Below are 109,518 nucleotides of genomic sequence, written 5' to 3' on the forward strand. Positions count from 1 at the left end.
AGAGTGTCCTGATTTATTACGTAGACGCGAAGCCGCACAACATCGTTTTTCCATCAAGCTAGGCACGCCACCCTTCTCCAAGCGCTGCGAACAACGGATAGTTGACACCCGTACACTAGTGCATAGAATAGCCTCAGTCGATGGACGACTGCTGGGGCAATGCTCGAACGTTTCTTGCACGGAGGAGGTTCGACCATGTCGATCGCCTACGAGACGACATCCTTGCTCGTCGAATTTGTGCCGGCTCGTCCGCCGGCCGCACGGCCCCGCCACCGCGAGGCGGAACAGCGCCCGCGTGCCTTAACGCCGCGAGAATTACCTGCCGGCGTCCACGCGATCGGTGAGGTACTGCCGTTGGTTCTCGCCCAGATGGGGCTGAGAGTCACCTGATCCGGCAATGCTGCCAGGCTCGTTCTCACACACCGGCCGGCGGCCGGTGCCACTTGGTTTTCACCAAGGAGTAAACTCGGTAACCACAGTGGCAATGCCGATGCAAAAAGTGGCACAAGCTGCCAGTCTGTGCGGAACCAACAACCGGCTCTCACACGACCTCATACCGCAGCGCCGGGTTGTCTTCACTCTCCACCTCGTCGAGGTTCACCACCGCCAGCCGGCCATGCTGGTACAGGTACTCGACATGGGCCCCCACCTCTTCGAGCGCCAACAGCACATTGAATCCCTTGGCGCGGGGATACATCGCCTTCGACACATCGCTGATCGTGGCCGGGCCTTCGTGTTCCTCGATCAGGCCCGAAACCTTGTCGAGCTTGCGGAGATGGCTGTCGCGGATCTGGTCGATGCGGCGGTAAACGTCGCGAATCGGCGCCTCGTGCCCACCTAGCGCCAGATCGAACCCCCCGATCCGCCGCACGCGCTCGAGCGCGTCGAGATAGTGCCCCAGACCCGTGTACGCTGTGATGCTTTCCGGAGCCTGGTGTGGAGTCGTCTGCTCGAGCACGTGGTCGGCCGAAAGCAGAATGTCCCCCAGCACGATGCAGACCTGGCCGGGACAGTGCCCCGGCGTATGGATGAACTCCATGCCGTCGAGCGTGTCGCCGTCGGCGATCGTGGCATTGACGCGGCAAGAAGTGACATGCTTCTTCGAAAAGCCGTACATCTCCATCAGCCGCGGCTGAAACTCGGTCTCCACGCCGGCCCGTTCGAGATAGGTCCGCAGCGCCTTCGTGGCCACGATGACTCGTTCTTCGTAGGCCGAAAGGACCCGACTGTCGAGGCTGTGGATGCGCACCTCGGCCTCGGTCCGCGAGAGCAACATCGGCAGCCCGCCGAAGTGGTCGATGTGGCCGTGCGTGATGATGATCCGCCGCACGTCTTCGAGCGTGATCGGCTCGCCGAATCGGGTACGCACCTCGTCGATGCCCGCCAGCAGATGGTCGTTCGACTGGCCATAACCGCTGCCAGCGTCGACGATCGTGGGAGGCCCTGCCTCGAGCAACACGTAGGCGTAGACGATAAAGCCGGGAAAGGCCTCGCAAGGAATCCGGTAGACGCGCACGCCCGTGCTGGAGACGAACCGCTCGACGGGTGGGAGTTGAATCATCGCGCGGTCCTGGAGAGATCGCCGGACACACCACACCATCGGGTGCCCCGATGGCCGTGACCGCCTACGTTCTACTCACGTGCCCGCACGACGACAAGGAGCCTGGAAGTGTGGGAAATGTAAAGAAAAAAAGTGGGACAAGTCAGACTGTGCGTGTGAAGAAGATCGACACTGAGCTTGCGCCACTCAAACACCGGTCAGCGGCCGGTGCCACTTTCTAAGCGCATCGAGTAAGACAGCGCGTGGAACGAAGCGTCCTCCGCAACTTCTCCCCACTCTGCGCGAGCTCTGGAACGCGCCGCCAACCGACCTAGCCGAACAACTCCATCACCGGGGAGCCGCCATCGACAATCCGGATGGGCCGTCCGATGGGACTCATGTTCTCGATCGAGCCGTCGATCTTCAGGCTCTGGCAGAGCGATTGGAACAGGTCGGTCACCGCCACCGGACGCTCGGTCGGCTCGACGCCCGCTTCATCGGTAGCGCCGATCACCTGGCCCCCCTTGATGCCGCCCCCTCCCAGCACGACGTTGAACGAGCGCGGGTAGTGGTCGCGTCCCACGCGGGGATTGATCTTCGGCGTGCGGCCGAACTCCCCCATCCAGACGACGAGCGTCGAATCGAGCAGGCCGCGGTCCTGGAGGTCGTCGATGAGGGCCGCGAAGGGTCGATCGACCTGTCCGGCCAGATTCTTCGTTCGCCCGAAGACGTCGTCGTGCGTGTCCCAACTGCCGGCCGAGACTTCGACGAAGGTCACGCCCGACTCGATCAGGCGACGCGCCAAGAGGCAGCCGTTGCCGAACTCGGTCTCGCCGTACGCGGCGCGGGTCTGGCTCGACTCTTCGTCCAGCTTGAAGGCCTTCATCTGCGAGCTGAGGACCATCCGCGCCGTCTTCTTGTAGAGGCGTTCGTGATCAGCCACGAGATTCGCGCCACCGGCCGAGGCGTATCCCTCGTCCAGGTTGCTTAGCAAGCCGAGGCGGCGCTGATAGCGCTTCTCGTCGGTCGCCAGGGCGACGTTCGCCGGCAACTTGCTCGCGTCGGGCATGAGGAACGGATCGAAGTCGACGCCGAGGAAGCCTCCCGTTCCCGTGTTGCGAAACTGTTTGCCGATCCGCACAAACGACGGGATCTCGCAGGCGGCATCGGCGATCTGCTGCGAACAGATCGAACCGAACGCCGGATGCTTGACGCTGGCCGTGGGGGCATAGCCGGTGTGCAGCAGGAAGCTGGCCCGCTGGTGGTTGCCTTCCTTGCTCGTCATCGAGCGAATGATGGCCAGGTGTTCCATGCGTTGGGCCACCTCGGGAAAGCGGTCGGCGATCTGGATGCCGGGGACCGAGGTGTCGATGGCCGCCGTTTCGCCCCCATTCTCGTGCCCCGGCTTGGGACTGAACGTTTCGAACTGACTCGGTCCTCCCTGCATCCACAGCACGATGCACGCCATGCCGCGGCGGCGCAGATCGCCGGCGCGCAGGCTCATGCCGTCGGTCCAACTCATCGTGCCGGCCGCCAAACCGGCGAGCGAGATTCCCTTGAGGAAATCGCGGCGGCCGACCACCTGCTGACGATCGACGCTCACTCCCATCACGCGGCGCAGGGCGGTGTGCATGACTCGGTGACCTTTGCAGAGGAAGTTACTGAGGACGACGGGGTGATGGAAACGGCGACTACTTGCGATGCAGGAACTCGGTCGAGTTCACCAGCGCCCAGAGAATATCTTCGAACGCCTCGCGACGATCGCCCACGCGGGCGACATACTGCAGGCACTTTTTCATCTCGTCAGCGCTCGGCTCGCGCGCCAGCGTGCGCAGATACAACTCGACCACGACCTCGTCGTTGTCCGCGACGCCTTCCAAGAGACGCGCCAGTTGCGTGGTCGGCTTGCTAGCGTTCAGCGCGGCGGCGATGATCGGCGAGTTCATCATCATCAGCGCCTGATCTATCGAGCCTTGCACCTCATCGCGCGGGTCGCTCGGGTCGAAGCCGAACACGGCGAGAAACTGCCCGCGCGGCGTGCCTCTCCCGGCGCGAAGCACCTGGTACTCCCGGCGGGCATCGGCCGTGGCCGCTTGCTCTTCGATCCCCAGGGCCATGGCCACCGAGTCGAACAACTGGTCGGCCCGGAGCCGCTGTGGGCAGTTGGCCACGAAGGGAGTCTGTGCGGAATTTCGGCGCGGCTGGCTCGTGCGCTGGTAGGCCTCGGTCGAGGCGATCGTGCGCAGCAGCCACTTGAGATCGTGGTCGTGCGCGACGAACTGCTCGGCCAGATAATCCATCGTCTGCGGCGCGCTGCACTCGCGATCCGGCCCCAGATCGTCGATCGGTTCGTAGAATCCTTCACCGACCATCTCGGCCCAGACGCGATTGACCAGCGCCTTGGCGAACCAGGGATTTTCCGACGAGGTCATCCACTCGGCGAGCGTCGAGCGGCGCTCGGCATCGGTGAGTCCCTCTTCCAACTTCTCTCCCGTCACGAAAAAGACGGGCTGCATCAGCGTGCCGTCGGCGGCGGGATCGTCGAGGTCGGGCATGAAGTGCTCGACCCGCTTCAACCCCGTCGGCTTCAACGGCTTTTTGTTCTTCGCATTCGCCGGACGCGAGCGATCGGTGATGAAGATCTCGAACCCACGGCGCTTGCCCTCTTCCGTCTTCAAGGCACGCACGCCGAGGCGGGGAAAGAACGCCGCCAGCTCGTGAAATTGCTCGCGCTTCCAGCGGTCGGTCGGGTGATCGTGGCACTGGGCACATTGAATCTGCACGCCCAGGAAGACACGCGAGATCTCGGCCGCCGTCTCGGGGATCTGCCCCCATTGCGACGCGATCAAGGCCGTCGCGCCATGCTCGTGCAGTTCACCTTTGGCGGTAATGAATTCTCGCGCCAGATCGTCCCAACGGGCGCCGGCGTTCAGTTCCTTCGTCAAATACTCGACCACGCTGACCGATGAGATCAGCGCGCGTTCGTCGCTGCGGCGCGAAAGCATCACATCGCGCCAATAGCGAGCCCAGTTCTCGCCATAGCGAGGATCGGCCAACAGACGATCGATCGTCGCCCCGCGCTTGTCGGGTGAAGGATCGAGCGAGAAGGCCGTGACCTCCTCGGGCGTGGGCATTTCTCCGACCAGGTCGAGCGAGACGCGACGCAAGAACGTTTCGTCGTCGACGATCTCCGCCGGCACGATCGATCCATCGCTCGGTGACTGAAACAGCTCTTCGGCAAGGAGCCGATCGACCTGCGCAGCCGCCTGCCGCGTCTCGACCGACTCCGCGCGAGCCACCACCGGGCTCATCCACAGCACCAGCGCCCCAAGGACGGCGAAACCACGCGCGAAGACCTGAACGTGCCGCATCGGTAAAAAGTCCTTCGTGGGCTTTGGTCCACTACCGGTCTGTCGGGCCCGGGGCACTCGTAGTGCCGTTTCTATAAACAACTATCGTCCGCCACGGTTTCGGCGGTTTTGCCAGATGATAACATCTCCCCCCGAAATCCAACTTTCAACCGTGACCCGCCCCATTCTCGAACCCGATGACGCTGGAAGGGGCTCCATACGCCGCTGGTTGCCCTTTCGCCACACGATGTTTCGGCACGGCAACACGGTAGAAGCAACTCCAGCTTGGGCCGACTTTGCCGCTCAAACTTACAAGCCATTTCCCGGCAATGCTTTGCGCCTAGGACAGGAGAGCGTCAAGGCGGGGCGCCGCCGCTGGCATTATGCTTGCATTGCAGGAAGTGTCGTCCCGATCGACCGTCGCCCGACCACTGGCACCAGCATGCCCCACGTCCGCGAGATCAACGAAGTCCGCGAGCTCGAGACCCTGCGTCTCACCTGGCAGGTACTGCACGGTCAGACCCGCGACGCTTCGTTCTTCCAGACGCTCGACTGGCTGCTCGTCTACTGGAAGCACTACGCCGGCGAACAGACCCTCCGCGTGCTCGTGGTCAGCGCGGGAGACGAAACGCTCGGCATTCTGCCCCTGGTCGTGCGGAGCGAACCGACGCGCGTCGGTTCGCTCCGCGTGCTGACCTATCCGCTGCACAACTGGGGCACCTTCTTCGGCCCGATTGGCCCGCACCCCACGGCCACGCTCATGGCCGGCATGGAGCACGTCCGCCGCACGCCGCGCGATTGGGACCTCGTCGATCTGCGTTGGGTAAATCGCGACGAAGTGGATCATCGCCGCACGCCCACCGCATTGGATCTGGCCGAGCTGACCTCGATCGAGCAGCATGCCGAAGCGGTGGCGATGGTCGAGTTCGACGGCACCTGGGACGAGTACTGGATGAGCCGTCCGGGCAAGTGGCGTTCGAATCTCCGCCGGGGCGAGAAATCGCTCGCCGCGCGGGGCACGGTTCGCTTCGAGCGTTACCGTCCGGCTGGCACGCTGGCGGGCGAGGACGATCCCCGCTGGGACCTCTACCATGCCTGCGAAGAAGTGGCTGGCCAGAGCTGGCAGGGCGCCGCGGCCGACGGCACCACAATGAGCAACGAAGCGGTGCGTGCGTTTCTCCGCGAGGCACACGTCGCCGCCGCCCACGCCGGCATGCTCGACATGTGCGTGCTCTTCGTCGACGAGGCGCCGGTCGCCTTCGCCTATAATTACCAGTGCGAAGGCCGCGTCTTCGGGCTGCGAACCGGCTACGTCGCCGGATTCGAGAACGCCGGAACGGTTCTCATGCAGAAGATGTTCGCCGACAGTTTCGCACGCCGCGACGTGTCGCTCGACCTGGGAGCAGGTTATCTCGACTGGAAGCGTCCCTGGCTGACGAAGATCGTCGACAGCTATCACTACACGCACTATGCCCCCGTCGCCGTGCGTGCTCAGGCCCTGCGTCTGAAGCGTTGGGTCTCGGCCCAATTCCAGGCGAACCAGGTCGCTATGGAAGACAAGAAGGGGGCCGTCTGAATCCCGTGCCCTGCCCGCCGACGAAATTCACTCGCAGAAAGCTCGCCAGGCCCGCCGATATTGGCTAGGGGACTCTTCCCAGAGCACGGTTTGCTCGCGCCACCTCCAGGAAGGCGAATTGGCATGAGAATCGATTCGGCCGTCGGTCGACCGTACGCGCAGCAGGCGACACCGTTCGCCCAAGGGACAAGCCGTGACGCGGCGGCGATCGAGTCCACCAAGGCGCTGCCGAACGCGACCGACGCCGCCCACGTGCAGGATCTCGATTTCACGAGCATGACGCGGCAGGAGCTGTTCGATTGGATGAACGGCCAGATCCGCAGCGGCCAGATGACGCTGGATGAAAGCACGTCCTTCTTAGGAATGACCGTGAGGTTCGACGCGACGACGAGGCAATCGGTGGACATGGCCACCGACACCACGCGTTACGACTTTACCGAGCGTGCCCGCCAGGGCATCGCAGGCGCGCGCTGGTTCCACAATGAAGCTCTGGCCGAGCGATTGGAGTGGGCCTTGCGGCGCATGCAACAAGAGCAAGGTCAGCCGCTCAGGGTCGATGCCACGGTATAGAGGCCGGTGCGTGGAGAAACGAACTCGCGCGTAGGTCAGACACTTGTTCGACATGGCGAACTCGATTGATTGTCAGGTACGCACGTCCCTGACATTCGAGAGATGGGCCGACCTCGATCGCAACATGGCGATCGAGGCCGGCCCTTCTGATTCGTGGGGCGTTCTGGCTCGCTGGCCGCACGCCCTAGTCTTGATAGATCCGCGTCAGCGTTTCCTGCTGCACGACTTTGCGGCATTCTTCGCTACGGAAGAAGGCGCGGAAGCGGACATCGCCTGCCCGCGAGCAATGGGCGTGGACTTCATAGACCTTGGTCTCGCCCGGCGCGAGCGTGGCAAGCGGCTCGAAGACGATGCGGTCGCCCGAGACGTTGCCGGCGGTGGCTCCGCGGATCTCGGCCGACTCCATCTCGGCCGGCAGGCGACAAGCCACCTGTACGTTCGTGGCCGCTTTTGTGCCGCGGTTCGTCACTTCGATGCGGTAAGCGGCCTGGCCGCCGACTTCGATCGGCGCGTCGGGGGCCGCCAGTTCCAGCGTCACCGACGGCACGCCGTCGATCAACGTATCGAGATCGGTCCGCTCTTCGACGCCGAGATCGGCTCGCACCATCGCCAGCACCTTGTGAGCGCCCAGCTCGTGTGCGATCAATTCGTACTCGACCTTGGCGGTGCCTTGCGGTTCGAGTCGACCGATGAACCACGCCACGGCTCCGGCCGCTTCATCGAAGCCACCCCCGGCCGTGGCTCCTTCGTACTGGTAACCGGCAGGCACCGAACCAAAGAGCTGCACGTTCGTCGCGGCAACCGCGCTGGGGTTGTATGCCGTCAGGGTGAAGACGGCCTTGCGATCGACGAAGCGGAGCTTCGGGCCTTCGAGCATCAACTCTAGCGACGGACGCACGATCTCGACCACGCAGCCACCTTGCGCCGAGAGGCGATTGGCCGAAGTGGCCTCGGCCACGATGTTGACTTCTCCCGGCGTGGTACCGGTGACGGGCACTTCGAGCAGTCGCGTTTCGCCCGGCCCCAGGGTGCCGATCGCGTATTCCAGCTCGTTCCCCGCCGGATGGCTCAGCCTGGCGTCGAGCCTTGCCTGCACGATCACGTTGCGGGCCTTGCCGGTGCCGGGATTGCTCACGCGAAGTTGATAGACCGCCGGTTGCGAGACGAGCGCCTGTTCGGGCCCTTCGATCGAGACCGTCAGTTGCGGATCGAGCACGTGGATGCTGGCCGTGGCGGCACGCGTGTACGTGACCGCGGCCGTCGGCGCGAGATCGCCTTCTCCCTTGGACAGCAGCCGCACTTCAAAGGTCTTCGATTCCTGCGGCTCGAGGCGATCGAGCTGCCACGACAACACGCGTCCCTCGGGCTTGGCCGACGCCGTGGCGCTGGCGAGCTCGGCGTGCTCGGGCAACTGTACGTGAACGGCGATCGACACCGCCGGCGAATCGCTGTCGTTGGTCACCTTCAGACGGCAGGGGATCTCATCGCCTCGATTCACTTCGCCCGGCGTGAGCCAGTGGACCGATACGGCCCCTGCGCCCGACTTGTCGCTGGTAGTCGAAGCAGGCGTGGTGTTGGCAAACATCTGCTGCATCGCGGTCGGCGCGTTGTTCCCCTGCCATGAGGGAACCTCGGTGGTCGCAGCCATCGTTTGGCGCGGTGCCACCGCGGGCGCTGGTTGCGGCTCGACCGTGGCCGTCACCTGCGGTTCGCGCGGCGACTCGAACGACGTCAGGCGACGCGGCTCGTCCAAGGGGACTGGCGAAGGCTCGAGAGCAGGAGCGGCTGAAACGGCTTGCGGCTTGCTGGTGGTGGCGAATGCCGGCTCGTCACTCGCGGCGGGCGTTGGCTCCACTGGCGCCGTCGTGGGGACGTCGGTCGCCTGGAATTCGGCATAGCGATCCTGCTTCACCGGCAGGGGCATGGTCGGTTCGATGGCTGCCGGAGTCGGCTCGTGGGCGATGGGAAGCGATGCTTCGGCCGGTTCCGGTGTTTCGCTGACTACCGCGGCGCGTGTGTCAGCATTCAAGGCTGGTTCGCTCGTGGCAGGCGAGAACGTCGGTGCTGCTGTGAGTTTCGGCGTCGCAGGTTGCGGCATGCGAGCGAGCAGAGGCTCGTCGCTCAGCAAGGCCGAGTCCGAGGCGAAAGCCTGTGGTTCCGGCATCGACTCTTCGTCCGAGGCAAAGGCCCCCTGTTCCGGCTCCTCGGGAAGTGGAGCCAACTCCGAGGGCATCGCCCTGCCTGGCCTCGACGCATTCGAGTGCAAACGAGGCTGCTGTGCTTGCGTGGTGGCCGGCCCCATTTCCTGGCGGAAGGAGTTCGACTCGTCTTCCTCGAGCGAGAGACTCATATCTTCGAATCGCGCATCGAGCTGCGTGCGGCGGCTCGTCGAATCGGTCGACGGAGCAGGGCGACTCGCGGACTTCAATTCGTTGGGTGAGGGGGAGTTGTCGTAGTAGGCGGCCAACTCGTTTCGCGAACCGGCGGCCTGTTTCTGCTCGGCGGCGTGCGCCTCGGCCGGCGCCAGGAATGACAGCACCGAGGTGAGCGGCTCGTCGACTTGCCAGCGCTCTTCGCTGAGCGCGAGAATCGCGCCGCCGACCAGGATCAGCCCCATCGCCACATAGCCCAATGAGCGTCGCATCGGTGGTGTTCCCTCACATCGACGGCGCAAGTGCGGCTTACTGTCGGGCTGGGTCGCCGCAGAATTTATCCAGCCCACAGGCAACGGCTACGAAGTCCGTGCCCCCGGTTTATCGACCTTGCCGGTGGCATGGGTTGAGAAGCAATGCGCAAACTTTGCCGATTGCAAAGCGCATTATTCGCCGGTCGGCACGAGAAGAGGCGATCTTGGCAAGGTGGGCACCTTGAGCCCGTGCGAGTCGGCGTCGTACCAACTACTGGCTTGCGGTGCTTCGCCCACCAGATGCAAGGTGACGTGTTCGATGCCGGCAGTCACGGGCTCGCGATGCCAGGCCAACTCGAGCCGGCAGGCGACTCCCGTGCTCGGATCGGCCCACAGATCGACGACATCGGGCCGCTCGTTCGAGCCGAGTCGATGCAGCCCGCGAACATGTCGCCACATGGCCGAGATCCCCGGACCGGCCGGTTCGTCGCCGACATACATCAACTCGTAGTCGGTTACCAGATACGATAGCAGCTCCGTCATCTGCAACTGCGGCAATCCGAACGTATCGGTCTCGGCCCAGCGCAGCGGGGACTGCAGACGGTCGACGAACTGGGCCGGGCCCAAGACCGGTTTGATCCAGTAGTGGGTACCGTTCCCCCCCATCCACAGATCGCCCACCAGGCCGGGATGGTGCAGCGCGAAGTGCTTGGGTCCCCGCACGTAGAGCATGGCATCGAATTCGGTGAGCGCCCCGTGCAACGTACGGACCCGTGTATGAACGGCGTACTGCCGATCGGTCTCCTGCGTGGCGCTGCGAAAGGCCTCTTGCACGGCGGCCTCGGCGACCCGGCCCGCCGCCGTCATCCAATACAGCACGCACGAGCTCAGCAGCAACGCGGCGGCCAGCGTCATCGCGGCGGCCAACAGGCGACGACGGGGACGCGCGGAACTCGGCCTCTCGTCCTCCCCGCGTGGGAGTGACGTGGTCGCTTCGTCTTGTAGTGTCGCGACGACGCGGGCCACACGCTCGGCGGTGCGTTCACGCTGGGGCTGGTGCAGTTGTTCGAGCAGCGCGTCGAGAAAGGTCAGGTCGGCGGCGCGCAAAGCGTCAAGCGTGCCCGCTTCTTCCCAGGCGTCGGCAGGCGCTTCATCGAGCCAGCAGGCAAGGCGTTTGTCCGTCTCGTGCTCGGAACGATGGCCTTCCGCATCGTAGCTCATGCGGTGCGCTCCAAGGGGGCCATCTTGCGCTCGAGACAGTCCAACAGTCGCGCGCGGCCGCGCTGCAATCGCTTCTTCAACGCCTCGATCGAGATCTCCAGTCGCGCGGCCAGACGCGGACCGCGCAGCCCTTCGCGATAGCGCAACTCAACGGCGTCGCGATACAACACCGGTAGATGCTCGAGACAATCGCGCAGCATTTCGAGCTTTTGATCGAGCGTATCGCCCGGCATCTGCGCCAGCGAGGCGTGACGAGCTTCGAGGTGCGCGAGGACCAGTTCATCGCACAGCAATGGCCGCCGCGCCTCGCGACGGCGCTGCGCGAGCACGAGCTTGGCGGCGATGCCCCGCAGCCACGGCCCGAAAGGACGCTCGCGATCGAATTTCTCGAGATTCCGCCAGGCCGTCATCATCGTTTCCTGGAACAAATCGTCGATCTGCGCCGGATCGCGCACCACGCAACGCAGGTAGACCGTGAGCATGTCCGCGTGCTCGCGGACCAGGATTTCGAAGAGATCTTTTGGCGTCATATGCGGCGCTTCTCGGCCGCGTCTGCCGCTTGCCATGTATTGTCGCCCTACACGGCCAGCGGGACACGCGGGATGAACGATCGATGAAGATTGAGGTCGTACCACGGCGCCCAGGTGGGTCACTGCGCGACCGGCCCCTCTGCAGGCGGGCCTATGAACTCATGATAGCGGCCCATCCAGTAGGGGAGCAGCCAGTAAACGGTGCTGCTTTCCGTCCGCGACCCGTGCCCCCCCGAGGCGGAGTAGGGGTTTCCATCCCATTTGCCGACCCGTCGTTCGTCGGGTGGCAACAATCGAGAGGTCTGCCAGTGGTCGATCACGGGGCTCCGCACCAAGGTCACGTCCTCTCGGGCGTGGTTGTCGACCGTCCAGTCGATCAAGTCGAGGGGTACCTGCCGGAGAAACTCGACACAACCGGCCGATTCTCCGTCGGTACCGGTGATGGCGGAGTAAACAAACCCGTACAAAGGGCTGTGATCGCGGCGGACCGGCTGAAACCAGTTCTCCACCCCCTGCAAGTAGCTCTTGCGCCGCTGAGGATCTTGCTCGTAGTCCAGCAGCGCTCGATACGCCAATGCCGCCAACTGCACGTCGATATAGGTGAACGCACCGGGGTCGAGTCGCAACGGATCGATCACGTTTTGCGCATAACCGTGCTCGGTAAGTAGCTTCTCGGCGGCGGCCTCGTACTTTGGCTCCCCCGTCATGTGATGAGTGACCTTGAGAAACGAAAGGATCTCGGTCGAATTCACGCCTCGATCGAGTCGCCAGGCCGGGTCGCCATTCAGACGCTTCGGCGACCAAACGCCCCACATCGTTGGCTTGCCATCGATGTCGAGCAGGTCGTAGTCGCCGGCTATCAGGTAGTCCATGATGCGGGCCACGTGCTTCCGCACGCGGGCGCGCTCGGGCTCGTCGGCAACCAGGTCGTAATAGATCGCATATGCGAAGAAGTGGCCGGTGATCTCGTCGGAGCTGGTGTCTCCTTTCCAGAGCCAGCGGCCGTCGGCACTTTTTCGCCAGCGAACGTCGACCACCTTCTCGCGCGGATCGTCGACCAGCAGTCGAGCGATCTCCTGCGGCGTGTGCGTGCGATTCGCATCGGCCATCTCGGTCCAATCGGCTGGAATCACCGTGCGCGCCACGAAGCCTGGCGTGTCGGTCACCGTCTGCAAGAACTCCATGGCACGGTACGCAGCGCGGGCGTTTTCTAGCGCGGTGGGATCTTTAGTCACCGCGTAGCGATAAGCCTCGGTCGCCACGTAGAGTCCCGTGTACATGCCGTCGTTGTCGGTATCGACGGCGTACCACGTCGAGAGATCTCCCGGCGCGCGCAGGTCGCAGCGTTCGACAAGCCCGGGCTCGCGAACGTGCCGCGCGCGCACGATCGCGCCGTAGTGAGCCGCCTTGTCGGCCAAGGTCATGGGGCGCGATTTGAGCGTGCTGATGCCGGCCCCCGTGCCCACGAGCGCCGCACCCGATTCGTCGAACGCGATGGCACGCGCCGAGTTGTTCGGCAACCAACGTTCGCTATGCCGCACGGCCCAGCGCTGGCCATCGTAGCGTGCGACGCCGAGTTGCGTGCCGACCCAGGCGCGACCTTTTCGATCGAAGGCGATCTCGTTGACGAAGGCCGCGGGCAAGCCATCGCTCGGACGGTATCCTCCCACGCGCTCGTCGCCGCGGTAGAGGTCGATGCCGCCCGACGAACCGATCCACACTTGCCCCTGTGCGTCGCGCGCCAGGGCCAGCGCATTGCTGCTGGCAAGCTCTTCGCTCTTCGACAGGCAACGTGTCTGGCCATCCGCCACACGATACGCCCCCACGCCGGTGGCGAACCACCACTCGTCGCCGTTGATCAGAATGTCGCGCACTCGTTTGGCAACCGCCAGATCGAGAGGCTGCCACTCATTCTGCATCGACTTGCGCTCCCAGAAGCCGTGCGGCCCGGCCACGATCATGCGCTCGGGAGAAACGCCGATCGCTGAAATCGGCCCCACCACCTCGTCGACTTGCTCCCAGCGATCATCGACATAGCGATAGAAGCCGTTCCACGCACCGACCCAGACCGTGCCCGCATCATCGACGGCGACGTCATAGGCTGGTCCATTCAGTTCGGCGCCGTGGGGAGTATGCCATTCGTTCTCGGCGTAGTAGGCGATGCCGCCGCGGCTAGCGACCCAGAGTCTCCCCTGGCGATCGAGCGTCAGAGCATGCACGTCGGAATGCTCGGGCGTCGATCCCTGCAGGAAGGGTTCACGATAGTCCTGCTCGAAGGGCGTGTCGGGAATCGCCGCGGGAGATGCGGCCATCGCCACGGTGACAGAGCAGCACACGACCAGCCCACAGAGAACAAGACGTGCAAGACGATGACGCATGAGAATATCCAGGCGAGACATCGAGAGGGGCGGTGGCGATCCGACGGCGGATCGGCCGGGGACCCCACGTATAATCTCCCCGACGCTCGGGTCAACCCGGTACGGACCGCGCCGCGATCGTCGCAGTCGCTATAGCCGGCCTTTTGGGGCTATTTTTTGCCGGCCCCCCTAGGGGATCGGTAGTACGCTTTTCTTTGGGGATGATTTCGCGGTGCGTCGCCACGAGAGAGCGGCGGCAGGTCGAGTTATTGCTGCGCGGTTCGAAATCTTGCGGCTGGCGGCGAGGGGGCAACAGCGCCGACGAACTCATTCATCCCTTGTATCTCTCTCCTTGGCGGACGCGCAATGCTCCTCGTCCTGATCGTGGCCGTGCTCAACTTCGGACTGGGCTTTGCCCTGGCGTATGCTCTTGCGCCATCCGGCCACGACACGTTGCTCACGTCGCTCGCGCCCTGGGGCGCCTTGCAGCGTCGACGGCGCACTCGGCGGACCGCGGACAACGAAGCCACGACAGACGAATCCGAGCTCGACGAGCCGCATTCCCCGGCGGCGCCCCACAGCATCGAAGAAGAACCGCACGGCCAGAGCTCGCTCGAATCGGGCCTCGAGGAACTGTCGAATCGACTGGATGCCTACCGCGTGCAACTCTCGGAGGCCGACACGCAGTTGCACGGCGCCATCGATCAAGATCTGATCGCGGCAATTCTCGAGCATCTCGCCCCCAGCCATCGCCAGTGCCAGCAGGCCCTCGGGGCTGCGTCGAAAACGGTGGCGGCTGCCGGCAATGCCAACGAGATCGGCCAGGCGATCGAACGCCACGTCCAGGAATTCTTGCACCAGGTCGACTCGGTCGATCGCCGTCTGGCGCATCTCGATCGATCGGGTGACGCCGCTGCCACCTCGTCAAAAATCCGCGACCAGCTCGGACAGTTGCTCGAATCGAGCTTCGAGCTGCGCGATCACGTGGGCGAGGTACAGGCCTCCGTAGCCGAACAGGAAGGACGCTTCGGCACGGTCGGTCGCAGGGCGCGCGCCGACCGCGAGCTGACCACGCTCTCGCGCACGGGCTTGGAAGAAGAGTTGTGGCTCTGGTGGCAAAACGATCCCCAGCATCAGCGCCAACTGAGTCTGCTGGTAATCGATGTGGATCACTGCCGGCGCATCAACAGCGCGTATGGCACGGCGACGGGCGATCGGCTGCTGTGGGGCCTGGCACGACTGCTCGACGAAGAGCTGCGCGGCGATGATCGGCTGGCGCGCTTCTCGGGCCAGCGCTTCGTCCTGCTACTTCCCGACACGGGGCCCCACAACGCCGCGGCGCTGGCCGAGCGGTTGCGCCAGCGGATCGAGGTCTGCACGTTCAAGCTTGGCGAGTTGAGCCTGAACTTCACCGTCACCTGTGGCACGACCGAAGCGAACTCGAAGGACGATCTCGGTTCCTTGCTCGCACGCCTGGGCGAAGCCGTCCGCGAGGCGAAGCAGAGTGGCCGCAATCGGACGTGCGTTCACGACGGCAAGATCATCTCGCCCGTGCTCCCGCCTAGCCTGCGATTCTCCGAACGCACGATGTCGCTCTGACGTGCGCGGCGCCATCCCAGACACCCGACTGACTCGCGGCGGTGTCAGCCGCAAGTTGACAGCCTTGCGCTGGCAGGTCTAATCACACGCACGCGTGCCGCGCAACGCATGTTCCTCGACAGGCTGGCACCATGATTCTCTACTGCGTCCGGCACGGCGAAAGTGTCTACAACGCCGAAGATCGAATCCAGGGACAGACCGATATTGCGCTGAGCGAACGAGGCCTGGCCCAGGCCGAGGCACTGGCCGCGGCGCTGGCCGGCGCGCCGCTCGATGCGGTCTTCTCGAGCCCGCTTGCCCGCGCGGCCGACACGGCGAGGGCTATCGCCGCGCGGCATCAACTCGAGGTGCGCTTCGAAGATCGCCTGAAGGAGATCAACGCCGGTATCTTCCAGGGATTGCTCTGGAGCGAGATCGAGCACTTGCATCCGATCGAGGCGGTGCAGTGGCGGGCACAGGAGCCCGACTTCGTCATTCCGACCGGCGAATCGCGCCGCCAGTTGATGCAACGCGGCGCCGAGGCCTTCCGCGCGATTCGCGAGACGGGGCTCGCCCAGGTGGCCGTCGTGGCCCACGGAGGCGTGCTGACCGCTGCCTTTAAGGCCCTGCTCGAAATTCCTCCGCAGCGCAAGGCCTTCGCCCTGTTCAATGCCTCGATCAGCATCGTGCATTGGCAGAGCGAGTTCCGCCTGCACACGCTCAATCAGACCGAACACCTGCGCGAAGTGAACGCGGGCCGAGCCGGCAACTCGGGCGATCTGTAACCGGCAAGACTCGCGCGTCGAACGGGCGCGAGCGTGGCGCTGCCGAGCGGCGCGGCGGCCGCGTTACACGACTACGAATTCAGCTCGAAGATCACTTCGATCTCGACGGCGATGTTGCCGGGCAGCGAGCCCATGCCGACGGCGCTGCGGGCGCCGACGCCGTGGTCGGGGCCGAAGATCTCGGCCATCAGTTCGCTAAAACCATTGATGACGGCCGGATGTTGCTGGAAGTCGGGCGCGGCATTGACCATGCCCAGCGTCTTGATGACGCGCTTGACGCGATCCAACGAGCCGAGATCGCGCTGCAGCGTGGCGAGAATCGCCAAACCCGTCTGACGCGCTGCGTCGTAGCCGAACTTTTGATCGACGTCGCCTCCCACGCGGCCGGTCATGAGGGTGCCGTCGGACTGGAGCGGCCCGTGCCCCGAGACATAGGCCAAGTTGCCGACCACCACGACCGGCTTGTAGACACCGGCCGGCTTCGGCGGCGGCGGCAACTCGATGCCCAATTCCTGGATACGTGCGTCGGCGCCCATGTTCGTCGGCTCCTGCAAGTTGAGATGGCTTTCAAGGAAAAACGCGCCGCTTCCGAGCTACGGGACCGGCACTTCCGCGATCGAGCGGCGATTCTAGCCGTGCCCTCCGCGGTCGTCCAGGACGTTGAGGCGCGCCGAGCTCGTCGTGGCTTCGGACTGCCGGTACAACACGCGCAACGGGCCGAGACCGGACCGCGCGTCAATCTTCGATTCGATACAAGGCCGCATCGGTGCGTAAATAGATGACACCGTCGACGAACGCCGGCGTGGCCATGATCCGTTCATCGAGCTCGTTCTTGGCTAGCACCTCGAGCTCGTTGCTGGCGGCGATGACCGTGCTCGCGCCTTCTTCGCTGAAGAAGTAGATGCGCCCCGCCGCCAAAACGGGAGACGCTGAGTAGTTGCCCCCCAAGCGTTGGCGAAAGCGAGTTTCGCCCGTCAGCGCATCGAGGCAAGAGGCCACCCCCTTGTCGCCGACGAAGTAGACGGCGTCGCCGACCAGGATGGGGGACGGGTTAGCGGGCACTTGGCGTTCCTCACGCCACACGACGTGCGTGTCGGTGACGTTGCCGGTGCCCTCGGGCCGCACGGCCCAAAGTTGCGGCTTGTTGTAGCCGGTGGCAAAGAAGACCAGTCCATGCCCCACGATCGGACGCGGCACGTTCGAATAACCGTCGTAGACCACGTGCCAGATCTCTTGGCCGGTGGCCAGATCGTAAGCCGCCGTGCGATCGGCCCCGACGCTCACCAATTGCTCCTTGTCGTCCACGCGCACCACGAGCGGCGTCGAGTAGGCCTTGCAAAGATCGCCGTCCGGCTTGTGTTCTCCCAATCGTATCGAGCGCCACAAGATGTTGCCCGTGTGCTTGTCGAGCGCGGCAACGTATTGCAAATCGATGCCGTCGCAGTTCACGAAGAGACGGTCTCCGTGAATGATGGGCGAGCTGCCGGGTCCTTCCTTGTGATCGATCTTGAGATCCTGATTGCGCCACAGGATGTCGCCCGTCGCGGTATCGATGCAGGCGGTGCCGACCGCACCGAAGTGGACGTAAAGCCGGCCGGACTCGAGTACTCCCGTCGGCGAGGCATGGCTGTTCTTGGCATTGACGTGCAGCGGCTCGTCGGTGAGGAAGACCTCGATGTCGTTCACGACACTGCCCGACGCGCGATCGATGCAAAGGGCGTGCAGCGACTTCCCCTCGTCGAGCGCGGCCGTCAGCCAGATGTGCCGCTCGTCGACCAACGGCGACGACCACCCCAGGCCGGACAGGGGAGTGCGCCAAGTGATATTCTCGGTCTTGCTCCAGGTGAGCGGGGCCTTCGTCGTCTCGGCGTGTCCCTGACCATCAACGCCGCGAAACTGCGGCCAGAGATCCACCGCCGGGCAGCGATCCACCGCCGAACCACCGGCCACACCAATCGCCAGCAGGCATGCCAGCGTAAACGGACGCATACGAGAGCTCCTGGGAGGAGTGGGAAACCAGTACCCACTAGCATCACCCGAAACTCTAGCCGCCCGCAAGCCTATTCCGCCAGGGGGAGCTCATAGCAGACCGCCTCGCGATCGTTTCGCACGATCAGCAGCCGCCCGGCCAAGGTGGGATGATTCCAAGTACGACCCGAGAGGGCCGGCAAGGTGGCCAATTCTCGCTGTTCGGCGGGATCGGCCGCCACGAGCACGACCTCGCCACTTTCGGTCTGCACGAGCAAGACATCGTTCACGAGTAAAACCTGCCCGTGCCCGTAGCGTCCGCTCTTCCAACGCTTCGAGCCGTCCTGCAGATCGACGCAATTCAGAATGCCGTCGTCGAGTCCGTACGCGAAGCCATCGTGTACTACGGCGCAGGTGAACTTGGTCTTCAGGTTGCGCGATTTCCAGAGCTCGCGTGATTCGCACGTGCCGTCGTCGCGCGGCGAGATCTCGACCAGCGTGCAGCCTTTGCCATAGCCCGAGCTGATCAAGATACGTGTAGGATCGCTGGCCACGACCAGCGGCTGTGAGACGCTGACCTGCTGCTCGTTCTGCCAGGGATGGGTCCACAGGACGCGGCCAGTCGCGGGATCATGGGCCGAAACGCCCGGTGCGTTCAGAATCAGCACCTGCTCGTTGCCCGCCACGGTGCTGAGCTGCGGTGACGCATACCCACCGGCATCGCTGCCGGCATGCCAGGCACGGCTGCCGTCGGCCAGTCGATAGGCCGCCAGTGAATGCTCCTGCGGTCCGCCCGGACTGACGATCACGAGATCGCCCACCACTAGGGGCGAACCGCAAGCGCCATGCACCAGGTTCTCCGCGCCGTTGTCCTCGAGTGTCTGGACCGACCACAGCAGGTGGCCGGTGTCGAGATCGAGACAATGGAGCATTCCGGTAGCGCCTAACGTGAGAACGCGGTCACCGGCGATTGTTGGCGTGGCGCGAGGGCCGTCTCCAGCGATCGTGCTGCGGAAGGCGGCTGCATGAGCGCGGTTCCAAATCTCGTGCCCCGTGGCCAGGTCGTAGCAGACGACCGATTCCTGTTCGCCGCGTTGCTCGTGCGTCACGGCCTTACCGTCCGAGACGGCGAACCCGCTCCAGCCCAGACCCACGGGAATGCGCCATCGTTCGCGAGGCGGGCGTGCGGCCCAGTCGGTCTCGAGGCGTATGCCTTCGAGGGCGCCGTCGCGCCGGGGCGAGCCCCGGAATTCGGCGAACTCGCCGGAGTCCATGCTGGGCGCCGTGGTTCCCTCGGACCTGGTCGTTGCTGCCGCGGACGCGGCGCGTCCTGATCTTGCATAACGCCAGGAGAGCATCAAACGCATATCGCCATCGCGGCCGTCGGAACGGACGAGCCAGGTATTCAACGGCACGAGCGCGATCAACAGGGCGAGCACCAGTCCGCGCACGCGCAGGCTAGCAGGCACGAGAAAGGCCAGCCAGAACCAGTACAGCCACAGCGAGGTGGCGGCCCCCAGGACGAGCAATCGCCAGTCGGGCAATAAGAGGGACGTCAATCGCCGTGAGATAATGATGCTGAGCGCCACCCAAACGGCGAGCCCGGCCAGCCCCACCAGGGCCACCGTGCTGCGCGGAATGCGCAGGGGCCAGCGCCACATCGACCACGAGACCAGCACCATCATCAGCAGCAGAAACAACGAATCGAGCTGATAGACCCGTCCGTCGAAGCGCCAGTCGGTGTACGCCTTCAGCCAGGCCAGGGGAAAGGTGAGGAAGACGACCGCCGTGGCGAACGCGAATCCCGCGACGCGAAACAGCGATTCGCGCCGCGACACGGGGCGCGTCGCCGGGGGCTCGATCGTGTGGGGCGTCGTCGACATGGCTTCTCCACTCCAAGCGTAGCACGACCGACGAAGAGATTCTTCCCTTTCTCAGTCGCTGCTCTTCGCCGCGCGGCGATCTTCCTGGGAGTGCTTCGGCCTTTTCATCGGAAGATCTTCGTCGTACGACAAGGTGGGCTCGCGCACGACGCCCCGCTCGCGGTCGTGCGCCTTGATCAGCTCGATGACCGCTAGGCCATATTCGGCCTGTTTTTTCTGTCCGATACCGCGAATCTCGCACAGCCGGTCGGCGCTCGCCGGCCGAACCCGCGCCAGCTCGCGGAGCGTCGCATCGCTAAAGACCATGAAGGGGGCCAGGCCGCGATCGTCGGCGATCTCGCGCCGCCAACCGCGCAGCGTATCGAACAATTCGCGGTCGACTCCGGCCCAGGAGGATCGCTCGGCGCGCGACTGCTTGCGCGTGCCGCTGGCTGGCCTCAACAAGCGCGGCATGAGCGCTCCGGCCAGCACCTGCCGGCCCCGATCGGTCACTTGCAGCACGCGGTACTCCCCCACGCGCTCGAGCATGCCCTGGCCGGCCAGTTGATCGATCCACCCGCGCACGCTTTTCTGATCGTGATCGGACAACAGGCCGAAGGTGCTGAGGCGGTCGTGGCCATTCTGCGCGATGCGTTCGTCCCGCGAGGCGGTGAGGATCTGCGTCGTATACTCGCCGCCGAAGCGACCGTCGAGCCGCACGACGCAGGAGAGGATTTTCTGGGCCAGCACCAGCGCGTCGTCGACGAGATCGAGTTCCGCGAGGCACACGTCGCACGCGCCGCAGTTCTCGCTCGGCAATTGCTGGCCGAAATAGAGCGCGATCGCCTGATGGCGGCAGTTCACTCCCGAGCAGAATCCGTCCATACTATTGAGCACCTTCATGGCGATCTCGAAGGCGTGCTCCGGCAGGTCTCCCTGCAATTTGCGCCAGGTCTGAAAATCGGCCGGCGACCAGAGCAACCAGCACTCGGCCTCGAGGCCATCGCGTCCGGCGCGGCCGCTTTCCTGCTGGTAGTTCTCGAGCGACTTCGGCGCGCCGGCGTGAATCACGTAGCGGACATCCGACTTGTCGATCCCCATGCCGAAGGCGACCGTGGCCACGATGATCCGCGCGCGGTCGTTGAGAAACGCATCCTGATGGCGATGGCGATCCTCGTCCGACATGCCGGCGTGGTAGGGGAGCGCGTTGTACCCCAGGGCGCGCAGGCTGGCCGCCAGCTCGTCGACATCGGCCCGCCGGATGGCGTAGATGATGCCCGCATCGTCGCGATGGCGATCGACGACGTCGCACACCTGCTGCAGCAGGTTCTTGCGCCGCACGACGCGGTAGATCAACTTGGGCCGGTCGATCGAGCCGACGAGCACTTCGGCATTCTTCAGCCCCAACTCGCGCACGATATCCAGTCGCACGCGCGGCGTGGCGGTGGCGGTGTAGGCATGCACGCCGATGCCGGGAAACCGCTCCTTGAGCAGGCGTAGCGTGCGATACTCGGGGCGAAAGTCGTGCCCCCACTCGCTGATGCAGTGCGCCTCGTCGATGGCAAAGAACGAGAGCTGGCACTGCGCGAGAAAGTCGAGCGTGCGTTCCGTCGTCAGTCGCTCGGGCGAAAGATACAAGAGCTTCAGCCGGCCGGCGCGAATCTCGTCGGCCACCCGGCGTTTTTCGTCCGGGCCCATCGTGCTGTTGATGCAGGCGGCCGGCACGCCGCAATCGGCCAGGGCCCGCACTTGATCGGTCATCAGCGAGATCAGCGGCGAGACGACCACGGCCAGCCCCGGCATCTGCACAGCGGGGGCCTGAAAGCAGAGCGACTTGCCGCCACCGGTCGGCAACACGACGGCCGAATCGCGCCCCTCGACCACGGCCCGCATGGCCTCGGCCTGCAAGGGACGAAACTGATCGTAGCCCCAGTATTTTTCCAGGATCCGCAGAAGTTCTTGCACGCGTGATTCCTGGCGACGATGACCCGATGTGCGAGGGAGCGGTTCTTTATAGCCCGCACGGGAAATGTGCTCAATGTGCCATCGGCTGTCAGATGCGGGGTACTTGCTATATTACGGCCGTGTCAGGCGATCAGAAACCCATCCTGATTCTCGGAGCCGGAATCAACGGTTGCGCCATTGCGCGCGAGCTGCTGCTCAACCGCGTGCCGGTCTATCTCGTCGAAACGACCGACGTGGCCTACGGCGCCACGGCCTATTCGTCTCGTCTGATACACGGTGGGCTGCGTTACCTCGAATACGGCGAGTTCGACCTGGTGCGCGAGTCGCTGGCCGAGCGGACGCGCTTGCTGCGCTTGGCTCCCCACCTGGTGCGCCCGCTGCAACTTTTCATTCCGGTGTCGAATCGCTTCGGCGGCCTGCTGGCCGCGCTGCCCCGGTTTCTTGGCTGGGGCGAGAAGCTGGCCGTCACCAAACGGCGGGGCGTGTGGCTCGTGCGAATGGGGCTCTGGTTCTACGACCGCTATGCGCGCGATCCCTCGTTGCCGCGGCACGCCGTCTATTCGTCGCACGAGCGGAATGCCATGCCGGTCGATCGCCGCGCCTTCCCCTGGCTTTGCTCCTACTACGATGGTCAGGTTCGTTATCCGGAGCGATTCTCGCTGGCGTTGCTCGAGGACACGCGGCGATTGTCGGCCGAATATGGCGTCGAGTTTCGCGTGCTGATGCGGCATCGCGCCCGATTGGTCGGGCAGACAGTCGAACTATGCGCCGCGGACGCCGACGAGCATGCGCCGGCCGAATCGACTTTGGAGCCGGCGGCCATCGTGAATGCGACCGGCGCCTGGGTCGACCGCACGCTGGCGAGATTGCCCGTACACGCCCAACGCATGATGGGAGGCACCAAGGGAAGCCATCTCGTGACGAGCAACGAGGCTTTGCGCGCGGCGCTCGCCGATCGGGCCATCTATGCCGAGGCCGCCGATGGACGTCCCTTCTTCATCCTGCCCTTCGGCCATGAGACGCTGATCGGCACGACCGATCTGCCCTTTGACGAAGCGCCCGATCGCGCCGTGGCGACGCCGCAGGAGATCGACTACCTGATAGGCTCGGTGAACGAGATCCTGCCCGACGTAAAGCTGTCGCAGGCCGACGTCGACTTGCATTACAGCGGGGTACGGCCCCTTCCCTACATCGACCAGGCGACGCCGGGCGCGATCACTCGCCGCCACTGGCTCGCTCCGCTCGACGATGCGCCGCTGCCGATCTTTTCGGTCATCGGCGGCAAGCTGACGACCTGCCGCTCGCTGGCGGAAGAGTCGGTCCACACGATTCTGGCGCGGCTCGGTCGGCCGGTGCTGGCCAACAGCCGCGAACGGCCACTCCCGGGAGGCGAGGATTATCCCCGCGACCGTGCCGCACTGATCGCGTGTTGGGAACAACTCGCCGCGAAATTCCATTTGCAGTGTGTGCAGGTCGAATCGATCTGGTGGCTCCTCGGCACGCGCACCGAAGGAGTGCTTGCTGGAATTGAAAATCTCTCGGCCGACTGTGTCGCCGGCACGAGCTTCCCGCGCGAGTTCGCCCGCTGGGTCATTCGCCACGAGTTCCCGCGCAATGTTTCCGATCTGGTCGAGCGGCGTCTGATGCTGCTCTACGTGCCGACGGTATCGGCCGACACGCTGCGCGAGCTGGCAACGCTGCTGGCGGAAGAAGGTGTGATCGGCCACGCGGACATCGAGCCAGAGATCGTGAGAACGATAGATCGCCTGGTGACGCACTTCGGCAAATGCGTCCAATAAGCGACGAACTATTTGATCTTTCGCGCGCCAAGCGGCACAATCTCTCCACACGCTCGGGGGAATCTCGTAGGTCAGGTACGCGCGTACCTGACAATCGTTCGAGTTGCCACGTCGAGAACTGTCAGGTACGGGGTACCTGACCTACGAAGCCGCGTGAAGTAAATCAGACCGTGTTGCAGGCACCACAGGGGATATCGCATGTCGCGTTCGCTCGTGCGTGAGTTGGCCGCCGAGTTTCTGGGCACGTTCATCCTGATCGTGTTCGGCGTGGCGGTGGTTGCGCAGGTCATTCTCAGCGGTAAGGAAAGCGGCGAGTTCCTGTCGATCAATCTCGGCTGGGGGCTCGGCGTGACGATGGGCATCTACGTGGCCGGAGGCGTGACCGGCGCCCATTTGAATCCGGCCGTCACGCTCGCGCTCGCCGCGCATCGCGGGTTCCCCTGGAGCAAGGTGATTCCCTATTCGCTGGCGCAGATCGCCGGAGCCTTCGTCGCCTCGGCCGTGGTCTTCGCCACCTACAACGAGGCCCTCACCCACTTCGACGGCGGCGTGCGCCAGATCACCGGCGAGCAAGGCACGGCGGGCATTTGGGCCACGTATCCGCAGCCCTATCTATCGAACGTTCCCGGCGGACTCGTCGATCAGATCGTGGGCACCGCCCTGTTGGTGCTGGTGATCTTCGCGTTGACCGACGAGCGTAACATGGCCCCCGAGTCAAAGTTGGGCGGATTGTTCGTCGGCGCGCTCGTGTTGTTGATTGGCATGACGTTCGGCCACAACTGCGGTTATGCCATCAACCCCGCGCGCGATTTCGGTCCGCGTTTGTTCACCGCGGTGGCAGGCTGGGGCATGGATGTGTTCCGCGCTGCCGACTACTGGTGGTGGGTGCCGATCGTCGGTCCGCTAATCGGCGGCGTGCTGGGAGGCCTTGCCTACGACCAGTTGATCCGCCGCTTCCATCCCGCCGAAAAGAACTAACTCACGTCAGGCATCACGAGAGCAGATCGAACGCATGTCCAAGTACATTCTCGCGCTGGATCAGGGCACGACTTCGAGCCGTGCGATCGTCTTCGGGCACGATGGCCGCGCCGTGGCGACGGCACAGCAGGAGTACGAGCAGATCCTGCCGGCGCCGGGCGTCGTCGAGCACGATCCCGAAGCCATCTGGAGCTCGCAGCTCAAGGTGGCGCAGGATGCCTTGAAGCAGGCGAAGCTCGAGGCCAAGGACATCGCCGCCCTGGGGCTCACCAACCAGCGCGAAACGACGGTCGTCTGGGATCGCGCGACCGGCAAGCCCGTGGCCAACGCCATCGTCTGGCAAAGCCGCATCACCGCACCGATCTGCGATCGCCTGAAAAGCGAGGGCCTGGCCGATACGTTCCGGCAGAAGACCGGGCTTGTCGTCGACGCCTATTTCTCCGGCACGAAGATCAAGCACCTGCTCGATACCGTCAGCGGATTGCGCGCCAAGGCCGAACAAGGGAAGGTGCTCTTCGGCACCGTCGACAGCTTTCTCATCTGGCGCCTCACCGGCGGCCAGCGGCACGTCATCGACGTGAGCAACGCCAGCCGTACGTTGATCTACAACATTCACAAGCTCGATTGGGATGACGAGCTGCTCGAGATCCTCGGCATCCCGCGCAAGATGCTGCCCGAGGTGCGCCCTTCAAGCGAAGTTTACGGCGAAACGGCCCCGGAACTTTTCGGCGGACCGATCCCCATCGCGGGAGACGCCGGAGATCAGCAGGCAGCCACGTTCGGCCAGGGCTGCTTCACGCCCGGCAGCGCCAAGAACACCTACGGCACGGGCTGCTTCCTGCTGTTGAACACCGGCGAGAAGCCCGTGGCGTCGCAGAATAACCTGCTGACGACCATCGGCTGGCAGCTCGACGGTAAGACGACCTACTGCCTGGAAGGCTCGGTCTTCATCGCCGGCGCCGCCGTGCAGTGGCTCCGCGATGGGCTCAAGCTGGTCCAGAGCTCGCAAGAGGTCGAGACCCTGGCCAGCACCGTCGAGGATGCCGGAGGAGTCTATTTCGTGCCGGCCTTCGTGGGCCTGGGCGCGCCCTATTGGGATCAGTACGCGCGCGGCACCGTCATCGGCATCACGCGCGGTACCCAGGCTGGCCATCTGGCGCGGGCCACCGTCGAGTCGATGGCCTACCAGTCGCGCGACTTGATCGAAGCGATGGAAAAAGACGCCGGGCTGGAATTATCGACCTTGAAAGTCGACGGAGGCGCCACGGCCAACAACTCGCTGTTGCAATTCCAGGCCGACATCCTGGGCGCCAAGGTGCAACGTCCCGTGGTGGCGGAAACGACCGCGCTCGGCGCCGCCTATCTGGCAGGGCTCGCGGTCGGGTTCTGGCAGAACAAGGACGACGTTACGCGGAACTGGGCCCTTGATCGCGAGTTCTCGCCTCAATGGGACGACGCCCAGCGAGAGAAGCTCTATCGCGGCTGGCGACGAGCCGTCGAACGCTCGCTCGACTGGGAAGAACACGCCTGAGGCTTTAGCCTGCACGTTCTCTCTGAGGGGGGTCGTACCGGGCCAAATTGCCTCGCCTTTTACATTTGCGCTCCACTGCAACGCAGCCGCTGTCGGCCGATTTTTCGCCCCCATGTCTGGGCTTAACTCCTTGTCAGTTAAGGAGTACCCGAATCGCGCGCATTGACTTCCGGCCAGACAAGACTATGCTTGCCGCGAACGACCTGTTTTGTGCAACCGGTAAACACACCTCATCTAACGCACCCTGACAACGACCGGCAACGGAGAAAGTGCGATGCGGAATTCGTCGATCTTGGGTCTCGTGGCGGCGATCATGCTCGTGGCCCTGCCAACCATTCCCGCCTTGGCGGAAGCTCGCATCGGGTCGCACGCCTGTTCGACCCCCGGTTGTGAAACGTGCGCCCCGGCCGCGCCGAAGCTGGTCGAGCGCACGGTTCTTGTGCCCGAGATGTCCCTCGAGACGCGTACCGTCATGGTGCCCGAATATCGCCTGGAGCAGCGTCAGAAGAAGATCATCGTGCCGCACTATATCCCGCGTCAGGTGACGGTCGAGCGTCCCTACACGATCTACCATCCCAAGTGCGTGACGAGGACGGTGCAGTGCATGGTGCGCACGCCGGTCTACGCCGACGTGCAGGAAAACTATACAGTCTGCGTACCGCAGCTCGTGACGAAGACCGGCACGCGCAAGGTGTGCAAGGTCGTAACGGCGCAGAAGACGCAGAAGGTGGTCGTCGACCAGGGGCATTGGGAAGACGCGCCGGCCGCTGGCTGCGGCGCCGTCGTCGACTGTGCGAGCCCGGTCGATTGTTGCCGCCCGCGCTGCCGCTTGTTCCGCCGCTGCAGCACCGGCTGCGGCACCGCGACGTGCGGCACGGCCGGCTGTGGCAGCCGAGTCTGGGTTTCGAACCCGGTCGAGAAGGAAGTGGCCTACACCTGCCAGGAAAAGGTCTGGGTCGACGAACCGTACACTTGCCAGGTGACGGTGATGAAACCGGAGACGCGCACCCGCACGGTGCGCCGTTGTACCTGGAAGTTCGAACCGCGGATGAAGCAGGTGCAGCAAACGATTCTCGAGGCCGAGCATGGCACGAAGACCTGCACCGTGACGCGCTACGATTTCGCGCCGGAGGAAAAGACGGTCGTCTGCTGCGTATGCGTCCCTCACTTCGTGCCCAAGCAGGTGCAAGTCCAGATTTGCCGCATGGTGCCGAAGACGGTGCAGGTACCCGCGCCGTGCGAGACGCCCTCCTGCGCTGCCCCCAATTGCTGTGAGAACGGTTGCTGCCCGACCGGCCACGGCCATCCGCGCCGTTGCCGTGGGTGCTGATTGCTGGTGCGTCACAGAACCTTCGGCTCCTTTGATCGCCAAAGGGCGGGCTCGACTTGTTGACGTCGGAGGGCTCCTAGCTCGCCCGTTCACCACGATAGCTGGAGTGATGCCGAGCGGTCTGCCTGGGCCGCCCGACGCGCCATGACATTCTTGGCGGCGGTGGCGCCTCTGGCCAGAATTCGTTCGCAATCGCCTGCTGAATTGCTATCGTGATGCACGGACATTCGTGCCGAATTTTCCATTGGCGCGATCGAGTGGCACTCTATTGTTCGTGCTGAAAGGGGTGGGCCATGGCGCGCTGCGCGGTCTGTGGGACAACGATTCTATTTGGTGGCGTGACGGAAGGGGAGCTCCGCTTCTGCGGCAACGAATGCCATCAAGGGGGCTACTTGTTGGCTATTGCCGATCGCGTGCCACGCGACGTGATGGCCGAGCAGGTGGCGCAAGTTCATCAAGGCGACTGCCCGCGCTGCGGTGGTCCTGGTCCGGTCGACGTCCACACGTCTCACTCGGTCTGGTCGGCGCTGGTGATGACGCAGTGGAAGAGCACGCCGGAAGTGTGCTGCCGTGCATGCGGCATCAAGTCGAAGCTCGTGGGCACGCTCTCGAGCGGCGTGCTGGGTTGGTGGGGCTTTCCCTGGGGCGTGATCTTCACGCCGATCCAGATCTTGCGAAACGTGAGCGGTCTATTCTCGGCGCCCGATCCCACCGTGCCATCGGCCGAGTTGGAAAAGATGGTCCGCCTGCAGCTCGCCTCGCAGTTCGTCGCGGCCAAGAGGCAGGAACAGGGGCGCTGACCAACCGCATTGCTGGAAACGGTGCTGTGGCCAAGCAACGAATTGTCGGGTCTCATGTCACAAATCTGGATCGCTCTCGCGCACGTCAAGCTGTGTACGGACAATGACGCATTGGAAACGGCGAAGGGAGCCTTTGTCCCCGTGCTTGGAATTGCCAGCGATTTGGATGCGTTCGTCGCGCTATGCGTCGACAAACTGCAAGCACTCGGATTCGAAGCCGTTGAATTCGAAGATGTCCAGCCGTTCAAGACACGGTTGGAAACGTGCGAGGTATCAAGCGAGGTCATAGCTCTAGCAGACTCACTGTCCGTGGATTTTCCCTTTGCCTACGGGACATTTCACAGCTACCCGAGTTGATCGCCTGGAATCGTTGCGCGAGGTCAGTGCATGCCGTATTCCGGTACCCAGGGAACGATTGGATCCTTGCCTTGCCGAATCGCGGCGGCCGCTTTCTCTTGATCGGCCACGAAACGCGCCCAGTCGGCAGCCTTGACATAGCCAGTATCGCCATGAATGAACCCGACATAATGCCCTCCTTCGCGCAAGCGCTCGCCGTTGTGCCCCACCTCGCGCTTCGCCCAGAACAGGGCCACGTTTGACCAGCCGGCGCCTGGGGGTGGCTGGCGCAATCCATCGACGTAATGCCAGCCGCACGTTTCAGGCGTGAGAGGTTTGCCCGCGGCGAGAAGATCGACCGCGGGCTGTAGCGGATAGGTGTTTCCTCGCAATAACCAACCGTCGTCGTAGTCGGGATACAGCAGACTGAGTGACGCCTCGGGCGTGTCACCACCCGTGGGAAACTGGCCGCCATGCTGTTCCGCGTATCGCCAAAGCACAAGGCCCAACTGCTTGTCGCAGCAATGGTCGTGGCCGTACGGGTAACGCCATCTCCAGGCACCCCAAACGAGGGTACAAAAGATGCCCACGGCCAACAGCACCGACGCAATTATCAGCGTCGTCCTGCGGCGCCAGCGAGAGACAAGCTGTGGGGGCCAGGCCTGTTCCATATCTGCAGCATAACGGCGAACTGCAGCCGCAGAAACACACGCGTCGTGCTTCGTCGTGCCGTGGTGGTTCAAACAGAAAGCCAGATGCTAACCACGACGACAAAACGCCACGACGTTACGGTGCCGCGCGAAGATAGAAGCCTCCGCGGAAGTGGGCCAATGTTTCGCTACTTCGCTTCCGGCGGGGCGAAGGTGACGACGGCCTTGCCGTCCGCGCCGTTCCAGACATGCAGCACGCTCGCCTCGCCGCCGGCGGCCACGAGACGTCCGTCGGGCGTGACGGCGCCGCCGTGCAGGAAATCGGTCGCGCCGCCAAAGTTCTTCACCGCCTTGCCGTCGCCGACCTGGAACTGCCGCACCGTCTTATCGCCACTCGAGGCCACCACCGTCTGGCCGTCGGACAGGAAGGCCACGCTCGTGACCTGCTTGCCGAAGCCGGCGATCGTGCGCTGTTGCTCGCCCGAATCGAAGTTCCAGATCTTTACGACCTGATCGGCTCCGCAACTGGCCAGCAGCTTGCCGTCGGGACTCCAGGCCACGCCGAGTACGTGGTGCGTGTGTCCTTCGAAGGCTTTGACGAACTTGCCCGTGGCGATCTCGAAGACTTTGACGAACTTGTCGGCGCCGGCCGAGGCGAGATACTCGCCGTCGGGCGAGAAGGCGACGCTGAACACGGTGTCGCTGTGGGCGTCGGCAAAATCGTGCGCCAGCTTGCCGTCGGCCAGGTTCCACAACTTCAACTCGCCCGAGCGTGAAGGCTCGCCGCCACCACTGGCCAGTAGTTTACCGTCGGGCGAAAAAGCCAACGCCAACACGCGATCGACAAGCTGCGAATCTTCGACCGCCAGCGGGCGATCGGCCGGAGGACCAAGCGTCGCCTGCAGGTGCCAGTTCGGATAGAGTTGCCACACGGCTGCAGTGCCATCGACCGTGGCGCTGGCCAGCAAACCGTTCGGGGTAAAGGCCAACGCCCCCGCGGCGACGCCGCGACCAGCAAACGTATCGAGCGGTAGACCGTTCTCGGCCTGGTAAACGTGGACCAGAGGATCGTCGCCGGCGGTGGCGAGTTGCACGCCGTCGGGCGAGAACGCGACCGTCCGCAGCGGACGCTCGTGGCCGGCGGCTTCTTGTTCGGCGGCGGCTTTCGCCTGGGCGGTGCTCGCTTCGCGCGATTGAGCCTTTTCGAGCCGCGTCTGGGCCTTGGGCACGGCGTCGGTGGCTCGAGCCAGCGCGTCGTCGGCATCGCGCGAGGCCTTCTTGGCATTGGCCTGCGCGGTGGTGGCGGCCTTGGCGGCGGCATCGGCATCGGTGGCCGCCTTGGTGGCGGCGGCCTGCTTGTCGGTGGCCTCCTTCGCGGCGGCGGCGGTCTGCTCGACTTCGGCCGCGGCCGTGGCCTGGGCCGCCGTCGCTACCTTTAGCGCCTCGGCCCGCGCGGCGGCGAGTTGCGTGGTGCTTTCGGCCACTGCTTTGGCTTGAGTGCCCGCCGCTTCGCTGTCGGCGGCCACTTTATCGGCGGCCGCTTTGGCCTCGACCAGCGCTTTATCTTCGGGCGCCTTGGCGAGACTGGCGGCAAGCGCGGCGGCCGAAGCCTTGGCCGCGTCGACCGCCTGGGCCACTTCAGCCGCCGCCGCGGTAGCCTTGGTCGAGGCGTCGGCCGCCAGGGTCATCGCCTCGGTCTGCGCCGTGACGAGTTGATCGGCGGCAGCCTTGGCATCGGCCTTGGTCTTGGCCGCCTCGGTGGCGGCGGTGGCCAGCTTGTCGGCCTCGGCCTTCGCTTCGGCGGTGGTCTTGGCGAGCGCCGTGGCCTCGGCGGCGGTCTTGTCGGCGGCGGCCAGCGCCTCGACCGACGTCTTGGCAGCGGCGGTCTTCTCGGTGAGATCTTTTTCCGCGGCGGCGAGCGCCTCGGTCGCGGCGCCGCGCTCCGCCTGCCACTTGGCGGCTTCGGCCGTGGCGCGGGCGAGCGCCTGGTTGGCCGTGTAGTCACCCTGCAACTCGACGACCTGGGCGCCGTCAGCGGCATTCCACAACCGAGCGAGATTATTCAGACCGACTGAGGCGATGCGCGAACCGTCGGGCCGCACCGCCACATCGGCCACCGGACCCGCGTGATCCATCTGCCGCGCAACCGTTCCTGCCGCCAGATCCCAGAGGCGGACGATACCGTCCTCGCCGCCCGTGACGAACTGCTTGCCATCGGCAAACAGGGCAATCGCACTGGCCGGTGCTCCGTCGATCGCAATCACGCGCGGGGCCGCAAGCTGTGCCAGGCGAAGTTCTTGTTCGCCGGAGGTGAGGATGACGCTTTTCGCGTCCGCGCCGCGGGCAAAAACTCCCCAGTACGCACCGGCCGTCCGCGGTGCCGCCTGCAAGGCCTGCCCCGAGGCGCGATCGAGCACGACGAGCGCGCCTTCGTCAGCCACGGCGGCAACGTGAGCGGCATCGGGCGAGAAGCTCACCTGCCGTACCGGCTTAGAAAAGTTGCCGATAGGAGCGCCACTGGCGGCGCCATCGCCCGCTTGAGCGATGCGTACCTTGCCGTCGGCGCCGCCCACGGCGAGCAAGGCGCCATCGCTGCTCAGCGTGAGCGAGGTCGCCGGCGCTTCGAGCGAAACGGTAAACCGCGCGGCGCCATCAGCGAGTTGCACGGCGGCCAACTTGCCTTCCGTGCCCGCGACGAAGATCGTGCCACGATCGGCGCTCGGCGCCAACGCTGCCACTTGTCCGACGGGAGTCGCTAGTGCGCGTTCGACGCGCAGCGGCGTGGCTCGCCACAGGCGATCGCTGGTGCCGATCAACAGTTCGCTGCCGGGCGTGAGGACGCCATAGCTCAACTCGCCCACGGATGCCGCCACTTCCAGCGGTGTCGCGCTGGCGGCGTCAAACACCGTGACGCGACGATCGGCGGTGCCGACCGCCAAACGTTGCCCCGTGGGATCGAACGCCAGCGACCGGACCTGCGTCGCCGGCGTGGTTGCCTCACCGGCCAGCGTGCCGTCGCGCCGAACGACGCGCAACGAATGATCGGCGGCCAAGAGTGCCAGGCTTTCTCCATCGCGACTCACGGCGCCAGCGAGGAGCGGCTTGCCCGGCTCGATGAGATCCTTGGCAGTGCCCTCGGCCACATCGATCGCTTTGAGCGCTCCATCGGCGGCGATCGTGAAGAGGGCCGCGCCATCGGGCGTCGCGCCCACGGCGAGCAGGCCTGAGCCACCTGCATCGAATGACTTTACTTCCGCACCATCGGCGGCATTCCATTGACGCAGGCTGCCATCGGCGCCTCCGCTGACGATGGTGGCGCCATCGCCCACGATGGCAACCGCGGACACCGCGGCGGGATGACCGGTGTAGCGTGCCAACTCGCGCGGTTCGTCGCCGAGTTGCCAGACGCGCGCCGTCTTGTCGCTCGAGCCGGAGACGAGTCGCGAACCCTCGGCATTAAAGGCCAAGGCGTGGATGGCCGCTTCGTGCCCCGTAAGCGTAGCGACGACGTTCCCGTCGGCGATCGTGCGGACGAGAATCGCCGTCTGCCCGCCGACCGTCGTATCGGTGGCGAGCAGCTTGCCATCGGGGCTGACCGCGGCGACGGTAGCGGCCGCGTCCCCCGAAGCGGTCAGCTCGCGCGTCGACAAGTCGCCCGTGCGCGAAACGAGCAGTTGGTTCCCCGCGATTGCAACGAGCTTTCCCCCCGTCGCATCGAGCGCCAATCCGGCGGGCAGGTTTGCCGCCAGGCGGAACTCGTTCAGCAGTTTCGCACCGGCCAGATCGAAGAGCCTCGCGAGGCCATCGTCCGATGCGGCCACGAGCTTCGTGGCGTCGCCCGAGAGGGCAAGCGCCCGAACCGGCGTGTTGCCCGCTTGGAGCTTATGCTTCACCTCGCGACTGGCGACGTCGCGGATCTCGATCGAACCGTCGGCGGCGCCGCGATAGAACGTGACGCCATCGGCCGAGGTCATCGCCGCGGTAGTGGGGGAAGCGAGCTTTTCGCTGAACGGCAAAGCCACGGGGGTCTCCGCGACGCGGATCGCGCGATCGGCGCCGGCCAGCAACACTTGGGCGCCGTCGGCAGTGAGCGCCACATCGTTGACAGGTACCGGGGCGTCGAACTGGCCAAGCTGCTTGCCTTCGGCAACATTCCAAGTGCGCAGCGAACCGTCGGCCGAGCCGGAGACCAATCGTGCCCCGTCGGCCGAAAAGACCAGGCCAGTGACGACGGCCGTATGGCCAGCCAGCGTGTGAATCGTCTTGCCATCGGTCAGGGCAACGACGCGAATGCGCCCCTCGTCGTGACCGGTGGCGAACCACTTGCCGTCCGCGCTCGTGGCGGCGGAGCGCGCCGGACCGAAACCATCGGCACTCATCTCGATGGCCCGGGCGTCGCGGGGACGTTCCCAGATCTTGATATCGCGATAGCCGCCCGAGGCGAGGCGATATCCCTCGGGGCTGAAGGCCAGTGACTGCACGAGGTCCAGCTCGGCCACCCCCGGCTGCTCGTAAATGCCCGCCTGCAACAAGCGTTCATCGGTCAAGCGGCAGATCGTTTTGCCGCTGGGGAGGTGATAGATGAAGATCTGATTCGCGCGCGCCGTGGGGGCGAACTGCCCATCGGGCGACAGGGCCACGGCGTAGATCGGATTCACGCCCGCGGGAAGCGGTTGCCAAGCCACCGCTTGAGAACGCTTCACTTCGCCCTTCGCTCCCTGGTCGATCCATAGCTTGAGCAGGCCCAACTCTTCGGGCGTGAGAGGCGAGGCGCCAACCTTGTTGTCCTTCGGCGGCATCACTGGGTCGCTCTCGCCGGTGGCGACCAACAGCAGCATGCTCGCGTCGGCACTGCCGGCCTCGACCGCTGGACCACTCGCGCCCCCCTGGGCGATGGTTTGCGGCGTCTCGAGCACGAGCTCGCTCTTCGCCACCGCTTCGCTATGGCAGGCCAGGCAGTTGCGGCGCAGGATGGGCAGGATCTCGCTCTCGAAATCGACCGGCTCGTTGCGCTCGATCTTGGCGACCGCGATCGGTTCGTCCGCCTGTACCGCAGCGGCAAATGCGACCAGGGCAATCAGGGGCAGTACGAGCTGGGCTTTGCGTTTTCGCATGGCTCTCGTGATCGGATGACAGGTTGAATCTCGGGAAGCAGCCGCGAGCGATCCACGCTCGCGGCTGTCGGTTCTTACTTCTGCACGTTCAAGGGAATGGGCTGATGACTCTCGACCGTCTTGCCGTCCAGGTCGAAGGTTGCCCGCACGACGACGTGGGCATGCTCCCCTTCGGTCGCTTCGGCGGAGGCCTGGATGACGAGCTTCGCGTCGGTGGCATCGGCAGCCAACTCGACCGCTTCGGTCGTAACACCACCGATGTGCGGCGGCACGACGAGATCGAGCTTTACCGCCCCGGCAAAGTTGTGGCGCCGCGTGACCTTCACGGGAATCTCGAGCGAAGCGCCGCGTTTGATCTCGCCCTTGCCCGGCACCTCGGGCACCATCACCAGCGGGCCCGGCACGATCGACACCGTCACGGGCACGACCGACTCGGCGACGTTGACGTCTTTCTTATCGCTGCCGTCGGCATTCTTTGTGAAGGGAACCGGGGCCGTCGCCGACAGATAAACCGTGTACGTTCCCAGCGGCGCATCCTGGGGAAAGTAGAGACGAACCGTACCTTCCGCGGCCCCTTCGGCGATCGTCACCGCATCGTTCTGTACCTTCTCGGGCAGGGCTGCTGCCGTCAGGGCGATTGGCTTGGCAAAGTCGCCGCGGCGCGTGACCTTGATCGGTAGCACCAATTGCCGGCCCTGCACGAAGGTTTCGCGCGCGACGGGCGAATCGACCGAGAACGGCGCAAGCGAACCGACCGAAAGGCCGATGTCGCGCGTCAGCCGCGCCGGCGCGACGATTCCCGTCAAGGGCCACGTCACCTGCGCGCCGCGCACCTCGCGCACGACGTCGGCGTCGCCGATCTTGGCGCGGCCGGTCAGCTCGATCGTGCCGCTCCAGTCGGGTGCTTCCTCGGCGGCCGTCAGCACGAGATCCGCCCTCGTCTGTCCGGGGCCGATCGTCGCGCCCGGACAAGTGACTCCCTCGGGCAGCCCCTCGACCTGCACGTCGATCGAGTCGTTGAATCCATCGCGGCGGAAGGCCAGCACCGAGAGCCGCGCCGTGCCCCCCTTGCGCAAGAACGTCGTCCACGGATTCGGCGCCTGCACGCCATTGATCGGAAACTCCGCGAGCGCCACCAGGCGGAAGTCCGGCATCTCGCGGCGGACGCTCAGGCGGTAGACGAACGTCGGGTCCCCCTGGGTCTCGCGATATAAATCTCGCACCGCGATGCGATAGTGGCCCTCCTCGGGCGCTGCGAAGCGGAACAGCGGATCATCGCTGTTCGTCGCGAAGGCCAATCCGCCAATATTCGCCCCCGAGTCGTCCTGTTCGGTGATCTCGGTGATGGTTTCCTCGCCCTTGTCGTCCTTCGTCACGCGTTCGACACGCAGCGTCGGATCGGTGGGCAAGCCGCGGCGCTGCGAGATGATCTCCAGGACGAGCACTTCCCCCTTCTTGGCATCGAAGGAATACCAGTCCACATCGCCGATGCTCTGCAACTGGCCATAGATCTCGCAGGGTGCCACGATCGCTTGCGCCGCGGCACGATCGTTCGGTTCGACTTCAGCCACGACCGGCGCCGATGCGATGCCAATCGTCACGGGATTCGAGCTGCCGACGGGCGAAGCCACGCGATAGGGTGCGCCGTCGAAGCTGGCGGCCGCCGGGCCAATCGACTCATCTGAGACGAGACTCGCCCGGGCGGGCTCCTCGCCAGGCAGGGCCAGCTCGACGTCGAGCTGCTCGAGCCGCCTGCCGTCGCTCGTCGTCAACTCGGTGGGCACGCCTCCCGGAAGGTTGCGACCATACACCGAATATGTGGCCGTCGTGCCTGCCGCACCCGCGGGGGGCAACACGTAGTCGATCCACGGTCCCGTGCCGAGCGTCAGGCGATAGAAGTAGTCGGGTCCCCCCCCGAAGACGAAGTCGTAGACCTTCAACTTGTATTCGCCGTCGACCGGCAACGTCACGTCGATCAGCGGATCCGCACCGCGGTAGTCGCGGCTCATTTCCACGAGCGAGCCCGAGGGATCGTAGAGTTCGAGCGTCGCATCCATCCGCGAGTCGATGCTGGCGGCATCGCAGTAGGCGATCAACCGCGTGCCTGCCTGGGCGGTAAAGCGAAAGCAATCGGTATCGCGTGCCGGTTCGGATCGCCCCCACACGACCGTATTGAGGGGCACCTCCATGGCCTGACCGAGCACGTTGTTCGGCTCGGCCTCGCTCAATTCGACTCGGTCGCCGACGACAAAGGCGCGCGGATTCGACAGACCGTACGGGCCTGCCGCGCGGACCTCGTACGTGCCGACGGGTACGTCGGGCGCGACCGTTACTTTGAACTGGTTCGCGACGGGGGTTGGCTCGGTCTGCCCTTCGGCAACTTGTGTCTTTTGCACCGCGCTGATACCCGGGTGCGAGAAGTGCAGACGATTCACTCCTTCGAGATCGGCGCCGGAGATGATCGTCAACTCGAACTCCGAGCCCTGCTTGCCCCCCGCCGGCGCGACCGCCGAGAGACGCGTGGCCGGCAATTGCGCGAGCGCGGTGCTCGACCATACCCCGATCAAAGCCGCGAACAGGCAGGCAGGCCCCACGCGATCGAGCCAGAGCATAGCTACCCGGGGATGGAGTCGGCCGTGACCGTCGCGGGGCGGCATGCGAAATCCTCGTGGTTGGCAGTCTTGAGCGGGCGCAGCAAGCAGGCAAGGCCGTCGGGCCGAACCGTAATAGCGAGCGTCCGAAGGTGGGGCGATCCGCCTGGCGGCCGTACGGCCAAAGGGTCGGGCTGGTGGTGTGTGGGGCGGGCATCTGGGCGGGAGCCAAGGGCTTCCGTGGACAGACGTTCGAGCAGGCATGCCGGAGGTGCTGGGTACCGGCCGCCACCCGGTCAGTTATCATAACCAGGGTCTGCGGACCCCGGAAACAAAAAAACGCCCCTGCCAGCGTCGAAGAGCGTCGAACGTTGCCTGCCCCGCCGACCGGAAAAATCCGCCTGGTTGAACCTTGCAAGGCGAGTCCCGGGCCAGGATGCGCGAACTCGGCCCGGTCGACTATTGTCAATCGACGAGTGTTGGCTTAGCATCAATCGTTCTGGCCATTTGGCAGGTCCGCCGCAGGGAGCCCTGGGCGTCGCCGGAGTAGTGGCAATGCTGCCCGCCGACGCATCCGCCGTCCCTGAATACTAGCGTCCCGCCAGGCCCATTTTCCCCGATAGCTCAGTTGGTAGAGCGAGCGGCTGTTAACCGCTAAGTCCTAGGTTCGAGTCCTAGTCGGGGAGCTTTGCGATTTTCTGTGGGCTCCATCCGCAGGCCAGTTAACGCCCGTCGCCGACAGATCGGCCGCCGGGCGTTTTGCGTTTCTGGCCTTTCATCGCAACTGTTTACGACGATCCAATTGGTGTGCCGGCACTCGCTGTTACAAGAGATCGCAACGAAGTTGCCCCGCAGTTGGAGTGAAGCGGTTGGGGGTAGACTCCTTGTATGCGGAAGTGATCCGCAGCCATCGCGGCCAAGATGAGACGCGGCAAGCTGACGGGCTAGCAATGGGACGAGTTGTGGTTTTCCATGCGCGACGAGCGAGCCCGCCGCCGACTCGAAGAGCTCAAAAAAAGCGTCCCAATCAAGCTGATACATTCAGAGGCTTGTACCGCTCCTCTTAGCACGACTCGAACGGTTCCTGCATGTCGGAGTTCGATTTCGCCACCGATTGCTGGTTCCTTACCGGTCCGACGGCGGCGGGGAAGAGCGCCATCGGGATTGAGTTGGCCGAATCGATCGGGGCGGAGATCGTCTCGCTTGACTCGATGGCTATCTATCGCGGCATGGATATCGGCACGGCCAAACCGAATCGGACCGAGCGTGCCCGGGTGCCGCATCACTTGCTCGACATCGTCGAGCCCGGCGAGGAATTCAGTCTGGCCGAGTACCGTCGCCTGGCGGAGCGCACGTCGCGCGAGATCCGTTCGCGCGGCGCTGCGGTGTTGTTTGTCGGCGGCACGCCCCTCTATTTGAAGGCGCTGCTGCGCGGGATTTTCGAAGGGCCGCCCGCCGATTGGGAGTTCCGCCGCCAATGGGAACAGCGCGCGAGCGAAGAGCCCGACTTGTTGCACCAGCGCGTGAGCGAAGTCGACGCGCGTTCGGCGCAGAAGCTGCATCCGCGTGATACGCGGCGGTTGATCCGCGCGCTCGAAGTGCTGGAGAAGACGGGTCGGCCGATCAGCGATTGGCAGGAGCAGTTCGATCGCCCGCGCGCGGTGGAGTCGTGCCGGGTATTCACCTTACAGTGGCCGCGCGAGGAGTTGTACGCACGGATCAATGCCCGCGTCGAGGCGATGTTCGCCGAGGGGCTGGTCGAGGAATGCCGTGCGCTAATCTCCGACGGACGCGCGCTAGGACGCACGGCGCGGCAGGCGCTGGGATATCGCGAAGTGTTCGAGCATCTCGCGGGCAGGCTGACGCTGGCCGAAACGATTGACCTCGTGCAGCGCCGCACGCGCCAGTTCGCGCGGCGCCAGCTCACCTGGTTCCGCAGCTTGCAAGAATGCCGCAACGTGGAGTTATCGGGAGTGGTTGACCCCGGCGAAGTGACGCGGCGGATTATCAGCCCCGCAGGGGCGCAAAAAGGTAGCCCAGGGCTTTCATAGATTGCCCTTTCAGGGCCACACATGTTGTCACCTACTTCGTGACCAAGCCCGTCACGCCGCCGGAGATGAGTGAGGCGACGTCGGTGAGGATCAGCGGCAGGGCCATGCCGGCGGGCGAAGCCATGTACTTGGCGCGCCACTCGGGATCGAATTTGTCTTTGTAAGCTCGCAGCCCCTGGAAATTGTAGAAGTGCTCGCCGTGGCGGAAGAGGAGCGAGCCGGTGCGATTCCACCAGGTCGAGAGGGCGTGATCTTCGAGGCCCGCCAGCGGCGCCATGCCCAGGTTGAACCAGGCGAAGCCCTGCGCGCGGCCCCACAACATCAACTCGATGAAGAGATATTCCATCACCCCTTCGGGCGCCTCGGGCAGGTAACGCATCAGGTCGAGCGACAACTCGCTTCCCGGCGCTCCACAGAAGAGGTTCGCGAAGGCGACGATCTTCCCTTCGTGGCGCACGATGCTCGCCGGGCAGCGCCGGACATAGTCGTCGTCGAAATAGCCCAGCGAGAAGCTCTTTTCGCGGGTGTTCTTTTCGGCGAGCCACGCCTCGGAGATGGCGCGCAGCTCCGGCAAGAGTGCGGCCACTTCGGCCTGCGGCACGACCTCGAACTGCACGCCCAGCTTTTCGAACTTGTGGTGCGTGTGACGCAGGCCGCGGCGGGCGCCTCCTTCCAGCGAGAACGTGCCGAGGGGGACGCGGGCCTCTTCGCCGATCTTCATCAGCGCGAGCCCGAGATCGATGTAGCGGCCGAGATTCTCTTCGCCGATCTCGTAGAACACCGTCCAGCCGTCGTAGCGATCGCACAGCTCGCGAAATCGCCAGGCGAGCTCGTCCTGCACGTCGGCCGGGCCGAAGGGATCGCCCAAGGCCACCCAGCTTCGGCCGTGGATGCCGAACATGAGGAACCCGGCGTCATCGTCGGCGAACAGGATCCGTTTATCACCTACCAGCGCCAGGCCAGCCGAAGTTCGGTCGGAACGGGCCACCAGTGGGGCGACGCGGTCGAGCGTGGCGGCGTCGGTGTCGTGCGGCGGAGGGGGCGCCGGGCGGACGAGGCGCATCACGCCGAACGAGAGCAACACGCCAACCACGCCGACGCTGGCTCGCAAGAAGCGCGACGCGCTGCCGTGCAGCGTGAACTGCCACCACAGCTCGTCGCGGAATTCGACGTGCTTGTAGTTGAACATGCCCAGCCACAACGCCGTGCCAAGCACCAGCAACACGAGCGCGATCCAGCGCGACGTTAGAGGCTGACGAAACAAGGAGCCGTGGCGGTAGAACTGGCGCCGCGCGGGCAACATGGCGACGAAGATCACCGCTAGGATCACGGCCTCCTCGAAGTCGAATCCCTTGAGCACCACGAGCACGATGCCGAGGGCCAGCGCTCCCAGCGTCAGCCAATAAGCCGCATCGAGCCGGCGCTGCAATCCCCGTGCGAGCAGAAGCAACACGGTGCCGACCACGCTGCCCAGAAAATGCGAGGTCTCGATGACCGACAGGGGGAGCCAGCGGCGCACCAGATCGATGCGCGACGGATCGAGCGGTGTCGAACCCGAGAAGACCAGCACGGCGCCGGCGGCCACCGTGGCAAAAACAAAGACCAGGGGGGGGACGACGGGGGTTTTCTCGCGCACGGTCGTGGCGAGGCGGGCGAGATCACCGCTCCGCGCCCGCAACTCGTTCGCGCCCATCAAGAGCGCCGCCAGGGCCAGCGGCAGCAGGAAGTAGATCACGCGATAGATCAACAGCGCGCCGAGCACCTCGCCCGGATGCTGGGGAGCCGTGAGGGTGAGAATCACCAGTTCGAAGACCCCCAAGCCCCCCGGCACGTGCGAGAAGATGACCACCACGGCGGCCAGCAGAAAAATGCCGACGAACTGCAGGTAGTTCACCGGCACGTCGTCGGGAAAGAGGGTGTAGAGGATGCCCGCCGCGATGAAGAGATCGAGCGCCGCCACGCTCGTCTGGGCGATGGCCAGTCCCGGGCTTGGCAGGGCGAGTTCCAGTCCGCGGACGATAAAGGGCCGGCTGCGGAGGACCGTCAGCAGCAGATACATGGCCAGTGAGCCGAGCAGGATCCACCCCACGGGGCGCACATTGTCGAAGCCGAACTGGAAGCGGTCGGGAATATCGAACGGCTGCCAGACGAAGACGATGCCCGCGGCGGCGAACAGCCCCGGCCAATAGGCGAGCGCCAACCCGACCAGCAGCTTCATGATCTCGACGGCCGAGAGCCCCCACAGCGAGTAGAGTCGAAAGCGGACCGAGGTGCCGCCGAGCGCCGCGCCGAAGTTGTAGCTACTGACGAAGCCGACGAAGGAGACCATCGCCACCCGCGCCAGCGGCAGCTTGCGGCCGATGTAGACCAGGGCCAGCAGGTCGTACCCGACGAGCACGACGTAGTTGAGCACGACGAGGAAGACCGCCTCGGCGATCCGCCGCGTGGGGATGGCGTCGAGGCTCTGGCGGATGTCGGAGTAGTGGTAGTGCTTCAGCTCGCCGTAGAGGAGCCAGGCGGCCACGCTGAAGGCCACCAGCATGCCCACGGCCGCTATCAGGGAGTGATATCGCCGAACCAGAGCCAGCATGATTTCCTGTCCATGGCGCTGCGGCGCGTCCCGATTCCGCCGGTGCGCATGCTGCCGCCGCGAGTTTCGCTATAATCTCGCCGCGGCGCCCGGTGGCCGCCGCGAAGTGAGGACAGCATATCGCGCCGCCCCCGAACCGCCACGCCCGGATCGCTTCTGCTATGGCAAACTTGCTCGTCATCGACGACGACCCCGCGGTGCCGCTCCTGGTGCGGCGCACGTTTCAGGATTCGGAAGTGCAGGTCTACAGCGCCGGCACGGCGGCGGCCGGCCTGGCGGAACTAGCCAACAACGACATCGACGTGGTGGTGCTCGACGTGTTGTTGCCCGACCTGTCGGGGCTCGAAACCTTCGACCGCGTGCGCCAGCACGACCCGAAGATCCCGGTGATCATGATTACGGCCGGCACGACCAGCGACACCGCCATCGAGGCCATGAAACGGGGGGCGTACGAATACCTGGTCAAGCCTCTCGACCTAGCGCAGGTTCGCGAGCTCGTCGACCGCGCGCTCGAGCTGCGGCGGATGATCAATCAGCCGGTGGCCATTCCGGGCGACACGATCGACGCCGGCGCGCAAACGCCCCAGGTCGATCAACTCGTCGGACGCTGCCAGGCGATGCAGGAGGTGTACAAGGCGGTGGGGCGCGTCGCCTCGCAGGATGTGACCGTGCTCGTGCGCGGCGAAAGCGGCACCGGCAAGGAGCTCGTGGCCCGGGCCATCTATCATCACAGTCACCGCGCGAAGGGGCCGTTCCTGGCGGTCAACTGCGCGGCGATTCCCGAGCAACTGCTCGAGAGCGAGCTCTTCGGCCACGAACGGGGATCGTTCACCGGCGCCGACCGGCAACGCATCGGCAAGTTCGAGCAATCCAACGGCGGGACCCTCTTTCTCGACGAGATCGGCGACATGGCACCCCTGCTGCAGAGCAAAATTCTGCGGCTGCTGCAGGAACACCGGTTCGAGCGCGTGGGGGGCAACGAGACGATCCATGCCGATGTGCGCGTCATCGCGGCCACGAATCGCGATTTGGAACACATGGTCGAGAATGGCGCCTTCCGCGAGGATCTCTTCTATCGCCTGAATGGCTACACGATCAAGCTGCCGCCGCTGCGCGAGCGCCGCGACGATTTGCCGATGCTGATCGAGCACTTCCTGGGACGCTTCGGCCGCGAGCTGCACAAGGATGTGCGCGGCGTGTCGAACGAGGCGACCGAGCTGCTGCTGTCCTACACATGGCCGGGCAACATTCGCGAAATGCAAAACGTGTTGCGCCAGGCGATCCTGCAGATGACCGGGCCGGTGCTCGTGCCCGAGTTCCTGCCCGAGTACGTCCGCGAGGCGGTGGTGCGGCTGCGGTCGCAAGGCGCGACACCGGCGACCGAGGGAGAGCGGCTCCCCTGGGCAGGGCTGATCGACGAACGGCTGCGCGAGGGGGCCGTCGGTCTCTACGACGAGGTGCTCGCCAGCATGGAACGCGATCTGTTCACGCGAGTGTTGCGACACACGGGGGGAAACCAGATTCAGGCCGCCCGCATCTTGGGGATCGCGCGCGGCACGCTCCGCGCCAAGACGAGGGCGCTAGGTATCCGCCTGGAGAACGTCGTCGTTGCCGAAGAGGACGCGGACGGCGCCGACTGACGGCGCGAACGATGCGACGTGCCCGGCTCAGGTTCAGCATGTCGGGGAGAACACGGTGCGGCGCAGGGCGATGCGCTGCCAGACTCCAGGCGGGCAATGTTCGTCGCCGCGCCCCTTACGACTTGCGCCAGCGCCAGGGGCCAATGTCGCGCGTGCCGCGCTGGCGGTCATCGCGATGTGCCACCTCGGTGACGAGCAGTGGGAAGAGGACCGCCGTCGTGGCATGGACCTGGCTCGGCGACATCTTCTTCGGTCGGGCCGGCTTGGCCTCGACGGCAGGTTGCTCGCCTGCGGCCGACTTATTCGCGGCGCCTGTCGGATTGGCCGCAGTACCGGCCTGCGCGTCGCGAGCCGCCAGCGCCAGTGGATCGACCTGCGGCGCGTTCGGACGCGACCTTAGGGCGAAGCTCACCCCGCCCGACTCCGTGCGGTCGGCCAGCAAGACCTCGAGCACGACGTCGGCCTGGGCCAGATCGAGCGAGGCGACGGCCGCTTCGTACAGCTCGTCTTCCGAGGGCTCGTTCTCGGCGGCGGGAGCGTGCTGCTCGGCGGTTGCTCCTGGCAGTGCGCCGGTGCTCCGGTGGGCGTTGTTCTCCTGCTTGTTCGCGGGATTCGCCCGATTGTCGTTGACCTTTTCCTGGCCCCCCTCTTCATTCTGAGGGCGTTGGACCTCGTGACGGTCGAGCGGCGGCAGCAGCGCCTGCACGCCCGTGTCGGGCCCGAAGCGGAAGTTCGGCGCGCCGGCGATGAACTCGGGGGGCTCGCCCACAAAGTCGTTTCCACCCCCCGGTGCTGTCACGGTGCTGACCAGGGGGAGCACTGGAGGCAACACCGCGCCACTGAGTAGCGTGGCCGTGCTGGCGAGTTGTGCCGCGAAGGGGCCGCCGGGGAACCAGGCCAACGGCGCGTCGTTGCCCACCTGAACGGTCACCACCAGCGACGACGAGAGCCCTTCCGAATCGGTGACGATCACCGTGAAGTTCACCTGCCGCGATTCTTCGTCCTCGGCCGTTTGCCAGGTGACGAGCCCGGTCGCGGGATCGATCGTGGCGCCTGCCGGTGCGTCGTCTCCCAGGCTGAAGGAGATCGTCTGCGTGGGGACATCGGAATCGTTGGCCACGACCGTGAAGCTGAGGAGATCTCCCTGCGAGACGAGGAGCGTTGGAATCGGGTTGATCGTGGGGGCCGAATTCGTCTCGATCACCTCGATCTGGAAGGTTTTCGAATCGAGGCCCCCGTTGCCGTCCGAAACTCGCACCTCGATGGCGAACGTCTGGCCGCCATGCAGTTCGCCAGCGGTGAACGAGAAGGCCCCGGTCGAAGGATCGATCGTCGCGCCGTCCGGCGCGCCGGGTCCGAGCGAGTAGGTGAGCGTCTGGGCGGGCAAGTCGGCATCGGAGGCCGAGGCGGTGAACGAGACCGTACCCCCCTCTTCGATGACACGATCGACGAGCGCGGCGAGCGACGGCGGCGTGTTGACTTCGCCCACGGTGAAGCGCACGGTGCGATCGCCGGCCAGCCCGGTGTCGTCCTTCGCGCGGATCGTGATGTCGTAGGTGCCGGGGCCCTGGCTTTCGCTGGGGGTCCAGGTGAACTCACCCGTCGTGGGATCGATCGCCGCGCCGTTGGGAACCGTTCCCACGAGCGAGTAGGTCAGTTGGCTCGGGGGCGTGTTGGCATCGGTGGCCGTGACGATGATCGAGAAGGGCACCCCTTCGTTCAGCGACTGATTGGCAATCGCGGCGATCGTAGGGGGGACTTCGACATAGACCTCGAAGGGCTGATCGGTGATGGCGCCGAATTGATCGCGCGCCCGCACGACGACCGCGGCGCCATTGGGTTGTCCGACCGTCGGCACCCAGGTGATCTGTCCCGTGTTGGGGTCGATCGTCATGCCGGCCGGACGCTGTTGCAGCTCGTAGACCAGCCCCAGCGAGCCTTCTTCGTTCGTCTGGGCGTTGTAGCTATAGGTCAAGCCGGCGATGGCGGTCAGGACGGGCGTGCTCGTAAAGATGGGCGCCGTTGTATCGACGGTAATCGTGATCGGGTCGGCAATTGCCGTGAGCGTGCCGCCGTCGTCGCGATAGGCGGTGATGACGTGCGTGCCGTCGGCCAGCGGCACGGCGCCGTTGGTCGTCACGGTGGCCACGCCGTTGGCGTCGGCCACGGCGGAGCCGATAATGTCGTCGCCCCGTTTGAGCACGACCGTGCTGTTGGCGTTCGTGCCGACGCGGAACTGCATGAGCCTGCTCGGCGTGTTGTTGCGATCGGTGACCAGATCGCTCGAGCTGGCCCCGTTGTCGGTCAGCATCTGGAAATCGACGACATTGATCGTCAGCAACTGGCTGTCCGACGTCGTGGCATTCGATGCCTGGTCGCCATCACGGACCGCGAGCCGCACCGTGTACGTGCCGGCCGGAGCCGTGGTATTGGTGATCTTGAAGGTCGTCGTACCGACTTGTCCGTCGGGCGTGACGGTCGCGGGCAACGCTTCAATTCCGAAACCGGATAGGCCGGTCAGCGTCCCGAAGATCATCTGCCCACCTTCGACGTCGGTGGCGCTGACGGAGAAGGTCGTCGACCCGCCGCGTGGAATGTTGACCACCGCCGGAGTCGGATGGAGGAATGGGCGGTTGTTCGTCGTGTCGGCCACGATCGTCACCTGGAAGGTGCGCTGGGCCGTGCCGCCATTGCCGTCGCTGACCGTCACCGTCACGTTGGCGGTACCGGTCGTGCCCTCCGGCGCCGAGAGCCTTAGCACGCCGTTCTCGTGATCGACGAAGACCGACACGTTCTGCATGAAGACGGGGGACAAAGGCACGTCATTCGTGCCGACGGGAATCCCCTGAATCGCTGCCCGAATGCTTTCGCCTTCCGTCAGGAAGCCGAAGATCGAGTGGTTGAAATCGAGATGCCGCGTGGCGGTCGCGGTGATGAAGAACTGCGAGTCGTTCGTGTCGTCGCTGGTTTTGGCCATCGACAAGATGCCCTTGCTCGTGTGCTGGAGCAGGACGTTAAACTCGTCATCGAAATTGACGCCGGAACCACCGGTGCCGTTGCCCGAGGGATCGCCACCCTGGATGACGAACGGATTCCCCGGCGAGGCGATGCGGTGGAAGGTGAGCCCGTTATAGAAACCCGACTGCGCGAGCTGCGCGATGCGACCGGCGGTATTGGGCGCGAGGTCGTCGAACAACTGGAAGATCATGTCGCCGTTGATCGCCACGTCGCCCGACTGGCCCGAGCTGGCATGTACGACCGAGATCTTCATGCTGCGATTCCCGGTGGGAATCGTCAGGCCCAGGTTGCCGTTGTCGGAAATGGCCGAGTAGGTGAGCTGGTCGCCGTCGGCGTCGAAGCCATCGAGCGCGATGTGCAGCGGCGCGCCAGCCTGCAAGGTGACGTTCGAGATGGTGGCGAGCGTCGGGGCCGCGAAGACGCAGCGCTCTTCGAGCTGCTCGGGGGCATGGCGTCGAGCACGCGCGGGCAACGACTCTCCCAGGCGACGTGTCCGCCGACGAATGCGCTCACGAGAGGTGGACGGCAGGGGCGAGACGGTGCGCGGTTGTTGTGCCATAGCGTGCAATCGCAGGGGTCTGACGTGATCGCCTTCGAGACTTTCGCCGCGCCTGAATCGTGATTCAGCGGTGCCGAGCAACGTGACGCCGCGAACGGGCCGATCGGCCCTGCGGCAGCTCGAGACATCTCTGTTCCACCAACGGCGAGCGCGACGCGCCGACTGCGGGAAGCCGGGCGATTTTTTCAGTAAAACGGAGCGCTCCCGGCTCGGCAAGCAGGAATTCGTAAGATTTGGCCCGGAAACGTCCTAGACGTGCTTACGGAGGCGGTACGTGAAAGGTTTGCCGATCCTGCCGAGTTTGCGTGACTGGGCTCGATCGCTACAACCCTCAGGGTCGCGCCGGCGGGGGAGTCCATCGCTCGCGCTACCGTCAGGCGGTCAAAATCGCTACCAATTTCGCCAGGGCGGGCTCATAGCGCGATCCGTGCGCTAGTAGGCAAAAACGTCTTGCCTGGTCGCCGGTTACCTCGATCGAGATCTCGAGCCGTGCGGCCGGCAGGCAGGCGGGAAAGCGATCGGCCCATTCGACGAACGTCAGCCCTGCCGAATCGAAGAACTCCTCGGGGCCCAGGCCGAGGAACTCGTCGTCGTCGGCCAGACGGTAGGTGTCGAGGTGGTAAATCTTACGGGCCCCGTCGTACTCGTTGACCAGCACGAAGGTGGGGCTGGTGACCACGCCTCGCGCGACCCCCTCGGCCGCGGCGACCGCCTGCACGAGCGCCGTCTTACCGGCGCCCAACGTGCCGATCAGGGCCACCACCGAACCATCGGGCAAGGACCCGGCCAGGGCCGCCCCCAGAGCATCGGTCCCCTGTTGATCTTGTACATCGTACGTAAACGATGGTGTTGCTGTATTGCTCATGGTCGTTCAATCGAGTCGATGTTCGAATCCGCGCGGCGCCAACGGCGAGCGCAGGCCCGCTTGATCCTGCTGCCAGAGGCCAGGCGCCGCGACGAACTCGCCAATCTCGGTGAGGCGCACGTCGGCAAGCGGTTGGTCGTGCAATAACCACGCGGCTTCGGCGGGGGGGACGGCGAGCAGCAGTTCGAAGTCTTCGCCATCGGCCAGTGCGTGGTCGAGTGGCGTCGAGCCATCGTCCAATTGCCGCGCGTAGTCCAAGGCCGCCGTCGAGATGGGCACGGCCGCCGTGCGCAGGATCGCGCCGCAACCGCTGGCACGGCAGAGTCGCGAGAGATCGAGCGCCAGACCGTCGCTGATATCCATGCCGGCGTGAACTTCGTAGCGCTCGTGCAGGAGTTGCGCTTCGGCGACGCGCGGTTCGAAATCGAGATGGTGTCCCAGGATACTTCCTCCCAGGGCGCCGGTGACGATGATCTTGTCTCCCGCGCGCGCCTGCGAGCGGCGTAGAGGACCGTGCGCCAACGGCCTGCCCAGCAGGGTGACATTCGCCACGAGTGGACCGTCCCAACTGTTCGTATCCCCACCGGCAATGAGAACCGCGTGTCGTTCGGCCAGCGGCAGCATGCCCCGATAAAGTTCCTGCGCGAGGGGGAGTCCCCCACGGCGTGGCAAGGCCAGCGAGACGCAGGCCGCCACCGGTTGCGCCGCCATCGCCGCCAGATCGCTGAGATTCACGGCCAGGATCTTGTGGCCGACGCGCCGCGGTTCGACCTCGCCCAGCACAAAGTCGACGCCGTCCATGAGCATATCGGTGGTGGCGACGACCTCGGAGCTGGCCCAGCGCACCACGGCGGCGTCGTCCTCGAGACCGACGCGCAGCGCTTCGCTCGTGGGCAAGGTCCGTCGCAGCCAGTCGATGAGTTCGGATTCCATGGTGCGTTTCGACGCGCCGTCATCGTCGGGCGGCACGCGTACGGCGTTTGATCGATTGGGGTCAGGTCGCGCGGATGTGCCTAGAAAGTCTTGCAGAGCGTGCCACCGTCGACCACCAGGGTGGCGCCGGTGATATAGCTGCCGGCCTCGCTGGCGAGCAGCAACGCGGGACCGGCAAGTTCCTCGGGCTGGCCCCAGCGACCGAGCGCCGTGCGCTCGGCGAAGACTTGCTTCTGGGCGTCGGTCAGCAGTTGGCCGGGCAGATCGGTAAGGAAGGGTCCCGGCGCGAGACAGTTGACCGTGATATTGTACTCGCCCAGGTCGAGCGCCATGGCGCGTGCCAGGCCGAGGAGCGCGGACTTGGTGGCCGAGTACGCCCCGCGCCCCTCCTTTGAGGCGAGCCCCATGATCGACGAGATATGGATGATGCGTCCCCAGCGGCGTTCCTTCATCTGGCCGACGAGGGCCCGGCTCAGCGCCATGCAGGAGGAGAGATTCAGTTCGACGATTCGATCCCAGTCGTCGTCGGTGATCGCCTCGATCGATTGCGGATTGTTGCTGCCGGCGTTGTTGATGAGGATGTCGACGCGGCCCATCTCCTCGAGCGTCCACTCGGCCAGTTGCCGCACGTCGTCGCGACGTTCCATGTCTGCGACGCGATAGGCGCCTCGTACGTCGAGTCCCGCTCGTATGTCGCTCATTGCCGTATGAAGTTCCGCGACATGCCGGCTGGAGATGACGATGTCGGCTCCTGCTTCGGCCAATCCCCGCGCCATGGCCTTGCCCAGGCCCTTGCTGCCGCCGGTGATGAGGGCCACGCGCCCTTTCAAATCGAACAACCTGGTGGACATCGAGGAAACTCCTGCGGGGGCTATCTCATAGGCGAGCGAACTAACCATCGAATGGTGCCAGCATTGCTGACCGTTGCTGAATGTAACGCGAGCCGGCCCCTTTTTCAGCCCACCTCGGCGCGATCGTGGGCACTCGCAACGGGCGCCTTGCCAGCACTGGCAGCTAGTTTTGCGTCGCGGCGAGTTTTGCGGAGCAAATTGGGCTTGCTGCATCGGCGTGCAACCCTCACCCCCGATTGGGGTTGACGCCCTGCACCGATTGTCCTATCCCTTCGCGACCTCACGCGGCCCTTAAGGTCCGTTCGTTGCGCCGGGAGCCGGCCGAAGTACCCGCTTCGCTCGACCGGTGCTGCGCCCGGGCTGGTCGTGTGCATAATCCAAGACACTTCTCGCGAATCGAGGTCGAGACGCACTCTATGGCCACCGATATCACTCCCCGCCGCACCGTGCTCCGTCTTCGTCCCCCGTCCGTGCCGACCGTATCGCTGGTGCTCATCGTGCGGAACGAAGAGGCCGGCCTGCGGGCCGTGTTGCCCAAGATTCCCACTGGGGTCTTCGACGACCTGGTGGCCATCGACGGGCATTCGACCGATGCCTCGGTGGCGCTGCTGAACGCGGCGGGCTATCGCACGATGTTGCAGCGCGAGAAGGGGTTGGGCGCGGCGATGATCGAAGCTCGCGAGCACGTCCGCACGGATTGCTTCATCTTCTTCCATCCCGACGGCAATGAGGATCCCGCCGATTTGCCGCGCATGGCGAACCTGCTCCGCGAGGGGCATTCGTTCGTCGTGGCGTCGCGCATGATTCCAGGCGCCTGGAACGAAGAGGACGACAAAATTTTCAAGTGGCGCAAGTTGGCCAACCAGGGTTTCATCACGCTGGCCAATCTGTGCTTTGCCCAGGGCGAGAATCGCACGTCCGACGTGACAAACGGCTTCCGCGGCATCAGTTGCCGCGCGTTCGATCAGATGCAGCTCACGTCGCGTGATCTGACGCTCGACTACCAGATGTGCATCCGCGCCCTGAAGTGCAACATCCCGATCACCGAGTTCCCCACGCGCGAAGGAACGCGCATCGCGGGAGATACGAACTTTCCCAGCATCTCGACCGGGCTGGCCGAGGTGAAGCTGCTGTGGCGAGAATGTCGCATGGGACGCCGCAAAGTCGCTTAAGAATCTCGATTTCGCCAGCTCATCCGTCGTCGTTTGTTCATCGGCAGGGAGGCCGAGCATGCAGAACGATCGTTGGATCGTTGTCACGTCCATTAATCCGCCCACCCGCGCCATCCAGACGATCGCGGGTCTGCGCGACCAGGGTTGGTCGGCTGTCGTCGTCGGCGATACGAAGTCTCCGCCCGACTGGCACTGCGAGGGCGTGATGTTTCTCGACGTCGCCACGCAGCGCGAGCGTTACGGCGAGCTGGCCGACATGATCCCCTATCGCCAGTACGCGCGCAAGAACCTGGGCTATCTCTACGCGATCGAACATGGGGCGCGGGTCATCCTCGAAACGGACGACGACAACATCCCCTACGAAAGCTTCGGCCGCGCCATCGAACGCACGGTCGTAGGACACCGTTTAACCAGCGCCCCGTGGGCGAACATCTATCCGCACTTCGGCAGCAAGGCGCTCTGCTGGCCGCGCGGGCTGCCGCTCGACCATATCCGTACGCTCGGCAAGCTCGAGCCGCAGGCGACCCCATCGGTCTGCCCGATCCAACAGTATCTGGCCGATGGCGACCCCGACGTCGATGCCATCTACCGGCTGCTCTTCACCGAGACGACCACCTTCGATCCCGCGGCCGAGCCGGTGGTGCTCGATCGCGAGACCTGGGTTCCCTTCAACTCGCAGAACACGCTCTTCTTCGCCGAGGCGTTTCCGCTGTTGTACCTGCCGTGTCACGTGAGTTTCCGCATGACCGACATCTGGCGGTCGTTCGTCGCTCAGACGGCGCTGGCGCATCATGGCTGGTCGCTGGCGTTCCGCACGGCCACGGTCGTGCAAGAACGCAACGAGCACAACCTGATGCACGACTTTGCCGACGAGGTGGATGGCTACCTGCAGAACGACAAGTTCCGCACGGAGCTGCTCGCGGCGGAGCGACGCTTGCCGGTGGGGGGCTCGCCGGTGAACACCGTGCGGCATCTCTGGCGTGCCTTGGCCGCGGCACAACTCTTGCCAGTGGCCGAGCTTCCCATCGCCGAGAAGTGGTTGGCGCGACTCGATGCCTCGCACAGGAGCATGGCGGCATGACGCGGATCGTACACACACGCCTTTGGCCCGCCTCGTTGACGCGGCCGCACTGGCTCGCGCAGGGCGTTCCCTATCAGGGGATCGTGCCGATTCTTGCGGCGACGGTGATCGCCTTCGTGCTCACTCGCTCGTTGTGGAACTCGTTGGAGTTTGGCCAGGTCTACCACGACCTCGTCGTCGGTGGTATTAGCTGGCAGGATGCCGACAAGACACGAGATTTCCGTGGGCTGGGCTTCTTTATCGGGACGCTCGCCGTAGCCTCGGTCGGCATCTCGCTGTTGGTGACGCGCGTGATCGCGGCTGCTCGCACGGCGCTGGTGCGTCCCGCGTGCGATGCCTTGCTGGTCTTTGCCATGCTGCCGGCGCTGTGGCGCTTCGGCGTGGTGGGGGCGAACCCCTTCGTCAAGGCGACTCCGAAGGATTCGGCGATCTTCCTGATCGTGGCCTGCTTCGTGCTGGCGATCTTGCCGCGCTTTCGCGATCGGCTCACCGCCGAAGCGATCGTGGCCACGGGAGGCCGGATTCTGCTCGGCGTGGGTCTGGCGATGTTCGCGGGCCTCGGCATCGGCCTGGCCCTGACACGCCTCGTACCCAGCTACGCACTCTGGCTCGCGCGGCATGACGATCTATTCTCGGTCGCGCCGATGATCGTGGCCGGGGTGGCGGGCATTCTCTTGCTCGCGCGCTCGCAAACGCTCGTCGAGGCCGATCGCTGGCTCGACCGGCTGCTCGTGTTGCTGCAGATTCCGTTACCGTTCTTGGTGTTTGCGGTCTTGCCGTCGCCCCAGATTGTCGACGACCAATTGATGCGCGGAAACTATCAACCCGCGCTGGCCGTGCTGCTGTTCGCCTATGTGGGCCTGGCCCTGGCGCTTTCCTGCGTGCAGTGGTATCGCGCGCGACGCACGCCGGGCACGCGATCGTGGCGCGAGGTGTGCGCTCCGCTCTGCCTGGCGGGGATCGCGGTGTTCGTCTTCGTGCCGTCGTTGGGTGTCCCCTGCTATTGGCGCGATCTGTTTCAGGCCGGCGAAGAACTGTTGCCCTGGCAGCAGTGGTCGCACTTCGGCAAGCTGCCATTTGTGGATTTTGCACCGATTCACGGGCTGATGCCCCTCATGCGCGGTTTCATCGCCGAGTATTTCTTCACCGACAGCGCGGCCGAGTATTTTTCAGCCCAGGCGGTGATGATGGGCATGGGGGCACTGGCCACCTATCTCGCCCTGCATTACACGGCGGGGCCGCTGGTGGCATTGTTCCTCACCGCCTTCACGACGCCCCTCAACGATCGCTTTTTCTTCCTGACGCCGGCGATTGTGATCCTGGCCTGGCCTTACTTGCTCGAACGTCCGCGACGCTGGCTGGCCTGCTGGCTGGGAATTTGCGCATTCATGGTCTTTTACAACGCCAGTCTGGGCAGCGCGCTGACGATCGGCACGTCTCCCGCCGCCGCCTGGATGGCGTATCGACTTTGGCGCTACGATCGACGGGCACTCGCCCAATTGCTCGCCGGCGTGGCATTCGTCGCCTTGTTGGGGCTGGCGATCATGCCGGTCCGCGAGATGACGTTTGGGCTGATGACCTTCATTCGCGAAAATGCCCAGACGAATGAGCTCGTCAGCGGCATTCCCTGGCAGACGGCGATGCCGCTCCGCGATCGCTATCCGGTGGCGGGCACCAGCTTCCAGTGGGAAGTTCTGCGTTTGTCGTGGCTGATCGTCGTGGCGGTGGCGCTGGTGCAACTTTGGCGACGGTCGACCGGGCACGGGGCGCGCGATCGTCGCCTGCTCTGGTTCGCGGCCATGTTGCCATTGACGTTGCTTCTGGCGTCGGCCTGGTCGCTCAATCGGATCGATCCGGGGCACCTGTCGCGCACGGGTGAAGTCTCGCGCGTGGCGGTCGGATATCTGTTGCCCTTGTTGTTCTTGTTGGGACGCCCCCTGGTCTCGCTGCCGATGGCGGTCGCCGGTCTGGCCGTGCTCGGCGGATTCGTCGTCTCGGTCGATCCTTACGAGGGCCAGCCCCCCCTCGCCAGTTCGCTCGCCGAACGCGCCTTCAAGATTCGTTCGTTGCCGCCGGAGCCCCACATGGTGCATGGCGCGAAAGTCGGCCTGCCACGACTGGGGCACATTCGCATCGAAGAGCACCACCTCAAGAGTATCCAGGAATTGAAGGTCGAGCTCGATCGGCTGCTCGAGCCGGGAGAGACCTACTTCGATCTGACGAGCAACTCCGCCTACTACTACTATCTCGATCGGGAAGTGCCGTCCCTCTACTCGGCGCACTATGTCGCTGCCAACAGTCAGCAACAGAGGCGCATGCTCGAACAGTTGCGAGCCGATCTGCCCCCCGTGGTGATGATCGCTCCACGCGACGACCACGACGGTGGACCGCCTCCCTTGCGGTCGTATCTGCTGTTCCGGGAATTCGCGCTGAAATACGTCTGTATCGAGCGCGGCAAGTTCGTTTTCCTCGTCGACCAGTCGCGTGCGCCGGAGGCTGGGCCGCCGGGCAGCCCCGAGCAAATTGCTCTGATCGAGAAGCACGTCGGCGCGACGGATATCGCGCAGATCGCCGCGGCGTGGGGACGCAACTGGGAGCATTTGTCCGATCGCTTCGAGCCATTCGCGACCCTGGAGCACGAAGCCGAGCCGGGATTGGCTGTCGACGGCGCGGGGCATCCGAAGTCGACTGCCGGCACTCCGCTCATGTTGAACTACTCGCTCGGCGAACGGGCTATCGCCGGCGCCGAGGTCGAGTATTTATTGATCCGTCTCAAGAATATTGCCGAAAAACCGTCGGGACCGACGCGCGTGGCCTACCGCTGGAGCGAAGCCGGCGGCGCGGCCTCGCCTGGGACGTGGTTGACCGCTTCGTGCGATACCTTGCTCGTGCCGCTCGGCGCCAGTCCGCGCTGGTTGCTCTCGAAGCAACTGTCGACGCTGCACCTGGAGATCCATCCGAATCACGGTTCGTCGGACGTCGTGGTGGAAGAAGTCTGCCTGTTGCGACGGAAACCGACCCTTTAACACATTCGTCCGAAGGAATTCGATATGAGTTACCTGCGATCGCGCCGAGTGGTCGTGACCGGGGGCGCGGGCTTTCTCGGCCGAGCCGTATGCGACGAGTTGGCACGCTACTCGCCGGCCGAGATCTTCGTGCCGCGCAGCGCGCAGTACGACCTGCGTCAGCCGGCGGCGATCGATCAACTCTTTGCCGACGCACGCCCCGATACCGTCATCCACCTGGCGGCCGTGGTGGGCGGCATCGGCGCGAATCGCGACAACCCGGGCAAGTATTTCTACGACAATGCCACGATGGGCATTCATCTCATCGAGAAGGCCCGCACCTGGGGACTGGGCAAGATCGTCGTGGCGGGCACGATTTGTGCCTATCCCAAGTACACGCCCGTTCCTTTCCGAGAGAACGATCTCTGGAGCGGCTATCCGGAAGAGACGAACGCCGCCTATGGGCTGGCCAAGAAAATGCTGCTCGTGCAGGCGCAGGCCTACCGGCAGCAGTACGGCTTGAACGCGGTCTACGTGTTGCCGGTGAACCTGTACGGTCCGCGCGATAATTTCGACTTGTATTCGAGCCACGTCGTGCCGGCGCTCATTCGCAAGGCCCTCGAGGCGCGCGACGCGGGACGCAAGTGGATCGAGGTGTGGGGCACGGGCAGCGCCTCGCGCGAGTTCCTCTTCGTGCGCGACGCCGCACGTGGTATCTGCCTGGCGACCGAGAAATACGACAGTCCCGAGCCGGTGAACCTCGGCTCGGGCCATGAAATCACAATTCGCGATCTCGTGACGATGGTGTGCCGCCATTGCCGCTTCGAGGGCGAGGTGCGCTGGGAGACGTCGAAGCCCGACGGCCAGCCGCGCCGCTGCCTCGACACGTCGCGAGCTCGCGAGGTCTTTGGCTTCGGGGCGGAAGTAGCGCTCGAACAGGGCATCGCCGAGACCGTGGCCTGGTACGACGCCCAGCGACGCGGGCAGGGTCTTTCGCGCGCCGCTTAGGCCCCCGCGCTCCCAAACAACATCATCAAGAAAACACGCCTGCTTGCCTCTCGTCCAAATTCAGGAGCACGTACGACCATGACCGCTCGCCGCGCGATGATCACCGGTATTACGGGCCAAGACGGCTCGTATTTGGCCGAACTGCTTCTGTCGAAGGGCTACGACGTACATGGTCTGGTTCGCCCGGCGAGCACGATCAGCACCTCGCGCATTGCCCATTTGATCGACGGAGCCGAGGCCCACTCGAACCTGCACCTGCACTACGGCGACCTGTCCGACGGCGCCCGTGTGGCACAACTCGTCCTGTCGATCGAGCCGGACGAAGTCTACAACCTGGGCGCGCAAAGCCACGTTCGCGTGTCGTTCGACCAGCCGATCTATTCGGTCACGGTCGGCGCGGTGGGAGCGATGGCCCTGCTCGACGCCGTGCGACAACTCAGCGCCACGAAGGACGTGCGTTACTATCAGGCCTCGTCGAGCGAGATGTTCGGCAAGGTTCACGAAACTCCGCAGCGCGAGACGACGCCGTTTCATCCGCGCAGCCCCTACTCGTGCGCCAAGGTCTTCGCGCACTACCAGACGGTCAACTACCGCGAGGCATATAACCTTTTCGCCTGCAGCGGCATTCTGTTCAATCACGAATCGCCGCGGCGCGGCGAGAACTTTGTTACCCGCAAGATCACGCGCGCCCTGGCACGCATTCGCTACGGCTTGCAAGACAAGTTGTTCCTGGGCAACCTCACGTCGAAGCGCGATTGGGGCTATGCCAAGGACTACGTCGAGGCGATGTGGATGATGCTGCAGCAGGAGACGCCCGACGATTACGTGATCGCCACGGGCGAATGCCACTCGATCGCGGACTTCCTGGATATCGCGGGAGAGCGGGCGGGACTCGATTGGCGGCGCTACGTCGAGATCGACCCGCGCTTCTTCCGCCCGGCCGAGGTGGACCTGCTGCTGGGCGATTCGACGAAGGCCCGCGAAACGATCGGCTGGCAGCCTTCGACGTCGTTCGAGGAGTTGGTACAGATCATGGTCGATAGCGACCTGGCCTTGGCCGAACGTGAATGCCAGGGACAGGCGATGGTGCGGCGCCACGCGGCTTGACGGGGGGGGCGATTCATCCGGGCCTTGGCTTGACGAATACGGTACAATCGAGGTGGTAAGCTAAAAGGAGCCATTCGATGATTTACCGTGGCAAGCTAAAGGGGGGCGTCGTTGTCCTTGACGAGCAGGTCGACTTGCCCGACGGGACCGAGGTGCGCATTGAGCCGGTGGTAGTAAACCAACCCACTCCAGAACCTCCCACGCTCGCGGAGCAGTTCGCTGAATTCATCGGCATAGCGCCAGAGTTGCCCGTTGATATGGCCGATCAACACGATCACTATCTGCATGGGACACCGAAGCAATGAGCGGTGTCTTCGCCGACTCATACTACTTTTTCGCGCTACTTAATCCGCGCGATCAGGCTCATGCTAAGGCAGTGGCCTTTTCTCAGCGTCCCGCTTCGCTCGTGACTACCGCCTGGGTTCTGACGGAACTGGGCGACGGATTGGCTCATATCGCCAGTCGTGCCGCTTTCGCCAAGTTTGTGGCGAGGTTTGCATCACGGCCGACTAATCGAATCATCCCGCCGACACAGGTTCTCTTCGAGCGCGGCGTTGCTCTTTATGATGCACGGCGCGATAAAAGTTGGTCGCTCACCGATTGCATTTCCTTTGTCGTCATACGCGAAGAAGGAATCACCATGGCGCTGACGGCGGACCATCATTTCGAACAGGCCGGATTCATTGCCTGCTTGAAGTGAAGCGTCACAGAACTCAAGCAAAAATCTCGGTACCCACCAGTGCCGGCGTGGCGAACGGTTTCTCGCAGGCGGCACACGCATCCCGATCTCGCGGCACGATTTCGTGGCACTCGCCGCACTCCTCGAGCCTGGCGCGGTTCATTTCGAGCCGATAAGCCAACAATCCCGCTGGCCCCAGCAAGAAGGCGAACGTACACCATGCGCCCGTATGGCGACGGAAATACTTGCGTTGCCACCGCGCTACCATGATGGCCGAGATGATGCCCGTAAGAGCGACCACGATCGCGCCGGGCCAGGCCTGCGCAAGCAAGCTCGAGACCGCCGCGGCGTAGGTTGGCTCCGAGCGACCGTTGAGCATGAAGACGGGCGACAGGATGCCGATCACGCTCCCCCAGCCAAGAGGAACGGGCAGGGCCACCCCGATCAGCACGGAATCGAATGGCTCGTTACGACCGCGACGGGCAATGTTTTGTGCGAATTGGAAAGACTCCTCGCGCGTAAGTTGTCCATGGGGCGACAACCAGGCAAGGTGTTGCCGCTCGCCGGCCTGATGGTCCTGTTCCGACCAATGGAGCAGCAATTCGTCATCACCCGTTGCATAGGTGTACAAGGATTTCTCGCGCAGTGCCTCGGGCAGCAAAAACTCGTCAGCCGGCAAGGCGACGGTCGCAGGCGTCCCGTCCTGATCGGGCGTTGGTTGGAACGCATCGTGAAAGATCAAAAGTCGATCGAGCGTTCGCACGGCCACCCGATGCTTCGCCACCAGGCCGACTTCCTCGCGGTCGTGGGAGGAGGTCGATGTGGCATCGGTGAGGATGCCAATCGAGATGAGACCGGGACTGCGGTAGATCTCGTGAACTTCACGCGCGCGCAGATCCACCTTGAGCAATCGATCTTCATCGAGGAGAAAGATCAGCCACAGATTCGATTCGGCGGCAGAGTTAACCACGCGGTACCAATCGGCAGGTGCGTTGTGCGTCAGTCCCTGGATGCTGGCCGCGCTCAGATCGCCGGCTCCCTGCGGGTTGGAGTGAAACCATTCATCGCGGGGTGGCAAGCTTGGTCGGAATCCCTTGCGACCGAGATAACCCACCAGGCGATTCGAGAATTGGTCGTAGCCGACGAAGTACGCGGACTTCGGTTGCCCCGACTCGCGAATCAGGTACCAGCTCGTGCGTGGCTTGTTGAAGTCGCTCGCGCCCCACGATTGTCCCCAATCCGGTAGAGCGGAGAAAAAGCGGGGCGGTAGCGACGGCGCACTCAAATTGGCCGACTGCAGAGTTCGTAGCTTTGAATTGTCGGAGAGCTCGGCGATCAGCTCGGCTGCCAGGGGACGCCCGTCCAAATGCCGATAGGTGATTTCCTGGTAGTTTTCGGCAGCGTGCGATTCGATCACCGGCATGCCTTGCAGGGTGACGGTGAGCGCTTCGTAAGGCACGGTGCGAACTACCGAGAACACGGTTTGTTCGAGCGTGTTGATGACCCACACCAGGACGAAGGCCCAGGCCAGGGCCAGCCCGCTGGCCACGATCGTCGCGGCAGCGATTCTACGGACCAGTCCGACCGGTTGGTGAAGTTGCTGTGCCATCGTTTAATAGTCCCGCGTCTCGACGTACAGAAAGATGGTCGCCACAAAGGCCACGACCGAAATGCCGGCGATCATCAGGCCGAGCCACCACCAGGGAACGGTGGTACAAAGCGTCACCAGCAGAACGCTGGCTGCCAGCGGCGCCAGCCGCGAACCGAACCAACGTCCGGGGCGTACGCCGCTCAAGAACGCCCCCAGATACAGCAGCGGAAACGCGAACCACATCTGCCACATCGGGATGGTCATCGACCAAAAGAAGGGGGTGGCGTGCGTGCCGGGCGTGGCGGCCCACATCGCATAGAGCTGAATCAACGCGCCGGTAATCGCGAGCAGTACGGTTACCCCCACCATCAACTTCACACCAAACAGCGTACGACGACTGGCCGGCCGATGGAGCAGGAAGAAGTAACTCCCCTGCCACAACTCCCAGGCCGATTGCTTCAGGCCGAGCAGAATGGCCAATCCGCCCGCCAACAAGACGAAGTAGAAGCTGAAGTTCGAATCGCTGACGAACGGGTAGCTCGTGCTTTCGCCGTTTTGAAAAGGCAGCAATCGCACGCCCGTCATATCGGCCAGGATGAATACGGCGCCCAGCACGGCCACCGCGATCAGCTCGGCCGACTCACGCAGCTCCTTCCATACGAGCGCTTGGTGCATCGTCGATCTCCGTGGCAAAGAGCGGCAGCGAGCGACGCTTGCCGCGGGTGTACTCGATAAAGGCGTCTTCCAGGTTCAAATCGAGAATCTCGATCGATTGCGGTCGCAACTGCTCGACCGCCTCGCGCTGCGCGTCGTCGTAGCCGACCAACACCAGCTCGAGATTTCTGCCCACCGGGCGGCAGCTCACCAGGCCCGGGATGCTGACCATCTCGGGGGGCGTGCCGAGGAATTCCAACACGATCTTGCGGACCGACTCGCGGAGCGCCTCGGTGCGGCAATCGACGCGCAGCACGCCGCCGACCATGATGCCGATGCGATCGGCCACGCGCTCGACGTCTCCCAAAATGTGCGAGCTGAAGAGAATGGTCCGCCTCTCGCGCTGGATGATCTGGATGAGCGATTCGAGGAAGTCACGTCGCACGACGGTATCCATGCCCAAAGTGGGATCGTCGAGCACGAGCAGTTCCGGCTCGGGCGCTACCGCCAGGGCGAGCGAGACTTGCGCCTGCTGGCCGCGCGACAAACGGCGATAGCGCTGCTTGCGCGACAGCTCGAAATGATCGAGAATCTGCTCGAGCAAAGTGTTGTTCCAACGTGGATAGAAGGCGCGCGTGAAGTCGACCGCCTGGCCGATCGTCATCCAGCCGTACAGCGGGTGTCCTTCGGCCAGATAGGCAATGCGCTGGCGCGCGTTGCTTGGTAGCTGGGCGATGTCCTCACCCAGCAAGGCGGCCGAGCCGCTGTCGGGCCGCACCATGCCCATCAGCATCTTGATCGCGGTCGACTTGCCGGCGCCGTTGCGTCCGAGCAATCCGTACACGCTTCCGGTCGGGATGCGCAACGACAGCGAGTCGACGACTCGCCGGCCGTGGTAGTGCTTGGTGAGCCGATCCGTAACGATGGCATCGCGCATGTTGTGCTCTCGCTCGAAAATGTCGGCCGTCGCTCGCGGGGCGCCGGCTTCCCCTGCCAGGTTCCGTGCCTAGTCTCCACCCGCCTCGGCAAACTGAAAGACTTTGATGCGCTTCGCGACGGCAGCCAGAACTTCTTCGCCGCTGAAGCCGAGATGAACGGCCTCGGTCAGAAAGCGATCCAGCGCCTCGGCCAGTCGCTCGCGCCGCGCGCTGGCGCTCAGATCATCCTGCGGCTCGGCCACGAACACGCCCAGGCCCTGCCGTGTGTTGAGGACCCCTTCGCGCTCGAGCTCGGTGTAGGTGCGTGCGATCGTGTTCGGATTGACGACCAGCTCGCGCGACAATTGGCGCACCGAGGGTAAACGCGCGCCGGGCTTCAACCGCCCCCGCGCCACCGCCTGGCGCACCTGGTCCATCAACTGCCGATAGATCGGCACGCGGGACGTCGGGTCGCATTGAAATTCCATGGCCGTGACCTCAGTTCTGTACTAACTGTATTAGTACAGTATCTGGGTGTCAAGCAGATTGCTAGGACTTTCTGGAAACGCGTTTCGGCCCTGTGCGCGCAGCTCGAGCGGCAGGATAACGTGGAAGAATACGCGATCGTTCGAGAATAGTGGCCGGGCCTACTTGCCCGGCGTGATGCGATCGCGCGAGATGTCGTCGAGCAACTTCTTGTACTGCGCGACCATCGCCGGTCCCGAGAGCTTGGGGGACAGGATCAGCGTGGCGTCGAGCAGCTTGCGGGCCTGCGCCAGATCGTCGGGCGACTTCTTGACAATCGCCTGTCGGCGGAGGCACAAGGCCACGCTATAGACCGCCTCGAAATACTCCGCGGGTCGAGGCGTTTGCTTGCCGAGCGCGACTCGGATGTCGTTCCATTGCTTGAGCGCGGCGTCGACCTGACTCAGGTCGGTGCGGCTCCAGGCCTCGAGAATTCTGCCGCGTTCGAGTGCGATGGCCAGCGAACGCGGGTGTTCCTTGAGTAGGATATCGGTTTCGGCGATGGCGCGCGAGTATTCTCCGCGTTCGCGCAAGAGCTGAACGAGCCGCGTTCGTGCGCGGGCCAGTTGCTGCGCCGATTGCGCGGCAAACGCTGGATCGGTTTGCGCGGCGTCGATCAAGGCCTTGTACAGCTCGGCCGCCTGGTCGTGCGCGCCACGAAACATGCACAAATCGCCGAGCAACAGTTGCTCTTGCGGTCCCAGGTGTTCTCGCGCCGCCAGACTATTGATCATTTCGTCGACTTGCGAATTGGCGGCGGGCAGGTCACGGGGGGCAGTGCGTCCAGACGCGGTGTCCTCGTCCGCCGATTTGTCGGCGAGTAGATCGCGCACCGACATCCGCAGCATGTCGAGCACGATGCGATTGAACTCGGCCGTGTCGGGCGTGACTTGCTCGAGAGCAAACACGATCGCGCGAGCCTCGTCGTATTGCCCCAACACGACATGCGCACGAACGGCGGCGTGCATGCCGCGCAGCAGCGTGTGGTCGATGTCCGACGAGTTGGCCGACATTCCGCCCGAGACCACCGGCGCGAGCCATTCGAGGGCCGCGACGGCGTCGCGCTGCGCGAGACAGACTTCGGCCAGCAGGGGACGCGCATCGCGCGGCTCGACGATACTGGCTGGATCTCCCTCGACCGGAATCGCGTTCGTGAGGCAGACCTTGGCACGTTCCACCAGGCGTTGCTTTTCGTCTGCGGGGGGGGCGTCAGAGTCTTTTTCGGACGACGCTGCCGCCTGCCGCCACAACAGCTTGCCCGCCTGATATTGGGCTTGGCGAAAGCGCGATGAATTCTTGGCGATCGACTCGAAGCGTTGCAGTGCGCTGTCTTGCTGGCCGAGGACGGCTTCGGCCAGGCCCAGCGCGATCTGGGCATCGTCTGCTTCGACCCGTTCGGGCCAACGCGAGCGAATCTGCTCGGCCAGCCGCACCAGCCGAGCGTGGATCTCGGGTTGCTCTTCGGCCGCGGCATTCGATAGCAAGCGGGCCGCGGCATTCGTGCCAATCGCGGCGATGGCTGGCGCGGAAGAGGTATCGGCGGCCTGGTCGAGAACCTGTTCGGCGAGCGTCACCGCCGCCAGGAGTTCTCCTTGTCCAGCAAGCCACCGTGTGCGGCGCAGTTGCAGACGCGAGAGGTTTTCGCGCGTGTCGGCCAGCTTCTGTCCGGTGCCGAGCTTTTCTTGTGCCGCCAGGGCATCGGCCAGATGTTTCTCGGCCTCGAGCCACATCAAGTTGCGCTCTTCTTCCGCGGCCAGGGCGAGCAACTCTTCGATTTCCTGCGCCGGTTCGAGCGCGTCGTTGTCCACCTTTCGTTCGATGCGCAACAGTTGCAGCGCCTCGAGCTGCTGGGAACCCGGGGCCTGGGCGATGTTCGCCAGGTACACGAGCGCCGATTTGCGCGCCGTACGCCGCCGGGGACCAAGCTCCAGTTCGGCCGCGGCCAGCTTGGCCTTGGCCAGTTCGAGCGAGATGGCGTGAAAGCCGGGGGCTTCCGGACGCTTCTCGCGCGCGTCGAGCCAGCTCGTGGCTTCGGTCAAGATCTCCGGATTGCGGTTCTGCTTGCGCAACAGTTGCAGGCGCAGCAAGGTGACTTCGGCAAAGAAGGCGGCTTCGCGGCGATTTTGCGGCTCTTCGTCCGGCTCGGGGGCGAAACTCAGGGTTTCGTCGAGCATCTCGAGTGCGTTTTCATTGTCGCCCGCTTCGGCCAGGGCGCGGCCCTGCCAATACTGCGCGACGATGCCGGCCGATTCGCCGCGGCATTCGGCGGCGATCGTTGCCAGTTGCAGGGCGACGGCCAGGAATCCCGCCTGACGGGCCGTCATCGGCACCTTGGCCGGGGCCTCTTCCTCGCTCTCCGCCGGCGCTGGTTGCGGTGGCGCCGTGCCAGGCGAGTCAGACAGCATGCTCGCCAGCCAGTATTCGATCAGCGCGAGCTTCGTGCGTGCCTCGCCCCAGACTCGCCGCATGGGGGCATCGGGCGTGGGGGGGGCGTTCTCGGCGTCCAGGCTCATGCCGAGTGCCTGTTCGAAGTATTGTCGTGCGCCGGCAAAAGTCTTCGTCGCTCGATCGTAGGCGGCCTGCTTGCTGGCAGGCTCCGTGGCGCGATCTCCCACGCGCAGGTGCGCAATCGCGCGTTCGAGCAGGTAGTCCCCCTGCTCGACGACCGCCAGCGGCACGGCGGGATGGTTGGGATGCTCGCGATTGAATTTTTCGCGATACTGCTTCGCTTCGGCCTGCCACTGGGTGGCCAGGGCCGCCGTCGCCGCCTCGCGCGCGGCCAGTTGCAGGCTCTCGGCCATCTCGAGATCCCACATCTCGCGCAGCTCGTCCGGCAGGTCGGACTTGTCCGCGATCGAACGCAGATAGTCGACCGCTTGTTCGCCGTAGCCCCGCTGTTGCAGCCCCTGCAGAAACTCGGCGTAGGGCTCGCGCGCCAGAGATGTACGCGGAGCGCTGGCAACGGTCGCCAGACAAATACAAGCGACCCAGCGAATGCGAACCGAGAGCAGCATCATCAAGCTATTGGGGGGGCGCGGCGCTGCCGGGCCGATTGGCGGATTCGTTCTCGACCTTGGCCGGTACGTCTCCAGCCAATTGGTCCTTCTCCGAGATCTTGTAGATCGGTAAATAGCGATAGTAGATCTCGAGCGTCAGGCACGAGAGGCTCGTCACCATCAACCGGCCACCCTGTCGGCCCCAGCGATCGAGTTCGGGAGCGATGGGATCCCAACTCCCAGCCTCGCACCCTTCTTTTTCCTGCGTGTCGATCAACAAGCGGCGCATCTTGCGATTCCACTGTTCCCATTTGGGGCCGGGCTGGTTGTGCATCACCTGCGAGGCGTAATACCAGTAGTAGATGTTGCGATCTTTGAGCTCGGGCAAGTGCGACATGAGCACGTCCGTGCCTTCGATCATCGCCGGATCGCCGCGACGCGCTCCCATATACTGCCGGCACAACAGTCCGACCGAGGTCAGGGGCACCGTCTCCTGCCCCCCCGGCTGATACGAGAACTGCCCGCCGTATTCGCCGTAGCTGGCAGCGTCGAGAAATCGGCGCGCGCCGTCGAACGTGTGGACATTGACCTCGAGGCCAGCCATCTGCGCGCTCTTCAGCGCCATCACCTGCCAGCCGACCACCGACGTATCACCCGGATCGCCCGGGTGATAACGCCAGCCGCCGTCGCGCGTGCTCTGCGCTTGCTCGATGAACCGGATGGCCGCCTGCGCCGGCTCCTTGAGCCAGCTATCTTGCGTCATGCCGAATGCTTCGCAGAGCGTGATCGTGGCCAGGCCGTGGCTGTACAACTGGTGCGGGATGTTACCGGCCAGGTCGCCATTAGGGAGCTGCTGCTTGACAAGCCAGTGCAATCCACGCGAGATGTGCTTCTGGTAGGGGCCCTTCGATTGATGCGTCTGCCCCGCGGCCAGAAATGGCAGTAGCGCGAGCGAAGTGGCGGCGACGTCGCTTTGCTGGGTCAAGCCCGGGCCGTTGCAGTGGCCGTGCTTGCAGCGTTCGCCAAAGTTCTGGATCGACCAGCTTCCGTTCGTGTTCTGGTGCAAGGCGAACCAATTGAGCGCGGCGGCGACGGCGCGCTCCGAGGCCTTGGTAGCACCGGCCAGGATCTTATCGCGATGGCCGCTCCCTCGCCCGCCAAACGCGTGCCCTGAGCCCCCCGTGCCAGGGTTTTCTCCCGTGCCGATCCCGATGCCGACACCGCCGTCACCATCAAGCACCGGGCCAGGCTGATCGCGGAACAGTTCCATGCCCGCGCCGCCGAGATTCAAGTCGTCGGCTTCCATCGGGCGGCCCCCTCCCGACTCTTCGAAGATGTCGGAAGCGTCGTTGTACTGTTCATCTTGTTCGAGGGGCTTCGCCTCGAACTCCGTGAGCGATTCGGTGCTGAGCTCGGTCGGATCGAGCGGCGTGTTGCCAACCTCGAACTTCTGCAACTCGATATCGGGTTGCGCGGCGGCCTCGTCGAGCATCTCGAACTGTTCGATCTCGGGCTTCGATATCTCGTTGATCGAGCCGACGATGATGCCGACCAAAGTCAGCAGCGTCAGGTGCCCCGTCAGGCTGGCCAACCACCACCGTCCGGTCGTCTCCGCCCACGCGCGCAGCACTAGCCAGCGTTCGGCCAGCGAGACTTCTTGCAGTGAGCGAAGGAAACGGCGCACGGTTTAGTTCTTCAAAGGGTGTATCAACGATCAGCGTACGGCGGCGCATTGCCGTCATGGGGACTGAGCCACCAATAGTCGTCGCGATTCGGTCCATGATCGCGGTCGTCGTCGGTGTTGTCGGTGTTGTGCAAATCGAGTTCAGGTTCGGCCAGCGGCGACTCCGGCGCCAGCGTGGCTCCCTGCGAGCGTCTCCGCAGACTGCGAAAGGCGGTCAGGCTTCCCATGCACGCGGCAAAGACCGCGATCACCGCCGCGACGCCCAGCAAGACCAGCGCCCAGCGTTCGTTCTTCGATACCGCCACCGGTGTGCGGCGCTCGGGAATCACGCGGCCAATCAACAGCGGCGCGACGAGCGGAGTCGCTCCCGGTTTTGCCTGGGCCGGTTGGTAACCCTGCAATTTGAAAAAGTATCCCACCGCCGTGACGTCCGCGTCGATCTGATCTCCCACCTTGACGCCGGGGGGCAACTCGGGCGTGAGCACGACATACAGCCAGCCTCGCGAATCGCTCGGCCAACCCCATAGTTCGTATACTTCTCGATCGTGCAGCGGATTGTTCTCGGGCAACTCGTACCGCAAGGCACGCCGCACGCGCAGCTTCACCTCGACCAGTTCGGCGCGATGTTTGGCCGGATGATGCACCAGATCGTGGAATGTCTCTTGCCTGGCCGCGGCCAGCAGCTCCTTGTCGCTTTGCGCCTCGCTCCATTCGAGCAGGCGGTAGTACGCGGGCATCTCGATCGGATGGATCGACGTCGTGCGGTCCTCGACCGTCTCGAGCTCGTCGCGCAGATCGGCCCAATCGTCGGCGTTGGGTGCGCCGGCCGGCGTGACGTCGGTCGCGGGGGCGCGCTCTGCCTGCGGTTCGTGTGCCGTTGCTTCGGCCAACTCGGGCGAGGCGGCTTGCTCGTCCGTCAATCCAGCCGGAGGAGCAGACGCGGGGATGGAAGGCGCGGCGGCCGGCGGCGTCTTGGCCACGGGGGGCAGTTCGGCCTGTTGGCTGTCGTCTTGCATCCCGCGCGTCGACCAGACGATCAGTCCGACGATGACGAGCGTACTGAGGAATCGCCACGGCAGGCGCGTACCGCGAGCGGGCGTCGTGCTCAAGCGGCTAGTGCGTCGTCGACGAGTCATGGCAATGCAGCGAAGGAGTAAGGAACTACGGTCCGCCCTCGAAGTCCTCGGAGACTTCGACAAAGCTCAGCTTGCCCAGCCGTTCTCCCGACGGCAATTTGACCCGCGTGCAGACATCGAGCAGCCGCATCAAGTGGTCGTAGCGCAAGCCCGATCCCACCTGCAGCAGCACACGATCGAACGGGGTCGCGGGATCGGAGAAGATGTTCTGGAGTTGCGATTCGAGATACGGCAAGCTGGTCGTGGGTTCGCCTTCGCCGATGCGCAAGTCGGCAATGCCCCCCTCGGCGTTCGAGAGCGCGGTCACGACGACCGTCTCGATCCCCTGCACGGGGCTGTCGTTCTGGGCCTCGTTGCCGGCGGCCACGGCCTCGGCGATGCGCGTTACCGGCTCGGGCAGAGGCATCCGCAGCGCGATGTGACCTTCGGCCGGCGCCGGACGAAACGTGAGAATAAAAAAGGCGAGCAACTGAAACGCCATATCGAGCATCGCGGCGAGGTTCAGCTCGACGTCGCCTTGCATGTGTCGCTTGCGCCGCGCCATGCTAGGTCTCCTGTTCGCTATTCGCGACGCGATAGTGGAACTTGCGGAAGCCGTTCGCCTGGCACGCGCGCACGACGCGATTCAACATGTGGAACGGCGTGGCACGATCGGCCCGCACGACGATCGTGTTTGGCAGATCGTCTCCGGCTTTCAATTGGGGGGCGGTCGATTTAGCGCGGTTCAAGGCCGACTGCGCTTCGGAGGCGATGTACTGCTCGACGTCCTGACGTTTTTCTCCGAAGACGCGCAACGCACCTTCGGAATCGACGTTCAGCACCAGCAAATCGCCCATGCCGGTCGTGTCGACTGGCTGCGCTGACCCGATCACCGGCAACTTCAAGCTCACATCCAGCGACGCGGCCTTGAAGCTCGTCACCAGCATGAAGAAGGTGATGAGCTGAAAGACCATGTCGAGGATGGGCGTGAGATTCGGTTCGTACCGTTCATCGGCCGCCGCACCACTCATGGCTCTGCTCCTTAGGTTGCTTCCGCCGGGGCACGGGGAGGTCGATCGGGTTTCGAGCGGCTGGCCTGGTAAATCTTGCGCAGCATCTGATCTCCTTTGAACGACGTCGAGGCGGAGATCGCGGCCACGCGGTTGCGGAACATGGAGAAGAAGTAGATGGCCGGCACCGAGAGCGCCACGCCTTCGAACGTGAGCAGCAGCGCTTCGGAAATACCGCTGGCCACCTCGCTCGGATTGAGCTCGACGCTCGACATGGCGATCACGCTGAAGCTGGCGATCATCCCCTTGAGCGTGCCCAAGAGTCCGATCATCGGCCCGAGCGTACCGATCACCGCCAACACGCCGATCTTCTTTTCGAGCACGAGGGTCTCGGCCTCGGCCGCACGATCCATCACCTCGCGGGCCTCGGTGAGACCTTGGGGCATCTCGGGAATGGCCGCTGACACGATGTTGCCGAAAAAGGTCTCGCTTTCTTTCAGCCGCTGATAGGCGCCGCGAAAGTCACGCTTATGGATCAGCTCGTCCGTCTCGCGCAGCAGGTCTGGCGGCGCGGCGGTCTGTTCGCGGATCTCGACGAAGAGCATGCAGACCTTGGCGACGAAATAGATCGAGAGCACGAGGAGAAACGCCCCGATCAGGCCCGAGCAGCGTGCGACCCACACGAGGAAGTTTTCTCCCTCGGCCACCGCTGCTTCGCCTTCGGCGCCCCAGGCGATCGACGTCCAGGCGCAGGTGGCCAGCGTCAGCCCGACCAGCACGAGAACTACCTGCGGCTTGCGCAGGCCAAGCAATTGCGGTATCACGTTCCCTCCTCGAGAAGATTCAAACCAGGCGAACGACAACCGGCAGCCGCGTCACGCGAGAACGGTATTCATAACACGAAATGACGAGCAGATCGGCGAAATCGCATCGCGTAGCGCGTCCAGCGGGCAATTCCCGCTGGCGCGATCGAAAAGACTGGAACTGCAAATGGGTGGTGCAGGTTGGAGAACGTCTGGACCAAGACAAGCCCCGCGCCACGAGGCCGGAGTTGCCTGACCCTCATCGGGCGTGTCGAGGGAACGAATTCCGCTCGAACGACGCGCGCGGCCCGCCACGAAGCAACGTCTCCCACGGGGGACGAGCCACAGTGCCGCTGGTAAACCGCGTGACGCTCTTCTCTCTGCTCCACACGCGAATGACCGCCGGCAGGTGCCAACTGCTGCGGGCCCGGCGGCGGGGTGCCTCCAACCTCGCCCTGGGCTCCGCCGGTGGCAGCATGGCCAACCGACGGTAAAGTCGCGTGTCTTAAGCCCATAGATCGAGCATAGCTGCGGTCGGCTCGATGGGCAAGAAAACCGGACCACCGGCGCAGGCATTTGCCGGGCTATCCAACGGGGGGATCGCCGCCGGCCATCCCGCGAAAAGAAAGGTGCCGAAGAGAGGACTTGAACCTCCACGCCCTTTACGGGCACTAGGTCCTGAACCTAGCGCGTCTGCCAATTCCGCCACTTCGGCAAGTGTCGAAGAAATTATTTATAGGTCACGCGGTCGGGGGATTCAAGCCGCGCCATCTGCGGAAAAACACTGTTCGCACAGACCGCATAATCCCTGCGACTCGACTCACGGGGTCTCCGGCCCCAGCCGGTCGCCGGGCCCAATACGGTAGCCCCGGGCAAATTCGGCGGCCGGCAACATCCGCTTGCCCGCCGGTTGCAACTCGCGGATACGCAGCACTCCCGCGCCCGTGGCGACTTCCACGGCCTCGGTGTCGACCGCCAGCACCGTGCCGGGCGTTGCGGCCGAGCTTTCCGCCACGGCATCGCAACGCCCCACGATCAACCGCAGCGGGGAGCCCGACGCGCGGTGCCAGAAGGTGAAGTTCCGCGGCCAAGGTTCCAACGCCCGAACCTGATTCTTGATGGCGGGCGCCGGACGGCTCCAGTCGATGACGCTATCCGATTTGCGCAGACGACGCGCCTTGGTCGCCAGCGCTGGATCCTGCGGCAGGTTCGTTTCTTCGCCTCGCTGCAACTGATCGATCGTCTGGCAAACTAGCGGAGCGCCCAGGGCGGCCAGGCGCGCTTCGAGCTCGAACGAGGTCTCGTCCGGACCGATCGGTGTTTTCAACTGGGCCAGGCATGGCCCGGCGTCGAGCTGTGGCGTCATGTGAATGACGGTCACGCCGCTCTCCAGATCGCCGTGAAAGATGGCCCAGGCTACGGGCGCCGCGCCGCGATAACGGGGCAACAGCGAGCCGTGCAGGTTCACGCCCCCCAGGCGGGCCAGCGCCAAGGTCTCGCGCGCCAGGATCTGCCCGTAGTCGGCTACTACAAACAAGTCGGCGCGGTACCGCGCGAGCTCGGCTTGCGACTCGGGCGTGTTGATGCTCTCGGGATCGAAGATCGGCGTCTGGTGCTCGCGCGCGATGGGGCGCAGCGGGCTTTCGACCGGAGTCCCGCGCGCATGGGACGGACGCGGCGGTTGCGTCACGAGCGCCACCACTTCGTGGGACGTGTCGAACAGGGCACGAAACGTCGGCGCCGCGAACGGGCCGGTTCCCATCATCACCAATCGCATGAGCGTCTCGTCAGGTCCGGGCCTTCTCGAGTTCGCTGATCCGCGCGGCGATCTCTTCATCGCTCGGCTGCTCGCCGCGGTCCTGGCGGCTGCGGAAGTCGAGCTCGAACTCGGCCAGCGATTCGCTGAGCGCCATGCGGCCAGTCGGCGAGAGTCGATCGATAAACAACACGCCGTCCAGATGGTCGCACTCGTGCTGCACGATCCGCGCGAAGAAACCATCCAACTCGTACTTCACCTCTTCACCAGCCAGATTGTAGGCGTTGATCACCACCTGATCGGGACGCTTTACCATGGCGTACAACCCCGGCAGGCTGAGGCATCCCTCTTCTCCTTCGGCCATCCCCTTGCGCTCGAGGAAACGCGGATTGATGAACACGAACTCCGCTTCCTTGGCCGAGGGTTCTCCCTCGGGATTGGCCACGAACAGGCGATAGGGGAGATCGACCTGATTCGCCGCCAGACCGACGCCGCGGGCTTCGTACATCAGGTCGAACATCTCGGCCACGATCTGGCGCAGCTCGGCATCCACCACGCGCAGGTCCTTCGAGACGTGCCGCAAAGTTGGATGAGGGTATTGAATGATCCGCACGATCGAGCGCTCCGTCCGACGCGAGAGAAATTGGGGGTGCTGCCAATAGCCGACCAAGAGCGAGGATCTGGGCCGGACGATCGGCGTCTCTCCGCCCCGCTTCCCCCACTCGGTTGGCGTCCGGTGGTGTAAACCGTCAATATAGGGAAAGGGGTCGAAGTACGAAACGGGCATGGGCCGCTCGCGTTGACGCTCTTGCGAGGCCTTCCTAGAATTCCCGCGCCTTGCCTCGTCCGGCGGGGCTGTCCCTGTTCACCCGCGGCGCCACGCTCATGCCGAAAGCCCCCTTGAGATCGACTGGGCTGGGCAGTTTCTTCTGGCGACTCGCGGCGCCGGCCTGGCTGATCTCGATCGTCGTGCATGTGGGGCTCTTGGTGACGCTCGGCTTTATCGGCGCCGGGGGCTCACTGGGGCTCGGCCAAGGGGGGGGCGAGGTGCTCGAAGTCAGCTTCGAGCTGAGTGACGACGACGCGACTGGCGAATCGGCCCAGGAAGAGGTGTTCTTCGAGGGGAGCGACGAGCCCGTCACCCTGGCGACGTCGATCCCCGCGCCAGCGGCCACGACCGATACCTCGTTTCTCGACGATGCTCCGCCGGTCGATCCGACCGGAGTGCTGCCCGCCATGAATGCACCGGTGGGCGCCGCCGATACGGGGCTTTCTTCGGGACCAGTCGGGCAGGCAAAAGGTTCCGGCGCGCCCCGCGGGAACGTGGGAGATGGCAGCGCGCGGACCGGCATCTTCGGCGCCGAGGGAGAAGGTTTCAAGTTCGTTTACGTCTTCGATCGCTCGGGCAGCATGGGGGGCTCCGGGCGCAGCGCTCTCAACGCCGCCAAGGCCGAGTTGCTCGCCAGCCTCGAAGATCTCGGCGAGCTGCATCAGTTCCAGATCATCTTCTACAACCAGGAGCCGACGATTTTTCCTTTGGCCGGGCAGGAAGGACGGCTCGTCTTCGCCAATCAGGCGAATAAGCTACGCGCGGAACGATTCATTCAACAGATCACGGCCGACGGCGCCACCGCGCACGAAGATGCGCTCAAGGCGGCGCTGGCCTTGCGCCCCGATGTGATCTTCTTCCTCACCGATGCCGATGAACCGTCGCTCAGCCCGACGCAGATGAAACGGATCGAGAAACTGAATGGCGGCCGCACGGTGATCCACGTCGTCGAGTTTGGCATGGGGCCCTACCTCGGAATCGAGAACTTTCTCGTGCGACTGGCGCGCGAGAATCGCGGCGAGCACGCCTACGTCGACATCTCGAAACTGGGGCCCGTTCACTAGCGAGGGGAACTCGGCACGTGCCACGTAGGAACGACGTCCAGGCCCTGTTGCGCCGCGTGATCCGCGCCTCCGTCGTTTTGGGGGGCCTCTGCATGGCGAGCGCGGCTCGGGGCGAAGACATCATCCATGTGGCAGCCGAGCCTGGGAGCGATCAAGTCACGCGTCTGACCGGCGAGGTGGTCGACTTCACCGGGCGCGAACTGACCCTCGCGCGTCCGGGAGGACAGGAGCAGCGCTATCCCACGACGCGCATTGTCGAGGTCGAGACGGCGCGCTCGGCCGAGCAACTCGCCGCCATCCAACTCGCCGCACAGCACAAATACGACGAGGCCTTGCGCCAATTCGAGGCCGCCGCTGGCGTCGAGTCGCGTCCCTGGGTGCGACGCGAGATCCTGGCCGAGATGGTGTGGTGCCTGCGCGAGCTCGATCAACCGGCGCGGGCAGGAGACGCTTTTCTCGCGCTCGTGCAGAGCGATCCCGAAACGCAGTATTTCTCCTGCTTGCCGCTCGCCTGGGTCACCGCGCAGCTTTCGCCCGATCTCGAACGTCGAGCCAAGGCATGGATCGCCCACGGGAATTCGATCGCCACGCTCCTGGGCGCCAGCTATTTGTTGTCCACGCCGGAACGCGCGGCTGCGACCGAGCGGTTGAAGCAACTGATGCTTGACCGAGACACGCGAGTGCGCGCCATGGCCAGGGCCCAACTCTGGCGGACCGATTCCGCCAACATCAACGAGGAAGAACTGGCGGCGCGCTTGGGAGAGGTGGAAAAGATGCCGCCGGGAATGCGTGGCGGCCCGGCCCTGGTGCTCGGTCAAGCGCTTGCCGCGCGCCAGGACCACGATCGCGCAGCGCGGTGGTTGTTGCGCTTGCCACTGGTCGATGGACGTCCGCGCCGACTAGCGGCCCGTGCCCTGCACGAAGCGGCAGAGTCGCTCGAGCAGGTCGGCCGGCCGGCCGAGGCCCGCCTGCTGTATGATGAGCTCGTCGAGAAGTATGGCGCCACCCCCGAAGGACGCGATGCCCATACACGCCTCGAGGCTCGTGCCACACAGGCATCGAAGACCGGTTCGTTGCAACAGCCGGCTCCCTGATACGACGAGCAACGCATGGAAACTTCTCGAGCGAACCCCACGAGCAGGAGCAGCGGAATCCCCGCCGCGCTCTTCTCGCTACTGGTCGCCGCGTGTTGCCACACGTACGTGCTGGGGGCGGCTCCCAGCGAGGAAGAAACGTATCTCGCCGGGCTGCGCAGTCGCCAGCTCTTTCGCCTGGCCGAGGACTACTGCCGCGAGCAACTCGCCAGAGACGACCTGGCGCCCCGTCGCCGCGCGACCCTCGTCGTCGAACAATCGCGGAACCTGGTGCAGCAGGCCCTCGCCTCGCCCGATGCGTCGCGCCACGAGCTCTGGCAGCAAGCGGCATCCGTCGTCGATGATTTTGCCCGGCAGCATACCGACCACCCCTTTGTCATGCTGGCCGAGGTGCAAGGCGCCGAGTTGCGGCTCATCCAAGGCGAGGCGCTGGCCGAGTCGCTCGCGAAGAGTGGTCAGGACGATGCCACTCGCGAGTTGCCACGTCGCGAGCTGCGCGACGCGATCGAGCGGTTCGGCCGTCTGCAAATGCGTATCGCCGAGGCTCAACGGCGCTCGGGCGAGCGGCGTGGGCCGAACGCGCCAGACGCCTTGACCGCGAGAGAGCTGCGCTCGCTCGAACGTTACGTGCGGTTCGAACAGGCCCGGGCACACGTGCTTCAGGCGCAGACCTACGGACGAGAGACGCCCGACTGGACGAACTCGCTGGCACAGGCGTCGGAGCTGCTGGCGCCGCTCGCGCAGCTCGCCACCAGCGAGCCTCTGGGTTGGCGCAGCCGACTGATGCAGATCGAATGCCTGCGCCTGGCTGGCAATGCCGGTGAGTCGCGGCGCCGGCTTGCCCTGCTGCGCGACTTGCAGCCACCCGGCGATGTACAACTTCTGGCCCAGGCCGAGGAGCTTCGGCTGGCCATCTCGCAGCGCCGACTCGATGAGCTGGAAACGCTTCTTGCGGAGGTGCAGCCCGGTGCAGAAATATCCGGGCAGCTCGATCTGGCCCTGCTCGAGGCGTACTTGTTGCTCTGGCAAGATGCCAGCCGGCGTCGGCAAGAAGAACGCGCCGCGTCATGGCGCCAGCAGGCCGAAGAGGTGTTGGCACAATTCGAGGCCAAACACGGCGCATTCTGGAAACGACGCGCCGAAAGTGTGCTCGTCAACATGATCGGCGCTTCGCCCCAGGCCGCCGATCCTGCCGTGTTGGTGCGAGTGGCCGATGCGTTCTATAGCCAAGGTCGGCCCGACGATGCCATCACCACGTACGATCGAGTGCGCGAGGTGGCCGAGAAACGGGGGGATGCCAACCTGGCCTTCGAGGTGGCCTTCAAGGCGGCGGCGGTCGAACATGCCCGGGATGCGCACACGCCTGCCCGCGAGCGTTTCCGCGCCCTGGCGCTCGCGTATCCAAAACAGCCACGCGCGCCCGAAGCGCACGCGCTGGCGATCTTTCACGCGGCGCAGGTGTTGAAGCTGGCCGGACAGGATTCCGACGCATCGGCGCAGGCCCTGGATGTTTACCGAGCCTTGATCGAAGAGCATTTGGCGCATTGGCCCGCCTCGCCCACGGCGTCTGATGCGGCCTGGCGATTGGGCCGCCTGCACGAACATGCTCATGCCTGGCAAGCGGCGATTGCCGCCTATCGCATGGTGGCAAGTGGAAATACTCAGTATGCGGAAGCACTCCACGCGATCGGGCGCTGCTACACGCTCGAGATTGCCGAGTTGACCGAACGTGGAGAACCGAGCACAGCGCAGGCCACGGCGGCGGCCGACTTTTTTTCGACGGCCGCGCAGGAGAACGCCTCGCCGCGAAACGCTCCGTTCAGTCCCGCCCAGCGGGTGGCGGCGTTGTGGGCAGCTCGCTTCTGGATCGGACATCTGCAAAACCACTACGATCGCGCCGCGGCGTTGCTCAACGCGGCGGGCGCCGGGGGGGGCGTGCCGCTCGAATGGCGTAGCGAAGCGGTGCCCCTGTTGATCGTCGCCTTGGCGGCCCAGGGGCAAACTGCCGAGGCGCGGCGCCTGGTGGGGGAGGTGGGGGCTTCGTCGGCCAGCGAGACCTTGGCCATGCTCGAAGGACTGACTCGCATCGCGGGGAGCGCGTCGGCCGACACGGCCGCCGACATCGCCGCTGTCGAGATCGACGTGGTCCGTCAACTGCGTGGCCGGGCACAGCAACTCGATGCCACACAGTCGCGCCGGCTCGACCTGCTGCTGGCGGGCGCCCTGGCTCGCGGGGGGCGTGATGAGGAGGCCGGCACGCTCTACCGCGCGCTGGTCAAGGCACACCCCGACCACGGCGACGTGCAGGAGGACTTTGCGCGCTGGTTGGGCACGCTGGACGACGAGGAGTCGCTGCGCGAATCGCTCACACGTTGGAACGAGATCGAACGGCGTTCGCGCGCCGGCAGCGATCGCTGGTATCGTGCCAAGTATGCACAGGCCGAAGCGCTCCATCGCCTGGGCGATGACACGCTGGCCGTGCGCCTTATCAAGGTCACGCAGACGCTCTATCCCAGCCTGGGCGGTCCGGTGCTCAAGACACGCTTCGAAAAGCTGCTGGCCCAATGCCAGCAGCCCTGACGCGGCGTTGCTCGTGCGCGTTGCCGCACGGCACGTCCCTTACCACGGTGCGCGGATGTAATAGACGCCAAACTGGTTGGTGTCGCTCGGCCAGCGCGGCGTCGGATAGAAGGCGCCCGAGGGGCCATAGCCGCCGCCGGGATAGCCGGGCCGATATTGGTGATAGATGGGCGATATCCGCATGCTCGGCACGCCCCAACTGTAGTTGGTCTGCAAGCCGGCATTCGGCGGCACGACGAGGGCGACGGGCGAACCCCACATCGTCTCGTAGTAGTTGCCATGCCAGGGTCGCGTGGCCGCGCGCTGTCGCGCGATCGAGCCGATGTAGGTGTCCTCGATCGCCGAGGCGCGGTCTGCCAGCAGCAGGCCGCACGCCAGCGACAACAACAGCGCGGCGCCAAGAGAGAGGCGTTTCATCGTAGGCGGGTCCTCATCTCACGTCGCGAGACTCGACGGGGGTCGTCGGGGGATCTCAGCGACGGTCGGTTACCAATTGGTGACTTCGAAGTAGTCGTGTACGGGTAGGCGCTCGGCCCCAAACTTGCGCGCCAGATGGCCGCTCGAACGCGGGCTGGGCATGACCTGTTGCGGCTTGTGCCAGACCTGGTTGAACGGGTTGTAGCTCCAGCGAACCTTCGTGCAGGTCCAGCCGCCGTCGGGCATGTAGCCGTAGTAGCAGCGCGAGTGGGGCGTCATGAACTCGTGCGGCATCACGGGCTGGTAGGTGTAGTACACGTGGCCCACCCGCGCCGGGGTGGGGCGGGGCGAGATATACAACTGCGCGCCGGGGCCGCCATAGGGCGGGACGTAGTAGTTCGAAAAGATCGGCGGCGTCTGGGCCCGCGCTTCGCAGGTCGAAAACTCGACGGCAAGCGCCGCCAGGGCCAACGTCGGCAGCAAGGCCAGAATGCGGGACAAAGTGCGCAGCACGGAGCGCGACATGAGCAGATCCCTCCGGGAATGGGAGCGGCCCTTCCAGGGGCCAAGGTGCGGCCGGTCCAGCGCGGGAGCCAGAACCAAACCGTATGGGTCGAAGGCAGGAACGAGCGACGTTTCGCGGGAAAGAAACGCCGACCGGCGACGACCAGCCGCGGGAAGACTAGTCGCCCTATTGCAAATCTCGGCCTGGCGCGGTCGTAGTGATGAGTCTTTATCTGCCGGATGCACGGTCTGTGCGCGGCGTATCGAGCGCGCGGTTCCGCCGTCGGGCCTCCATCTCACTCGGAGGTGACGTGATCGTCATAATCGCTATAATTTGCCACGTCATGTGGGGCGTCGCATGTGGAGGGAGCCACGGGTGCGGCCAATCGGCCTGTACCCATCCGCCAAGGTAAACTTTTGACCGGCTCGCCGGCCCTGACGGTCTGGCGATAAACCATTTCGCGTAGTCGGCTTACGTCCCCCCCTGGGATGCAGGTGTTGCCGGCTCACGTCTCGCCCGTCGTAGGATGCACTGTGCGTCGTCGTATTTCGCCTTCTGCTCGCGTTCGTTCGTCGCAAAGTGTTGCCGGTTCACCCCGTCGCCGCCGCCGGGGGGGCGCCCAGGAACGTGGGCCTTCGCCCCGTCGTGCCTCGCGCAGCGCGGTGGCCGATGAAGCCGAGGAAGAAGGCGCCGAAGATCACGAGGCCGATGCGAGTAGCAACGGCCATGCCCCAGGAGGCAAACGCCGCCGGCAGACCGCCCAGTCGATGGCCGCCAGCCAGCGCGACATCTCGGTCTCGGAGTTCTTCGCCAAGAATCGCCACCTGCTCGGCTTCGACAATCCCCGCAAGGCCCTGCTCACCGCCATCAAAGAGGCGGTCGACAACGCGCTCGACGCCTGTGAAGAGGCGGGCATCCTGCCCGAGATCTGGGTCCACATTGTCGCGGGCACCGGCGAGAACCGCTTCAAGATCGGCGTGCAGGACAACGGGCCGGGCATTCTCAAGAAGCAGATCCCGCTCATCTTCGGCAAGCTGCTCTACGGGTCGAAGTTCCACCGCCTGCGGATGAGCCGCGGCCAGCAGGGGATCGGCATTAGCGCCGCCGGCATGTACGGGCTGCTCACCACCGGCAAGCCCGTGAAGATCATGTCGAAGACCTCGCCCCGCAAACCGGCGCACTACTACGAGATCGCCATCGACACGAAGAAGAACCAGCCCGAGATTCTGAATGGCAAGGGAGAAGGGGTCGACATCCCGCCCGGCGCCGCCGGCAATGCCGCCATCGAGAAGCACGGCATCGAATGGGTCGAGGTCGATCACGGCACGCGCGTCACCATCGAGCTCGAAGGGCGTTACCAGCGAGGGCGCGGCAGCGTCGACGAGTATCTCGAGCAGACGGCCATCGCCAATCCCCATGTCACGCTCCACTTCCAAGATCCCGAAGGGAACAAACGCGAGTTTGTCCGCGCAACCGATCAACTGCCGCGCGAGCCGAAGGAAATCAAGCCGCATCCCTATGGCGTCGAGTTGGGCATGCTCGTCACGATGCTCAAGGATGCCAAGGGGCAGACGCTGTCGAGCTTTCTATCGTCGTCGTTTTCTCGGGTGAGCTCGGGCGTCGCGCGCCGCATCTGTGAGGAAGCGAAGCTCAGCACGCGCGCCAGCACGACGCGCATCGGCCGGCAAGAGGCCGATCGGCTCTATCAGGCCATTCAGAAAACGAAGATTCCGGCCCCGACCAGCGACTGCATCTCGCCGATCGGCGAGCCGCTGCTCTTGCGCGGCTTGCGGCAAGTGGTGCCCGGCGAGTTCTACGTCGCCGCCACGCGCCCGCCGGCCGTGTATCGAGGTAATCCGTTCGTCATTGAAGTGGCGCTCGCCTACGGCGGCACTTCGGGGGCGCAACGCGTTTCGCTCGATCAACTGACCGAGATGCTCGCGGCGAGCGATGCACGCACCACGCGGCAGTTTCTGGCCAGTACGTTCCACGGCATCGGCATGGAGGTGGCGAGCAAGGTGCTGAAGGAGGCCGATCTCGGTCCTCGTTCGACGCCCAGCAAGCTCAAGACGAAAGAGATCGCCAGGCTGCACGAGGCACTGCAGAGCGTGAACCTCGACGAAGGTCAGTCGATGAACGTGCTGCGCTACGCCAATCGCGTACCGCTGCAGTTCCAGCCAGCCGCCTGCGCGATTACGCAATCGGTCATCGCCAACAACTGGCGCAGCTATGGACTGAGCCAGTCGCGTAGTTCGCTGCCGAGTGGGCCGGTGACGATCATGGTTCACATGGCCAGCGTGTGGGTTCCTTTCACGAGCGAATCGAAGGAAGCGGTCGCCTCCTATCCCGAGATTCAGCGCGAGCTGCGCCTGGGATTGCAAGCCGTGGGACGCAAGCTCGGCATGTACATGCGGCGCCGCTTGAAGGTCCGCCAGGAAGGAGAACGCCGCAACGTCTTCCTGCGCTACCTGGGCGAGGTGGCGACCGCCGTGAGCAGCATCAATCAGACCGACCCCAAGGCGCTCTACGACCAACTGCTCAAGGTGGCGCACTCGAAAACGGCCGAGGCCGACACGCAGCTCGATGACACCGGCAAGCCGATCATCGAGACCGAGGAAGACGATTTCGGCGAGAACGTGTTGATCGTCGATCCGTCGGAAGTCGCTCCCGTGGGAGTGACCAATACGCCGGCGAGTGCCGCGGCGACAACCTCCCCGCCGGAACCCAGCGAGAATGGCGAGGCCGCCCCGGCTCGTAAGCGTCGGAAGAAGTAATCAACTATCCCTCTCGCTTACGCTTCGGGTTGTGATGGAAAGGTGACCGACGCACCAACGACATCACAACCCGAAGCGTAAGCGAGGGGCCAAACACGACAGCCTGTCACCGAGCGGGCGGTTTCAATCAGAATCCGCAGCTCCAGGGACCGAGGAGTATCAGATCTAATATGGCCAAGCGTACGAATCGCAATGCCTCTGCTCCTGCCACGGGTTCGGCGACAAAACCGAAGAACGGGAAGCTCAATCCGCGCGATACGAAGACGCGGCAGGACATCACGCGTCTGGCCGACACCGTCGTGGCGGCGGCGGCCAAGAAAAAGGATCCCGCGGTCGATATCCCCACGCGCTCGCTCTCGAACGTCAGCTTCAACAAGCGCAAACGCTTCATCGAGTTGGGCAAGAACACGAACCGCCGGCACTTGTTCAATCTGTCGCAGGCCAAAAGCTACATGCAGACCATCCTCGTCGCCAGCGGCTGCAACCAGTTGATCGATCAGAGCAAGACGACCAGCATCCGAGGTCTCTACTACCTGCTGAAGCACACGATCGAAGGGACCAAGGAAGAGACGTTCGACGATCAATCCGATTGCGACCCGATCATCGAGGATCTGGAGGTGACGCTCAACGCCCTGCGCGAGGAACTGCACGTCTATGCCTCGAACCGCGGTGGGCTCGTCGGACCGATCACACTCATCGACAGCGGCGACGAGATCGACTGTGCCCGCATGGGCTCCGGAGGATATAACATTCCCTCGATCGTCGAACCCGAGGTGATTCAGTTCGTCAAATGCTCGGCCAAGTTCATCCTGCACGTCGAAAAGGACACGGTCTGGCGGCGCTTCAACGAGGACAAGTTCTGGCGCGAGCATAACTGTCTGCTCACGCACGGCGGTGGTCAGCCGCCTCGCGGTGTTCGACGATTGTTGAACCGGCTGCACAACGAGTTGAATCTGCCGGTCTATTGTCTTTTGGATAATGATCCCTGGGGCTACTACATCTACAGCGTGATCAAGCAGGGCTCGATCAATCTGGCGTTCGAGAGCCAGCGGATGGCCATTCCCGACGCCAAGTATCTCGGCCTGCGTAGCCGCGATTTCGAGCGTTGCAAGCTCTCGAACAGCGTGAAGATCAATCTCGACCAGAACGACATCAAGCGCGCCAAGCAGATCGCCAACTATCCCTGGTTCAAAGACAAGAAGCCGTGGCAGAAAGAGATCGAGCTGATGCTCTCGAACGGCTTCAAGCTCGAAGTCGAGTCGCTGATCTCGAAGGACATCAGCTACGTGACCGAAGAGTACACGCCCCAGCGACTGGCCGATGGCGACTGGCTCGATTGAGCGCCAGCCTTACGCCAGCATCTCGTGTACCACTTCGCCATCGACCAGCGGCAAGGGTCTTCCCAGACCATCGTGGATCAGCAGGCGGTGGTCGATGCCGAGCAGGTGATAGATCGTGGCGAGCAGGTCCTTCGGGCTGACGGGCCGGTCGGCGACTTCGCCCCCATGCTTATCCGACGCGCCCAAGACAAAGCCCTGCTTCACGCCGCCGCCGGCCACGAGCGTGGCGTAGACGCGCGACCAGTGATCGCGCCCGGCGACGCTGTTGATCTGCGGCGTGCGGCCATGTTCGCTCGTGCAGACAACGAGCGTGTCGTCGAGCAGGCCGCGCCGTTCGAGATCGAGGATCAACCCGTGCCAGGCCGTGTCGAAGCCCGGCGCGAGGGCCTCTTTCAGGCGGCGGTACTGATCGTAGTGCGTATCCCAGGCGTGGCCGGCCAGGCCGAACTCGTCCCACATCACGGTGACGACGCGGCTGCCGGCTTCGACCAGACGCCGCGCGGCGAGACACGATTGCCCGAACAGCGTATGGCCGTATTCCTCGCGCGTGCGCTCCGGCTCGAGCCGCAAATCGAGTGCGTTGCGCAGCTTGTCTGACTGCAAGAGCGAGAAGGCCATCTGCTGATAGCGATCCAATCGCGCGTCGCCAACCGCCCGTTCGAGTGTTGCACGGCCTGCGTCGATCTGTTCGAGCAGCGTGCGCCGGCCATCGAGCCGATCGAGCGTGATGCCCGGCTGCAGCGACGTGGCCGACGGCACGACGAAGTAACTGCCTGGTTCCAGGCCGACGTACGGCTCGGGATCGTTGAAGCGCAGGGCGCCCAGTTCCATCCGTGTCGAACGGTTGGCGGTGCCGACGTAGTTCGTCCAGACGGGGTTGTACTGCTCGCCCAGGAAGGCGGCGTAGGGGCCCGCCCGCGGTACTTCGCCCACGCGTTTGCTACTGAAGGGAAACGGCAGCGCGATATTCTGCGGCACGTCGAACGGCCGGCCGTCGCGCGGGCGGAGCGAATCGACGTATTCGATCACCGAGCCGACGAAGGGCCAGTGCTTCGGATCGCGCGGACTGATTTCCATGGCGACGTCGATCGTCGGCACGCCCGTCAGCGCATACGCCACGCCGTGGATGGGATAGGGGTGCGACATCGAGCGGATGACCGTCGTGCGATCCATCACCTTCGCCATCGATGGGTAGAGCTCGCACACGTCGCAACCCGGGAGCGTCGAAGGAATGCCCCCCAACTCGCCGCGGATCTCGATCGGCGCGTGGGGCTTGAGGTCGACCCATTCCAACTGGCAGGGCGATCCATAGAGATGGATCAGGATCAACGACTTCGCGCGGCCGAAGGAGCTCGGCCGAGGCGTCTCCGACGCGCGCGCCGCGTCCTCATAGCGCAACAGATCGGCGAGCGATAGTCCGGCCAGTCCCAAGCCGCCGGCACGCAGCATCTCGCGGCGCGAGAGCCGATCGCAGAGCGTGCGCTGTGAGCCAAGAACGCGGAGCATAGGCTGCTGCCTTCGCCAGGCGGGACATGAACCGGCCAAACGACGCCGGTTATCGTAACATATCGGAAGTCGCCACGAAAACTAAACTTTGACCGGCTCTGTTCGAGAAAATACAATTAAATTCGGCTGATCGGTGCGTCAAATGTCTTTGAAGCTGCGCCGATCATACCAACTGGGAGTCCTGGTTCGAATGCGGTTAGACTACGTTTTGTTGGCGAGCAGCGCCGAGGCAGCAACGAGAAACCGTGTTCACATTCTCGGTGCCAATATCTCCGTTTGGACGGCTATTTCGTTCCCGACGGATGCCAGTTTTTGCCTGGTTGCCAAGCTCGATTTCAGGGTTGAGGAGTTCGACAGGACATACGATTACCGGGTCGAAATCTCGGGTCCGGGCGATGCCGCCTGGCAACCGTTGACGCAAGATCGACAGTTCACCGTGCCTCGCAGGCAAGATCGACCGGATTTAGGGACGTCCATGACGATCATGGCTCATGTGCATGCTCGCCTTTCGGAGGCAGGCGATTATCGCGTGCGACTTATCGTCGATGACATCGAAGTGGCGGAGCGTACTTTGATCGCAAGTTTACCGACAGAAGTCACCTCTCCTTGAGTTCCTGGTATGAGTTCTGGATTTCAATCGTCGGGTTTCGCCTCTGCGGCATGCAGCGATGGTTTTGTGGTCGCCAGTTCCCATCATGACAGTGGTCCAGGCGGTGATAGCGCGTATGCCGACAGCATGGACTCAGGCGCCGATGCTACCATTCAACTGTCGGCGGACGAGGCAGATTCGTGGGAGGCTATCGCAGAACTGGGGCCTACCAAGGAACAATTCGTCAGGCTCATGCACGAATTCCGCGCTCAACACTCCAGTGAATCATCTATGGACGACTGATCGCTGTGTCCAAATCGATTCAACTGGGATCTGTTGTCCTTGTCGAATTGTGCGATCCGCGTGGGCAGAATCCAAAGGTGCGTCCTGCACTAGTGCTGAACCGACCACAGGAAATTGTGGCTGGCGAGGATCTCAGACTCGCGGCAATTAGCACGGACTTCTCGTTGCCATTGAAGTCTGGCTGGTTTTTCGCCACTTCCGACGTGCAAGGGATGGCTTGCACGGGTCTCAATGAAGCATGCGTTATCAAGGCCGATTGGCTCGATGTCGTTCCACAGTCTGAGGTAATCGCCGTCAAGGGTCGCGAAACTCGCCAGGTAGTGCGAAGTGTCTTGAATTGGTTGACCGAACAAGCGAGGCGCACACGTAAATCGTAAACTGGCTCGCCAAGGTTTGTGCGTGTATCTCGCCGCACCGCGTTAGTGCGACGTGCTCAGCTTGAAGATCGGGAGCATCAGGGCCATGCCGATGCCCCCCACGACGCCCCCCATGATCGTGATCATGATCGGCTCGATCAGGCTGGTGACCGCCTTGACGGCGGTTTCGACCTCGTGGTCGTAGTAGTTGCTCACGCGGTCCAGCACGAACCCGAGCTTGCCGGTCTCTTCACCACTCGAGATCATCTGCACGAGCGTCGGGGGCAACAGAGAGGTGCCGGCCAGCGCCTTCTGCAGGGTGCTGCCCGTGGTGATTTCCGAGGCCACGCGGTTCCACAGCTCGCGATAGTAATAGTTGCCCGAGACCGCCGCGCATAGCTCGAGCGATTCGAGCATCGGCACGCCGCCGCGGAGCATCGCTCCCAGGGTGCGAATGCTGCGGCTGATAATCACCTTACGCGTCAGCGTACCGACCGCGGGCGTGTTGATCTTGATCCAGTCGATGATCTTGCGCCCCAGGTCGGTGTGGCGGCCGAATACCACGCCGGCAATCGCCAGCGCGATGCCCGCGACGAACAGATACCAGTAGTTCGTCAGGGCGTTCGAGATGGCGAGCACCACCACGGTCGGCATGGGCAGTTGCATCTTCTTCTGCGCGAACAACGGCGTGAACTTCGGAAAGATGTACGCCAGCAGAAAGATGGTGACGTTGACCGCGGCGATCGCCATCACGCAGGGATAGGCCATCGCCGACTTGACCTTGCTGCGTGTCTCGAGGTCCTTGCGCAGATACTGCGCGATGCGCTCGAGCATTTCGCCCAGCGTGCCGGTCGATTCGCTCGCCCGGACCAGCGCGACGTAGGTCGTGTCGAAATACTTGGGATGCCGCGCCAGCGCGCTCGAGAAGTCCTCGCCCGATTCGATCGACGCCTTGATGTCGTCGAGCAAGTGCCGCAGCGTGGGGTTCTGCTCCTGCTCGATGATGCTGCCCAGCGCCATGGTGAGCGAGATGCCGGTCTCGACCATGATCGCCAATTGGCTGGTGGTGTAGATGATCTCGGCCCGGGTGATGCGGCGCGCAAACAAGCCCCCGGCCGCGGCGGCCGCATCGTCGGCGTCGGTCACCTTGAGCACCTGCAAGCCATCGCGCTTGAGGCGCAGCGTGGCCTCTTCGGGACTGTCGGCCTCGAGCGAACCTTGCCGCAAGTTGCCGGCGTTGTCGCGTGCGCGGTATTCGAAGGTGGTGGACATGGGCGTTCTTCGTGGCGGGGGGTCGTCGAATCTTTCTGGTCAACGCGGCCTGGCTTAGGCGCTCTCCACAAGTTGCGGCCGGGCGTCGAGCGGCTCGCTCCCTGCGCCCGCGCACTGCAGCACCTCTTCGATTGTGGTGATGCCCTCGCGCGCCTTGCGGAATCCGTCGTAGGCCAGCGTGATCATGCCCAGTTGCCGCCCCATCTGGTGCAACGTGGCGAGCGAGGGATTGGCCGTAATGGCGTCTCGCATCTCGTCGTTGAGCACGAGCAGCTCGTGAATGCCGATACGCCCGCTGAAGCCGGTATTGCGGCACTTGCGGCAGCCGACCCCGCGGTAGAACTCGTCGATCTGGAAGCCCATTCGTTCGACCGCCTTGCGCAATTGGCGCGGCGGATCGTAGGTTTCCTTGCACTTCGAGCAGATACGGCGCACGAGTCGTTGCGCGAGCACCATGTTGAGCGCGGCACTGATCAGGTAGGGTTCGACCCCCATATTGATCAAGCGTGTGACGGCGGCGCAGGCGTCGTTCGTGTGCAGCGTGCTGAACACGAGGTGCCCGGTAAGCGCGGCCTGGATGGCCGTGCGCGCGGTCTCCTCGTCGCGAATCTCGCCCACCATGATGACGTCGGGGTCTTGCCGCAACAGCGTGCGCAAGGCGCGCGGAAAGGTAAGCCCCACCTTCTCCTGCACCTGGAACTGATTGATTAGCGGCAGGTGGTATTCGATCGGATCCTCGACCGTGCAGACGTTGTTCTCCATCGAGCTGATGGCGTTCAGCGCGGCGTAGAGCGTCGTCGACTTGCCGCTACCGGTCGGACCCGTGACGAGTACGATGCCGTTGGGGGCGGTGATGTTCTCGTGGAAGCCCGTCAGAATGTCCTCGGCGAATCCCAGGTCTTCGAGATTCAACGACACGGCGCGGGTATCGAGCACTCGCATCACGGTCTTTTCGCCCCGATTCATCGGGAACGTCGAGACGCGCAGATCGATCGGACGACTCTCGAGCAGCACGTGGACGCGGCCGTCTTGCGGCAAGCGGCGCTCGCTGATGTCGAGCGAGGCCATGATCTTGATGCGGCTGGTCACCGCGTTGAGCAGGTGCAGCGGCACTTCGAGCGACTTGTACAAGCGGCCGTCGATGCGGTAGCGCACCCGCGTGCAGCGCTCGGCCGGCTCGATGTGGATGTCGCTCGCCCCCTCCTTTACGGCGTTGAAGATGATGTAGTTGACCAGTCGAATGACCGGCGATTGTCCGGCGATCTCCTCGACGTCGCCGATGTCGTCGATCGCCTCTTCGATGAGCGTGACGTCGGCGCTGTCCGAGTCCTCGATGATATCGTCGATGACGAAGACCTTCGAGTCGGGCAGGTTCGTCTGCACGAGCCGGCGGATGTCCTTCGTCGACGAGGCGACGATCTGCACCTTGAGCTGCGTCAGGCTCTCGATCTCGTCGATCAAGAACAGGTTCGACGGCTCAGCCAGCGCGACCGTGAGCGTATCGCGAATCTTGTACAGCGGCAGAACGAGGTTCGCCTCGATGAACTCGCGCGGCAGCACGTCGACCACGCGCGAATCGCAGATCCGCGGCTCGAGCTTGGCATAGGGCACGCCGTACTCGACCGCCAGGCATTCGAGCACGTGGTCTTCGCTGCAGAACTCGTGCTCGACGAGGATCTCGCCCAGCAGCTTATTGCGTCCCTCCTCGCGCTGCTTCTCGAGGGCCGCCTGCAATTGCTCGTTCGTTAGATAGCCCTTGTCGATCAGCAGATCGCCCAGGCGCATCTTGCGTTCGTGCGTGGTAGCCATCAGAAGGTTCTCAAGGCGGGAGTGGGGCTCGGGGCGTGCCGCGTGCGGCACGCCAGACGCGGCCACGCGTCTAGCGGAAGCTGCGCACGGCGTCGACCACGCTCTCGAACACTTCGAGTTGGCGATCGAGTCGCGTGATCTCCAGGATCTTGCGGTTGTACGGGTTGGTGGTGGCCACCTTGATGTTGCCCCCCGCTTCGTACAGCTTGTCTTGCGCCTCGAGCAGAGCCGTCAGCCCCTGACTGTCGAGCAACTCGGTATTGTCCAAGTCGACGACCACGCGCTGCTGCGACAACGTCGTTACGAACTGCTCGAAGTCCTCGGCCTGATCGCGGCCGAGCTCCTCGGGCGTATGGACGACGACAACGTTGCCAAAAATTTCGGTGGGAAGATTCATCGTGGCGGGCTCGATTTATTCGCTAGTCGCGTGCGCGGGGCTCAGCGTCCCCGTCTCCAGGACTTCTTCGACCATTTGCAACAGTTCGCGCGGGCTGAAGGGCTTGGCCACTACGCGCAGCACGCCCAACTGCTCGACGATGTCCTCGTGGCTCAGCTCGTATCCCTTGGCGGTGAGCATCAGCATCGGCAGGTGCCGGGTGTGCTCGTGGTCGCGGACGCGGCGGCACAGTCCAATGCCGTCGAGGCGGGGCATCTGGCAATCGGTGACGACCACGTCGGGCAAGCGGCGCTGAATCGACTCCCAGGCCTGCTCGCCATCTCCCACGCACTCGACGTCATAACCCGCGCGGCGGATCTTGAACTCGGCGGCCTTGAGAATGTGAATCTCGTCGTCGCACAAGAGCACGCGTTTGCCCGACATCGTTCGCTCCCTGACGCCGCTTCGCACGGCGCCGTGACTTATCCGAGCCGGCCGGCGCTGGGCAGCGTGATGACAAACGTGCTGCCTTCGCCCAGTTGGCTGGTGACCTCGATCTTGCCGTTATGGACGTCCTCGACGATGTGCTTCACGAGCGCCAGGCCCAGCCCCGTGCCCGGCGCCATGTCGCTGTCTTTCTTCACGCGGTAGAACTTTTCGAAGACACGACGGGAATCTTCGGGGCTCAACCCCACGCCCGTGTCCTCGACCTCGAGCTGCACCTCGCCGTCCGACATGCGGCTGCGGAGCGTGACGGTCCCCCCATCGCGCGTGTACTTGATCGCGTTCGACAGCAGGTTGATGGCCGCCTGCAGCAGCATGTCGCGGTCGACCAGCACCCCCAGGTACATGGGGCTGAGGTCGGTGACGAGCGTGATGTGTTTCTTTTCGGCCGAAGGTTGGACGACGCTGGCCGCTTCTTCCAGGATCTCGTTCAGGGCGCGGTGCTGACGGTCGACCTTCACGACCCCCGCTTCGATCCGCGCCAAGTTGAGCATGTTGTCGATCAGCCGCTGTAGCCGGTCGGCCTGGCTGTTGATAACGTTGAGAAACTCTTCGCGGGTTTCCTCGTCTTCGGCGTCCCCGTCGGCGAGCAGCTCGACGTAGGCCTTGATGCCGGCCAGCGGCGTCTTCATCTCGTGGCTCACGGCCGAGACGAACTCGGCGTGCCGCTTCTGCGAGGCCTTCTGGCTCGTGACGTCGCGCAACACGGCGACGGCGCCGGCCGATCCGCCGATGTTGCTCTCTCCCGTCTCGCCCGAGCGGGCCATGTTGCTCGCCGTGACGCTATACCAGCGGGCCTGCCCTTCTTCGTCGCACAGCTCGATTTCTTCCGTGCGCGTGGTGGCATTGGGCCGACGTCGCGTGTCGGTCAACACCTCGACGAGCTTCTCGCACTCGAGCAGGCGATGGATCGCGCGTTGCTCGGTGCTCTTCTCGTCCAGGTGCAGCAACTGCGACGCGCTGTCGTTCGCCAGCACGAGCTCGTCGTACTTGTCGACCACCAGCACGGGATCGGAAAGGTGGGCGAGAATCTGATTCGTGCGTGCTTGTTCTTCGGTCGCGCGGCGGATGCGGATTTCGAGTGCCGTGCGGGCCATCTCGGCCGCCTCGGTGCGATCGTAGCACTTGGCCAGCCCCGCCGAGATCGCTTCGAGCGATGGCCCCCAGACGCTGCGGCGCAACAGCGCCGGCAGATCGACCGCCGCCGGGCCGCCGCTCGAACCATCCTCGGCGGCGTGGGCCAGATCGTGCAGGTAATGCGCCACGAGCCGGCGCTCGGACGTCCAGCAACGCATCAACCAGGTCACGGCCCCAACGGCGATGAGGGTCGTGCCGCCGACCAGCGCCAGTCGTTCGACCCAAGTCGCCGGGTCGAAGTTCCACGTGGCGGCCCAAGCCAGCGCACTGGCACTGCAAAACATGGCCGAAGCAGCCGTTAAATAGTTCGTGGATGGTGCGAAGCGAGAATGCATGGTGTCCGTCGAGATCGTCTCGTTCCAATTGGGAGCTCGTGCTCCATCAATCCTCAAACGACGAAAGGCACGCGGCGCGACTGCCCGTTCGCAGGCAGCCACACTCGTGCTGAGCAGGTAGAAGCAACGCGAGACTTTCCCTACTGAACGTTGTCCGTGGCGCGAAGCACGCCACGAGCGGCACGTTCAGCGCGAAGGGAATCGCGCGGGGATCAGCGACGGAGGTCGTACTTCGCATCGAGCGCGCGGGCTTGTGCGAAGTGACGGGCCGCCTCTTCGCGCTGGCCAAGCCTGGTCAGCGCGGAACCCAATAAAAAGTAGGACAGGGCGTGAGAGTTGTCCAACCTAAGCGCCTGTTGCAGCGTGGATTGCGCCGCTTGGAAGTCGCCCGATTGGTACTGAGCCAGTCCCAGCGTCTGAAGAACACGCGGTGACGAAGGAAACGATTGTGCCGCCCCACTCATTAGTTCCACAGCGGGGAGCGATTCCCCCCGACGTAGCAGCGCCACTGCCGCCGAGATCGGGATCTGCGGATTTTGCGGTTCCGCGGCCATCGCCTGGCGGATGAGCGACACCCCCGCATCGAGGTTGCCCGCTTCGATGGCCTGCTGGCCGCACTGCGCGATTTGCGCGGCGCTCGCCAAGGGCGAGGGGGTCGAGATCGAATTCGGACGCTGCAACGCCGACATGGCCTGACCGACCGGCAGGTGGTCGACCTCGGCAAAGCGAATGTTTACCTCGCCAGTTGACGATTCTGCCGCTTGCGCCGGTGGCAGCGGCGCGGCGTCGTGCTCGTTCGGCAGGAGCGCGGGTACGTTGTTTGATATGGTAGCCGTGACAGGGACAGCAGCCCCTGAAAATGTTGGGATGGCCGGTTGTTGATACGACACGGGGACGACCGGCGCTGACTTGATGTCGACCGACTTCGGTGGGGGCGGGGTAGCGGCAGCGAGTTGCGTCGAGCCGCTCTCGGCCATCGGCGTCAACGGAGCCCTCGAAACCGTACGCAAGCTGGCAGCATAAACGTCGTTGTCCGGCGCGAGCTCCGCCGCGCGTCGGTAATGCGTCAGCGCTGCTTCGTGCTGGTCCATCGTGTCGCGCACGAGCGCCAACGTATGCTCGATTTCGGCGTCGTCCGGGTGGTGCTTGCGAGCCATTTCGAGCTGCATGGCCGCCATCTGCGGTTGACCCTGGCAGACCATCACCTCGGCCAGCAGCAAGCGCGAGCTGCGATGCTGCGGATTGCGCGCCAGCACCTGTTCGAGGTTGCTCTGGCTGCTCTTCAGGTCTCCCTTGCGCAACGACTGTGCCGCGGCGTTGTATTGCGCATCGTCGCGCTTCCGCTCGAAGTCGCGCACTACTTCCGCCGCACGATCCTCGGAGGAGATCTCCGGTTGGGTCGGCTTCTCCGGAAACTTCGAGACACTGGCGCACCCCACCGCCGAGCTCATCGCCAGGACGAGCAGCGTCAGTAGCCAGGCCGTTCCGATGCAGCGCGCGTACGTCATGCGTCTTGCCACAGGTTCCCTAGTAGCGTTCGATCGGAACAATATCGCCCGGCACGCCCGGTTCGAGCGGATGCTTCGGTTCGGCCGGGGGGCCCGCAGGCGCCGGGGCCAATTCTCGCTCGAGCGAATCGAGTACCCAGGGCGGAATCTCACCATCGCTGTCGAGCAACTCGATTTTTTCGCCGGGGGGCAGCATTTCGCCGCCACTATACGGACCATCGTGCCGGCCGGCCACGATATCGGTGGTCAGTTCGATCGCCGCGCGATTGGTCGGGTCGAACTGCACCGAACATTGCGCCAGCCGCAAGGCGGCATCGTAATCGCCCGCTGCCCAGGCGGCCTGCGCCTTGCGGAAGTAGATGCGGCCCAGGTAACGCTTGCCCAGCGGGCTCATGTGATCGCGGTAGACGGCCTGGCGGCGATGGAATTCCATCGCGCCGCATTCTCCGTCGCGGCACGTTTCTGGCTCGTAGACGATGTGCGGCGTGATCAGCACGAGAATCTCGCGCTTCTCGATGTCTTCGGTCGTGTTGCGGAAGAGAAAGCCGACGTAAGGCAGATTGCCCACCACCGGCACCTGCGTCGTCGTCGTTTTCAGGTCTTCGCGCATCAGGCCACCGATGATCACCGTGCAGCCGTCGCGCACCATGATGTTCGTGGTGACCTGCGTGACTTCTTTTTCCGGAAGGGTGAATCCCTCGCGCACCGGCACGGCGCCGGTCGAGAGCTCGGGGTGTACTTCCATGCGAATCAGGCCGTCGGTCGAGACGTACGGCCGCAATCGCAACTGGGCACCGACCTCGAGAAACTCGACGCTCTGCGTCGTGCTCGTCTCGGTGACGGTCGTGCTGATGTAGCCCAACTGGGCGCCGATCAGGATCTCGGCTCGCTGCTTGTCGAGCACCATCAGATGGGGCGAAGCGATCACGTTCGTGTCGCCGATCGTCTCGAGGAAGTTCAGGAACGAGCCCAGGCTGCTGTCGAGGAAATCGAACGTCAGGCCCCCCGTGAACGTGAAGGGATCCGTGGGATCGGCAAAAGGCACCGTACGCGGCGTGCCGATGCCGAAGCGGATGGTATCTTTGTTCCGTAAAAACTGCCAGTTGACCCCCACCTGGAGCTTGTCACCCAGCTTCACGCTGAGAATCATCGCGTCGATGGCGACCTGGACGGGACGTTTGTCGAGCTCGTCGAGCACCTGGTCGATCTCGTTGAGCACTTGTTCGTAGTCCTGCACGAGCACGGCATCGCCGCTCGAGAAGGAGTCGCCCCCCACTTGCGTATCATCGCTGCCGATGCCGGTGGCGGCGGCCGTGGTGACGCTCGACTTCCCCACTTCGGACGTGAGCAGCGGCTCGATGAGCTGTTGCAGCTCGATCGCGGTGATGTAGTTGGGGCGATAGATGCGCGTGCCGATGCGATCGGACGTGTGATCCATTTCGACAAAGTCTTGCGGCGTGCCGACGAAGATGAAGTTGCCCTCGCGGCGCGCGGTGAAGCCCGTCGATTTGAGGATCGCCGACAGCGCCTCGTCGACCGTGACGTTGTTCAGCACTGCCGACACCGAGCCGCCGACGTTCTTGCTGGCCAGAATGTTCAGGCCGCTTTGCTTGCTCAATAACTCGAGCACGTCGCGGAGGTCTTCGTTTTGAATATTGATGTGGAGATTCGCATCCCCCTCGCCCGCCTGCGGGGCGGGCAGGATCTCCGATTTTCGAGTGCGGGGTTCCGTAGCCACGGCTGGCGGCGTCGCAGGAGCCACGTTCATTGACGGCGCGCCGCTCGCCGCTGGCACGAGAGGATTCGTGCTGGCGCCGGGGTTCTGCAGGGTCTGCATGGCCGACTGCAGCAACTCGGTGACCTGGCTCATGTCCATCTTCTGCGGATCGACCCCGAGCGCCGCGGCGGCCCCTCCCAAAGCACCCGACACGCCGCTCGTGTTGCCCGCGGAGGTGCTTTCGGGCGTGAGCCCTGGGATCGATTGTTGCGTGATCGGAGGCGCCGCGCTCTGGCGTTCGAGCGGCTCGGTCGCTGCCGTGGCGATGGATTTCGGACTCGCCGCGTGGGAGCGTGTCGTGGCCGTAGCTGGCGACGGCTCGCCTGGCGAGTCCGGATCATCCAGGGTGCCCCACGAAACTTTCGTGTGGCCCGATTCGGTGTGCGTCGTCTGCTGCGGAGTGCGCGCAGCGAGATAGACGGCCGAACTGAGGCCGGCCAGTGCGCCCATCAACAACAGCATCACTCGAAGCACGCGGCTCATATGTCATCCATGACAGGTGCCGTCGTTCGGCCAAGGTCCACTCGATCGGTGGGCCGCGGCTTACCCTGGCTCTTCGCGCTCCGCGCGTCGAGCCTCGCTTTCGTCCTATCTCAGGGACCTGCGCTCAGACGGCGAGATCCGTTGCCTGCCCTGTCTTTTTCGGGAATGACCAAGGCGAATTCTCGATCTCCCCGTACGAGAACCACCTGGTTGTTGCTGACCTCGGCGACGTAAAACACAACCCCGTTTCCCAGGTCAATTTCGCTCCCCACGGTGTACACATCGCCGTTGATCAACGCCAATCGGCGGCGCGGTCCGATGAGCGTGCTGCTCAGCTTTAATCCTGCCGCGTTCGGGTCGATCTCTGCTTGTCGCGTTTCCTCCGTCTCGGCGACCAGACTCCTTCCGGGGCTAACGATCGCGAGCGTGCCATTGAAGGGATCGCGGATCTCCGGCAAGGAGCCACCGCGTGCCATCAACGGATTGCTATCAATCTCTTCGGCCAGCATGCGCCACGGGCGCTCGGGCGTGGGGGTCGGTTTGGACAAGGCGTCCAGCGATGTCCCCAATCGCGACATCAGCACCTGAGGGTCGATCGTGCCATCGGCGGACTGGACCGCAGGGGGCTTCGAACGACGAACCAGCTTCCAAACCATGGGCGTCCAAAAATAGAGTCCCACGCACAGCGCGAGACCTAGCATGGCCGCCTTCTGGGGGCTGGCTTTCACCTCGCGGCGAATCTGGTTTTTCAGTTGCTTCAGGTTCACGGTACTAGCACCGCTGCCAGCGAACGCGTCCCGCTGGCGCACGGCAGTCCCTTCTATCGGTCGGCCGGTAGTCTCAACCTAATCGGAAATCTCTCGCTGATTACCAAATATCACGAGATTCAACTCGCACTTTGTAAGCTTCCTGTCCGATTCATTTTTCGCAGGCACCGCAGAGAGCTCAATATTGTTAAGCCAGACAAACTGCGGCAAATCTTCCAGGCGATGGATGAATTCTCGGATCTCCTCGAACTCGCCGGTACAGGCGAGGTCGACGGCCACTTGTCGCAAATAGCGTAGATCGGTCACCTTCTCGGGGGCAAAACGCGAGGGAGAGACCCCTACGTCGCTGGCCAGCCGGCTGATACTGCCGAACACCCCCACGATCTGTCCTTGCGGAGCGATGCGATCATTCCACGTTTCGTTGTAGGCCGTGGCCTGGCCGAGTTGCGATTGGACAGCCGGAATTTTGACCACCAGCATGTCGGCTTCATGGATGGTGGCTTCCGTGGCGCGTAGTTGTTCGCGCAGTGCCATCAGATCCCGTCGACCGGGGATGTAGAAGTAAAGCATGTAGCCGAGCAAGGCGCCGACCAGCGGTACCGAGATCAACCAGATGCTGTGTTGCGAGATTCGTTTCTTCCACATGGCGTGCGCTTTGCGATCTATCGGTGAGCGCTAATTCGTCGTGGCCACCGCGGGCGCGGCAGCGTTCTCTGACGGCGAGGAATTCATGCCCGGACTGGGACGGACGGTGACGTGCGCCATGAAACGCACTGCCGTCTTGTCCTCCCCTGGCACTCCTTCCACGCGTTCCAACTCGGGATTGAGCAACAGCTTCGATTCCCCCAAGGCCATCAAATACATGTGCAGCGCGGAATGATCGCTCGTGAGTCCCCAGAGGCGTATCTCGAGCACGCTCGACGCGGCTTGCGTGCGTAACACCTCCAGGTCGTCGACCGCGGCCAACTGCTGCGGAGCTTGTGGGTCGCCATCCGTTGGAATGGGGGCTGGTCCCGGACCAGCCGGTTGATGCGTGGGTCTGGTCACGGGCACCACTTCCACACGCTCGAGCGTGATGGCCTCGGGAAGCGGACCCAGTACCTCGGTCATCAATTGCGATTTGGGCCAGGGGTGGCGCAGGAACGTCAGCAAACCGGCCATCGCGTTGGCACGTTCGAGCTTGCCCTGCAGCTCGGTCAACATCGCCTGCCGCGCGGTGGCTTCCTTGTGCAGCAATTGAACATCGGCCAGGCGCGCCATAACGCGGCGCCGTTCGGCATGCTGCGTCAGCGCGGCGGCCACAATCGTACCGGCCACCGACAACACCAGCACCAGGCGCACCATCGTCGCCCGCCGCTGTCGATGCAGCTCGCGATAGGTCGATGGTAGAAAGTCGATGTCTTTCATGCCGCCCGATAGCATTGTCGTGCCGATGGTTGGTTCAATTCACGTTGCGCAAGGCGAGTCCGGTGGCGACATCCCACTGGCTCTGACGACCGGCGGGACGATTCGACGGCAGCAATCGCAGCGGATCGCCCACCTCGCATGGAATGTCGAGCCGCGCGGTCAGCGACTCGGCCAGGCCGGGCGTGGCTTCTCCTCCGCCCAGGATGACTCGTGCCACCGGTTGTCCGCGGAACGTGACGCTGTGATAACGCAGGCAGAGCGATAGTTCGCCGGTCAGCCGTTCGACAATCGGCCGCGTGGCCTCGGCCAGGCTGCGCGAGATCTCCTCGTCGCGGCGATCGGCCTGCCGGTCGGCATGTTGACGGCGCAGCGCGGCCGCCTCGGGCAGGCCGAGTCGCAGGTGCCTGGCCACGGCCTCGTCGAGCGTGCGGCCGCTGGTTTCCACGTACTTGATGAACAACGCGTCGTTCCCCTGAGCGATCACCACCGCCGTGCTCGACGCCCCCACGTGAACCATCAGCGTGCGCTGCCGTTTGTCCTCGTCGCGGCGAAACTGTTGCGAGTAGCAGCGCAGCACGGCGGCGGGTTCGATGTCGACGGCCACGGGGCGCAGTCCGGCCCGCACCACAATCGACAGGATGCGCTCGAGCACCGGCTGATGGCACGCCAACAGCACGACCTCGCGCTTCGTCATGTCCCCTTGCCGGACGTCGGCGGCTTCGACGAAGCGGATTTCTGCCTCGCTGGCCGAAAATGGCAGTTTGCCTTCGGCCTCGGCATGGACGATGCGATCGAGTTCTTCGCCCGATGCCTTGGGGACGCGAATGTTCTGCACGTAGAGTTGCTCGCCCCCCAGGCACAATACGGCATCGCGGCCGACGAACTCGCGACCCTGACGCGCCTGACGCAGGGCATCGGTCAATCGGTCGGCTTGCTGCTCGGGACGCAGCCCTTCGACCGGAGATAACTCGTGACGCACGGCGTCGATTACGCGCGTGCGATCGCCACTCAATTGCAGCAGCTTGATCGCGCGGCTGCCGAGATCCACGCCAATGGGACCGCCACGTTTGGATGCGAAGAATCCGACCATGGTTATTCTCTGGTGCTCCGTCAAGCTCAGGAGCCATTGAGGGGAGTCGAACCGCTGTCGGGATTCGTGATGCCGGCAGGCAGCGCCGTTGTGACATCTCCTACCCAGGCCATGCCCGTGATCGGGTCGACCGTCACCGAGATGAAGCGGCGTTCCGCGAAGCGACCGGCCGTCAGCCAGACGACGGTCTCCTGGGGGCTGGTCGTCTCGCCGAGCGGCCCGAACTCGACCGAGGCCAGGTTCACCGCGGGCGCGCCTGCCGCGCCAGCAGCCAGCAATTGCGCCGTGCTGCCGTGCATCGAGGGAGCGTCGTCCAGCGAGACGATGTACTGATCGCTGGGGTTCGACCAGGCCTGCGTCGGCAGGCGGGGCAGCGTTTCGAGCGCCGGATTCGTGCCCGTGTGCTCGAGCACGTAGCGATTGCGCGTGAGATCGAAGGTAACGCTGTAGCGGCTTTCATACTCGACGGCGAGGCTGCGCGTCCACGCCAGGTCGGAGGCGAGCGCATGCGCCGCCCCTTTGAGCTGCTCGGCGATATTGGGATTGCTGTTGGGAAGAACGATGGCACTCAAGATCCCGACGATCGCCACGACGAGCAATAGCTCGATCAGCGTGAAGCCGTGCGGCGAATGTCGGCGCTGGTTCATCGTCCTGGGGTGGGCTGTTGTACGCCAACAATGACGACCTCCAGCTTGCCGGAACGCAACAAAGCGTTCTGTTCCTTCAACAGCGAGCTGATCTCCCGCAGCGCGTCGATCGTCTCGAATCGCTGCTGGACGGCGTTGGCGAACGGTTCCTGTGCCTGCGGCGGCGCAGCCGTCGTCGTCTGGTAAAAACCTAGCATTCCAAGAGATACGACGTTGGTTGCTAGCAATGCTGTCCCAGCGGCGCGGGTCTTCCAATTCATCGTCAAGTCTCCTTGTAGCGATTGCAGCGATTGCGAGAGCGTATCTACACGCCATCCGTCCAACGGATCAACTGCCAACGCAGTCCCGGATCGGACGACCTCGGTACGTAGATCGGCTGTCCGACGTCCGGACAATGCTCTGTCACCTGTTCCGTTTCCGGTTGGAGCGTCACAACCGGGACCGCCTGGTAGCCCAGGGCATGTGCGTAAACGGGGAAGTACTTGATGCCGTTGAGCAGGTTGGCTTGCAGGTTGAACAGGGTCATCAGTAACGGCCAGGAGGCATTGCTCCAGCCATTACGTCCTCGCAATCGAATGCGCCGCGCCGCCACGTTGCCCGTAAAGGTAACGTTCATCGTCGCTTGATCGCCGGAGATCGACTGGAACTCTTGCAACACGAGCGTCGCGCCCCGAATGGTCGCCCCGGAGGTCGCGTTCAGCGCCAGGTTACGGGCGTAAATCACGGGCAATCGACTGGGCTGCGAGGCCCCCTCGATCGATTCGAGGTTCACCGCTTCGAGCGTGACGTTGGTACCGTCGATGTTCACCTGATCGGTCGCGATCAGGGTGCCGCGGATCGTCGTGTTGTTCTTCAGGTCGACGGAGCCGTTGCGCACGAACAAGCCGAGCGGATTGGTTCGGGGCGAGGCCTCGTAGGTGCCGCCGTTGACCGACGACGGGAGCGACTGCGGCGAGTAGACCTTGCCCCCCGCATAGAGCTGGTACCCGGTCGGCGCGGAAAACGACGCAGGAAGCGACGTGCTGGTGAGCGAAACATCGGAGGTCGATACGCCCAACTGCGTTTGCAAAAACGACCGCATCGATGAATCGTTCATCGAGTAGGGAAACTTGACCGTGTTGTTGAAGGGACGGTAGTCGGGATATCCCGCGTTGCGCATCAGGTTCAAGTCGCCCGCGTAACGCGTCCGCGCGCTCGAATCACCGATGGAGTTGCTGGTGATGAGCTGGATGCCCGATTGAAAGCGTACGGGTCCCTTGATCGAGATCGGAACCTCGAGGCGGCAATCGTCGGTCGAGAGCTGATACAGCGTGTGTTGCGTGATGGAGCTCCACTCGCTCGGTGTTGCCGAGAGCCCGCGCGGCACGAGCTGCACGACCGCTTCAATCTCGTACGTGGCTTTGACCGTCGGGTGATCGGGATTGGTGACCGACCCCTTGGCCAAGAGCGTGACGCGGTAGGGCCAGTGATGATCCTCGGCCGAACCGGGCACGATCTGCGCATCGCCCGTAGTAAAGCTCACTTCGTAGCTGCCGCTTGTGCCGTAGCTGCCCGTGAACGTCGTCTCGACTCCTGCCCAGTTCGTTTGGTGCATGCGGCGTATGGCGGCCAACATGCCACTCGTGGCGACCTGTTTCGCCTCGAGCGTACGACCGCTATTGCGCTGGATCTGCAAGGCCGTCGACTGCGAGTTCAGCACCGCATAGGTGAGCACGAGCGCGGCCGACAACACGAGCAGCACGACAACGACGGCGGCTCCGCGCCGGGGACAGGAGCGAATTCCCAGAACAACGCCCGGGCGACGACGATCGTGGTGGTGGCAAGTCGCGGTCATCGGGTGTAGCGGTACAAGGTGTAATTGAGCACGGCCGATCCGTAAAAGGGGATCACCGACTGCGCCGTGGGATCGTCGTTCGAGAAATCGTCGGGAACCAACTGCAGCTCGATCCGTACCCACGACTGTCGCATTCCCGTCGCGGGGCCAAACAGATGCTGTGGCCAGGGCAGCGCCGACCAGTCGAGCGAGCTGTTGTACCAGTCGGTCTGCGTCGGGCGCATGTCGGCCATGAAGCGCACACAGCCACGCTTGGCGCCCGAACTGGTCGGCGATGCCGTGCGCAGCAGATCGGTCAAGACCGTCTTCTTGCTCGTGCCGGCGTTCTTCAGCGCGTTCAGCGTGTTGCGCCAGGTCGTCGAGTTCAGGGTTTCCGTCAGGGGAATCGTCCGGTTATCGTTCGGCGCCGTGATTTCGAGCAGGCGATGCGGAGCCGCCGGATCGGGGCAGTAGAAAATGCACTCGCTGATGCGTGGCATGCCTTCCGGGCTCACGGGATCGCCTGGCGGGTTCCAGACGACGAGCGTATCGGGATAACGTTCGCTGCCGACCGTTTCGTACACGACCTGCAGCCCTGGATTGAACTCGTTGGCGGACGCGGTCGACACGGCGCGCGAGATCCGCTCGAGCGCCACGCGGGCATGTTGCGCGGCGGTGGCATGCCCCGCGTTGTGCTGCCACCCTTCGCGCATGGCGAGCGCCAGCGTGGCGACGATCGCCGTCGTCGTGGCCATCAGCACCATCGCGGTCATCAACTCGACGAAGGTCATGCCCGCGCGCGAACGGCGCGCCGAACTTGTTCGAGGTCGTGGCAGACCGCTAGTTCGAGGGGACATTGGAAAACACTCGTTTCACTTCGGCCAGCAGGCGTTTCGTGCCGCTCGTGGGCACGTGAAACACCTGCACGTGTACCAGGCGGTAATTGCTCGTCTGCGAGCCCGACAGCGGCGTGACGAGATTGTTCTCGTTCACGTAATAGACGCGGACCTCGCGGCGCCAGCGATCGAAATAACCGTTGCGCACGCGGAAGTTGGCGTTGCGCGTCCCCCCCAGGCCGTTGTCCGTCCCCAGGGTGATGCCCCACGGATCGGCGACCGGCTGATCGTTGTAGCCGTGGAAGTCGTCGATGTCGTTGTAGCGGGAGTAACCCGGTCCGCTCGTCTCGATCGAGCTGGCCGAGAACGGCCACTGGTAGGGATCGCCATCGTGGAACTTTCGAGCAGAGATATCGTCGATCATCTGCTGCGCGATCCCCTGCGCAATGGTCATCTCGAGCGCCGCCTGGTTCATCTGCATGGCACTGGTGAGACCTGCGAGCATAGCGGCCCCCGCCACGCTGACCAGGGTCATCGTGAAGAGCGCTTCGATCAGTGTGAAGCCGCGCGCGGCGCGGGTGGTGGGCTGGAGGCGTGGCATAAGGCCGGCCCTCGAGGAACCGACAGGGGAAAAATGGCGCAGCAGGGTCCCCTCAAGCTCCCAGCTATCCCTGCTGCGCCAATGACCTACGCCCCTCCCCAAGACGCGGGTGCATGGGAACTCTAGTTCGCCCCCAGAGGGTGTCAAATGCGACACATCGTGCATCGCCGTCAAATCGCGCGTTCGCGCAACGAACGTGGCGAAATGACAACAAGCCGGGCGCAGCCCCCGCGCAAATCGTCGAAAGCATGCTCACCCCTTCGACCGTTACGCCGCAGAGCGCGGAGGCCTCAATCTGCCAGCAAGAAGAAAATCGAGACGCCGCTCGACTCGCCCACACAAAGACCGGCTTTTTAGAAACAAAGTGCGATGAGGCCACGCGCAGCCTATCGCCTGCCAGAAGATGTTCGCCGTCGCGGAGACTACGCGGGGACGTTCCAGTCGAGGCCGACATCCCACGCCCGGGCCGAATGCGTGAGCGCGCCAAGGCTGATACGGTCGACCCCCGACTCGGCGATGCCGCGAATCGTCTCCCAGTTGATTCCGCCCGAGGCCTCCAATTCGACCTGTGGCGCGTCACGATCGCGCCGTGTCACGGCTTCTCGCAGCATGGCGGGAGGCATGTTGTCGAGTAGCACGATGTCGGGCGCCGCGGGCAAGATCTCGGCCAACTGCTCGAGCGTATCGACCTCGACTTCGACGATCATCGCCGCCGCGCGCTCGGGTCCGAGCAGCTTGTCGAGGAATTGCCTTGTCCGAACGACGGCCTGCGCCGGCGTAAACCGCTCGCCCCCCAGCGACGCGCCCAGGGCGAGATGATTGTCTTTGATCAACACGGCGTCATAGAGCCCGCTCCGGTGGTTGTGCCCGCCGCCGCAGTGGACGGCGTATTTTTCGAGCAGACGCCAGCCGGGCGTCGTCTTGCGCGTATCGTAGATGCGGGCCTTGGTGCCGGCCACCGCCTCGACGAAGCGCCGCGTCAGCGTGGCGATGCCCGAGAGCCGCCCCAGCACGTTGAGCAGCACACGCTCCGCAGTCAGCAGACTGCGTGCCGGTCCGGCGAGGCTGGCGATCGCGGTTCCCCGCTCGACCCAGGCGCCGTCTTCGACCAGCGTCGACCATTCCACCGTGCGATCGTATTCGGCGACCGTCATCTCCGCCGCCGGCAGGCCGGCGACAACACCGGGCTCGCGCGCGACGACGAGCGCCGCGCCGGTTGCCCGCTCGGGCACGAGCGAGACCGTCGTCCAATCGTGAACGCGATCGACGTCCTCGCGCACGGCCAGCGTCAGGATCTGCTGCCACGCGGCGCGCACCTCGTCGTCCCACAACTGTTGGCGAAACTCTTTCATCGAGCGCGTCGAATTCACAGCAGAGATTCTCTTCCCACAGCAGAAACGGGGGTAGCTGCCCGCTCGCCGTCGCCGCGCGAACGCGCTTCCCTCGGCAAACGTGGACTTATGCCCACTTCCAGGCCGGGTTCAGCTTGACCACAAACTGGTTCTGTGCGTCGATCTTATACTGGTCGGTCGAGGGGGAGTACGCCTTCACCTGCAGCGTCTCGCCGTCCGGCAGAAACTCGTACAGCCGCAGGAAGGCCTGGCCCCCTTCTTCCTTCATCTGGTAGTTCACCAGGTGTTGATGCACGTCGCCGCCAGCGGGATGGGACGACGTCATGCGACCGAGGCCGTCGCGCAGTACGTGACCGTTGACGGTGAGGAAGAAGTTGCCGTTCTTCGCGACCAGTTTGTTCCACAGTTCTTCGCCGTCGTTCGTGCCCCCCTCGAGTTGCGCCGTGCCGTAGCTGTGCGGGTTCCAGGTCTGCTTCTTGCCATACTTCTCCCAGTCGTAACGCGTCTCGTCGTAATACATGTACGCGTGCGTGGTCAGGATCTTCTTGTGGTCGGGATACTTCGCGGCCACCTCGTGTGCCCAGGCGACAACCTCGTCGCGCGGCCCCCACTCGAGCGCCAGCACGAGAAAATCCTGTCCGCGCGTGTTGAAAAGATGGTAGCTGTTGTCGAGCCGTTGCTCGTCGAACAGGCCGGCGAGCGACTTTTGCTGTCTGGCTTTCGCGAGGGGGAAATAGTCGTTCATGAACGTTTCGCGCGTCGTGGCGTTGCCCCCCGGGCCGTAATCGTGATTGCCTAGCGAGAGCGAGTAGGGCACGACTCCATCGAGCGTCTGCATGGCGCGCTGCGCCACCTCCCACTGCTCCTTGGTGTTGCGATTCGTGATATCGCCCAGATGCAGGACGAATTGAATGTCGCGCGCGTCTTTGTTCGCGGCGATCCACTCGGTCTGCTGGTAGAAGTGCTGGGGATACCTCTCGCAGTAGACCTGCGTGTCGGGGAGCGCGGCGATGGTGAACGAACCTTCGACAAAGGGGAGCGGCTCGCCGAACTGGTCTCCCTCTTCCGGTGTCTCGGCGGCCCAGGCCGTACGCCCCAGCAGGCAGCCCCCCAGGCCCGCCAACGCCAGCCCATTCCACTCGCGACGGTTCATGCGTGAGAGATCCATGTGCGCGGTCCTTGGTCGTTTCGTATTAGCGGGGTTATGCGATCGCCGCGGCAAGCGTGCGTCAGTGGCCGCTCGTCCTTTGTGCGTCGCGCGGGCGTTTCAGGATAGTCCCTGGCGATGCCGGCGGAAACCAGGGGGGGCCGTTTCTTACTTGACCTGCTAGCTCGTGGCGGCTGCTGCCTCGGCCAGATTCCACAGCGCGGGAAAACCGGCGATCGCACGCAAGATCACCGTGGCCAGCAGGTAGCCCATGTAGTGCAGCACGCCGGTCAGAAAGTCGAGCTCGAGGGCCGCAAAGGCCGCAGTCCCCCCCGCCAACACGAACGGCGGCGCGATGAAAAGCCAGTTCCAATTCTCGGCGAACAGGCTGGCCGGCAAGAAAGCAAACACCCCCCAGAGGGCCACGTAAACCACCGAAACGAGCGACGAGCGAATCCACATCGTGCGACCACGGTGCGGTTCGAGTTCCTCATCGCGCAACAGGGCATAGCTGCCCGCCACGATCGGTAGCGTGACCAGCAACAGTGCCACGCCCGTCACGGCCACATTCGACCGCAGCAGCGCTCCGGCCACCCAGGCGATCAGCAGCACGGCCAGTCCGCCGCCGACCATCGCCGCGATCATCACCGGGTTGAACTTCGTCTCCTGCCGCGAGATCGGCTTGGTGACCAACCGTCCCTTGGCGTCCTTGCCCCCTTCGGCAAATTCTTCAGGGGCATGGATCTTCACCTCTTCCACGTCTGGCACCGTGATGGGCGCCTTGCACTTCGGGCAGGTCCCCTTCTTCCCGGCAAACTTCTCATTGACCCGGTACTTTGCTTTGCATTCCGGGCAAATGACGAGAATCGGCATGCGCGCGACCGGGATAAGAAAGATCGAGATGGGGCCCACTGTTCCGCCACCAGTCTGGCAGACAGAAAAACGGAGTCAAGCAGGGGACGCACGCCCCGGCCGAGCCGTGAAAAACGCCAGAATTGGGCGCCTTTTGACGGAGTGCCACCATCGCGGACGGCGGACAGCCAGCGAATCGACTGTGGCGGGCACTGCGGAGTTCACGGGTCCCAGCGCCCTGTTGGTGTCTGCTCACAGCCGGGCTTCTGCGTCCCCGCTTTCCGCCAGAGAGGTTTTCCGTTTCAATCCGTTTCCACCTGATGGATCACCCCCGCGCAAGGCGAATGTCCCCGATGACGACTCCCCGACGCAACATCGAGCTCAAGGCCCGGCTGCGCGATCTGGCCGCGGCGCGCGCCACGGCCGAGAAGCTGGCCACCGAGTTCGTCGGCGTGCAGTGGCAAATCGACACCTACTTCGTCTGTGCGCAGGGCCGTCTCAAGTTGCGCGAGATCGATGACCGCATGGCGCAACTGGTCGCGTACGAGCGGTCCGATGAACGGACCAGCAAGGCGAGTGACTATTACCTCGTCGCCGTGCCGCAGCCCGCGCTGCTGAAGCAGGCGCTCACGGCGGCGCTAGGCGTGCGCGGCGTGGTGCGCAAGCGGCGCGAGATCTTTCTCGTCGAGAATGTGCGGATCCATCTCGACGAAGTCGACGGGCTGGGCACGTTCCTCGAGTTCGAGGCGGTACTCGGTCCTCACGTCGACGATCGAAAGGGCGCACAACAAGTGGCCGAGCTGCGCGAGGCCTTCGGCCTGCGGACCGAAGATCTGCTGGCCTGTTCCTACTCCGACATGTGCGGTTGGTGAACGACTCGCACGTCGTAACGATGCGTGGCACTGGGATGATGCCACGGGATAGTGCCATACGAGAGTGGCTCGCCTATCGAGTGGGTGTGGCCTAGCGAGTCGGTTGCAACTGCGCAAGAAAGGCCTGGGCGCCCCCCTGCGGCTCGAAGGCGTGCAGGCCAAAGCGTTCGGAGAGTTCCTCGCATACCTTGATGCCTCGGACGCTGTTGCCTTTCGCATCCAGCGCGGGCGAGAAAATACCGATGCCTGCCACGCCGGGCAGCACCGCGACGATGCCGCCGCCGACGCCGCTCTTGGCCGGAATGCCGACTCGATAGGCCCATTCGCCGGCGTAGTCGTACATGCCGCAGGTGAGCATCACGCTGAGCAGATCCTTGACGTACTGCTGGTCGATGGCCTGCTCGCCCGTGAGGGGGTTCACCCCGCCATTGGCGAGCGTGGCCCCCATGACGGCCAGATCGTGGCAGTTCACCAGGAGCGAGCATTGCTGGAAGTACAGCTCGAGCAAGTCGTCGATGCGATCGCCCACCATGCCGAAGTTGAGCATCAAGTGGCCGATCGCGCGGTTGCGATGTCCCGTGGTCCGTTCCGACATGAAGACGGTGTTGTCCACGTAGACCTGCCGCCCGCAGTAGCGGCCGAACATGCCGATCATCCGCGCCACGCGCTCGGGAAAGTCCTTGCCTTGGACCAGGTCGGCCGTGGCGATGGCGCCGGAGTTCACCATGGGGTTGAAGGGGCGATTCGAGACCTCGTCGAGCACGATGGCGTTGAAGGCCTCGCCCGTCGGCTCGACTCCGACCTTGGCCACCACGCCGTCGCGACCGTGGTCCTCGAGTGCCAGCCCGAACACGAAAGGCTTCGAGATCGACTGGATCGTGAACATCTGCTGGTGGTTGCCCACTTCGAAGATCTGTCCCTCGCGCGTCACGATCGAGATGCCGAACCAGCCGGGATCGGCCTTCGCCAGCTCGGGAATGTAGTCGGCCACCTTGCCGTCGCGCACCGGAAGATACTTCTCGTGCAAGTCGCGCAGGACGCCGCGCAGCGGCGCCGCCGCCGACTTCATCTTGTTCAACAGGGCATCGAGCTCGTGGCCGCGCGTCGCTTCTGCCATGCCGACGGACTCCGCTCAGAGTTCAGAGTGAGGTGATGCGATCGGCGATGGCTCGCAAACCGCGCGAGAAAGGATGATCGGGAAATCGATTGCTGAAGATGGCCCCGCTGGCCACCTGCACGATCTCTTCGTTCAGCGGCAACACTCCGGCCACCTCGGTCGAGTAGAGGCCCTCGACCTTTTCACGCAGTGCCTGCCGATCCATCGTCGAGGGCACCTTGTTGACCAGCAGCAGCATGTTCTTCACGTCGAGACGCCGCGCCAGTTCGGCCGTCACGGCCGTACCCTGGAAGTCCTGGTTGTCGGGACGCATCACCAACAGCAGCAGGTCCGAAATAGCGATCGACAGCAACGTCTCTTCGTTGACGCCCGGGTGCGTATCGATGAACAGGTAGTCGAGCTTGCAGTCGCGGATCAGGTCGTGAAAGCCATCGTTCAGCAGGCCCACGTCGTAGCCGTCGCGCAGGATGCGGCCAATGGCGCCGCTGTCGGCACTCGACGGCACGAGAAACAGCCGCGGACGTTCGCTGTCGGGCAGGATATCGCCCACGACCGACGGCGTGACGTCGATCGCCGCTTCATGGATCTTGGCGTCGCCCCACAGAAAGTCGTTGAGCGTGTGCAGGATGCGCTTCGGCTCGAGATGAAACAGCACGTGGACGCCGGGCGATTGAATATCAGTGTCGACGATCGCGACGCGGTACCCTTGCTTGGCCACCATCACCGCCAGGTTGGCCGTCGTGTTCGATTTGCCGGTGCCGCCGCGAAAGGAGTGGATCGAGATGATTTTGGCCACGAGGTAACTCAATGGTTGCGCGATAGTCGGACTTCCCATTCTCGCCGCGGGGCAAGAGACAATCTCTTTTCGGCCGTTCCCCGGCCGCTAGCTCGGTGGGTCGCGCTTCTTGCGCAGATCTTGGGCCTTTTGAATCAAGAGACGAAACGTTTCTTCGCCGGTAATCTGTTGCACCTGCGTTTCAGCCTGTTGCTGGTCGATGCCCAATTCGGCGAGATCGATGAAGTCGAGCTCGACCGTGGTGCGCGCCTTTTGCGAGTCGCTCAAGGCGCGCCCGTCGATTTCGAGAAACTCGAGTCGCGGGCCGCCCGGACCCAGTTGAAACGAATCGCCGTGGCGGAGTTGTCGCGAGGGCTCGGTCACCTGCTGATCATCGATCCAGACGCCATGCCGCCCCAGCGAGGACAAATGCCAGGCGCCGTCGAGGTAGCGCAGCTCGGCGTGCAGCCGCGAAACGTGAGGATCGGCGACAAACACGTCGGTGTCTTCGAGTCGTCCGATCCGGACAATGGCCTGACGCATGAAACTCCAGGTCTGCATGGCGTGCCCGAGCGTCGCATGGATCAGCCGCAAGGCGATGGCCGTGCTTTGGGGTCGAGTGCCGGAGGTCGTCACGAGCGCACCACTCGTTCGGGTGTAAATGGGACAGGCAGAAGACATGGTCGTTTTTCGCCAAATGCTTCCCCTACATTTGGCGGAGGACGCATCCCGCCGTGCCGACGTGACGATTCTGGCTGTGCCCACCTCTGGAAGTTCGACTCACGCTGCGCAGCGAGGGCGCAGTAAGTGCGCAAATCTTGCACCAATGTGGATGATTTGCGACCAGGGAGACGCGAAGCCAAATGCCGTCAAGACTTGCGATCACGAATCACTATTAGACTGGTCGCTCGCTTGTCGCCTAGTGAGGCAATCGCTGCTGCGAATCGTGGCAACTCTGGGTCTACTCGAGTGGCTACGACTCATCACCCGAGACCGGCCCGAAGACGCATTCTCTCAACAAGCTCGTTCCATAGATCTACTCGCTGATCTCGACGGAGAAAAGTAGCGAGCACTCTCTCCTTGCCGTCGGAATGTTCGATCACGAGGGCCGGCCGAACGAAGCGCGACCAGCGTAACCGGCTAATTTGGCGGTAGGCAATAAATCGATCAGCCGGTTTACCCTTGTACAGCGGAATGCGGACTCCTTCGTCCTCTAAAACAAGAGGCCGAACGTGTTGCTTGCACCGGCGCATCTCAAGTGCCAAATACGCAGCGGCCAAGGCAGAGAAGAGGGAGATACCCGCGAAGACAACCAGAGTGGTCATCGTCGTCAGCGGGGCCGGCCGAATCGATGCGCGTAGAACAGCGGCACCGATGTAGACCGACAGGAACAGGGCCAACCCGACCACAAGATAGTATCCCCACCAGGGCGGATGGCATGAAAACTCAGTTCTGCCCTGCGGCATTGCATTATCTCCGCGCGACGCTCGTCATCACGCCAGCAGTCGAAGGGTGCCGCGTAGAAGAGGCAATCGTGTGAAGCTCGGACGCTATCCGTCTTCTGCTTCAAGGACCTCGTCGTGCCATCGTGCCGGCGTGGTGAAATATGACCACAACGGCACGATGGACACGGCGGGGAAAATCGACTGGCTAGCTGGCCAACTCGTCGCGAACGCGCTCCAGCAGTTTCTTTGTGGCCATGATGCCCTCGGGTTCGGGCAGCTTGCTTCCTTCGTACTCGATCCCCACGAAGCCGTGGTAGCCGGCGTCGACGACGATCTTCATCATCCGCTTGTAGTCGGTGTGGGTCTCGTTCCCCTCGGCGTCGAAGTCGTGGCTCTTCGCGCTCACCGCCTTGGCAAAGGGCATCAGCTCCTCGACCCCCTTGTAGCGGTCGTACTCCTCGGTGCCGCTGACACGGAAGTTGCCGAAGTCGGGTAACGTGCCACAGTTGGGCATGTCGACCAGCTTCATCACTCCGGCCAGCCACGCGCCGTTCGACGACAGCCCGCCGTGATTCTCGACGATCACGTTGATGCCGTGGCTGGCACCGTACTCGGAGAGGCGGCGCAGGCCGTCGGCCGCCAGCTTTTGCGTCTCGTCGAAGCTGCCTTTGCTCTGCGCGTTGACGCGGATCGAGTGGCAGCCGAGGTACTTGGCCGCCTCGACCCATTGATGATGCTTCTCGACCGCCTTCAGGCGATCTTTTTCATCGGGATCGCCCAGCGCCCCTTCGCCGTCGATCATGATGAGCAGGTTCGTCACGCCCAGATCGTCGCTGCGCTGCTTCAGTTCAGCCAGGTACTTCTCGTCGCGGGCCTTGTCCTTCCAGAACTGGTTGACGTACTCGATCCCCTCGATGCCGAAGTCTTCCTTCGCGGTACGGGCAAAGTCGAGATTGTCCATCTTGCCGGCGAAGAGCTTTTTGTGCAGCGACCATTCGGCCAGCGAGATGCGATACAACGGCTTATCCTCCGCGGCAAAGGTAGGTAGCGCGAGGCTCGACAAGCCCAGCCCTGCGGCAACGGCACCAGTGGTTTGCAGGAACTCGCGGCGCGTGGTGGTGTGATTCATCGGACGGCTTCCCTCGACATAATCAGGTGGGGTGGTTCGGCGGTGGGGTCGATCCGAGCCAGTATAAGAACCGCGAATCGGTGAATCAAACGACCCAGTGCGACCGTGTGCGAGTAGAATGTCGCCTAGGACGATTGGCCTACGCGAGCCCAAGAGATGAGCGAAATCGTACGTACGACACTTCTTTTCGCCGTGACGGCCATGGCAGAGATCTTGGGCTGCTATCTCCCCTATCTGTGGCTAAGGCAGGGCCGATCCGCGTGGCTCCTGGTGCCGGCTGCTATCAGTTTGGCCGTGTTTTCATGGTTGTTGACAATGCACCCGACGGCAGCCGGACGCGTCTACGCAGCCTACGGGGGAATCTACATTACGGTCGCGCTGGCCTGGCTGTGGGCGGTTGATGGCATTCGGCCAACGCGTTGGGATGCACTAGGCGTGGCGCT

At 64.1% G+C, this 109,518-nt stretch carries 85 protein-coding genes and 2 tRNA genes; 28 read left to right on the forward strand and 59 right to left on the reverse strand.

Annotated elements, in window-relative coordinates; translation table 11 throughout:
* The first annotated feature begins 195 nt into the window (after positions 1-195).
* Positions 196-390 (forward strand): hypothetical protein, encoded by a 195-nt coding sequence (locus KF708_19105; GenBank protein MBX3414802.1) that lies wholly within the window; start codon positions 196-198, stop codon positions 388-390.
* Positions 391-541: 151 nt separating this feature from the next.
* Here KF708_19105 and KF708_19110 read toward each other — a convergent pair whose 3' ends face one another.
* From KF708_19110 to KF708_19120, 3 genes are all read right to left on the reverse strand, one after another.
* Positions 542-1,561, reverse strand: coding sequence for an MBL fold metallo-hydrolase (locus KF708_19110; GenBank protein ID MBX3414803.1), 1,020 nt, complete (start codon positions 1,559-1,561; stop codon positions 542-544).
* A 310-nt stretch (positions 1,562-1,871) separates the two neighbouring features.
* Positions 1,872-3,149 (reverse strand): DUF1501 domain-containing protein, encoded by a 1,278-nt coding sequence (locus KF708_19115; protein ID MBX3414804.1) that lies wholly within the window; start codon positions 3,147-3,149, stop codon positions 1,872-1,874.
* Between the two features lie 82 nt (positions 3,150-3,231).
* Positions 3,232-4,911 carry a DUF1553 domain-containing protein gene (locus KF708_19120; protein MBX3414805.1) on the reverse strand — a complete coding sequence of 560 codons (1,680 nt, stop codon included), beginning with the start codon at positions 4,909-4,911 and terminating at the stop codon, positions 3,232-3,234.
* Between the two features lie 421 nt (positions 4,912-5,332).
* Between KF708_19120 and KF708_19125 the strand changes: the two genes are divergently transcribed.
* Both KF708_19125 and KF708_19130 read left to right on the forward strand, forming a co-directional pair.
* Positions 5,333-6,466, forward strand: coding sequence for a GNAT family N-acetyltransferase (locus KF708_19125; protein MBX3414806.1), 1,134 nt, complete (start codon positions 5,333-5,335; stop codon positions 6,464-6,466).
* A 123-nt stretch (positions 6,467-6,589) separates the two neighbouring features.
* Positions 6,590-7,036, forward strand: coding sequence for a hypothetical protein (locus KF708_19130; protein MBX3414807.1), 447 nt, complete (start codon positions 6,590-6,592; stop codon positions 7,034-7,036).
* A 184-nt stretch (positions 7,037-7,220) separates the two neighbouring features.
* Here the strand turns inward: KF708_19130 and KF708_19135 are convergent, their stop codons facing one another.
* The 4 genes from KF708_19135 to KF708_19150 form a co-directional block, all read right to left on the reverse strand.
* Positions 7,221-9,680 carry a DUF11 domain-containing protein gene (locus KF708_19135; GenBank protein MBX3414808.1) on the reverse strand — a complete coding sequence of 820 codons (2,460 nt, stop codon included), beginning with the start codon at positions 9,678-9,680 and terminating at the stop codon, positions 7,221-7,223.
* A gap of 174 nt (positions 9,681-9,854) precedes the next feature.
* Entirely contained in the window at positions 9,855-10,883 is a 1,029-nt protein-coding gene (locus KF708_19140; protein ID MBX3414809.1) for a hypothetical protein, read from the reverse strand.
* Positions 10,880-11,413: a sigma-70 family RNA polymerase sigma factor gene (locus tag KF708_19145; GenBank protein MBX3414810.1), complete on the reverse strand. Its 534-nt coding sequence runs from the start codon at positions 11,411-11,413 to the stop codon at positions 10,880-10,882. Before KF708_19145 ends, KF708_19140 begins: the two co-directional genes overlap by 4 nt.
* A gap of 119 nt (positions 11,414-11,532) precedes the next feature.
* On the reverse strand, positions 11,533-13,791 hold the full coding sequence (locus tag KF708_19150; protein ID MBX3414811.1) for a hypothetical protein: 2,259 nt from the start codon (positions 13,789-13,791) through the stop codon (positions 11,533-11,535).
* A 345-nt stretch (positions 13,792-14,136) separates the two neighbouring features.
* Between KF708_19150 and KF708_19155 the strand changes: the two genes are divergently transcribed.
* Together KF708_19155 and KF708_19160 are read left to right on the forward strand one after the other, a co-directional pair.
* Entirely contained in the window at positions 14,137-15,369 is a 1,233-nt protein-coding gene (locus KF708_19155) for a GGDEF domain-containing protein (GenBank protein MBX3414812.1), read from the forward strand.
* Positions 15,370-15,500: 131 nt separating this feature from the next.
* Positions 15,501-16,133: a histidine phosphatase family protein gene (locus KF708_19160; protein MBX3414813.1), complete on the forward strand. Its 633-nt coding sequence runs from the start codon at positions 15,501-15,503 to the stop codon at positions 16,131-16,133.
* Positions 16,134-16,204: 71 nt separating this feature from the next.
* Here KF708_19160 and KF708_19165 read toward each other — a convergent pair whose 3' ends face one another.
* The 4 genes from KF708_19165 to recQ all read right to left on the reverse strand — a co-directional run bounded on the left by KF708_19165 (position 16,205) and on the right by recQ (position 21,928).
* A complete protein-coding gene (locus KF708_19165) occupies positions 16,205-16,669 on the reverse strand; it encodes a RidA family protein (protein MBX3414814.1) in 465 nt (154 codons plus the stop codon).
* A 199-nt stretch (positions 16,670-16,868) separates the two neighbouring features.
* A complete protein-coding gene (locus KF708_19170; protein ID MBX3414815.1) occupies positions 16,869-18,122 on the reverse strand; it encodes a PQQ-like beta-propeller repeat protein in 1,254 nt (417 codons plus the stop codon).
* Between the two features lie 71 nt (positions 18,123-18,193).
* Positions 18,194-19,984 (reverse strand): PQQ-like beta-propeller repeat protein, encoded by a 1,791-nt coding sequence (locus tag KF708_19175; protein ID MBX3414816.1) that lies wholly within the window; start codon positions 19,982-19,984, stop codon positions 18,194-18,196.
* A gap of 51 nt (positions 19,985-20,035) precedes the next feature.
* On the reverse strand, positions 20,036-21,928 hold the full coding sequence (gene recQ / locus KF708_19180) for a DNA helicase RecQ (GenBank protein MBX3414817.1): 1,893 nt from the start codon (positions 21,926-21,928) through the stop codon (positions 20,036-20,038).
* Positions 21,929-22,020: 92 nt separating this feature from the next.
* On the opposite strand from recQ, the gene KF708_19185 reads away from it, so the two are divergent.
* The 6 genes from KF708_19185 (at position 22,021) to KF708_19210 (ending at position 28,723) form a co-directional block, all read left to right on the forward strand.
* Positions 22,021-23,727 (forward strand): glycerol-3-phosphate dehydrogenase/oxidase, encoded by a 1,707-nt coding sequence (locus tag KF708_19185; protein MBX3414818.1) that lies wholly within the window; start codon positions 22,021-22,023, stop codon positions 23,725-23,727.
* Between the two features lie 198 nt (positions 23,728-23,925).
* Complete coding sequence (locus KF708_19190) at positions 23,926-24,705, forward strand: MIP family channel protein (protein ID MBX3414819.1); 780 nt, start codon at positions 23,926-23,928, stop codon at positions 24,703-24,705.
* 34 nt (positions 24,706-24,739) lie between these two features.
* Positions 24,740-26,236, forward strand: a complete 1,497-nt coding sequence (glpK, locus tag KF708_19195) for a glycerol kinase GlpK (protein MBX3414820.1) — start codon at positions 24,740-24,742, stop codon at positions 26,234-26,236.
* 274 nt (positions 26,237-26,510) lie between these two features.
* On the forward strand, positions 26,511-27,566 hold the full coding sequence (locus KF708_19200) for a hypothetical protein (protein MBX3414821.1): 1,056 nt from the start codon (positions 26,511-26,513) through the stop codon (positions 27,564-27,566).
* Positions 27,567-27,859: 293 nt separating this feature from the next.
* Complete coding sequence (locus KF708_19205) at positions 27,860-28,366, forward strand: hypothetical protein (protein ID MBX3414822.1); 507 nt, start codon at positions 27,860-27,862, stop codon at positions 28,364-28,366.
* 54 nt (positions 28,367-28,420) lie between these two features.
* On the forward strand, positions 28,421-28,723 hold the full coding sequence (locus KF708_19210) for a hypothetical protein (GenBank protein ID MBX3414823.1): 303 nt from the start codon (positions 28,421-28,423) through the stop codon (positions 28,721-28,723).
* A gap of 23 nt (positions 28,724-28,746) precedes the next feature.
* On the opposite strand, the gene KF708_19215 is transcribed toward KF708_19210, so the two are convergent.
* The 3 genes from KF708_19215 to KF708_19225 form a co-directional block, all read right to left on the reverse strand.
* Complete coding sequence (locus KF708_19215; protein MBX3414824.1) at positions 28,747-29,202, reverse strand: hypothetical protein; 456 nt, start codon at positions 29,200-29,202, stop codon at positions 28,747-28,749.
* A 338-nt stretch (positions 29,203-29,540) separates the two neighbouring features.
* Complete coding sequence (locus tag KF708_19220) at positions 29,541-34,466, reverse strand: hypothetical protein (GenBank protein ID MBX3414825.1); 4,926 nt, start codon at positions 34,464-34,466, stop codon at positions 29,541-29,543.
* Between the two features lie 74 nt (positions 34,467-34,540).
* Complete coding sequence (locus tag KF708_19225; GenBank protein ID MBX3414826.1) at positions 34,541-37,123, reverse strand: PPC domain-containing protein; 2,583 nt, start codon at positions 37,121-37,123, stop codon at positions 34,541-34,543.
* A 547-nt stretch (positions 37,124-37,670) separates the two neighbouring features.
* Here KF708_19225 and KF708_19230 point away from each other — a divergent pair.
* Positions 37,671-37,743: transfer RNA gene (locus KF708_19230), tRNA-Asn, on the forward strand.
* Between the two features lie 402 nt (positions 37,744-38,145).
* Positions 38,146-39,108 carry a tRNA (adenosine(37)-N6)-dimethylallyltransferase MiaA gene (gene miaA / locus KF708_19235; GenBank protein ID MBX3414827.1) on the forward strand — a complete coding sequence of 321 codons (963 nt, stop codon included), beginning with the start codon at positions 38,146-38,148 and terminating at the stop codon, positions 39,106-39,108.
* A 31-nt stretch (positions 39,109-39,139) separates the two neighbouring features.
* Here miaA and mprF read toward each other — a convergent pair whose 3' ends face one another.
* Positions 39,140-41,698 carry a bifunctional lysylphosphatidylglycerol flippase/synthetase MprF gene (gene mprF, locus KF708_19240; protein ID MBX3414828.1) on the reverse strand — a complete coding sequence of 853 codons (2,559 nt, stop codon included), beginning with the start codon at positions 41,696-41,698 and terminating at the stop codon, positions 39,140-39,142.
* 161 nt (positions 41,699-41,859) lie between these two features.
* Between mprF and KF708_19245 the strand changes: the two genes are divergently transcribed.
* Positions 41,860-43,338 carry a sigma-54-dependent Fis family transcriptional regulator gene (locus tag KF708_19245; GenBank protein MBX3414829.1) on the forward strand — a complete coding sequence of 493 codons (1,479 nt, stop codon included), beginning with the start codon at positions 41,860-41,862 and terminating at the stop codon, positions 43,336-43,338.
* Between the two features lie 115 nt (positions 43,339-43,453).
* Here the strand turns inward: KF708_19245 and KF708_19250 are convergent, their stop codons facing one another.
* The 4 genes from KF708_19250 to KF708_19265 all read right to left on the reverse strand — a co-directional run bounded on the left by KF708_19250 (position 43,454) and on the right by KF708_19265 (position 49,564).
* Positions 43,454-46,915, reverse strand: a complete 3,462-nt coding sequence (locus tag KF708_19250) for a peptidylprolyl isomerase (protein MBX3414830.1) — start codon at positions 46,913-46,915, stop codon at positions 43,454-43,456.
* A gap of 373 nt (positions 46,916-47,288) precedes the next feature.
* Positions 47,289-47,780 carry a tRNA (adenosine(37)-N6)-threonylcarbamoyltransferase complex ATPase subunit type 1 TsaE gene (gene tsaE, locus KF708_19255; GenBank protein MBX3414831.1) on the reverse strand — a complete coding sequence of 164 codons (492 nt, stop codon included), beginning with the start codon at positions 47,778-47,780 and terminating at the stop codon, positions 47,289-47,291.
* Between the two features lie 6 nt (positions 47,781-47,786).
* Positions 47,787-48,713 (reverse strand): thiamine-monophosphate kinase, encoded by a 927-nt coding sequence (locus KF708_19260; GenBank protein ID MBX3414832.1) that lies wholly within the window; start codon positions 48,711-48,713, stop codon positions 47,787-47,789.
* 80 nt (positions 48,714-48,793) lie between these two features.
* Positions 48,794-49,564: an SDR family oxidoreductase gene (locus KF708_19265; protein ID MBX3414833.1), complete on the reverse strand. Its 771-nt coding sequence runs from the start codon at positions 49,562-49,564 to the stop codon at positions 48,794-48,796.
* 416 nt (positions 49,565-49,980) lie between these two features.
* On the opposite strand from KF708_19265, the gene KF708_19270 reads away from it, so the two are divergent.
* The 5 genes from KF708_19270 (at position 49,981) to gmd (ending at position 56,937) form a co-directional block, all read left to right on the forward strand.
* Positions 49,981-50,736 carry a glycosyltransferase family 2 protein gene (locus KF708_19270; GenBank protein ID MBX3414834.1) on the forward strand — a complete coding sequence of 252 codons (756 nt, stop codon included), beginning with the start codon at positions 49,981-49,983 and terminating at the stop codon, positions 50,734-50,736.
* A 58-nt stretch (positions 50,737-50,794) separates the two neighbouring features.
* A complete protein-coding gene (locus KF708_19275; GenBank protein ID MBX3414835.1) occupies positions 50,795-51,817 on the forward strand; it encodes a DUF288 domain-containing protein in 1,023 nt (340 codons plus the stop codon).
* Positions 51,814-54,843, forward strand: a complete 3,030-nt coding sequence (locus tag KF708_19280) for a hypothetical protein (GenBank protein MBX3414836.1) — start codon at positions 51,814-51,816, stop codon at positions 54,841-54,843. Before KF708_19275 ends, KF708_19280 begins: the two co-directional genes overlap by 4 nt.
* A gap of 24 nt (positions 54,844-54,867) precedes the next feature.
* A complete protein-coding gene (locus KF708_19285; GenBank protein MBX3414837.1) occupies positions 54,868-55,830 on the forward strand; it encodes a GDP-L-fucose synthase in 963 nt (320 codons plus the stop codon).
* Between the two features lie 78 nt (positions 55,831-55,908).
* Complete coding sequence (gene gmd, locus KF708_19290; GenBank protein ID MBX3414838.1) at positions 55,909-56,937, forward strand: GDP-mannose 4,6-dehydratase; 1,029 nt, start codon at positions 55,909-55,911, stop codon at positions 56,935-56,937.
* 95 nt (positions 56,938-57,032) lie between these two features.
* Here the strand turns inward: gmd and KF708_19295 are convergent, their stop codons facing one another.
* The gene (locus KF708_19295; protein ID MBX3414839.1) at positions 57,033-57,224 is read right to left on the reverse strand and encodes a hypothetical protein; all 192 of its coding nucleotides are present in this window, start codon (positions 57,222-57,224) and stop codon (positions 57,033-57,035) included.
* A gap of 14 nt (positions 57,225-57,238) precedes the next feature.
* Here KF708_19295 and KF708_19300 point away from each other — a divergent pair, with 14 nt between their 5' ends.
* Positions 57,239-57,637, forward strand: a complete 399-nt coding sequence (locus KF708_19300; GenBank protein MBX3414840.1) for a type II toxin-antitoxin system VapC family toxin — start codon at positions 57,239-57,241, stop codon at positions 57,635-57,637.
* A 13-nt stretch (positions 57,638-57,650) separates the two neighbouring features.
* On the opposite strand, the gene KF708_19305 is transcribed toward KF708_19300, so the two are convergent.
* The 13 genes from KF708_19305 to def all read right to left on the reverse strand — a co-directional run bounded on the left by KF708_19305 (position 57,651) and on the right by def (position 71,454).
* Positions 57,651-59,225 carry a hypothetical protein gene (locus KF708_19305; protein MBX3414841.1) on the reverse strand — a complete coding sequence of 525 codons (1,575 nt, stop codon included), beginning with the start codon at positions 59,223-59,225 and terminating at the stop codon, positions 57,651-57,653.
* A 3-nt stretch (positions 59,226-59,228) separates the two neighbouring features.
* Positions 59,229-59,882 (reverse strand): hypothetical protein, encoded by a 654-nt coding sequence (locus KF708_19310; protein MBX3414842.1) that lies wholly within the window; start codon positions 59,880-59,882, stop codon positions 59,229-59,231.
* On the reverse strand, positions 59,848-60,798 hold the full coding sequence (locus KF708_19315; GenBank protein ID MBX3414843.1) for an ABC transporter ATP-binding protein: 951 nt from the start codon (positions 60,796-60,798) through the stop codon (positions 59,848-59,850). Before KF708_19315 ends, KF708_19310 begins: the two co-directional genes overlap by 35 nt.
* Before the next feature lie 69 nt (positions 60,799-60,867).
* Entirely contained in the window at positions 60,868-61,266 is a 399-nt protein-coding gene (locus KF708_19320; protein ID MBX3414844.1) for a GntR family transcriptional regulator, read from the reverse strand.
* A gap of 159 nt (positions 61,267-61,425) precedes the next feature.
* Positions 61,426-64,320 carry a hypothetical protein gene (locus KF708_19325; GenBank protein ID MBX3414845.1) on the reverse strand — a complete coding sequence of 965 codons (2,895 nt, stop codon included), beginning with the start codon at positions 64,318-64,320 and terminating at the stop codon, positions 61,426-61,428.
* Between the two features lie 4 nt (positions 64,321-64,324).
* On the reverse strand, positions 64,325-65,983 hold the full coding sequence (locus KF708_19330; GenBank protein MBX3414846.1) for a terpene cyclase/mutase family protein: 1,659 nt from the start codon (positions 65,981-65,983) through the stop codon (positions 64,325-64,327).
* A gap of 23 nt (positions 65,984-66,006) precedes the next feature.
* Entirely contained in the window at positions 66,007-67,092 is a 1,086-nt protein-coding gene (locus KF708_19335; protein MBX3414847.1) for a hypothetical protein, read from the reverse strand.
* A 52-nt stretch (positions 67,093-67,144) separates the two neighbouring features.
* Positions 67,145-67,663: a biopolymer transporter ExbD gene (locus tag KF708_19340; protein ID MBX3414848.1), complete on the reverse strand. Its 519-nt coding sequence runs from the start codon at positions 67,661-67,663 to the stop codon at positions 67,145-67,147.
* A gap of 1 nt (position 67,664) precedes the next feature.
* Positions 67,665-68,129, reverse strand: coding sequence for a biopolymer transporter ExbD (locus tag KF708_19345; GenBank protein MBX3414849.1), 465 nt, complete (start codon positions 68,127-68,129; stop codon positions 67,665-67,667).
* Positions 68,130-68,140: 11 nt separating this feature from the next.
* Positions 68,141-68,932 carry a MotA/TolQ/ExbB proton channel family protein gene (locus KF708_19350; protein MBX3414850.1) on the reverse strand — a complete coding sequence of 264 codons (792 nt, stop codon included), beginning with the start codon at positions 68,930-68,932 and terminating at the stop codon, positions 68,141-68,143.
* A gap of 609 nt (positions 68,933-69,541) precedes the next feature.
* Positions 69,542-69,626, reverse strand: a tRNA-Leu gene (locus tag KF708_19355).
* A 105-nt stretch (positions 69,627-69,731) separates the two neighbouring features.
* Complete coding sequence (fmt, locus tag KF708_19360) at positions 69,732-70,688, reverse strand: methionyl-tRNA formyltransferase (protein MBX3414851.1); 957 nt, start codon at positions 70,686-70,688, stop codon at positions 69,732-69,734.
* Between the two features lie 10 nt (positions 70,689-70,698).
* Positions 70,699-71,454 carry a peptide deformylase gene (gene def, locus KF708_19365; GenBank protein ID MBX3414852.1) on the reverse strand — a complete coding sequence of 252 codons (756 nt, stop codon included), beginning with the start codon at positions 71,452-71,454 and terminating at the stop codon, positions 70,699-70,701.
* A 113-nt stretch (positions 71,455-71,567) separates the two neighbouring features.
* Here def and KF708_19370 point away from each other — a divergent pair, with 113 nt between their 5' ends.
* The 3 genes from KF708_19370 to KF708_19380 are packed head-to-tail and all read left to right on the forward strand — an operon-like array spanning position 71,568 to position 76,234.
* Positions 71,568-72,560: a hypothetical protein gene (locus KF708_19370; protein MBX3414853.1), complete on the forward strand. Its 993-nt coding sequence runs from the start codon at positions 71,568-71,570 to the stop codon at positions 72,558-72,560.
* A 17-nt stretch (positions 72,561-72,577) separates the two neighbouring features.
* Positions 72,578-73,654: a hypothetical protein gene (locus tag KF708_19375; GenBank protein MBX3414854.1), complete on the forward strand. Its 1,077-nt coding sequence runs from the start codon at positions 72,578-72,580 to the stop codon at positions 73,652-73,654.
* A gap of 15 nt (positions 73,655-73,669) precedes the next feature.
* Positions 73,670-76,234, forward strand: coding sequence for a hypothetical protein (locus KF708_19380; protein ID MBX3414855.1), 2,565 nt, complete (start codon positions 73,670-73,672; stop codon positions 76,232-76,234).
* A 39-nt stretch (positions 76,235-76,273) separates the two neighbouring features.
* On the opposite strand, the gene KF708_19385 is transcribed toward KF708_19380, so the two are convergent.
* Both KF708_19385 and KF708_19390 read right to left on the reverse strand, forming a co-directional pair.
* Positions 76,274-76,651 (reverse strand): hypothetical protein, encoded by a 378-nt coding sequence (locus KF708_19385; GenBank protein MBX3414856.1) that lies wholly within the window; start codon positions 76,649-76,651, stop codon positions 76,274-76,276.
* A 69-nt stretch (positions 76,652-76,720) separates the two neighbouring features.
* Complete coding sequence (locus tag KF708_19390) at positions 76,721-77,176, reverse strand: hypothetical protein (GenBank protein ID MBX3414857.1); 456 nt, start codon at positions 77,174-77,176, stop codon at positions 76,721-76,723.
* A gap of 747 nt (positions 77,177-77,923) precedes the next feature.
* Here KF708_19390 and KF708_19395 point away from each other — a divergent pair.
* Together KF708_19395 and KF708_19400 are read left to right on the forward strand one after the other, a co-directional pair.
* On the forward strand, positions 77,924-79,930 hold the full coding sequence (locus KF708_19395; protein MBX3414858.1) for a DNA topoisomerase VI subunit B: 2,007 nt from the start codon (positions 77,924-77,926) through the stop codon (positions 79,928-79,930).
* A 170-nt stretch (positions 79,931-80,100) separates the two neighbouring features.
* On the forward strand, positions 80,101-81,270 hold the full coding sequence (locus KF708_19400) for a DNA topoisomerase IV subunit A (GenBank protein MBX3414859.1): 1,170 nt from the start codon (positions 80,101-80,103) through the stop codon (positions 81,268-81,270).
* 9 nt (positions 81,271-81,279) lie between these two features.
* Here KF708_19400 and KF708_19405 read toward each other — a convergent pair whose 3' ends face one another.
* Entirely contained in the window at positions 81,280-82,776 is a 1,497-nt protein-coding gene (locus KF708_19405; GenBank protein ID MBX3414860.1) for a DUF1501 domain-containing protein, read from the reverse strand.
* A 142-nt stretch (positions 82,777-82,918) separates the two neighbouring features.
* On the opposite strand from KF708_19405, the gene KF708_19410 reads away from it, so the two are divergent.
* Entirely contained in the window at positions 82,919-83,386 is a 468-nt protein-coding gene (locus KF708_19410) for a hypothetical protein (GenBank protein ID MBX3414861.1), read from the forward strand.
* A 701-nt stretch (positions 83,387-84,087) separates the two neighbouring features.
* Here the strand turns inward: KF708_19410 and KF708_19415 are convergent.
* The 19 genes from KF708_19415 to KF708_19505 all read right to left on the reverse strand — a co-directional run bounded on the left by KF708_19415 (position 84,088) and on the right by KF708_19505 (position 103,653).
* Positions 84,088-85,296, reverse strand: coding sequence for a type II secretion system F family protein (locus tag KF708_19415; GenBank protein ID MBX3414862.1), 1,209 nt, complete (start codon positions 85,294-85,296; stop codon positions 84,088-84,090).
* Positions 85,297-85,350: 54 nt separating this feature from the next.
* Positions 85,351-87,105: a Flp pilus assembly complex ATPase component TadA gene (gene tadA, locus KF708_19420; protein MBX3414863.1), complete on the reverse strand. Its 1,755-nt coding sequence runs from the start codon at positions 87,103-87,105 to the stop codon at positions 85,351-85,353.
* Positions 87,106-87,175: 70 nt separating this feature from the next.
* Positions 87,176-87,502, reverse strand: a complete 327-nt coding sequence (locus KF708_19425; protein ID MBX3414864.1) for an STAS domain-containing protein — start codon at positions 87,500-87,502, stop codon at positions 87,176-87,178.
* Positions 87,503-87,517: 15 nt separating this feature from the next.
* On the reverse strand, positions 87,518-87,925 hold the full coding sequence (locus KF708_19430; GenBank protein ID MBX3414865.1) for a response regulator: 408 nt from the start codon (positions 87,923-87,925) through the stop codon (positions 87,518-87,520).
* Between the two features lie 38 nt (positions 87,926-87,963).
* Entirely contained in the window at positions 87,964-89,406 is a 1,443-nt protein-coding gene (locus KF708_19435; protein MBX3414866.1) for a PAS domain-containing protein, read from the reverse strand.
* A gap of 263 nt (positions 89,407-89,669) precedes the next feature.
* Positions 89,670-90,965, reverse strand: coding sequence for a tetratricopeptide repeat protein (locus KF708_19440; protein MBX3414867.1), 1,296 nt, complete (start codon positions 90,963-90,965; stop codon positions 89,670-89,672).
* A gap of 19 nt (positions 90,966-90,984) precedes the next feature.
* Positions 90,985-93,225: a secretin and TonB N-terminal domain-containing protein gene (locus KF708_19445; GenBank protein ID MBX3414868.1), complete on the reverse strand. Its 2,241-nt coding sequence runs from the start codon at positions 93,223-93,225 to the stop codon at positions 90,985-90,987.
* A gap of 110 nt (positions 93,226-93,335) precedes the next feature.
* Entirely contained in the window at positions 93,336-93,992 is a 657-nt protein-coding gene (locus KF708_19450; protein ID MBX3414869.1) for a hypothetical protein, read from the reverse strand.
* A gap of 78 nt (positions 93,993-94,070) precedes the next feature.
* Complete coding sequence (pilO, locus tag KF708_19455; protein MBX3414870.1) at positions 94,071-94,637, reverse strand: type 4a pilus biogenesis protein PilO; 567 nt, start codon at positions 94,635-94,637, stop codon at positions 94,071-94,073.
* 30 nt (positions 94,638-94,667) lie between these two features.
* Positions 94,668-95,399, reverse strand: coding sequence for a hypothetical protein (locus tag KF708_19460; protein MBX3414871.1), 732 nt, complete (start codon positions 95,397-95,399; stop codon positions 94,668-94,670).
* 34 nt (positions 95,400-95,433) lie between these two features.
* Complete coding sequence (gene pilM, locus KF708_19465) at positions 95,434-96,489, reverse strand: type IV pilus assembly protein PilM (GenBank protein ID MBX3414872.1); 1,056 nt, start codon at positions 96,487-96,489, stop codon at positions 95,434-95,436.
* Positions 96,490-96,515: 26 nt separating this feature from the next.
* Positions 96,516-97,136 (reverse strand): prepilin-type N-terminal cleavage/methylation domain-containing protein, encoded by a 621-nt coding sequence (locus tag KF708_19470; GenBank protein ID MBX3414873.1) that lies wholly within the window; start codon positions 97,134-97,136, stop codon positions 96,516-96,518.
* Positions 97,133-97,396 (reverse strand): hypothetical protein, encoded by a 264-nt coding sequence (locus KF708_19475; protein MBX3414874.1) that lies wholly within the window; start codon positions 97,394-97,396, stop codon positions 97,133-97,135. The genes KF708_19470 and KF708_19475 overlap by 4 nt, the downstream gene beginning before the upstream one ends.
* Before the next feature lie 44 nt (positions 97,397-97,440).
* Positions 97,441-98,877: a hypothetical protein gene (locus KF708_19480; GenBank protein MBX3414875.1), complete on the reverse strand. Its 1,437-nt coding sequence runs from the start codon at positions 98,875-98,877 to the stop codon at positions 97,441-97,443.
* 89 nt (positions 98,878-98,966) lie between these two features.
* The gene (locus tag KF708_19485) at positions 98,967-99,806 is read right to left on the reverse strand and encodes a hypothetical protein (GenBank protein ID MBX3414876.1); all 840 of its coding nucleotides are present in this window, start codon (positions 99,804-99,806) and stop codon (positions 98,967-98,969) included.
* Positions 99,790-100,386 carry a type II secretion system protein gene (locus KF708_19490; GenBank protein ID MBX3414877.1) on the reverse strand — a complete coding sequence of 199 codons (597 nt, stop codon included), beginning with the start codon at positions 100,384-100,386 and terminating at the stop codon, positions 99,790-99,792. Before KF708_19490 ends, KF708_19485 begins: the two co-directional genes overlap by 17 nt.
* A gap of 422 nt (positions 100,387-100,808) precedes the next feature.
* Entirely contained in the window at positions 100,809-101,738 is a 930-nt protein-coding gene (gene nadC / locus KF708_19495) for a carboxylating nicotinate-nucleotide diphosphorylase (protein MBX3414878.1), read from the reverse strand.
* 106 nt (positions 101,739-101,844) lie between these two features.
* Positions 101,845-102,906 carry a metallophosphoesterase gene (locus KF708_19500; protein MBX3414879.1) on the reverse strand — a complete coding sequence of 354 codons (1,062 nt, stop codon included), beginning with the start codon at positions 102,904-102,906 and terminating at the stop codon, positions 101,845-101,847.
* A 159-nt stretch (positions 102,907-103,065) separates the two neighbouring features.
* Positions 103,066-103,653 (reverse strand): hypothetical protein, encoded by a 588-nt coding sequence (locus KF708_19505; GenBank protein MBX3414880.1) that lies wholly within the window; start codon positions 103,651-103,653, stop codon positions 103,066-103,068.
* A 437-nt stretch (positions 103,654-104,090) separates the two neighbouring features.
* Between KF708_19505 and KF708_19510 the strand changes: the two genes are divergently transcribed.
* Positions 104,091-104,609 carry a class IV adenylate cyclase gene (locus tag KF708_19510; protein ID MBX3414881.1) on the forward strand — a complete coding sequence of 173 codons (519 nt, stop codon included), beginning with the start codon at positions 104,091-104,093 and terminating at the stop codon, positions 104,607-104,609.
* A gap of 91 nt (positions 104,610-104,700) precedes the next feature.
* Here the strand turns inward: KF708_19510 and glsA are convergent, their stop codons facing one another.
* The 4 genes from glsA to KF708_19530 all read right to left on the reverse strand — a co-directional run bounded on the left by glsA (position 104,701) and on the right by KF708_19530 (position 109,075).
* Positions 104,701-105,726, reverse strand: coding sequence for a glutaminase A (glsA, locus tag KF708_19515; protein MBX3414882.1), 1,026 nt, complete (start codon positions 105,724-105,726; stop codon positions 104,701-104,703).
* Positions 105,727-105,748: 22 nt separating this feature from the next.
* Positions 105,749-106,522, reverse strand: coding sequence for a MinD/ParA family protein (locus tag KF708_19520; protein ID MBX3414883.1), 774 nt, complete (start codon positions 106,520-106,522; stop codon positions 105,749-105,751).
* An 87-nt stretch (positions 106,523-106,609) separates the two neighbouring features.
* Entirely contained in the window at positions 106,610-107,137 is a 528-nt protein-coding gene (locus tag KF708_19525; protein ID MBX3414884.1) for an FHA domain-containing protein, read from the reverse strand.
* A 1,014-nt stretch (positions 107,138-108,151) separates the two neighbouring features.
* A complete protein-coding gene (locus tag KF708_19530) occupies positions 108,152-109,075 on the reverse strand; it encodes a TIM barrel protein (protein ID MBX3414885.1) in 924 nt (307 codons plus the stop codon).
* Positions 109,076-109,240: 165 nt separating this feature from the next.
* Between KF708_19530 and KF708_19535 the strand changes: the two genes are divergently transcribed.
* The coding region (locus KF708_19535) for a YnfA family protein (GenBank protein MBX3414886.1) at positions 109,241-109,518 on the forward strand (278 nt) is incomplete at its 3' end.

It is taken from the genome of Pirellulales bacterium (assembly GCA_019636335.1).
Classification (GTDB): Bacteria; Planctomycetota; Planctomycetia; order Pirellulales; family JAEUIK01; genus JAHBXR01.

Bases quoted from the DNA above. Each gene is read 5' to 3' on its own strand.
- KF708_19500 (MBX3414879.1), bottom strand. From the start codon at position 102,906: ATGGATCTCTCACGCATGAACCGTCGCGAGTGGAATGGGCTGGCGTTG.
- KF708_19125 (MBX3414806.1), top strand. From the start codon at position 5,333: ATGCCCCACGTCCGCGAGATCAACGAAGTCCGCGAGCTCGAGACCCTG.
- KF708_19440 (MBX3414867.1), bottom strand. From the start codon at position 90,965: ATGACGTACGCGCGCTGCATCGGAACGGCCTGGCTACTGACGCTGCTC.
- KF708_19320 (MBX3414844.1), bottom strand. From the start codon at position 61,266: ATGGAATTTCAATGCGACCCGACGTCCCGCGTGCCGATCTATCGGCAG.
- KF708_19210 (MBX3414823.1), top strand. From the start codon at position 28,421: ATGTCACAAATCTGGATCGCTCTCGCGCACGTCAAGCTGTGTACGGAC.
- KF708_19430 (MBX3414865.1), bottom strand. From the start codon at position 87,925: ATGTCGGGCAAACGCGTGCTCTTGTGCGACGACGAGATTCACATTCTC.
- KF708_19115 (MBX3414804.1), bottom strand. From the start codon at position 3,149: ATGGGAGTGAGCGTCGATCGTCAGCAGGTGGTCGGCCGCCGCGATTTC.
- KF708_19490 (MBX3414877.1), bottom strand. From the start codon at position 100,386: ATGCCACGCCTCCAGCCCACCACCCGCGCCGCGCGCGGCTTCACACTG.
- KF708_19245 (MBX3414829.1), top strand. From the start codon at position 41,860: ATGGCAAACTTGCTCGTCATCGACGACGACCCCGCGGTGCCGCTCCTG.
- KF708_19530 (MBX3414885.1), bottom strand. From the start codon at position 109,075: ATGAATCACACCACCACGCGCCGCGAGTTCCTGCAAACCACTGGTGCC.
- KF708_19160 (MBX3414813.1), top strand. From the start codon at position 15,501: ATGATTCTCTACTGCGTCCGGCACGGCGAAAGTGTCTACAACGCCGAA.
- KF708_19270 (MBX3414834.1), top strand. From the start codon at position 49,981: ATGGCCACCGATATCACTCCCCGCCGCACCGTGCTCCGTCTTCGTCCC.
- pilM (MBX3414872.1), bottom strand. From the start codon at position 96,489: ATGGTCGGATTCTTCGCATCCAAACGTGGCGGTCCCATTGGCGTGGAT.
- pilO (MBX3414870.1), bottom strand. From the start codon at position 94,637: ATGTGGAAGAAACGAATCTCGCAACACAGCATCTGGTTGATCTCGGTA.
- KF708_19325 (MBX3414845.1), bottom strand. From the start codon at position 64,320: ATGATGCTGCTCTCGGTTCGCATTCGCTGGGTCGCTTGTATTTGTCTG.
- KF708_19250 (MBX3414830.1), bottom strand. From the start codon at position 46,915: ATGGCACAACAACCGCGCACCGTCTCGCCCCTGCCGTCCACCTCTCGT.
- KF708_19415 (MBX3414862.1), bottom strand. From the start codon at position 85,296: ATGTCCACCACCTTCGAATACCGCGCACGCGACAACGCCGGCAACTTG.
- KF708_19110 (MBX3414803.1), bottom strand. From the start codon at position 1,561: ATGATTCAACTCCCACCCGTCGAGCGGTTCGTCTCCAGCACGGGCGTG.
- mprF (MBX3414828.1), bottom strand. From the start codon at position 41,698: ATGCTGGCTCTGGTTCGGCGATATCACTCCCTGATAGCGGCCGTGGGC.
- KF708_19460 (MBX3414871.1), bottom strand. From the start codon at position 95,399: ATGAAAGACATCGACTTTCTACCATCGACCTATCGCGAGCTGCATCGA.
- KF708_19145 (MBX3414810.1), bottom strand. From the start codon at position 11,413: ATGACGCCAAAAGATCTCTTCGAAATCCTGGTCCGCGAGCACGCGGAC.
- KF708_19260 (MBX3414832.1), bottom strand. From the start codon at position 48,713: ATGGAATCCGAACTCATCGACTGGCTGCGACGGACCTTGCCCACGAGC.
- KF708_19425 (MBX3414864.1), bottom strand. From the start codon at position 87,502: ATGAATCTTCCCACCGAAATTTTTGGCAACGTTGTCGTCGTCCATACG.
- KF708_19165 (MBX3414814.1), bottom strand. From the start codon at position 16,669: ATGGGCGCCGACGCACGTATCCAGGAATTGGGCATCGAGTTGCCGCCG.
- def (MBX3414852.1), bottom strand. From the start codon at position 71,454: ATGCCCGTTTCGTACTTCGACCCCTTTCCCTATATTGACGGTTTACAC.
- KF708_19405 (MBX3414860.1), bottom strand. From the start codon at position 82,776: ATGCTCCGCGTTCTTGGCTCACAGCGCACGCTCTGCGATCGGCTCTCG.
- KF708_19265 (MBX3414833.1), bottom strand. From the start codon at position 49,564: ATGTCCACCAGGTTGTTCGATTTGAAAGGGCGCGTGGCCCTCATCACC.
- KF708_19170 (MBX3414815.1), bottom strand. From the start codon at position 18,122: ATGCGTCCGTTTACGCTGGCATGCCTGCTGGCGATTGGTGTGGCCGGT.
- KF708_19310 (MBX3414842.1), bottom strand. From the start codon at position 59,882: ATGCACCAAGCGCTCGTATGGAAGGAGCTGCGTGAGTCGGCCGAGCTG.
- KF708_19485 (MBX3414876.1), bottom strand. From the start codon at position 99,806: ATGTCCCCTCGAACTAGCGGTCTGCCACGACCTCGAACAAGTTCGGCG.
- KF708_19295 (MBX3414839.1), bottom strand. From the start codon at position 57,224: ATGCAGATAGTGATCGTGTTGATCGGCCATATCAACGGGCAACTCTGG.
- nadC (MBX3414878.1), bottom strand. From the start codon at position 101,738: ATGAAAGAGTTTCGCCAACAGTTGTGGGACGACGAGGTGCGCGCCGCG.
- KF708_19510 (MBX3414881.1), top strand. From the start codon at position 104,091: ATGACGACTCCCCGACGCAACATCGAGCTCAAGGCCCGGCTGCGCGAT.
- KF708_19190 (MBX3414819.1), top strand. From the start codon at position 23,926: ATGTCGCGTTCGCTCGTGCGTGAGTTGGCCGCCGAGTTTCTGGGCACG.
- KF708_19185 (MBX3414818.1), top strand. From the start codon at position 22,021: ATGCGGGGTACTTGCTATATTACGGCCGTGTCAGGCGATCAGAAACCC.
- KF708_19345 (MBX3414849.1), bottom strand. From the start codon at position 68,129: ATGAGTGGTGCGGCGGCCGATGAACGGTACGAACCGAATCTCACGCCC.
- KF708_19280 (MBX3414836.1), top strand. From the start codon at position 51,814: ATGACGCGGATCGTACACACACGCCTTTGGCCCGCCTCGTTGACGCGG.
- glpK (MBX3414820.1), top strand. From the start codon at position 24,740: ATGTCCAAGTACATTCTCGCGCTGGATCAGGGCACGACTTCGAGCCGT.
- KF708_19150 (MBX3414811.1), bottom strand. From the start codon at position 13,791: ATGCGTCATCGTCTTGCACGTCTTGTTCTCTGTGGGCTGGTCGTGTGC.
- KF708_19120 (MBX3414805.1), bottom strand. From the start codon at position 4,911: ATGCGGCACGTTCAGGTCTTCGCGCGTGGTTTCGCCGTCCTTGGGGCG.
- KF708_19205 (MBX3414822.1), top strand. From the start codon at position 27,860: ATGGCGCGCTGCGCGGTCTGTGGGACAACGATTCTATTTGGTGGCGTG.
- KF708_19475 (MBX3414874.1), bottom strand. From the start codon at position 97,396: ATGAATTGGAAGACCCGCGCCGCTGGGACAGCATTGCTAGCAACCAAC.
- tsaE (MBX3414831.1), bottom strand. From the start codon at position 47,780: ATGAGCAATACAGCAACACCATCGTTTACGTACGATGTACAAGATCAA.
- KF708_19305 (MBX3414841.1), bottom strand. From the start codon at position 59,225: ATGGCACAGCAACTTCACCAACCGGTCGGACTGGTCCGTAGAATCGCT.
- KF708_19155 (MBX3414812.1), top strand. From the start codon at position 14,137: ATGCTCCTCGTCCTGATCGTGGCCGTGCTCAACTTCGGACTGGGCTTT.
- KF708_19225 (MBX3414826.1), bottom strand. From the start codon at position 37,123: ATGCCGCCCCGCGACGGTCACGGCCGACTCCATCCCCGGGTAGCTATG.
- KF708_19390 (MBX3414857.1), bottom strand. From the start codon at position 77,176: ATGTCGCGCTCCGTGCTGCGCACTTTGTCCCGCATTCTGGCCTTGCTG.
- KF708_19135 (MBX3414808.1), bottom strand. From the start codon at position 9,680: ATGCGACGCTCATTGGGCTATGTGGCGATGGGGCTGATCCTGGTCGGC.
- KF708_19140 (MBX3414809.1), bottom strand. From the start codon at position 10,883: ATGAGCTACGATGCGGAAGGCCATCGTTCCGAGCACGAGACGGACAAA.
- KF708_19200 (MBX3414821.1), top strand. From the start codon at position 26,511: ATGCGGAATTCGTCGATCTTGGGTCTCGTGGCGGCGATCATGCTCGTG.
- KF708_19410 (MBX3414861.1), top strand. From the start codon at position 82,919: ATGTCTTTGAAGCTGCGCCGATCATACCAACTGGGAGTCCTGGTTCGA.
- KF708_19435 (MBX3414866.1), bottom strand. From the start codon at position 89,406: ATGTTTTGCAGTGCCAGTGCGCTGGCTTGGGCCGCCACGTGGAACTTC.
- KF708_19395 (MBX3414858.1), top strand. From the start codon at position 77,924: ATGGCCGCCAGCCAGCGCGACATCTCGGTCTCGGAGTTCTTCGCCAAG.
- KF708_19130 (MBX3414807.1), top strand. From the start codon at position 6,590: ATGAGAATCGATTCGGCCGTCGGTCGACCGTACGCGCAGCAGGCGACA.
- KF708_19470 (MBX3414873.1), bottom strand. From the start codon at position 97,136: ATGAACCAGCGCCGACATTCGCCGCACGGCTTCACGCTGATCGAGCTA.
- KF708_19275 (MBX3414835.1), top strand. From the start codon at position 50,795: ATGCAGAACGATCGTTGGATCGTTGTCACGTCCATTAATCCGCCCACC.
- KF708_19315 (MBX3414843.1), bottom strand. From the start codon at position 60,798: ATGCGCGATGCCATCGTTACGGATCGGCTCACCAAGCACTACCACGGC.
- KF708_19175 (MBX3414816.1), bottom strand. From the start codon at position 19,984: ATGTCGACGACGCCCCACACGATCGAGCCCCCGGCGACGCGCCCCGTG.
- glsA (MBX3414882.1), bottom strand. From the start codon at position 105,726: ATGGCAGAAGCGACGCGCGGCCACGAGCTCGATGCCCTGTTGAACAAG.
- KF708_19385 (MBX3414856.1), bottom strand. From the start codon at position 76,651: ATGAAACGCCTCTCTCTTGGCGCCGCGCTGTTGTTGTCGCTGGCGTGC.
- KF708_19105 (MBX3414802.1), top strand. From the start codon at position 196: ATGTCGATCGCCTACGAGACGACATCCTTGCTCGTCGAATTTGTGCCG.
- fmt (MBX3414851.1), bottom strand. From the start codon at position 70,688: ATGCGATTGGTGATGATGGGAACCGGCCCGTTCGCGGCGCCGACGTTT.
- tadA (MBX3414863.1), bottom strand. From the start codon at position 87,105: ATGGCTACCACGCACGAACGCAAGATGCGCCTGGGCGATCTGCTGATC.
- KF708_19285 (MBX3414837.1), top strand. From the start codon at position 54,868: ATGAGTTACCTGCGATCGCGCCGAGTGGTCGTGACCGGGGGCGCGGGC.
- KF708_19400 (MBX3414859.1), top strand. From the start codon at position 80,101: ATGGCCAAGCGTACGAATCGCAATGCCTCTGCTCCTGCCACGGGTTCG.
- gmd (MBX3414838.1), top strand. From the start codon at position 55,909: ATGACCGCTCGCCGCGCGATGATCACCGGTATTACGGGCCAAGACGGC.
- KF708_19380 (MBX3414855.1), top strand. From the start codon at position 73,670: ATGGAAACTTCTCGAGCGAACCCCACGAGCAGGAGCAGCGGAATCCCC.
- miaA (MBX3414827.1), top strand. From the start codon at position 38,146: ATGTCGGAGTTCGATTTCGCCACCGATTGCTGGTTCCTTACCGGTCCG.
- KF708_19220 (MBX3414825.1), bottom strand. From the start codon at position 34,466: ATGCGAAAACGCAAAGCCCAGCTCGTACTGCCCCTGATTGCCCTGGTC.
- KF708_19340 (MBX3414848.1), bottom strand. From the start codon at position 67,663: ATGGCGCGGCGCAAGCGACACATGCAAGGCGACGTCGAGCTGAACCTC.
- KF708_19445 (MBX3414868.1), bottom strand. From the start codon at position 93,225: ATGAGCCGCGTGCTTCGAGTGATGCTGTTGTTGATGGGCGCACTGGCC.
- KF708_19300 (MBX3414840.1), top strand. From the start codon at position 57,239: ATGAGCGGTGTCTTCGCCGACTCATACTACTTTTTCGCGCTACTTAAT.